This window comes from Rhodococcus sp. C3V (assembly GCF_029269915.1).
GTDB lineage: Bacteria > Actinomycetota > Actinomycetes > Mycobacteriales > Mycobacteriaceae > Rhodococcus_F > Rhodococcus_F qingshengii.
On sequence record NZ_JARJBE010000010.1, the window covers coordinates 114061 to 229403 of the forward strand.

93 protein-coding genes, 3 tRNA genes and 1 pseudogene (2 of these 97 only partly in view) are annotated in these 115343 nt (G+C 63.1%); 40 read left to right on the top strand and 57 right to left on the bottom strand.

Annotated elements, in window-relative coordinates; translation table 11 throughout:
- The 3 genes from P3G66_RS24035 to P3G66_RS24045 all read right to left on the bottom strand — a co-directional run.
- Window positions 1-925: the 5' portion of an ABC transporter permease gene (locus P3G66_RS24035; protein ID WP_003943571.1), read on the bottom strand. 32 nt of this gene lie to the left of the window's left edge; only the first 925 of its 957 coding nucleotides appear in the window; its start codon is at window positions 923-925; its stop codon lies off the left edge, out of view.
- A gap of 127 nt (window positions 926-1052) precedes the next feature.
- Window positions 1053-2672, bottom strand: coding sequence for an ABC transporter substrate-binding protein (locus tag P3G66_RS24040; protein WP_003943605.1), 1620 nt, complete (start codon window positions 2670-2672; stop codon window positions 1053-1055).
- Window positions 2673-2854: 182 nt separating this feature from the next.
- Entirely contained in the window at window positions 2855-4450 is a 1596-nt protein-coding gene (locus tag P3G66_RS24045; protein ID WP_030536674.1) for a Na+/H+ antiporter, read from the bottom strand.
- A gap of 26 nt (window positions 4451-4476) precedes the next feature.
- Between P3G66_RS24045 and P3G66_RS24050 the strand changes: the two genes are divergently transcribed.
- Both P3G66_RS24050 and P3G66_RS24055 read left to right on the top strand, forming a co-directional pair.
- Window positions 4477-4797, top strand: a complete 321-nt coding sequence (locus tag P3G66_RS24050) for a UBP-type zinc finger domain-containing protein (protein WP_003943615.1) — start codon at window positions 4477-4479, stop codon at window positions 4795-4797.
- A 292-nt stretch (window positions 4798-5089) separates the two neighbouring features.
- On the top strand, window positions 5090-7402 hold the full coding sequence (locus P3G66_RS24055; RefSeq protein ID WP_276117200.1) for a pyruvate dehydrogenase: 2313 nt from the start codon (window positions 5090-5092) through the stop codon (window positions 7400-7402).
- 91 nt (window positions 7403-7493) lie between these two features.
- Here P3G66_RS24055 and P3G66_RS24060 read toward each other — a convergent pair whose 3' ends face one another.
- Window positions 7494-9113 (bottom strand): ABC transporter substrate-binding protein, encoded by a 1620-nt coding sequence (locus P3G66_RS24060; protein ID WP_192712815.1) that lies wholly within the window; start codon window positions 9111-9113, stop codon window positions 7494-7496.
- Window positions 9114-9287: 174 nt separating this feature from the next.
- On the bottom strand, window positions 9288-9578 hold the full coding sequence (locus P3G66_RS24065; protein ID WP_003943546.1) for a putative quinol monooxygenase: 291 nt from the start codon (window positions 9576-9578) through the stop codon (window positions 9288-9290).
- Between the two features lie 71 nt (window positions 9579-9649).
- On the opposite strand from P3G66_RS24065, the gene P3G66_RS24070 reads away from it, so the two are divergent.
- Window positions 9650-10552: an SDR family NAD(P)-dependent oxidoreductase gene (locus P3G66_RS24070; protein WP_003943614.1), complete on the top strand. Its 903-nt coding sequence runs from the start codon at window positions 9650-9652 to the stop codon at window positions 10550-10552.
- 1 nt (window position 10553) lies between these two features.
- Here P3G66_RS24070 and P3G66_RS24075 read toward each other — a convergent pair whose 3' ends face one another.
- The gene (locus P3G66_RS24075) at window positions 10554-11279 is read right to left on the bottom strand and encodes a hypothetical protein (RefSeq protein ID WP_042453658.1); all 726 of its coding nucleotides are present in this window, start codon (window positions 11277-11279) and stop codon (window positions 10554-10556) included.
- 149 nt (window positions 11280-11428) lie between these two features.
- Complete coding sequence (locus tag P3G66_RS24080) at window positions 11429-12301, bottom strand: hypothetical protein (protein ID WP_192712814.1); 873 nt, start codon at window positions 12299-12301, stop codon at window positions 11429-11431.
- A 213-nt stretch (window positions 12302-12514) separates the two neighbouring features.
- Between P3G66_RS24080 and P3G66_RS24085 the strand changes: the two genes are divergently transcribed.
- A complete protein-coding gene (locus P3G66_RS24085; RefSeq protein WP_192712813.1) occupies window positions 12515-13063 on the top strand; it encodes a DUF732 domain-containing protein in 549 nt (182 codons plus the stop codon).
- On the opposite strand, the gene P3G66_RS24090 is transcribed toward P3G66_RS24085, so the two are convergent.
- The 3 genes from P3G66_RS24090 to gltB all read right to left on the bottom strand — a co-directional run bounded on the left by P3G66_RS24090 (window position 13064) and on the right by gltB (window position 20187).
- Entirely contained in the window at window positions 13064-13960 is an 897-nt protein-coding gene (locus tag P3G66_RS24090; RefSeq protein ID WP_007735797.1) for a cutinase family protein, read from the bottom strand.
- 184 nt (window positions 13961-14144) lie between these two features.
- Complete coding sequence (locus P3G66_RS24095; protein ID WP_003943594.1) at window positions 14145-15596, bottom strand: glutamate synthase subunit beta; 1452 nt, start codon at window positions 15594-15596, stop codon at window positions 14145-14147.
- A complete protein-coding gene (gene gltB / locus P3G66_RS24100) occupies window positions 15589-20187 on the bottom strand; it encodes a glutamate synthase large subunit (protein WP_151097437.1) in 4599 nt (1532 codons plus the stop codon). Before gltB ends, P3G66_RS24095 begins: the two co-directional genes overlap by 8 nt.
- 556 nt (window positions 20188-20743) lie before the next feature.
- On the opposite strand from gltB, the gene P3G66_RS24105 reads away from it, so the two are divergent.
- The 5 genes and pseudogenes from P3G66_RS24105 to P3G66_RS24125 all read left to right on the top strand — a co-directional run bounded on the left by P3G66_RS24105 (window position 20744) and on the right by P3G66_RS24125 (window position 30077).
- The gene (locus tag P3G66_RS24105; RefSeq protein WP_192712812.1) at window positions 20744-22183 is read left to right on the top strand and encodes an NAD(P)/FAD-dependent oxidoreductase; all 1440 of its coding nucleotides are present in this window, start codon (window positions 20744-20746) and stop codon (window positions 22181-22183) included.
- Between the two features lie 811 nt (window positions 22184-22994).
- A pseudogene (locus P3G66_RS24110) lies at window positions 22995-24741 on the top strand (class I SAM-dependent DNA methyltransferase).
- Between the two features lie 86 nt (window positions 24742-24827).
- Entirely contained in the window at window positions 24828-25958 is a 1131-nt protein-coding gene (locus tag P3G66_RS24115; RefSeq protein ID WP_192712810.1) for a restriction endonuclease subunit S, read from the top strand.
- Window positions 25958-29092, top strand: coding sequence for a DEAD/DEAH box helicase family protein (locus P3G66_RS24120; protein WP_192712809.1), 3135 nt, complete (start codon window positions 25958-25960; stop codon window positions 29090-29092). Before P3G66_RS24115 ends, P3G66_RS24120 begins: the two co-directional genes overlap by 1 nt.
- Window positions 29093-29735: 643 nt before the next feature.
- On the top strand, window positions 29736-30077 hold the full coding sequence (locus P3G66_RS24125; protein WP_064688157.1) for a hypothetical protein: 342 nt from the start codon (window positions 29736-29738) through the stop codon (window positions 30075-30077).
- A 52-nt stretch (window positions 30078-30129) separates the two neighbouring features.
- On the opposite strand, the gene P3G66_RS24130 is transcribed toward P3G66_RS24125, so the two are convergent.
- Window positions 30130-30215 (bottom strand) — tRNA-Leu (locus P3G66_RS24130).
- A 254-nt stretch (window positions 30216-30469) separates the two neighbouring features.
- On the opposite strand from P3G66_RS24130, the gene P3G66_RS24135 reads away from it, so the two are divergent.
- From P3G66_RS24135 to pknB, 7 genes are all read left to right on the top strand, one after another.
- Window positions 30470-31888, top strand: coding sequence for a DUF3662 and FHA domain-containing protein (locus P3G66_RS24135; protein WP_042920727.1), 1419 nt, complete (start codon window positions 30470-30472; stop codon window positions 31886-31888).
- 186 nt (window positions 31889-32074) lie between these two features.
- Window positions 32075-32539 (top strand): FHA domain-containing protein, encoded by a 465-nt coding sequence (locus P3G66_RS24140; RefSeq protein WP_003943418.1) that lies wholly within the window; start codon window positions 32075-32077, stop codon window positions 32537-32539.
- Entirely contained in the window at window positions 32536-33960 is a 1425-nt protein-coding gene (locus P3G66_RS24145) for a protein phosphatase 2C domain-containing protein (protein WP_276117201.1), read from the top strand. Before P3G66_RS24140 ends, P3G66_RS24145 begins: the two co-directional genes overlap by 4 nt.
- Window positions 33960-35411 (top strand): FtsW/RodA/SpoVE family cell cycle protein, encoded by a 1452-nt coding sequence (locus P3G66_RS24150; protein ID WP_003943414.1) that lies wholly within the window; start codon window positions 33960-33962, stop codon window positions 35409-35411. Before P3G66_RS24145 ends, P3G66_RS24150 begins: the two co-directional genes overlap by 1 nt.
- Window positions 35408-36874: a penicillin-binding protein 2 gene (locus P3G66_RS24155; protein WP_003943415.1), complete on the top strand. Its 1467-nt coding sequence runs from the start codon at window positions 35408-35410 to the stop codon at window positions 36872-36874. Before P3G66_RS24150 ends, P3G66_RS24155 begins: the two co-directional genes overlap by 4 nt.
- Window positions 36875-36877: 3 nt before the next feature.
- The gene (locus tag P3G66_RS24160) at window positions 36878-38236 is read left to right on the top strand and encodes a protein kinase (protein WP_019746232.1); all 1359 of its coding nucleotides are present in this window, start codon (window positions 36878-36880) and stop codon (window positions 38234-38236) included.
- The gene (gene pknB, locus P3G66_RS24165) at window positions 38233-40158 is read left to right on the top strand and encodes a Stk1 family PASTA domain-containing Ser/Thr kinase (protein ID WP_042453355.1); all 1926 of its coding nucleotides are present in this window, start codon (window positions 38233-38235) and stop codon (window positions 40156-40158) included. Before P3G66_RS24160 ends, pknB begins: the two co-directional genes overlap by 4 nt.
- Before the next feature lie 57 nt (window positions 40159-40215).
- Here pknB and P3G66_RS24170 read toward each other — a convergent pair whose 3' ends face one another.
- Both P3G66_RS24170 and P3G66_RS24175 read right to left on the bottom strand, forming a co-directional pair.
- Window positions 40216-40881, bottom strand: coding sequence for an aminodeoxychorismate/anthranilate synthase component II (locus tag P3G66_RS24170; protein WP_003942537.1), 666 nt, complete (start codon window positions 40879-40881; stop codon window positions 40216-40218).
- 22 nt (window positions 40882-40903) lie between these two features.
- Window positions 40904-41545 (bottom strand): DUF881 domain-containing protein, encoded by a 642-nt coding sequence (locus tag P3G66_RS24175; RefSeq protein ID WP_223304399.1) that lies wholly within the window; start codon window positions 41543-41545, stop codon window positions 40904-40906.
- Window positions 41546-41719: 174 nt separating this feature from the next.
- On the opposite strand from P3G66_RS24175, the gene crgA reads away from it, so the two are divergent.
- Both crgA and P3G66_RS24185 read left to right on the top strand, forming a co-directional pair.
- Window positions 41720-41983 carry a cell division protein CrgA gene (crgA, locus tag P3G66_RS24180; protein WP_003942576.1) on the top strand — a complete coding sequence of 88 codons (264 nt, stop codon included), beginning with the start codon at window positions 41720-41722 and terminating at the stop codon, window positions 41981-41983.
- 107 nt (window positions 41984-42090) lie between these two features.
- Window positions 42091-42582, top strand: a complete 492-nt coding sequence (locus P3G66_RS24185; protein ID WP_007729219.1) for a PH domain-containing protein — start codon at window positions 42091-42093, stop codon at window positions 42580-42582.
- Between the two features lie 7 nt (window positions 42583-42589).
- Here P3G66_RS24185 and P3G66_RS24190 read toward each other — a convergent pair whose 3' ends face one another.
- Together P3G66_RS24190 and P3G66_RS24195 are read right to left on the bottom strand one after the other, a co-directional pair.
- Entirely contained in the window at window positions 42590-43438 is an 849-nt protein-coding gene (locus P3G66_RS24190) for a TauD/TfdA family dioxygenase (protein ID WP_007729209.1), read from the bottom strand.
- A 106-nt stretch (window positions 43439-43544) separates the two neighbouring features.
- Complete coding sequence (locus tag P3G66_RS24195) at window positions 43545-44948, bottom strand: FAD-linked oxidase C-terminal domain-containing protein (protein WP_052027900.1); 1404 nt, start codon at window positions 44946-44948, stop codon at window positions 43545-43547.
- A gap of 77 nt (window positions 44949-45025) precedes the next feature.
- Between P3G66_RS24195 and P3G66_RS24200 the strand changes: the two genes are divergently transcribed.
- A complete protein-coding gene (locus P3G66_RS24200) occupies window positions 45026-46891 on the top strand; it encodes a GAF domain-containing protein (RefSeq protein ID WP_276117202.1) in 1866 nt (621 codons plus the stop codon).
- Here P3G66_RS24200 and P3G66_RS24205 read toward each other — a convergent pair.
- Entirely contained in the window at window positions 46882-48225 is a 1344-nt protein-coding gene (locus P3G66_RS24205) for an MFS transporter (RefSeq protein WP_276117203.1), read from the bottom strand. The two genes, P3G66_RS24200 and P3G66_RS24205, sit on opposite strands and share 10 nt — an antisense overlap.
- 304 nt (window positions 48226-48529) lie before the next feature.
- On the opposite strand from P3G66_RS24205, the gene P3G66_RS24210 reads away from it, so the two are divergent.
- On the top strand, window positions 48530-49057 hold the full coding sequence (locus P3G66_RS24210) for a lipoprotein LpqH (RefSeq protein WP_276117204.1): 528 nt from the start codon (window positions 48530-48532) through the stop codon (window positions 49055-49057).
- 31 nt (window positions 49058-49088) lie between these two features.
- Here the strand turns inward: P3G66_RS24210 and P3G66_RS24215 are convergent, their stop codons facing one another.
- From P3G66_RS24215 to P3G66_RS24235, 5 genes are all read right to left on the bottom strand, one after another.
- Entirely contained in the window at window positions 49089-50033 is a 945-nt protein-coding gene (locus P3G66_RS24215; RefSeq protein ID WP_276117205.1) for a rhomboid family intramembrane serine protease, read from the bottom strand.
- A 17-nt stretch (window positions 50034-50050) separates the two neighbouring features.
- Window positions 50051-50578 (bottom strand): peptidylprolyl isomerase, encoded by a 528-nt coding sequence (locus tag P3G66_RS24220; RefSeq protein WP_007729190.1) that lies wholly within the window; start codon window positions 50576-50578, stop codon window positions 50051-50053.
- Window positions 50579-50647: 69 nt separating this feature from the next.
- Window positions 50648-51430, bottom strand: a complete 783-nt coding sequence (locus tag P3G66_RS24225; RefSeq protein WP_204855146.1) for an SIP domain-containing protein — start codon at window positions 51428-51430, stop codon at window positions 50648-50650.
- 42 nt (window positions 51431-51472) lie between these two features.
- Window positions 51473-52306, bottom strand: coding sequence for an ABC transporter substrate-binding protein (locus tag P3G66_RS24230; protein WP_162114239.1), 834 nt, complete (start codon window positions 52304-52306; stop codon window positions 51473-51475).
- A gap of 200 nt (window positions 52307-52506) precedes the next feature.
- Window positions 52507-53148 (bottom strand): TetR/AcrR family transcriptional regulator, encoded by a 642-nt coding sequence (locus P3G66_RS24235; protein WP_134932158.1) that lies wholly within the window; start codon window positions 53146-53148, stop codon window positions 52507-52509.
- Window positions 53149-53214: 66 nt separating this feature from the next.
- Here P3G66_RS24235 and P3G66_RS24240 point away from each other — a divergent pair, with 66 nt between their 5' ends.
- Window positions 53215-53667, top strand: a complete 453-nt coding sequence (locus P3G66_RS24240; RefSeq protein WP_276117206.1) for a hypothetical protein — start codon at window positions 53215-53217, stop codon at window positions 53665-53667.
- A 57-nt stretch (window positions 53668-53724) separates the two neighbouring features.
- Here the strand turns inward: P3G66_RS24240 and P3G66_RS24245 are convergent, their stop codons facing one another.
- The 16 genes from P3G66_RS24245 to dnaA form a co-directional block, all read right to left on the bottom strand.
- Entirely contained in the window at window positions 53725-55002 is a 1278-nt protein-coding gene (locus P3G66_RS24245) for a lipase family protein (RefSeq protein ID WP_276117207.1), read from the bottom strand.
- Between the two features lie 127 nt (window positions 55003-55129).
- Window positions 55130-56794 carry an alpha/beta-hydrolase family protein gene (locus tag P3G66_RS24250; protein ID WP_276117208.1) on the bottom strand — a complete coding sequence of 555 codons (1665 nt, stop codon included), beginning with the start codon at window positions 56792-56794 and terminating at the stop codon, window positions 55130-55132.
- 62 nt (window positions 56795-56856) lie between these two features.
- Complete coding sequence (locus P3G66_RS24255; protein ID WP_054828211.1) at window positions 56857-57966, bottom strand: hypothetical protein; 1110 nt, start codon at window positions 57964-57966, stop codon at window positions 56857-56859.
- Between the two features lie 280 nt (window positions 57967-58246).
- Window positions 58247-58319 (bottom strand) — tRNA-Ala (locus P3G66_RS24260).
- 176 nt (window positions 58320-58495) lie between these two features.
- Window positions 58496-58569: transfer RNA gene (locus tag P3G66_RS24265), tRNA-Ile, on the bottom strand.
- A 75-nt stretch (window positions 58570-58644) separates the two neighbouring features.
- Window positions 58645-60054, bottom strand: coding sequence for a DUF3566 domain-containing protein (locus tag P3G66_RS24270; protein ID WP_276117209.1), 1410 nt, complete (start codon window positions 60052-60054; stop codon window positions 58645-58647).
- Window positions 60054-62585 carry a DNA gyrase subunit A gene (gene gyrA / locus P3G66_RS24275; protein WP_003942463.1) on the bottom strand — a complete coding sequence of 844 codons (2532 nt, stop codon included), beginning with the start codon at window positions 62583-62585 and terminating at the stop codon, window positions 60054-60056. Before gyrA ends, P3G66_RS24270 begins: the two co-directional genes overlap by 1 nt.
- Window positions 62586-62671: 86 nt before the next feature.
- Entirely contained in the window at window positions 62672-64708 is a 2037-nt protein-coding gene (gene gyrB / locus P3G66_RS24280) for a DNA topoisomerase (ATP-hydrolyzing) subunit B (RefSeq protein WP_054832234.1), read from the bottom strand.
- A gap of 197 nt (window positions 64709-64905) precedes the next feature.
- Complete coding sequence (locus P3G66_RS24285; protein ID WP_276117210.1) at window positions 64906-65829, bottom strand: alpha/beta fold hydrolase; 924 nt, start codon at window positions 65827-65829, stop codon at window positions 64906-64908.
- A 40-nt stretch (window positions 65830-65869) separates the two neighbouring features.
- A complete protein-coding gene (locus tag P3G66_RS24290; protein ID WP_276117243.1) occupies window positions 65870-66991 on the bottom strand; it encodes a PDR/VanB family oxidoreductase in 1122 nt (373 codons plus the stop codon).
- A complete protein-coding gene (locus tag P3G66_RS24295; protein ID WP_276117211.1) occupies window positions 66991-67902 on the bottom strand; it encodes a metal-dependent hydrolase in 912 nt (303 codons plus the stop codon). The genes P3G66_RS24290 and P3G66_RS24295 overlap by 1 nt, the downstream gene beginning before the upstream one ends.
- A 124-nt stretch (window positions 67903-68026) precedes the next feature.
- Complete coding sequence (locus P3G66_RS24300) at window positions 68027-68572, bottom strand: DUF721 family protein (protein ID WP_276117212.1); 546 nt, start codon at window positions 68570-68572, stop codon at window positions 68027-68029.
- Window positions 68565-69794 (bottom strand): DNA replication/repair protein RecF, encoded by a 1230-nt coding sequence (gene recF, locus P3G66_RS24305; protein ID WP_054828073.1) that lies wholly within the window; start codon window positions 69792-69794, stop codon window positions 68565-68567. Before recF ends, P3G66_RS24300 begins: the two co-directional genes overlap by 8 nt.
- Complete coding sequence (gene gnd / locus P3G66_RS24310; protein WP_276117213.1) at window positions 69795-70703, bottom strand: phosphogluconate dehydrogenase (NAD(+)-dependent, decarboxylating); 909 nt, start codon at window positions 70701-70703, stop codon at window positions 69795-69797.
- Window positions 70704-70747: 44 nt separating this feature from the next.
- Window positions 70748-71932 carry a DNA polymerase III subunit beta gene (gene dnaN, locus P3G66_RS24315; protein ID WP_007729165.1) on the bottom strand — a complete coding sequence of 395 codons (1185 nt, stop codon included), beginning with the start codon at window positions 71930-71932 and terminating at the stop codon, window positions 70748-70750.
- A gap of 584 nt (window positions 71933-72516) precedes the next feature.
- A complete protein-coding gene (dnaA, locus tag P3G66_RS24320) occupies window positions 72517-74079 on the bottom strand; it encodes a chromosomal replication initiator protein DnaA (protein WP_003942491.1) in 1563 nt (520 codons plus the stop codon).
- 780 nt (window positions 74080-74859) lie between these two features.
- On the opposite strand from dnaA, the gene rpmH reads away from it, so the two are divergent.
- From rpmH to P3G66_RS24355, 7 genes are all read left to right on the top strand, one after another.
- Entirely contained in the window at window positions 74860-75003 is a 144-nt protein-coding gene (rpmH, locus tag P3G66_RS24325) for a 50S ribosomal protein L34 (protein WP_003942540.1), read from the top strand.
- A gap of 26 nt (window positions 75004-75029) precedes the next feature.
- Entirely contained in the window at window positions 75030-75410 is a 381-nt protein-coding gene (gene rnpA / locus P3G66_RS24330) for a ribonuclease P protein component (RefSeq protein ID WP_019746209.1), read from the top strand.
- Window positions 75407-75787, top strand: a complete 381-nt coding sequence (yidD, locus tag P3G66_RS24335) for a membrane protein insertion efficiency factor YidD (protein WP_007729147.1) — start codon at window positions 75407-75409, stop codon at window positions 75785-75787. Before rnpA ends, yidD begins: the two co-directional genes overlap by 4 nt.
- Before the next feature lie 4 nt (window positions 75788-75791).
- Window positions 75792-76898, top strand: a complete 1107-nt coding sequence (yidC, locus tag P3G66_RS24340) for a membrane protein insertase YidC (protein ID WP_003942570.1) — start codon at window positions 75792-75794, stop codon at window positions 76896-76898.
- A 20-nt stretch (window positions 76899-76918) separates the two neighbouring features.
- On the top strand, window positions 76919-77482 hold the full coding sequence (locus P3G66_RS24345) for a protein jag (protein ID WP_003942504.1): 564 nt from the start codon (window positions 76919-76921) through the stop codon (window positions 77480-77482).
- A gap of 179 nt (window positions 77483-77661) precedes the next feature.
- Complete coding sequence (locus tag P3G66_RS24350; RefSeq protein ID WP_276117214.1) at window positions 77662-78165, top strand: hypothetical protein; 504 nt, start codon at window positions 77662-77664, stop codon at window positions 78163-78165.
- A gap of 13 nt (window positions 78166-78178) precedes the next feature.
- A complete protein-coding gene (locus P3G66_RS24355; protein WP_276117215.1) occupies window positions 78179-78592 on the top strand; it encodes a hypothetical protein in 414 nt (137 codons plus the stop codon).
- Window positions 78593-79315: 723 nt separating this feature from the next.
- On the opposite strand, the gene P3G66_RS24360 is transcribed toward P3G66_RS24355, so the two are convergent.
- Window positions 79316-79585 carry a hypothetical protein gene (locus tag P3G66_RS24360; protein WP_276117216.1) on the bottom strand — a complete coding sequence of 90 codons (270 nt, stop codon included), beginning with the start codon at window positions 79583-79585 and terminating at the stop codon, window positions 79316-79318.
- 575 nt (window positions 79586-80160) lie between these two features.
- Between P3G66_RS24360 and rsmG the strand changes: the two genes are divergently transcribed.
- The 4 genes from rsmG to P3G66_RS24380 all read left to right on the top strand — a co-directional run bounded on the left by rsmG (window position 80161) and on the right by P3G66_RS24380 (window position 83905).
- On the top strand, window positions 80161-80841 hold the full coding sequence (gene rsmG, locus P3G66_RS24365) for a 16S rRNA (guanine(527)-N(7))-methyltransferase RsmG (protein WP_019746204.1): 681 nt from the start codon (window positions 80161-80163) through the stop codon (window positions 80839-80841).
- Window positions 80842-80922: 81 nt separating this feature from the next.
- The gene (locus P3G66_RS24370) at window positions 80923-81924 is read left to right on the top strand and encodes a ParA family protein (RefSeq protein WP_003942510.1); all 1002 of its coding nucleotides are present in this window, start codon (window positions 80923-80925) and stop codon (window positions 81922-81924) included.
- Window position 81925: 1 nt separating this feature from the next.
- Window positions 81926-82966, top strand: a complete 1041-nt coding sequence (locus P3G66_RS24375; RefSeq protein ID WP_261256393.1) for a ParB/RepB/Spo0J family partition protein — start codon at window positions 81926-81928, stop codon at window positions 82964-82966.
- 255 nt (window positions 82967-83221) lie between these two features.
- Window positions 83222-83905: a hypothetical protein gene (locus P3G66_RS24380; RefSeq protein WP_007729135.1), complete on the top strand. Its 684-nt coding sequence runs from the start codon at window positions 83222-83224 to the stop codon at window positions 83903-83905.
- Window positions 83906-83925: 20 nt separating this feature from the next.
- On the opposite strand, the gene P3G66_RS24385 is transcribed toward P3G66_RS24380, so the two are convergent.
- From P3G66_RS24385 to nox, 4 genes are all read right to left on the bottom strand, one after another.
- Entirely contained in the window at window positions 83926-85116 is a 1191-nt protein-coding gene (locus tag P3G66_RS24385; protein WP_003942558.1) for an N-acetylmuramoyl-L-alanine amidase, read from the bottom strand.
- A gap of 128 nt (window positions 85117-85244) precedes the next feature.
- Window positions 85245-85568, bottom strand: a complete 324-nt coding sequence (gene trxA / locus P3G66_RS24390) for a thioredoxin (protein ID WP_003942530.1) — start codon at window positions 85566-85568, stop codon at window positions 85245-85247.
- Between the two features lie 38 nt (window positions 85569-85606).
- Entirely contained in the window at window positions 85607-86614 is a 1008-nt protein-coding gene (trxB, locus tag P3G66_RS24395; RefSeq protein WP_003942521.1) for a thioredoxin-disulfide reductase, read from the bottom strand.
- Window positions 86615-86745: 131 nt separating this feature from the next.
- On the bottom strand, window positions 86746-87957 hold the full coding sequence (nox, locus tag P3G66_RS24400; protein ID WP_064075696.1) for a 4,4'-dithiodibutanoate disulfide reductase: 1212 nt from the start codon (window positions 87955-87957) through the stop codon (window positions 86746-86748).
- A 98-nt stretch (window positions 87958-88055) separates the two neighbouring features.
- Between nox and P3G66_RS24405 the strand changes: the two genes are divergently transcribed.
- Window positions 88056-88622 (top strand): helix-turn-helix domain-containing protein, encoded by a 567-nt coding sequence (locus tag P3G66_RS24405; RefSeq protein ID WP_003942539.1) that lies wholly within the window; start codon window positions 88056-88058, stop codon window positions 88620-88622.
- Window positions 88623-88631: 9 nt separating this feature from the next.
- Here the strand turns inward: P3G66_RS24405 and P3G66_RS24410 are convergent, their stop codons facing one another.
- From P3G66_RS24410 to P3G66_RS24430, 5 genes are read right to left on the bottom strand one after another with little or no spacing between them, the layout of a single operon-like run.
- The gene (locus P3G66_RS24410) at window positions 88632-89348 is read right to left on the bottom strand and encodes a hypothetical protein (protein ID WP_063315345.1); all 717 of its coding nucleotides are present in this window, start codon (window positions 89346-89348) and stop codon (window positions 88632-88634) included.
- 53 nt (window positions 89349-89401) lie between these two features.
- On the bottom strand, window positions 89402-90028 hold the full coding sequence (sigM, locus tag P3G66_RS24415; protein WP_074447119.1) for an RNA polymerase sigma factor SigM: 627 nt from the start codon (window positions 90026-90028) through the stop codon (window positions 89402-89404).
- 47 nt (window positions 90029-90075) lie between these two features.
- Complete coding sequence (locus P3G66_RS24420) at window positions 90076-94095, bottom strand: lipid II flippase MurJ (RefSeq protein WP_276117217.1); 4020 nt, start codon at window positions 94093-94095, stop codon at window positions 90076-90078.
- Window positions 94092-96446 carry a DUF6049 family protein gene (locus P3G66_RS24425; protein WP_276117218.1) on the bottom strand — a complete coding sequence of 785 codons (2355 nt, stop codon included), beginning with the start codon at window positions 96444-96446 and terminating at the stop codon, window positions 94092-94094. Before P3G66_RS24425 ends, P3G66_RS24420 begins: the two co-directional genes overlap by 4 nt.
- The gene (locus P3G66_RS24430; protein WP_007729122.1) at window positions 96443-96934 is read right to left on the bottom strand and encodes an NUDIX hydrolase; all 492 of its coding nucleotides are present in this window, start codon (window positions 96932-96934) and stop codon (window positions 96443-96445) included. Before P3G66_RS24430 ends, P3G66_RS24425 begins: the two co-directional genes overlap by 4 nt.
- A 192-nt stretch (window positions 96935-97126) precedes the next feature.
- Between P3G66_RS24430 and P3G66_RS24435 the strand changes: the two genes are divergently transcribed.
- Entirely contained in the window at window positions 97127-98578 is a 1452-nt protein-coding gene (locus tag P3G66_RS24435; protein ID WP_276117219.1) for a CCA tRNA nucleotidyltransferase, read from the top strand.
- On the opposite strand, the gene P3G66_RS24440 is transcribed toward P3G66_RS24435, so the two are convergent.
- Genes P3G66_RS24440 through P3G66_RS24450 form a run of 3 tightly spaced genes read right to left on the bottom strand, consistent with a single transcriptional unit; the run spans window position 98562 to window position 102137 of the window.
- Window positions 98562-99869 (bottom strand): MFS transporter, encoded by a 1308-nt coding sequence (locus tag P3G66_RS24440; protein ID WP_276117220.1) that lies wholly within the window; start codon window positions 99867-99869, stop codon window positions 98562-98564. The genes P3G66_RS24435 and P3G66_RS24440 overlap by 17 nt on opposite strands.
- A gap of 23 nt (window positions 99870-99892) precedes the next feature.
- Window positions 99893-101530 carry an acyl-CoA dehydrogenase family protein gene (locus P3G66_RS24445; RefSeq protein ID WP_218747531.1) on the bottom strand — a complete coding sequence of 546 codons (1638 nt, stop codon included), beginning with the start codon at window positions 101528-101530 and terminating at the stop codon, window positions 99893-99895.
- Window positions 101514-102137 (bottom strand): TetR/AcrR family transcriptional regulator, encoded by a 624-nt coding sequence (locus P3G66_RS24450; RefSeq protein ID WP_218681587.1) that lies wholly within the window; start codon window positions 102135-102137, stop codon window positions 101514-101516. Before P3G66_RS24450 ends, P3G66_RS24445 begins: the two co-directional genes overlap by 17 nt.
- Before the next feature lie 60 nt (window positions 102138-102197).
- Here P3G66_RS24450 and P3G66_RS24455 point away from each other — a divergent pair, with 60 nt between their 5' ends.
- Window positions 102198-103355, top strand: coding sequence for a hypothetical protein (locus P3G66_RS24455; RefSeq protein WP_276117221.1), 1158 nt, complete (start codon window positions 102198-102200; stop codon window positions 103353-103355).
- A gap of 14 nt (window positions 103356-103369) precedes the next feature.
- Here the strand turns inward: P3G66_RS24455 and P3G66_RS24460 are convergent, their stop codons facing one another.
- The gene (locus P3G66_RS24460) at window positions 103370-104311 is read right to left on the bottom strand and encodes an NAD-dependent epimerase/dehydratase family protein (protein ID WP_276117222.1); all 942 of its coding nucleotides are present in this window, start codon (window positions 104309-104311) and stop codon (window positions 103370-103372) included.
- Window positions 104312-104445: 134 nt separating this feature from the next.
- Here P3G66_RS24460 and P3G66_RS24465 point away from each other — a divergent pair, with 134 nt between their 5' ends.
- Complete coding sequence (locus P3G66_RS24465) at window positions 104446-105141, top strand: TetR/AcrR family transcriptional regulator (protein ID WP_039973071.1); 696 nt, start codon at window positions 104446-104448, stop codon at window positions 105139-105141.
- A 53-nt stretch (window positions 105142-105194) separates the two neighbouring features.
- Entirely contained in the window at window positions 105195-105800 is a 606-nt protein-coding gene (locus P3G66_RS24470; protein WP_003942572.1) for a YqgE/AlgH family protein, read from the top strand.
- A gap of 28 nt (window positions 105801-105828) precedes the next feature.
- Here the strand turns inward: P3G66_RS24470 and P3G66_RS24475 are convergent, their stop codons facing one another.
- The 3 genes from P3G66_RS24475 to P3G66_RS24485 all read right to left on the bottom strand — a co-directional run bounded on the left by P3G66_RS24475 (window position 105829) and on the right by P3G66_RS24485 (window position 108221).
- Complete coding sequence (locus tag P3G66_RS24475) at window positions 105829-105993, bottom strand: hypothetical protein (protein WP_276117223.1); 165 nt, start codon at window positions 105991-105993, stop codon at window positions 105829-105831.
- 73 nt (window positions 105994-106066) lie between these two features.
- Window positions 106067-107047 (bottom strand): bile acid:sodium symporter family protein, encoded by a 981-nt coding sequence (locus tag P3G66_RS24480; RefSeq protein ID WP_003942582.1) that lies wholly within the window; start codon window positions 107045-107047, stop codon window positions 106067-106069.
- Between the two features lie 4 nt (window positions 107048-107051).
- Window positions 107052-108221, bottom strand: coding sequence for an MFS transporter (locus tag P3G66_RS24485; protein ID WP_021332605.1), 1170 nt, complete (start codon window positions 108219-108221; stop codon window positions 107052-107054).
- Between the two features lie 162 nt (window positions 108222-108383).
- Between P3G66_RS24485 and P3G66_RS24490 the strand changes: the two genes are divergently transcribed.
- Complete coding sequence (locus P3G66_RS24490; protein ID WP_021332604.1) at window positions 108384-109079, top strand: FadR/GntR family transcriptional regulator; 696 nt, start codon at window positions 108384-108386, stop codon at window positions 109077-109079.
- Here P3G66_RS24490 and P3G66_RS24495 read toward each other — a convergent pair.
- The gene (locus P3G66_RS24495) at window positions 109048-110007 is read right to left on the bottom strand and encodes a DUF1648 domain-containing protein (protein WP_276117224.1); all 960 of its coding nucleotides are present in this window, start codon (window positions 110005-110007) and stop codon (window positions 109048-109050) included. The genes P3G66_RS24490 and P3G66_RS24495 overlap by 32 nt on opposite strands.
- Window positions 110008-110012: 5 nt before the next feature.
- Window positions 110013-110504: an SdpI family protein gene (locus P3G66_RS24500; RefSeq protein WP_031330973.1), complete on the bottom strand. Its 492-nt coding sequence runs from the start codon at window positions 110502-110504 to the stop codon at window positions 110013-110015.
- A 101-nt stretch (window positions 110505-110605) separates the two neighbouring features.
- Here P3G66_RS24500 and leuS point away from each other — a divergent pair, with 101 nt between their 5' ends.
- Together leuS and P3G66_RS24510 are read left to right on the top strand one after the other, a co-directional pair.
- Entirely contained in the window at window positions 110606-113452 is a 2847-nt protein-coding gene (gene leuS, locus P3G66_RS24505; protein ID WP_276117225.1) for a leucine--tRNA ligase, read from the top strand.
- A gap of 280 nt (window positions 113453-113732) precedes the next feature.
- Complete coding sequence (locus P3G66_RS24510) at window positions 113733-115238, top strand: MFS transporter (protein ID WP_021332601.1); 1506 nt, start codon at window positions 113733-113735, stop codon at window positions 115236-115238.
- A gap of 67 nt (window positions 115239-115305) precedes the next feature.
- Here P3G66_RS24510 and P3G66_RS24515 read toward each other — a convergent pair whose 3' ends face one another.
- On the bottom strand, window positions 115306-115343 hold the final stretch of the coding sequence (locus tag P3G66_RS24515) for a hypothetical protein (RefSeq protein WP_021332600.1). The gene runs 460 nt beyond the window's last position; only the last 38 of its 498 coding nucleotides appear in the window; its start codon lies off the right edge, out of view; its stop codon occupies window positions 115306-115308.

Sequence of the window (115343 nt, forward strand, 5' to 3'; positions counted from 1 at the left end):
GATAGGTGTACAGAACATCGATCGCACTGTTGACGAGGACGTAGATGACCGCGATCACGACCACCGCGCCGAGCAGCATCGGCGAATCACCCTGCTGCGCTGCGCGGACGATGAGCGTGCCCATTCCGGGCAGCGAGAACAGCGTCTCGACGATCACGGTGCTGCCGATCATGCCGCCGAGAGCCAGACCCATCATCGTGATGAGCGAGAACGACGACGGGCGGAGCGCGTCACTGAAAAGCACTCGCAGCGTGGGCATTCCCTTGGCCTTCGACGCGAGGATGTAATCCTCACGGAGCGTCGTCACCAGGTCGGATCGGAGAACGCGAGTGAACATCGCCATCTCGAGGAGGCTGATGGTGATCGCGGGAAGTATTGCGTGTGAGAGGTTTCCGGAGAGGCTGTCGCCGATGCGCACCCACTGTGATCGCGGGAACCAGCCGAGCCAGTTGACGGTGACCATGATCAGCAACAGACCGGCGAGGAAGCTCGGGACGGAAAGAACACCGAACGTCGCGGCGCTGATGACGCGGTCGATGACGCCGCCTTCGTGGTGCGCCGACCAGAGTGCGAGCGGAACTGCGACGACGAGTGCGATGACCAGACCCATCACTGCCAACTGAACGCTGACGGGGAGAGCGGAACTGATCGCGGTGAGGACGTCCTGCTGCGGGGGAACGAGCGAGTTGCCGAGGTCGCCCTGGAGAGCGCTGGTCAGCCAGTCCCAATAGCGAACCAGGAGTGGATCGTTGAGTCCGAGCTGCTGCCGAACTTCCTCGTACTCGGCAGGCGTTCGGCCTTCACCGAGAACGGAGACAGCGGGATCGCCGGGGATCAGTGATGCCAGCACGAAGGTTCCGAAGCTGACGATCAGGATCACAATGACGAGCTGGCCCAATTTCTTACCTATTGCGCCGATGTTCATCGATTTCGTCTCCTTCGGACAGCGAGCTCGCAATACACAGCAGTTCCTCTGATTTCATTTCTTCGTTCGCAGCCGGCCCCGATCCGCTGCAATACGGGCGCGGGGCCGGCTGTGAACTTCAGGCTCTCTAGGACTTCCAAGCTCCGTCGAAGAGCACGATTCCGTCGAGGCTCTGCTCGAGTCCGTGAACGTTCTGGTTCCACACGTCGAGTGCGGCGACGTTGCCCCACACCTGCCACGGGACGGTTTCGTTGGCGCGTTCCTGGATCTGGGCCAGGACTGCCTTCTTGTCCTCGTCGGTGGTTGCGACGCCCAACTTGTCCAGGAGAGCATCCATTTCGGCGTCGGAGTAGCCGGTCGCGTTGTTACGGCCACCGGACTTGATGCCCGTGTACAGACGCTCGTAGGGATCGGCCTCGGCGAGGCTCAGTGCTGCGGTGCTCATGTCGTAGTCGTGATCGGCGTACATCCGCTTGACCAGATCACCTGCACCGGTGACGTATTCGATCTGAGCGTCGAAGCCGACTGCGTTGAGCATCGCCTGGATGGCCAGAGCCGTCGCCTGTGCGGACGGTTCCTGGATGGAGAGGAAGGTGATCTTTCCGTCGTAGCCGTCGGCCTTGGCCTGATCGAGCAGTTCCTTCGCCTTGGCGGGATCGACGCCGATCGGTGCGACGTCGTTGTGCCAGCGCGAGGTGTCCTGGAAGATCTCCTGGCCGGGCAGTCCCTTGCCGTTGTTGACGCGGGTGTTGAGCGTCTCCGGATCGACGGCCAGCGCCATCGCCTGGCGGACACGGACATCCGAGCCCGGGCGGCCCGGGGCCATGTTCACGTTGGCGATGTAACCGAGCGACGGGATGTCGACGAAGCCGGGGTAACCCGACTCGATCAGATCCAGGATCGGGGTGAGCGTACGCATGTACGCGGCGTCGATGCCGCCCGTCTTGAGTGCTTCGGCGGTGGGCTGAGCGCCGACGATGCTGATCAGCTTGAGCTTGTCGATGTTCGGTGCGCCGTCGTAGTAGTCGGGGCGAGCAGCCAACAGCAGTTCCTCGTTGGGAGCGAACTTCTCGAGGGTGAAGGCGCCGGCGCCGATCGGGGTGAACTGGTCACCCTGCTGGGCGCTCGGGGCGACGATCATGCCGGGTCCGGTGGCGAGCATCGACTGGATGCCTGTCCACGGATCAACGAGGTTGAAGACTACGGTCGTCGCGTCGGGGGTGTCGATCGAGGCAACCTTGGAAGCCCACAGGCTCGACTGAGGTCCCTTGTTGGTGACGTAGCGGTTGATGCTGTCGGCGACGGCCTTCGAGTCGAGAGCTGTGCCATCGCTGAACTTCACACCGTCGCGGAGCTTCAGCGTCCAGGTCTTGCTGTCCGAACTCGCTTCGAGCGACTGAGCGAGCTTGGGCTCGAACTTCTGCCCGATCGGGTCGTAACGCATGAGCACGTCGTAGATGGCGCTGAGCTCGCTGCCACCGGTGGCGCCGGCAACCTGAGCCTTCGCGGGATCGAGAGTCGTGACCGCCGAGTAACCGCTGAACGTCAGCGTGCCGCCCTTGGTGGGAGTGCCGGGATCGGCCTGCTCGTTGACCATGCCGATCTTCAGCGAGGAACCGGAATCAGCGGATTCGCCGCCGCCATTGCTCGAGCCGTTGTCGGCGCACGACGCCAGGAACATACTTGCGGTGATCGCCAGCGCAGCCGCAGCCAATCTGCGACTTCCGCGGCGGGAACTACGACTCATTCGAATGCCTCCAAGGCGGGGTAAGACCGTGACGTGATGTTGAACACGAAACAGTCTGTGATGGGAGGCACAGAAAATTGGATCGAGTCTCGCTCAGTGGAATCGGTTAAGTTGCAGGCCTCAACAGTCAGGTAAACCGACCCTGGCCAGCGGTTACCTTCGTGGACAGCAGACCAGCCGGTCTAGTCCCGGTCGAGCGTCGCTTCCTCGAGATCGAGCTCGCGAAGCACCTTCCGGAGGACCTCGTCGTCGATCCGGCCGGCATCGCGTTCGGCGATGAAGACGCCTCGCTCCGCATCGATCATCTCGAGGCGCAGCGAGCGGAAGGCGTTCGACGGGCTCTCCCCCAGATCCTCGTCGCTGCGTCCCAGTCGCTCCCACGCCGAGTTCGCGCGGTGGGTGTTCCAGCTTCGCAAGATGTCCGCGGCACGATTGCGGACCTGAGGGACGTCGTCGGCGTCGGCTCCGACCAATTCGTCCAGCCGCGCCGCAGCGGCCCGTGCAGCCTTGTCCTGGGCTGCCGCCTCGGCGCGGGCGTCGGACTGCTCTTCGTCCCCCTGCACGCCGAGGACACGGATCACCCACGGCAACGTCAGGCCGTGCAGCAACAGTGTGCCGACCACGACGACAAACGTCAGGAAGAGGATCAGCGAACGGCCCGGGAAGTCCTCCCCACTGTTGACCGTCAGCGGAATGGCGAAGGCAGCTGCCAGCGACACGACCCCTCGCATACCGGCCCACGACACGACGAACACCGCCCGCGCCGAAATCTCCGGCTCCCTCGCTCGAATACGCGGCGACAGCCAGCGCGGTACGTACGTGAACGGGAACACCCAGGCGATTCGGACCACCACGACGGTCACGAGAACGGCAACCGACGCCCAGACGACGATCGAAGTGCTGTACCCCTGCAATCCGTTGACGACACTGGGCAATTGGAGACCGATCAACAGGAAGACGAACGACTCCAGGATCAGGTCGACGGCCCTCCACACTGCCGTGTCCTGCAAACGCGTCGCATAACTCGCGCGGGTGGAGCGCTGGCCGAGGAACAATCCGGCTACGACGACCGCGATGACGCCCGACGCGTGGACCTCTTCCGCAGCCAGGTAGGTGAAGAACGGCACCACCAATCCGATTCCGCTCTCCATCACCGGATCCTGGAGCTTGCCGCGAACCTTCGAGATGACGAACCCCACCGCGAGGCCGATCACCGTTCCACCGACCGCCGCGACGAGGAAGGTCTCGAAGCCGCCGATCAGCGTCGCACCCGTACCGACGGCAGCCGCGAGAGCGACCTTGTACGCCGTCAGAGCGGTGGCGTCGTTGAGCAGGCTCTCCCCGCCCAGCAGGGTCATGATCCGGCGCGGCAGGCCGAGCTTGCGTCCGATTGCGCTCGCGGACACCGCGTCCGGCGGCGCCACGATGGCGCCGAGAACCAGAGCAGCCGCTATCGAGAACTCCGGCACGATCAGGTAGGCGACAAAGCCCACCGCAGCCGTCGTCGCCAGCGGAAGCCCCACCGCGAGAAATCCGATCGGACGCAGATTCGAGCGCAAAGCCAGGTATGAACTGTCCAGTGCTGCCGAGTACAGAAGTGGAGGCAACACGACGAACAGGACGAGGTCGGGATCGAGTTCCAATTCCGGAACACCCGGTATCTGACAGGCGATCAAACCGACCAGGACGAGGATCAGCGGCGAAGACAGCCCGAACCTTCGCGCGACCGCCGCCACCAGCAACGCCGCTACTACAACCCCCAGTAATATGCCGTTCACCCTGGCAGCATGCAGTATGGAAGGCGATGAAGAAAATCCTGAAGCGAGCAGCAGCTCGCACACAGCAGCCCGCACCCGCTCCCACCGGTTGCGAGGAACTAACCAATGCGCCCGAAACAGACCCGGCGGCGCTGACGCCCGGCGTCTGCCAGGAGTGCGCCGAGTTGGGTGAGGATAACTGGTCTCACCTGCGCATGTGCCTGTCCTGCGGCCACGTCGGATGCTGCGATTCCAGCCCTCATCAGCACGCCACCAACCACTACCGCGAAACCGGGCACCCGGTCATGCGCTCACACGAGCCCGGCGAATCCTGGCGCTGGTGCTACGTCCACGACCTGATGGACTGACCGCGCGCGACTGGCGGTGCACTGCGCATAGTGCCCACCTGTCACGGCGCACAGCCCTCGGTGTTGCGCACATTGCTCAATCCACCGGGTAGCTATTGCCCAATCTGTATGCCGATGATGGACTTTGACGCAGAATCTGCACAACAGATCGACAGGTGCGGCTGGACTTTGCCGCACCGAACGGTTCGGCCTCAGGAAGTCCTGCCAAACATCACAACCACATCGTCGGCCCCACGATCTGGGGTACAGGCGGTGCGGTGATCGATGTCCACTACTGAAGGCAGGACCGGCCGTGAACAGCCCCAACATCGACCAGAACGCTCCCGAGTCACTGGCGGAGATCGAGAAGCGCGTTCTGTGGTTGTCGACCGCGATGATCCATCACGCCAACCGTGTCCGTCCGAATCCCAGCGGGCTCAAGGTCGGCGGCCATCAGGCCTCGTGCGCGTCGATGGTCTCGATCATGACGTCGCTGTGGTTCGGCCAACTTCGTTCCGGCGACCGGGTTTCCGTCAAGCCGCATGCGGCGCCGGTGCTCCACGGCATCAATTATCTGCTCGGTGAACTCGACGAGTCCTACCTGACGACTCTGCGCGAATTCGGGGGCCTGCAGAGCTACCCGAGTCGATCGAAAGATCCTGATCCGGTGGATTATTCGACCGGTTCGGTGGGCATCGGCGCGACGGCTCCCATCTGGGGCGCCATCGCTCGCCGATACGTCGACGCCTCCCTCGGCGGCGCCGGAACCGGGCGTCAGTACTCCCTGGTCGGTGACGCCGAACTCGACGAGGGCGCTGTGTGGGAAGCAGTTCTCGATCATTCGGTTGCCGAACTGGGTGAGATCGTGTGGATAGTCGACCTCAACCGCCAATCACTCGACCGGGTGGTGCCGAACATCGCGGCAACCCGCCTGGAGCGCATGTTCTCGGGTGCCGGCTGGCAGGTCATCACCGTGAAGTTCGGTGCGCTGCTCGAATCACTGTTCACCCGGCCGGGCGGCACCGCGTTGCGCGAACGAATCCTGGACATGCCGAATCCGGAGTACCAGCGCCTGCTGCGATGCACGGCCGACGAGGTACGTCTGAGACTGCCCGGCGACGCGGCGGACGCCGACGCGATCACGGCGCTGATCGACGACCTCGACGACGCCACGGTGCTCGAAGCCATCCGCAATCTCGGTGGCCACGACCTCGACGCTCTGCGAGAGGCGTACGCACAGATCGACGACACCCGTCCCACCGTGATCATCGCGTACACGATCAAGGGTCGGGGTCTGCCGACGCAGGGTCATCCGCAGAACCACTCGTCGCTGCTCACCACCGAGCAGTTCGAGCACCTGGCGTCGGAACTCGGCATGGATCCGTCGAATCCCTGGGAACGGTTCGAGACCGACAGCCCGTCCGGCCGCATCTGCGCCGAAACCGCTGGGCGCCTGGCTCGCCCGAAGGTGGAGCATCTGGTGCCCCCGGCAGTTCCGAAAGACATCGGCCGTACGCCCTCCGGCACGTCCACCACTCAGGCAGCTCTGGGCCGGGTACTACTCGACCTGAGCCGCGAAGCGCCGGACGCCGCGAAACGTGTTGTCACACTGAGCCCGGACGTCAGTTCCACCACCAACCTCGCAGGCTGGCTGAACAAGGTCGGCGTGTGGTCCCCCGACGAGCGGCACAACTGGTTTGCCGACGACGCCGAAACGATCATGCACTGGCGTGAGAAGCCCACCGGTCAGCACATGGAACTCGGCATCGCCGAGACCAACCTGGTCGGACTGATGGGCGAACTCGGTGCAACCTGGAGTCGTTGGGGCCAGCCACTCTTCCCCATCGGGGTGATGTACGACCCCTTCATCGAGCGGGCTCTCGAACCGTGGTCGTACGGCATCTACGCCGGAGGGCAGTCGATCATGGTCGGCACTCCGTCGGGCGTCACCTTGGCCGCCGAAGGTGGTGCGCACCAGTCGATCAAGACCCCGTCCATCGGACTGGAACAGCCGGGTTGCACCAGTTTCGAACCGGCATTCGCCGTCGACGTGGAGTGGACGCTCCTCGACAGCATCGGACGCCTCGGTCGCCCGGACGGCAGCTCGTCGTATCTGCGCCTGTCGACCCGTCCGGTCGATCAGGCCCTGGCCGCGGTACCGACCGATCCGGCTGCGCGAGAACGCCGTCGACGTCAGGTGGTGGCCGGGGCATACACACTGCGGCACAACCCTGATCCGGCCGTCACCCTGGTCGGCATGGGTGCCACCGTCACCGAAACACTGGTCGCAGCCGAAAGACTGGGCGAGCAAGGTATTTCCGCCGACGTCGTGTGCGTGACCAGCCCCGGCTTGCTCTTCGAAGCGCTCCAATCGCGGCGCGGTCTCGCGGACGGTCCGTCGTGGATCCTGGATCAGGTCTTTCCGAGCAGCCGGTCCGCGCCGATGGTCACCGTTCTCGACGGGCACCCGCACACCCTCGCGTTCCTGACGGGAATCAACAACGTTCCGGGTGCTGCGCTCGGAGTGAGCCGGTTCGGTCAGGTCGGTTCGCTCGAGGACGTCTACCGGTACCACGGCCTCGACTCCGACAGCATCGTCCGCGCCGCCCTCGATCTCACTTCTTGATCGATCACACTCTCTGATGCCGAGAAGCGTCCCCGCAGGGACGCTTCTCGGGTCCAGTCAGTTCTTAAGTTCTTCAGTTCTTCAGAAGCCTTCAGTTCTTCCAGGCCTTGTCGAAGAACATGATTCCGTCCAGGCTCTGCTGAATGCCGTGGACGTTCTGTCCCCACACACCGAGCCACGGGGTGTTGCCGTAAACCTGCCACGGCACAACCTCGTTGGCGCGCTCCTGGATCTTGGCGAGCACCTCGATCTTCGAGTCGGTCGACGTCGCGACACCCAATTGATCGAGCAGCGTATCCATCTCGGGGTCGGAGAAGCTCGTGGCGTTGTTCCGTCCACCCGACTTGAGATTGGAGTACAGACGCTCGAAAGGATCGGCTTCCGCGAGGCTGGCGGAACCTGTTGCCATGTCGAAGTCGCGGTCGGCGTACAAACGCTTGACGACGTCGGCAACCGAGTTGACGTACTCGATCTGGAAATCGAATCCGACGGCGTTGGCCATCGACTGCAGTGCGAGAGCCATCGCCTGCGCCGAATTCTCCTGCAGCGTCAGGTATGTGATCTTGCCGTCGTAACCGTCAGCCTTGGCCTCGTCGAGAAGCTGCTTCGCCTTTGCGGTGTCGACGCCGATCGGAGCGACGTCGTTGTGCCAGCGAGAGGTGTCCTGGAAGATGACCTGCCCGGGCAGACCCTTGCCCTCGTTGAGTCGGTTGTCGAGTGCGACGGGATCGGTTGCGAGCGCCAATGCCTGACGGATGCGCACGTCGGCACCGGGACGACCGGGTGCCGTGTTCACCAGCGACAGGTACGACAGCGACGGAATGTCGACGAAGCCCGGGTAGCCGGAGTCGATCAGATCCAGCACGTTCGGTAGCGACCGCATGTACGCGACGTCCGTGCCGCCGCTCTTGAGCGATTCGGTGGTGGACTGCGAACCGACGATGCTGATCAACCGCAGCTTGTCCACGTTCGGGGCACCGTCGAAGTAGTCCTCCCGAGCGTCGAGGATCAATTCCTCGTTGGGAGCGAACTTCTCGAGGGTGAAGGCACCCGCGCCGATCGGGGTGAACTGATCACCTTGCTGGGCGCTCGGCGCGACGATCATGCCGGGGCCCGTCGAGAGCAGTGACTCGATACCGGTCCACGGGTCGACGAGATTGAAGACGACCGTCGACGGATCCGGAGTGTCTACCGACGCGACCTTCGACGCGTACAGACTCGACTGCGGTCCCTTGTTGGTGACGTAGCGATTGAGGCTCGCCGAGACGGCCGCCGAATCCACCGGCGTCCCGTCGCTGAACTTCACACCGTCACGCAGTTCGAGGGTCCACGTCTTGAAGTCGGAACTCGGCTCCATCAACTCTGCGAGCTTCGGAACGAATTCCTTGGACGCCGGGTCGTACCGCAGGAGCGTGTCGTAGATCGCGCCCAACTCCGAACCGGCGACCGAACCGGCGATCTGAGTCTTCGCCGGATCGAGATTGGTGACGGCGGAGTACCCGCTGAACGTGAGGGTGCCGCCCTTGACCGGATCGCCCTCGCCGGACTGCTCGTTGACCGGGCCGATGGACAATCCCGAACCGGAGTCCGGTGCGTCGCCGCTCCCACCCCCGTTCCCGCTGTCAGCGCACGACGAGACGAACAGGCCGGCGGAGACTGCCAGCGCGACGGCGGCAACCTTGCGGTGACCGCGCCGAGAACTGCGACTCATTCAAAACCTCCAGGTCAGAAACTGTGATGTGAAGCATTGTCGAGACAGTTTGTGACTTAAGGCACAGGTATTAGTCGCAGGTCCCGCTCAGTGGAATGGAGCGCGACGATTGGTCAGTTTTCGAGCGACATTCGCAGGTCAGACCCTTAGCGAAGGTCAGGAATTCATTCTGATTCAGGCGCCTTTCAACGGATGAATCGCCGGAGCGCCGTCGAGAAGTGGTCCGGCGGCGGCCAGCGCGGCCTGCAGATGCGGGGACTGCATGTGAGCGTCCAACTCCTCCTGCCCGCGCCAAGTTTCGATCGTGACGAACGTGCCGGGCGCAGCCGCTGACTCGAACAACTCGTACGACACACAGCCGTCCTCGGACCGACTCGCCTCCGCGAGAGTTGTCAGAGCCGATCGGACGTCGTCCTCGGAACCGGACTTGGCCGGGATGGTTGCAACTACACGAAGCTCGCTCATCGGATACCTTTCGCAGAGGGGAAGTCAGCTAGAGACACACGCCACAAACGTACACACGAAAAGGGCAACCAATGGGGCTACTCAAGGACGTCACCGGCTGGCGACGCGGAACGAAGTTGCAGCGTCGACTGCGCGATCTCACCGGCACGCTGGTGGTGATCACCGGTGCGGGCAGCGGCATCGGGCGTGAAACGGCCCTCGCCTTCGCCGCCCAGGGAGCTATCGTCGTGGTCTCCGACATCAATCTCGAAAGCGCGCAGGACACTGCGGCACTTGTAAACATCCCTTCGCAAGCGGGCGGCGCCGAAGCAGTGTTCGGTGGCGGTGCCCACGCCTATCAGGTGGACGTGTCCGACGAACAGGCCGTGATTCGGTTCGCGGAGACGGTCGCGGCACATCACGGCGTACCGGACATCGTCGTCAACAACGCCGGAATCGGGTTCTCGGGAACGTTCGCCGACACCGAGCAGCGCCAGTTCGAGCGCGTCATGGACATCAACTTCTGGGGAGTTGTCTACGGCTGCCGGGCCTTTACCCCGATGATGATCGACCGGGGAACAGGTGGGCACGTCGTCAACCTGTCCTCGGCCGCCGCGTACACGCCACAGAAGGCGCTCACCGCGTATTCGACAAGCAAAGCAGCGGTATTCATGCTCTCGGATTGCCTACGGGCAGAACTGCTTCCACACGGCATCGGCGTCAGCACCATCTGCCCTGGCCTCGTTCACACGAACATCCTCAAAACCACCGAATTTGCCGGGACCACCGCCGAGGAACAACTCGAAAATCAAACCAAGGTCGACAACTTCTACCGCAAGCGGAACTTCACTCCTGATCGAGTGGCCAGTGCCATCGTGAAAGCAGTTCGCACGAACAAGGCCGTCGTGCCCGTGACCGTCGAAGCCAAGCTCGGACGCACGATCAGCCGGTTGTCTCCCGGGTCGATGCGCGTCGGAGCTCGGTTCGAGATCTAGGTCAGCTTCCGAAACTCAGGCTGCCCGTGAAACCCTGCTGCACATCGGCTTCCGAGCGGGGAAGAACCTCGTAGGTGCTGGCGTACTGGCCACTGAAACCGGTGACGGTGATCGGGCGTCCGACGGCGACGGCATCGAGGTCGATTCCGGTCTGTGTGTTGACGAAGATGACGGTGTTTCCCTCGGCGCCCGAGACCAGGATCTTGTGACCGTACGGCAGATCGTCGACGACGGGTCCGCTCACGATTCCGGACACCGTCACGAGACGACCTTCGCTACCCTCACCGATTGCATTGAGGGGCAGTCGCGCCGGGCTGATCTGGGAGGTCGTGCCGATTACCTCGACGGCAGTCGGGCGGACGACGAGCAGGCCTTCCTGATCCGCGAGGACTCCGGTGACCTGAACCTGATCGCCGAGAGCAATCCCGGAGTTGTTCGGATCGCTGATGTAGATGCCCGAATTTCCGCTCTGGAGACCAAAGCCCTTGTCGTAGAAGCTGGATTCGAAGACTCCCGACGGCGTAGTCGCGGTTCCCACGACGGTGACCGTCGTTCCGATGGCCTGCGCACGGGCTGCCGCGATGGAGTCCGCGGACACCTCACCGACGACTGCCGCCGGCTCCGCCGTTGCCGCAGTACCGACAAACATCGTGGCCGCGGCCGCAACTGCCAGTGCTGTCACACCCCGGCGCAGGACCGGACTCGCAAGAACGCTGTCTCGAAACATGTTTGAGGACTCCCCTGTGATTTCGTGGCCGCGCAGGTCCTCCTGATGGAGTCCGCCTTCGCCCACCCTGAGGCACAGGTTATTACAGGTCGGACGCCGCAGCGGTGGTGACATTCCGTCACCACCGCTGCTTCAAGGCATCCGAGTTTTCAGGAACCGGAGCTTCCGGACGAACCGCTCGAGCCACTGGAACCGCTGGATCCTGTTCCGCCACCGAGATCGTCGAGAGGATCGCTACCGGTGAGGCCGCCCGGGTACAGGTAGGCGTCGGAGATCGTGCTGAGCGAGGTTCCCGACGTGGCCGGTACCTTTGCTCGCCAGTTGACGATCGGGTTCAGCACTCCGAACGGTCCGCAACCACTGGCGGCGGGCAGCGCGAAGCCGGTGGCCTGGTTCCCGACCGGGCTCACCTTCAGTGCATTGTCCGGGAGCACCGTGTAGGTCGGTACCACCGACGGGTCAGGCGCGAGACGAAGATTCACCGGCGCAGCCGCGGAGCCCAGGTAGCAGTTGTCACCGAGGAACGCGTTGTTGATCTTCATCCGCACCGGGATGCTCAGATCCATGTCGGTGATGATTCCGTTGAGGGTCGGCGCAGCCGTTGCCTCCACTTCGGCGGTGACTGCGGCCAGGCCGAAGAGATTGCCGAACGGAAGATCGATTCCCAGGACTCCACCCGGAACGGTCAACGGCTTGGAGTAGACACCGTTGTGTCCGTCGTCGCGCGGGAGAAGAACGGTGGACTCACCTTCACCGGAGCCGGCCTCGGCGGCGATGATCATGTCGCCTCTTCCGATCGGGAGGTTGAAGCCGTTGTTGTCGAAGGTTCCGCTCTGAACCACAACCGACACACAGGATTCTGCAGTAGCCGGACACACTGCGGCACCGGGTATCGAATTGTCGACCGGATCCTGAGCCGAGGCCATCGGCGCCGCGAACGCGAGGACCGCACCTGCGGTACCTGCAATGACGGCCACGCGCGTGCCGAGACGTCTGTTGCCGTTCTTGTGAGATTTCTGCACTGATTTCTCCCTGCCGTTTATGTGATGGGGGACGAAACTCGCAGTCATTGCTTGTGTTTCGACCGCCGCCGACAAGGTCTTTGCGGTGTGCTCCTACTCACAAGTAACAACTGAACAGATGTATATCACAGGACTTCGACTTAAAAACAGGGCAAAAGGGAGTTTCCTTAAAACGGACAAAATAAGCGGTACGGTGTGTAACACTCACGGGTGATGAACACGAACAGACTGGTCCTCTGCGTCGCGGCAGCGGGCCTACTCCTCAGCGGCTGCAGCAGCCAGTCCGACAGCGACGCATCGGAATCCACTTCTGCGGCCACCAGTACCACAGTGGCGGCAACGTCGAGTTCGACTGCCCCCAGTACGCTTTCCGAGCTGCCGACCAGCCCGCTCGCCGCACCTGCGGAAGCCGCGCCGAGCGTCGTCGAATCGACGCCCCCGCCGGTGTCGCTACCGGTAGCGCCAGCGGCCAATGCGCCGATCGACGCCCGGTCACCGGAAGAGATCGTCGCGAACGCCGGCGAGAAGGGGCAGCGGTACATCGCCGCTCTGCGTCTGGCCGGGATCCCGCCCGCCGGAATGGATTCCGCAGAGATCCTCTACGCCGACGGCACCTGCAAGGCTCTCGCTGACGGTATGCCTCGGTCCGAAGTGCTGGCAGAGTTCAACTCCGTCGGCGAGGTGTACTCACAGATCACGCCGATGTCCTCGCAGCGCGTTGCCGAGATCTACGTCGACACGGCGGAGCAGACGTACTGCTGATCAGGCCTTGCCGGCCAACCAGCCGTGCAGCCAGGATGTAGCCGAATTGCCTGCGCCGTCAACGACGTAACGCGTGTAGTCGGTGTGGACCTGCGAGCCGTAGAAGTCGACCAACTGATCGATGCGCCGCGAGTTCGCGCCCGGATCGAGCTGGGCCATCAAAGCGGGGAGACCGCCTGCGGTGATCAGATCATTGACGATCACGGCGGCCTCGTCGCGCAGCGCGAGCGCACTGGCCGGAGTGGGATCGGACGCCTGAGCCATGAATCCGGCCAGACGCATCACGAAATCGTCCTTCGGCGTCGAGCAGTACAGGTCACCGACTGCGCAGAGCGTCACCGTTTTGCCTGACAGCCAACCGAATCCACCGATGCGAGGGCCGCTGGCACCGTTACCGCCGACAGCGGGGCCGATCAGGACGTCGGACTCGGAACGACGGGGATCTGACAGCAAGCCGACGCCCTCGACGCGAGTCGGGGGGACCACGCCGATGCCGGTTCCGATCTCGGCTGCGAGATCGCCTGCCGCGTCGGCGCCCTGGCTGTACCCGACGATGGCGAAGCGAGTGTCACCGCACGAGGCGGCCATAGCGCCGATCATGCCGCGGGCATTGTCGACAGCCTGCTGCTTCGACTTGGCGTAGACGTTGGACTCCCACGGGAAGGCCGTCGCCGAGTAGGTGACGTAATCGGTGCGAACGGAGCCCGGAAGCCCGTTGGTCACCGGAGCGAGCATGCCGGCGCCGGGCCTGGTGCCCGAGGGCTCCCACGTTCCCGGGATGGCCACGACGTACAGGCTGGGGCAGGGATCAGCCGACGCCACGGGAGCACTGACAACCGGTACCACTACTGCCGCAGCAAGTGCCGACAACACCGCAACGAGACGCCTCGCACGCATGAAACTCCCCTGATTCAACTGATGCAACCCATACACCACTATCGATGCTCAGGAATCATACTGTCTGGGCGTTGTGTCTGTCCGATGCACGATCGATGAAGGTTTGTTACAGATCGCGCGAATTACTTGCAGAAACAAAGCCGCACCCCACCGAATGCGGTGGGGTGCGGCTTAGTAAGAGCCTCTAGCGCTGCGGAGCCGCTGTCGGGTGGATCGGTGACGGAAGGGCCGTGACACCCTCGAGGTAGGTGTCCACAGCGGCTGCTGCGGAACGTCCCTCGGCGATGGCCCAGACGATCAGGGACTGGCCGCGGCCCATGTCGCCGGCCACGAACACGCCGTCGACGTTGGTGTTCCACTTCGACGTGCGGGCGACGTTGCCACGCTCGTTCAAGTCGACACCGAGATCGGTGAGCAGACCCGGCTTCTCGGGACCGACGAAGCCCATTGCCAGGAGCACGAGATCGGCTTCGAGCTCGAAGTCCGAGCCCTCGACCTTCTCGAAGCGACCCGACTTCATCTCGACCTCGTGAGCCTTGAGTCCGGTGACCTTGCCGTTTTCACCGACGAAGTTCTCGGTGTTGACGGAGAACAGACGCTCGCCGCCCTCCTCGTGAGCCGAAGCCACGCGGAACATGAGCGGGTACGTCGGCCACGGAGTCTGCTCGGCGCGAGTCTCCGGCGGACGCGGCATGATCTCGAACTGGTGGACGCTGGCCGCACCCTGACGGTGCGAGGTGCCGAGGCAGTCCGCTCCGGTGTCGCCGCCGCCGATGATGACAACCTTCTTGCCCTCAGCGGTGATGGTGGGAGCGTCGAGGTCACCCAACTGCACGCGGTTGGCGATCGGCAGGAACTCCATCGCCTGGTGGATGCCGTCCAGTTCGCGGCCCGGGATCGGAAGATCGCGAGCTGCCGTGGCGCCGCCGGCCAGAACCACTGCGTCGAACTGCTCACGCAGCTCGTCCGCGGTGATGTCCACGCCGACATTGACGTTGGTCTTGAAGACGGTGCCTTCGGCTTCCATCTGCTCGAGACGGCGGTCGATGTGCCGCTTCTCCATCTTGAACTCGGGGATGCCGTAGCGCAGCAGGCCGCCGATGCGGTCTGCCCGCTCGAAGACCGTCACTGCGTGACCGGCGCGGGTCAGCTGCTGCGCTGCAGCCAGACCGGCCGGACCACTGCCGACAACCGCAACCTTCTTGTTGGTGGCGTGCGCGGCGCGAACCGGCTTGACCCACCCTTCGTCGAAGGCCTTGTCGATGATCTCGACCTCGACCTGCTTGATGGTGACCGGATCCTGGTTGATGCCCAGGACACAGGACGCCTCACAGGGTGCGGGGCACAGACGACCGGTGAACTCCGGGAAGTTGTTGGTCGCGTGCAGACGCTCGATGGCGTCGTGCCAGTGGTCCTTGTAGACCAGGTCGTTCCACTCGGGAATCAAGTTTCCGAGAGGGCAACCGTTGTGGCAGAAAGGAATTCCGCAGTCCATGCAACGGCTGGCCTGGGTCTTGAGGGTTTCCTTCGGGAACTCCTCGTAGACCTCTTTCCAGTCGAGCAGGCGCAACGGCACCGGCCGGCGAACCGGAAGTTCGCGCGACGTGTGCTTCAGGAAGCCGCTTGGATCACCCACGAGCTGCCTCCATAACTGCCTCGTCCACGTTCTTGCCATCCTTCTCTGCGGCCGCGATGGCCAAAAGAACCTTCTTGTAGTCGCGGGGCATCACCTTTGCGAAGTGACCCACCTGCTGCGACCAGTCAGCGAGGATGCGCGTTGCAACCTCGGAGCCGGTTTCGTCGCGATGACGTTCGATGGCGCCCTTCAACCAGGTGAAGTCGTCGCCCGAAAGATCCTCGAGGTCCACCAGTTCGGTGTTGAGGTTCTTCTCGAATGCCTTGTCGGGGTTGTAGATGTACGCGACGCCACCGGACATGCCGGCGCCGAAGTTACGTCCGGTGGCTCCGAGGATGACCACCTTTCCACCCGTCATGTACTCGCAACCATGATCGCCCACACCCTCGACGACGGCAGTGGCGCCGGAGTTACGGACTGCGAAGCGTTCGCCGACGACACCGCGAAGCAGAGCCTCGCCGCTGGTGGCGCCGAACAGGATGACGTTGCCACCGATGATGTTGTCCTCGGCGACAAAGCCTTCCGCTGCATCGAGCGGCGGGCGTACGACGATGCGTCCACCCGAAAGGCCCTTGCCGACGAAGTCGTTGGCGTCGCCGTGCAGGCGCAGGGTCATACCGCTGGGCACGAAAGCACCGAAGCTGTTACCGGCGGAACCGGTGAACGTGATGTCGATGGTGCCCTCGGGCAAGCCCTCTCCACCGAACGCCTTGGTGACCTCGTGGCCGAGCATGGTGCCGACCGTGCGGTTGACGTTGGTGATCGCGGACTCGAAGGAGACCGCCTCACCCTTGTCGAGTGCGTTGCGGGCCGAGACGATCAACTGCTGATCGAGTGCCTTGTCGAGACCGTGATCCTGCGTGCCGGTGCAGTGGACGTCCTGGTCCATGAACGCGGACTCGACCTGGGTGAGGATCGGCGACAGATCGAGATTGCCTGCCTTGCTTCCCTTCCAGTGATCGAGAGCGCGCGTGGTGTCCAGCATGTCGACCTGGCCGACGGCTTCGAGCAGCGTGCGGAAACCGAGTTCCGCGAGAAGCTCGCGAACCTCTTCGGCGATGAACATGAAGAAGTTCTCGACGAATTCCGGCTTGCCACTGAAACGCTGACGCAGCAACGGGTTCTGCGTCGCGACACCGACGGGGCAGGTGTCGAGGTGGCAGACGCGCATCATGATGCAGCCCGAGACAACCAGCGGTGCGGTGGCGAAACCGAACTCCTCGCCGCCGAGCAGGGCAGCGACGACGACGTCGCGACCCGTCTTGAGCTGGCCGTCGACCTGCACGACGATGCGGTCACGGAGACCGTTGAGCAGCAACGTCTGCTGGGTCTCGGCGAGGCCGAGTTCCCACGGTGCGCCCGCGTGCTTGACGGAGGTCAGCGGGGTGGCACCGGTGCCACCGTCGTGACCGGAGATCAGAACGACGTCGGCATGTGCCTTGGAGACACCGGCCGCGACCGTTCCGACGCCGACCTCGGAGACCAGCTTCACGTGGATGCGGGCCTGCGGGTTGGCGTTCTTCAGGTCGTGGATCAGCTGAGCGAGATCCTCGATCGAGTAGATGTCGTGGTGCGGCGGCGGCGAAATCAGGCCGACGCCAGGCGTGGAGTGCCGAACCTCGGCCACCCACGGGTACACCTTGTGAGCCGGAAGCTGGCCGCCCTCACCGGGCTTGGCTCCCTGCGCCATCTTGATCTGGATGTCGGTGCAGTTGCTCAGGTAGTGCGAGGTGACACCGAAGCGTCCCGACGCGACCTGCTTGATGGCACTGCGACGCAGATCGCCGTTCTCGTCCGGCGTGAAGCGCGACGGATGTTCGCCGCCCTCACCGGAATTGGAGCGGGCGCCCAGACGGTTCATCGCGATGGCGAGAGTCTCGTGAGCCTCGGCGGAGATGGAGCCGTAGCTCATCGCACCCGTCGAGAAACGCTTGACGATCTCGCTGGCCGGCTCGACCTCGTCGATCGAGATCGACGGCCGCTTGCCGATGTTGAAGTCGAACAGACCACGCAGAGCGGCAAGGCGCTCCGACTGGTCGTTGACCATGGTCGTGTACTCCTTGAACACCTCGTACTGACCTGTGCGAGTTGCGTGCTGGAGCTTGAAGACCGTGTCCGGGTTGAACAGGTGGTACTCGCCTTCACGACGCCACTGGTACTCGCCGCCGACCTCGAGCTCGCGGTGAGCGCGCTCTTCGGGGCGATCGAGGTATGCGACGGCGTGACGTGCCTGGACGTCGGCTGCGATCTGGTCGAGGCCGATGCCACCGAGCTGCGACTGCAGACCGGTGAAGTACTCGTCCGTCAGCTCCTGTGAGAGGCCGATGACCTGGAACAGCTGAGCACCGGTGTACGACGCGAGCGTCGAGATGCCCATCTTGGACATCACCTTCAGGACACCCTTGCCGGCTGCCTTGATGTAGTTCGCGATGCCTTTCTCGAGGGTCAGACCCTCGAGCTCGCCGTTCTGCAGGAACTCGTCGATGGTCTCGAAAGCCATGTACGGGTTGACCGCTGCGGCACCGAAGCCGATGAGGAGCGCCATGTGGTGCACCTCGCGGGCGTCGCCGGCCTCGACGATGAGGCCGACCTTGGTGCGCGACTTCTCACGAACCAGGTGGTGGTGCACAGCCGAGGTGAGGAGCAGCGACGGGATCGGTGCGTAGTCCTCGGTGGACTCACGGTCCGAGAGCACGACGATGCGCGCGCCACCCTCGATTGCCTGCGAGACCTGGTACTTGATGCCCTCGAGCGCACGACGGATACCGTCGCCGCCTTCCTTGACGGGGTACAGGCCACGGATCACGACGCTGCGGAAGCCCGGGAATTCGCCGTCGTCGTTGACGTGAACGAGCTTCGACAGGTCGTCGTTGTGCAGGATCGGCTGCGGGAGCGCAATCTGCTTGCAGGAGTCCGCATTCGGGTGCAGCAGGTCGCCCTCGGGGCCGATGGTCGCGCCGAGGCTGGTGACGACCTCTTCACGGATCGCGTCGAGAGGCGGGTTGGTGACCTGAGCGAAGAGCTGCGAGAAGTAGTCGAACAGCATCCGGGGACGTGACGAGAGCACGGCGATCGGAGTGTCGGTACCCATCGAGCCCAGTGCCTCGGCACCGGAGAGAGCCATCGGCTTGACCAGCAGGTTGACTTCTTCGTTGGTGAAACCGAAGAGCTGCTGACGCAGCACGACGCGCTCGTGCGACATGTACGTGTACGGACGGTCCGGCAGGTCGTCCATGTGGATCAGACCTTCGTCGATCCACTGCTGGTACGGGTGCTCGGCAGCGAGTTCGTTCTTCAGTTCCTCGTCGCTGATGACCCGGCCCTGCGCGGTGTCCACGAGGAACATGCGGCCGGGCTGGAGGCGGACCTTGCGGACCACGGTGGACGGATCGATCGGCAGAACGCCGACCTCCGACGCCATGACGACGAGGCCGTCTTCGGTGATCCACAGACGCGACGGACGCAGACCGTTGCGGTCCAGCACGGCGCCGATGACGGTGCCGTCGGTGAAGCACACCGACGCCGGTCCGTCCCAGGGCTCCATGAGTGCCGAGTGGTACTCGTAGAACGCCCGACGAGCGGGGTCCATGCTCTCGTGCTTCTCCCAGGCTTCCGGGATCATCATGAGAACTGCGTGCGGCAGGCTGCGGCCGGCGAGGTGCAGCATCTCGAGCACCTCGTCGAAACGAGCGGTGTCACTGGCGCCCTGGGTGCAGATCGGGAAGATCTTCTCCAGGTTCTCGCGGCCGCCGAAGACGTCACTGTCGATCAGGGACTCGCGAGCGCGCATCCAGTTCTCGTTGCCGGTGACGGTGTTGATTTCACCGTTGTGAGCGACCCGGCGGAACGGGTGCGCCAGCGGCCACGACGGGAACGTGTTGGTGGAGAAGCGCGAGTGGACCAGGCCCAGTGCGCTCTCGACACGATCGTCCTGCAGGTCGAGGTAGAAACCCTTGAGCTGCGGGGTGGTGAGCATGCCCTTGTAGACGAACGTCTGGCCGGACAGGCTGGGGAAGTACACGGTCTCGCTACCCGGGCCACCCTTGCCGGCGCCTTCGGAGCCGAGTTCGTGCTCGGTGCGCTTACGCACCACGTATGCACGACGCTCGAGATCCATGCCGGTGTACTTGTCACCCTCGGAGCCGATGAAGATCTGACGGAACGTCGGCATCGCGTCGCGCGCCAGTGCGCCCAGCGAGGAGTCGTCGGTTCCGACCTCGCGCCAGCCGAGAACCTTCAGGCCCTCTTCGACGACGATCTTCTCGACTGCAGCAGCAGCCTCGTGTGCATCGGCGTCGCCCTGCGGGAGGAATGCGATACCGGTTGCGTACGCGCCTTCGGCGGGCAGCGCGAAGTCCACGACAGCTCGGAAGAACTTGTCGGGAACCTGCAGCAGAATGCCCGCACCGTCACCCGTGTTGGGTTCTGATCCGGCAGCGCCGCGATGCTCGAGGTTGACCAGAGCGGTGATCGCCTTTTCGACGATGTCCCTGCTGCGGCGACCATGCATGTCGACAACAAATGCGACTCCACAGGAGTCGTGCTCATTGGACGGGTGATAGAGGCCCTGGGGGCCTGGAAGTTGCTTCATACCCAGCCTTCGTATGCCATAAAGATGCACCGACGACCAGCAGCGCTGATGGCCATCAACTTGCAATGCAAGTCCTTCAAAGCACCGACACGACGATGTGTTCGGTACCACCGAAGTAGCCGCCCTGCGCAGACGCGATGGTGTGCGTTCTGGCACCCGGCGACGTGAGTCTTCGGTCGGTTGAAACTTTTGTGAGTCAACCGTGTAACGAAAACGATAATTCAGAACCCCGGCACGGGCGCAACTAAGGTAGCCCTATAATTGCTCTGAACTGCGGCGATGCAGGGAGCCAGAAGGCCCCTCGACAGATTTCGGAGCTGCGTCTGTGCAGAGAAGTTCCGATTCACAGGATACCGAATCCGCAGGAAACAGGCGCGATGGGCGATGAATGCAACAACTGGCCGCAGCGATGAAAATCAGCTGCGGCCAGTGCGCCTCGAACTGTAACAAAAGTTGATCGATCAACCAAGGTCTAGGCCTGAATTGTTTGCTCGCAGAATGCCATCGCTGTAATTTCCGTAGGCTCACCCTTGAGAAGACGGGTGGCGAAGAGCAAATGACAACAGCAGTAGTGGTGGGCAGTGGCCCCAACGGTCTCGCGGCGGCGATCGAACTCGCCCGCGCCGGAATCGACGTTCATGTCATCGAGGGTGCGGACAAGATCGGCGGTGGCACCCGCAGCAGCGAATACATAGTCGACGGACTCGTCCACGACGATTGCTCCGCCTTCCATCCCACCGCTTTGGCTTCTCCCTACTTCAAGGAACTCGACCGCGAATTCGGGCTCGCCAAGCATGGCCTGACGTGGCTGTGGCCCGAGATCGATCTGGTCCATCCACTCGACGACGGCACCGCCGGGGTTCTGTGGCGCGACATCAACCGGACCGCTGAGGGACTGGGTGTCGACGGTAAGAGGTGGCTCGACGTCTTCGGATACCTATCCGAGAACTTCGACGAGTTGGTGCAGGACGTCTTCCAGCCCATCGTGCACGTTCCGAAGCACCCGCTGATGCTCGCCCGTTTCGGGACGGGCGCTCTGCTTCCCGCGACGGGTTTCGCACGGATGTTCAAGACCCCACAGGCGCGGGCACTGTTCGGCGGCGTCGCGGCGCACATGTTCGGGACGCTCACCCTTCCTCTCTCCAGTGCTGTCGGCTCGATGCTCACTGCGGCCGCTCATGCTCACGGTTGGCCTGTGGCGCAAGGGGGTTCAGGATCAATTGCGGAGGCGCTCGCCTCGATCCTGCGCAGCCTCGGTGGCACCATCGAAACCGGGAACTGGGTCACCAACTACTCCCAGATCGCCGGTTACGACATCGTCATGCTCGACATCGCCCCCGACGCGGCCGGTCGTCTGCTCGACGGCCGGCAGCCTGATCGCATTGCCCGGGCCTACCGCAAATTCCGCTACGGCACCGCCGCCTACAAGGTCGACTACGCCGTGCGTGGTGACTCCGACGGAAGCGTCGTGCCGTGGACGAATCCGCATGCCCGCAAGGCCGGCACCCTGCATCTGTCCGGGACGATTTCGGAGACTGCTGCTGTCGAACGCCAGACCGTGCGGGGTCAGATGCCGGACAAGCCCTTCATTCTGTTGGGCCAGCAGTTCTTGGCCGACCCCTCCCGATCTGTGGGAGACATCCACCCGGTGTGGGCGTATGCGCATGTGCCGCATGGCTATCCGGGTGACGCCACAGAAGCGATCACACGTCAGATCGAGCGCTTTGCGCCGGGGTTCCGGGACCGGATCGTGGGCGTCCACGTGCGCAATGTGCCGCAGATGCAGGCCTACAACCCCAACTACGTGGGTGGCGACATCTCCGCGGGGGCGAACACTGCGCGGCAGATCATCGCGCGCCCCCGGTTCGGGCTGGACCCCTATGCCACCGGGGCCCCGGGCGTGTACCTCTGCTCATCCGCGACTCCCCCGGGCGGCGGGGTCCACGGGATGGGTGGGTTCAATGCGGCGCGTGCGGCGCTGAAGGCGCGGGGTTGAGGCGTCCCCGATGGGGACGACATTTCGGACACACGTAGACGAAAAGCAGGGGGCGAATGCTTCGAACCATCGGCCTTCGCAGCAGGGGTCCAACTAGTAAGCGGGGTGACCGGAGGAGTCCTTGGAAATCAGGCGGGTTCAGCGAATCAAGCCGAGGTTTTCGCATCGGCAGGTAGCGCCGCGGTGTCGGGCCAGCCATGGGGAAGGTAGTTGTCTCGAGCCTCCAGGAAGTCTCACTACTTCGGCCACATACGGTCTTTTCTGAAATCAGCAATCTGCAGAAAGTCCGCAATATGGTCCACATCACATAGGCGGCCATGAACGAGAAGTCTTTGGCCATGGTGCCGAGCTCAGCCACTGGACTCGCCGTCCTGGAGCGCATCGCATGGTGACGATGGCGTGACCTACGAGGTGTCCGGTGTGGGTCGCTGTACTCATACTGGAACGGTCTCTTAAGTCGGCACATAGCACAATGCTGGGACGCTAGTTTTGGTACGTACTTCTGAGACACGACGAGCTGGGGCAAATCTCGATCTCACACCCGAACGGCCGGGTGTTCAATTCCAAGGAAATGAGACACACTCTCCGGGTATCCGGACCGGGGCGCCAGGGAACTTTCACTGCGAGGAAGGCAACCGCGACGGATTCGCTGACCCTGCTGACCTCGCGGCACACGTAAGCCTCGTGGTGCGCAATGATGTTCGTGCGACGCACCGACCACTGCAGCCTGTGCGCCGCCTGTTCGGACGGCATGCACGGCTCGCGCTGGGCGTCCAATATTCGTCGTTGAGTGAGCCTCGTAAGGAGCATTGTGAGCACCCTCGGTAGCTTCATCTGGTCGATCGCCGACCAACTTCGGGGCCCCTACCGCCCCAACCAGTACGGCAACGTGATCCTTCCACTCACAATCCTGCGCCGCCTCGACTGCATCATCGAGCCCGACCGGGACACGATGCGCGAGCTAGCGGCGAAGTACGACAACCCCAACCGGCTCAAGATCGAGGTCAAGAAGGCCATTGGGCGGCCGTTCTACAACACCTCGAACTACTTCCTTCGCGAACCTCCTCAAAGACGCCGACGGGCTGGCGGACAACCTGGCCGACTACATCGACCGGTTCTCGCCTGATGTTGACGTGTTCGAGTACTTCGACTTCAAGAAGGAGATCCTCGCACTGGAGAAGGCGGAGCTGCTGCGCGAGGTCATCACGTCCTTCAAGGCCGTCGACCTGCATCCGGACGTCGTCTCCAACGCAGACATGGGCGATGCGTTCGAGTACATCATCCGCAAGTTCAACGAGGCCGCGAACGAGACCTCCGGAGACCACTACACCCCACGGGATGCGATCCGGCTGTTGGTCGACCTGCTCTTCGCCGAGAAGGACGCCGATCTGACCGAGGCCGGCATTATCCGCACGCTGTACGACCCCACCGCGGGCACCGGCGGCATGCTCGCCCTGGCCGAAGAGCACCTCCTCGAACAGAACCCCCATGCGAAGCTGAGCCTCTACGGCCAGGAGTACAACGGGCAGTCGTACGCGATCTGCAAGTCGGACCTACTCGCCAAGGGCCACGACGCGACCAACATCGCCTTCGGTAACACACTCACCGAGGACGCGTTCACGGGTCGTCACTTCGACTTCTGCATGTCCAACCCGCCGTACGGCGTCGACTGGAAACAGTATGCCAAGGCGGTCATGAAAGAGCGCGACGAAGCCGGCCCTTACGGCCGGTTCGCCCCCGGCCTCCCGTCGAGCTCGGACGGGCAGATGCTCTTCCTGCTCCACCTGGCCCACAAGATGCGCGCACCCGAGGACGGCGGCGGCCGCGTCGGCATCGTCATGAACGGCTCGCCACTCTTCAACGGCGCCGCCGAGTCTGGCCCCTCCAACATCCGCAAGTGGATACTGGAGAACGACCTGGTCGAGGCCATCGTCGCGATGCCGACCAACATGTTCTTCAACACCAGCATCGCCACATACATATGGATCCTCGACAACACCAAGCACCCCGACCGCAAGGGCGTGGTTCAGCTCATCGACGGCACCTCGTTCTGGACCAAGATGCGCAAGAACCTCGGCTCCAAGGGCCGCGAGATCAGCGACACCGACCGCGCCGAGGTGGTGAAGCTGTATGCCGACTTCACCGACGCAGACCCGGACTACTCCAAGGTGCTGCGCAACGACGAGTTCGGCTACTGGACCCTCACTGTCGAGCGCCCCCTCTTCGACGCGGACGGGAACCCGGTCGTGGACCGCAAGGGCAAGCCCAAGCCGGACTCGAAGAAGCGTGACACCGAGAAGGTCCCCTTCACCTTCGGCGGCTCGACCGCTGGCGCCGCTGGCAAGGCCGAGGTGATCCAGGCGTACTTCGACGCCGAAGTGAAACTCCACCTTCCCGATGCCTGGATCGATTGGGCCAAGGTCAAGACCGGTTACGAGATCCCCTTCACACGCCACTTCTACAAGTACGTCCCACCCCGCCCCCTCGCCGAAATCGACGCCGACCTGGAAAAGCAAGTCGCCAAGATACTCGGCCTGCTGCGGGAGGTCGAGCAGTGAGTACGACGGTCGTGTCCGAGTCGTGGACTACGACTCGACTCGGTTGGCTGTTCCAGCCGGTCTCCGATCGCGGACATGAGGACACGATGGTCCTCAGTGTCTACCGTGACTACGGCGTGATCCCGAAGGACAGCCGCAATGACAACTTCAACCGGACGCCCGAAAATCTGAGCAACTACCAGCTTGTGCAGCCCGGCGACCTCGTCGTGAACCGGATGAAGGCGTGGCAGGGCTCGCTAGGAATCTCCAAGCACCAGGGCATCGTCAGCCCGGACTACGAGGTCCTTCGGCCAACTATTCCCCAATACGACCGCCGCTTTCTCCATAGCCTGCTCCGCTCGCGCGCCCTGATTGACCAGTACGCTCTCCGTTCCACAGGCATCCGCCCGTCTCAGTGGCGCCTGTACTGGGACGAGATGAAGACGATCGAGATTTCGCTGCCCGGAGTCGAACAGCAGCGTGTCATCGCCGACTACCTCGATCTTCAGACGGTTCGCATCGACACGTTTATCGAAGAGCAGCAGCGCCTGATCGAGATGCTCCTCGAGCGCCGTCGCGCGCTGGTGGCCCGCGTCGTTTGCTTCGGAGTGGACGAGGACGTCGAACTCCGCGACAGTGGTGACCCTATGGTCGGCTTGGTCCCGCGCCATTGGACCGTCAAGGCCGTCCGACACTGGACGGAGAGTCTCGACGGTCAGCGCATCCCGCTAAGCGGAGAGGAGCGTGCCGACCGCCGCGGTGACTTCGACTACTACGGAGCATCCGGTGTGATCGACCAGGTCGACGGCTACCTGTTCGATGAACCGCTCGTGTTGGTCTCTGAAGATGGAGCCAATCTCCTGATGCGCTCGACTCCGATAGCCTTTGCTGCCAAAGGGCGCTACTGGGTGAACAACCACGCCCACGTCCTTCGCCCTCTGGGCGATGGCGACGTCGACTTCTGGGCCCAGAGACTAGAGGCGCTCGACGTCACCACCGTTGTTTCTGGATCGGCGCAGCCCAAGTTGACCGCTGGAGCCCTGATGGGACTCCGGGTTTCTGCACCCGACAACGGAGACGAGCAGCGACGGATCGCTACGTATCTGGCCGAGCAGACCTCAAAGATTGACGTGTTGATCGCTGAGGCCGAGCGGTTTATCGAGCTCTCGAAGGAGCGGCGGGGGGCGCTGATCACGGCGGCAGTCACGGGGCAAATCGACGTCCGGATGGTGGCGTGATGGCCGATCACAACGAGGTCGTCTTCGAGTCCGAGATCTGCGCGCACCTAGAGTCCCACGGGTGGCTGTCCTCGGCGAACGATGCCGACTACGACCGAGAGCGGGCGCTGGTTCCCGAGGACCTGTTCGCCTGGCTGCAAGAGACCCAGCAGGCGGCGTACGAGAAGGCGTTGAAGGCGGCGGGGTCCCAGGCGAAGTTCCTCGACGTACTTGTCGCGGCGCTCGACAAGCCCCTCGAACATGGTGGCGGGACGCTGAACATCCTGAGGAACGGAGTGCAGTACATCGGCGGTGGCCGTTTGAAGATGGCGCAGTTCCGCCCCGAGACCAGTCTGAACGCGACGACCAACGAGCAGTACGCGGCGATGCGGGTGCGGGTGATGCGGCAGGTGCATTTCTCCACCGCCGACCGGCGCAGCATCGACCTGGTCTTCTTCGTCAACGGAATCCCGGTCGCCACAGTCGAGTTGAAGACCGACTTCACCCAGTCTCTCGATGATGCGATCAACCAGTACCGCAAGGACCGGAATCCGCTGACCAACGGGCGCACGGAGCCGCTGCTGTCGTTCGGGCACCGGGCACTGGTCCACTTCGCGGTCTCCAACGACCTGGCCGCGATGACCACCCGGCTCGAGGGCCAGAAAACACACTTCCTGCCGTTCAACATGGGGTACAAGGGTGGCGCGGGGAACCCGCCGGCCGAGGGCGGGCAGTCGGCGTCGGCGTACCTGTGGGAGCGAGTCTGGGACAAGGACGCCTGGCTGAACATCATCGGCCGACTGATGATCGTCGAGACCAAGCAGGAATGGGACGTGGCGACCGGTACATCGGTGTCGCGAACGAGCATGCTGTTCCCTCGGTTCCACCAGTGGGAAGCCGTGACAAACATCGTGGCCGCCGTGCGCGAGGAGGGGGTGGGGCAGCGCTACCTGATCGAACACTCGGCAGGGTCGGGGAAGACGAACACCATCGCCTGGACCGCACACCGGCTCGCACGGCTGCACGTGGACGACAAGAAGGTCTTCGACTCGGTGATCGTGGTCGTGGACCGCACCGTCCTCGACGGGCAACTCCAGGACGCGATCCGGCAAATCGACGGGTCCGGAAAAATCGTGGCCACGATCAGTCCCGAAGACGTCCGCAAGGCTGGCGCGAAGTCGAAATCCGGGCTGCTGGCAACCGCGTTGAAGAACGGGGAGCTGATCATCGCGGTGACGGTGCAGACCTTCCCGTTCGCCCTCGACGAGATCCGGAAGAAGTCATCGCTGAAGGGGCGGCGGTTCGCGGTGATCGCAGATGAGGCGCATTCCTCGCAATCCGGCCAGATTTCCTCGAAGCTCAAGGCCGTGTTGACCGCGGAGGAGGTCAAGGAGATCGAGGATGGCGGTGAGGTCGACGTCGAGTCGCACTTTGCCGCGGAGATGACCGAACGGGCCGAGTCGGAGAACATCTCCTACCTCGCGTTCACCGCGACGCCGAAGAACAAGACCCTCGAGCTCTTCGGCCGTAAGGGGCCTGACGGGAAGCCGGTCGAATTCCACCTCTACTCGATGAGACAGGCGATCGAGGAGGGCTACATCCTCGACGTGCTCAAGGGCTACCAGACCTACGACACTGCGTTGAAGATTGCCGGCAAGGCCGAGAGCGGCGACGGCGGTGAGGTGGAGGAGTCCGCGGCGCGTAAGGGTTTGATGCGGTGGGTGAAGCTGCACCCGACCAATATCAGCCAGAAGGTGCAGATCATCGTCGAGCACTTCCACACCAATGTCGCCCACCTACTTGAGGGCAAGGCGAAGGCGATGGTTGTGACCGACGGGCGCAAGGCTGCGGTGAAGTACAAGAAGGCGATCGACGCCTACATCGCCAAGCGGGCCGCCGAGGACGCCTCGTACAGCTACCGCACCCTCGTCGCTTTCTCCGGCTCGGTGACGATGGACGAGGACGAGCAGTGGTCGTCGGACTGGGGGCCACAGCCGAGCAAGGACGACGAGTTCACCGAGGCCAACCTCAACCCCGGTGCCGGCTCGGACCTGGCCGCCGCGTTCAAAGGCGCGACGTACAAGATCATGCTGGTCGCCAACAAGTTCCAGACCGGGTTCGATCAGCCACTACTCTCTGCGATGTACGTCGACAAGAAGCTCTCCGGGGTCACCGCCGTGCAGACGCTGTCCCGGCTCAACCGCACCCATCGCACTGCGAGCGGGGAGCAGAAGCGCAAGACGTTCGTCATCGACTTCGTAAACAAACCCGAGGACATCCGGGCCGCGTTCGAGCCGTACTTCACCGGTGCCACCCTCGAGACCGAGACCGACCCGTACGTCGTCGTCCACCTCGCCACCAAGCTCGCCCAGGCCGGGATTTACACCCCGGAGCAGGTGCGTGACGTCGCTGAACTGTGGGTCACCCGCAAGGGTAACAACGCGCTCTCGGCCGCGATCAGCCCGGCCAAGCACGACTTCGCGCGTCGCTACGCGGCGGCGATCGAGGCTGACGACAAAGTCACGCTCAACACTCTCGACCTGTTCCGCAAGGACGTCTCCACCTACGTCCGGCTCTACGACTTCATGAGTCAGATCGTTGACTACGGCGACCCGTACATGGAGATGCTGTCGATCTTCCTGCGGCTGCTGGACAAGGTGATTGCAGACTCGTCCTGGGCTGCGGAGATCGATCTCTCCGACGTGGTCCTGGTCGGGGTCAAGCACAACAAGGCGGCTGCGGTCGACATCTCGCTGACCGGTGACGGTCAGCTCAAGGGCATCAGCGCCGCCGGCACCGGTGCTCGGAAGGAACCGAAATACGTTGCCTTGCAGGTCGTCATCGACAAGATGAACGACCTCTTCGGCGCCGATGCGTTCGCCGAGTCGCAGATCCGTGAGTTCGTACTGGGGCTGGTACAGCGACTCCTCGCCTATCCGGACCTTGTCAACCAGACCAAGGTGAACTCGAAGAAGCAGTTCATGGAGTCGCAGGACTTCCAAGCGGCGGTTACTGAGGCGGTCGTCGACAATCAGGAGGCCCACAACACTATGGCCGACTACTTCTTCACCGACGGGTCCGGCATCAACGGTGTCATCGTTGCGCTAGCGGATGCCTTCTACGAGTCAGCAATCGATCAGAAGGCGGTCGGTTGAGCGCTCCCGCTCCGAAGAGGATGTGCGGGTGCTCGACTGGCCTACTTCTGTCCGCGACCACGGCCAGGTTCGGACGGCGATTTGCTGCGCTACCCCGATGCTGTTTGAGTCACCTTGGCGGACAGTGATATTCCGGATACCGGACCTACTATGAACCGGTCCGCATCGCCATCCGAAGGCTGGATCTTCGACGTCCGATCTCGGTCAGCGGCTTAACGGACATAAGAGGCGGTTGTCTGACCCGAAAATTAGCGAGGCGGGCCCCCACCCTCGAAAACAGTTGTACGACAAGGGGAAATCAGGCGAACCACTTGGACCGATGGATGGGGCCGCAGATCCGGCAGTCGCCCGAGGCGATTTTCATTGACCTCGCCAATCGATTCTTCAATATGCCACTGGTGCCGCATCCTTCTTAGCCGCCGTACCGATCAAAGCGGTGACTACCGGACACGTCATTGCGAATTCCGACACTAGCAGTCCGCCGGCAACCTCCATTCCGGTAGATCCAGAAGGACGAAGCACTTCGTGCCGAACCACCCCGCCATGGGGTGAATGTCCGTTATCTTCCTCGATAGTGGTTGCAATCTCCTGGCTGCTCGGCGTCCCCTGCACGGATGCTGTCACCACGAAAGGGAGCACATCTGTGAATGGACTCGAAACACCTACTCGTTTGTCCCGGACCACCGCGGCCCTCGGTGTCGGCGCGCTCGCTGCCGCGATCACCTTCGGCAGTGCAGTGGGTACTGCATCAGCCGACACTCCGGTCGTCGACTTCGGCAGTATCTCTTTCGCGGTGACCAACGGTCCCGGCAACACCATCTACGACATCAACGCCATCATCAATCTCCCGCCCGGCACACTGCCGCCAGGGATGATGACCCCTCAGATCACTGCGCCCGCCGCGGCCCCTCAACCAGTCGGCGACCCGTTTGCGGGCACCGCATTGGACTTCGTTCTGAGCTTCATTCAGGCTGCGGCCAGTTAGCCGACAACAAAAAAACGAGGCCCCAACTCAAAGGAGTTAGGGCCTCGTCTTGTGGTGGGCGAAGGGGGACTTGAACCCCCACGTCCCGAAGGACACTGGCACCTGAAGCCAGCGCGTCTGCCATTCCGCCACTCGCCCGAGCAACGCCGAAACATTATCACGACAAACTTTGAAAGTTCTATTCGTGCAGATCAGGGCACGAATCGGTGAACACCGAGCACCCAAAAGCCCAGAACCGATACCATGCTGAAACAGCGGCCAGGTACTGCCGAAGCGACATTTGACAGTACCGTGGAACCTGTACAGCAGTTTGGACGACACGCGACAAGGCGGTGCCGGCGCTACTTGCCGAGCATTTTGCCGTCGTAGATGCGAGGCGAGAGGAGGGCCCGATGGGCATCGTGCAGCGTTTCGAACGAAAGCTCCAAGGAGCTGTCGGCGACGCATTCGCGCGGGTCTTCGGTGGTGGTGTTGTGCCGCAGGAAGTAGAGGCGGCGCTCCAGCAGGAGGCACGTGACCGCGTCGAGCACCTTGGCGGCGGAATCCTTCTCGCCCCCAACAACTACGTGATCACCATCAACAACTCCGATCACGAAGAGTTGGCAGCCGATCGCGAACTGACGACCAAAGCTTTCAGCCGACACCTGCAGGATTTCATCCGCGATCAGGGTTGGCAGACGTACGGCGACATCTCGGTCACTTTCGAGCCTTCGCCTACGCTCCACACCGGTCAGTTCCGCACCCGCGGAACCGTCGACCCGGATGGTGACGCCGAGCAGGCATCACCGCCGTCGCATGTTCCGCAGGTTTCGTCGCGGCCTCCACAACGGCCGCCTCAGCGACCCGCACCGATTGTTCCCCCTGTTTCCAATCCAGTCCCGTCACAACCAGGAGCCGGCCCCATGACGCAGAACTCAGGCTACGAACCAAGCCGCGAACCGGCGGGTCGCCAGCCCGAACCGCAGCAGCCGGCACGGAACGGGTACTCCCACGACGACGGCGGTTACGCCACTCCGCAGGGCCAGGAAGCGCCGTACCAGAACGGTTACGACCGCGGCGACGGTTACCGCACGGGCGACGACCAGCAGGGCTACAACCAGCAGCAGGGTGGCTACGACCAGCAGGCGTACCCGAACCAGCAGCAGCCGTACGAGCAGGCCGGCTACGACCAGCAGGGCTATGACCAGCAGGGCGGCGGCTACGACCAGCAGGGTTACCAGCAGCAGCCGTACGACCAGCAGGGCTACGGCCAGCAGGCGTACCAGGGTGGGTACGACCAGCAGGGCTACCAGCAGGGTGGCTACGACCAGCAGGGTTACCAGCAGCCGTACAACGGCCAGTCGTACGATCAGCCGGGCTACGACCAGCAGAGCTACCAGCAGGGCGGCTACGACCAGCAGGCGTACACACAGCAGCCGTACGAGCAGGCCGGCTACGAGCAGGGCGGCAACTTCGAGCAGACGCAGGCCTACCCGCAGCAGGGCTACGCCCAGCCGCAGGGCGGTTACGCACCGACGGCCCAGAGCCTGACGGCAACCCTGCAGCTCGAGGACGGCAGCGGACGCCACTTCCAGCTTCGCGACGGCAGTAATGTCATCGGCCGCGGCCAGGAAGCTCAGTTCCGCCTCCCGGACACGGGCGTCTCACGTCGCCACATCGACATCCGTTGGGACGGCCGCACCGCGATGCTGTCCGATTTGGGATCCACGAACGGCACCACCGTCAACGGCGCACCGGTCCAAGACTGGCAGCTGGCAGACGGCGACATCATTCGTGCAGGTCACTCGGAGATTCTGGTTCGTATTCTCTGAGCTGAGAAACGGACGCCAGGATTTTTCCGATAACAATCGAACATTCGGCGGTCCGTCGGCGCGCCGCCGTCACGCGGCTGTCAGTATCGTGATCTTCGGGGCCCAGAGCCCCCTATGATGCTGCCAGTCGACAATGCTCGAACCCCGCTGCGGCGGGGCTCGAGCCATAGAAGGAGGTGGACAGCCGTGCAGGGCCTGATTCTGCAACTCACACGGGCGGGCTTCCTGCTCCTACTGTGGCTGTTCGTCTGGGCAGTCCTCCGCACTCTCCGCTCCGACATCTATGCCGGCTCCGGGGTCAGGGTTCCGCCGCGGTACACCCGCGCCGGAAAGGTCCTGCCCTCGCTGGGCAAGGCGAAGGTGCCTCGGTACCTGGTGGTCACGCAGGGCGCCCTCGCCGGTACCCGCATCACCCTGGGTTCTCAGCCCGTCATGATCGGCCGCGCCGATGATTCGACGCTCGTTCTCACCGACGATTACGCGTCGACGCGCCATGCGCGGCTCTCGCAGCGCGGCGCCGACTGGTACGTCGAGGATCTCGGTTCGACCAACGGCACCTATCTGGACCGCGCCAAGGTCACCACTGCGGTGCGCGTCCCGCTGGGCACCCCGGTTCGCGTCGGCAAGACGGTAATCGAGCTACGCCCGTGACCCTTGTTCTCCGCTACGCGGCGCGCAGCGACCGCGGTCTCGTGCGCTCCAACAACGAAGATTCCGTGTACGCCGGTGCACGCCTGTTGGCTTTGGCCGACGGCATGGGCGGACACGCGGCCGGTGAGGTCGCGTCGCAGTTGATGATTGCCGCCCTGGCGCATCTCGACGACGACGAGCCCGGCGAGGATCTGCTCGGCAAGCTCGAGGCAGCCACCCGCGAGGGCAACGATTCCATCGCCGATCACGTCGAGGAAGAACCCGAACTCGACGGCATGGGCACCACGCTCACCGCGATCCTCTTCTCGGGCAGCAAGCTCGGCCTCGTGCACATCGGCGACTCGCGCGCCTACCTGCTGCGCGACGACCACCTGACGCAGATCACCCGTGACGACACGTTCGTTCAGTCGCTGGTCGACGAGGGCCGGATCACCGCCGAACAGGCACACACGCACCCGCAGCGATCCCTGATCATGCGGGCGCTGACCGGCAACGAGATCGAGCCGACGCTCACCGTGCGCGAAGCCCGCGCCGGCGATCGTTACCTGCTCTGCTCCGACGGCCTCTCCGACGTGGTCAGCGACGAGACCATCGAGAACACGATGCGCGAGGGCTCGCAGGAGCAGTGCGCCGACCGTCTCATCGAATTGGCGCTGCGCAGCGGCGGTCCCGACAACGTCACCGTCGTCGTCGCCGATGTCATCGACCTCGACTACGGCCAGTCGCATCCCATCGTCGCGGGCGCCGCGTCGACGGAAGAGGAAGAGGACGCCCCTCCCCCCAACACCGCTGCCGGCCGCGCCGCTGCCATGCGTCCGCCGCGCGCGACGCCCAAGCGAGTTGTCTCCCAACCCGAACCGGAACCGAAGAAGAAGCGGAACCGGTTGTGGTGGGTGGTCCTCGCCGTGGTGCTGATCGCGCTGGTCGGCGTCGGCGCCGTGATCGGCCGCGCCGTCATCCGCAACAACTACTACGTCGGCGAAGACAACGGCCGCGTGACGGTGCTGCGCGGAATCCCCGGTTCGGTGCTCGGTTACTCGCTGCAAGACGCGGATCTGGTGGGTTGCGTCGGCGACGACGACGTCCTCACTCTCGTCTCCCCCGACGCGATTCCCAGCAACTGCAACATCCTCGAGGTCACCGATCTGCAGCCGTCGGCGCAGGAGCAGGTGCGCGCCGGGCTGCCGTCCGGCAAGCGTGAAGATGCGCAGAGCCAGATGATCCGACTCATCGGCGGCGATCTGCTTCCTCGTTGTGAGCCGGTTCCGACAACGACAGCAGCGCCCACTCCCCCGCCTGCACCGGAGACCACTCCGGCTCCTGCGCCGCCCGCTGAGCCGGCCACGCCGACGAAGGCAGCACCCACGACTACGCCTACGCCGACCGACATTCCCGGTCAGACTTGCAGGACGGTCAACTGATGTCGTCCAACGCAGCTGCGGGGACGGCTTTTCCGAGTCCGCCCGGAGGTTTTGCCCCGGCGCCGGTCCAGTCGACCCGCCGAAACGTGGAGCTGCTGCTCCTGGGCTTTGCCGTCATCATCACGACGGTCTCGCTTCTGCTCGTCGAGGCGAGCCAGGAACAGAAGATCACTCTCGATCTGGCCAAGTACGCGCTCGCGTACACGGGCTTGTTCCTGATCGCGCACTTGGCAATTCGGCGGTATGCGCCGTACGCCGATCCGCTGCTGCTGCCGATCGTCGCCCTGCTCAACGGCCTCGGGTTGGTGCTCATCCACCGACTCGACCTCGCCGACGAACAGACAGCGCTCTACAACGGCGTCGAAGCACCGTCACCGGATGCGAACCAGCAGGTCATGTGGACTGCACTGGCGATCACCGGTTTCGTGTTGCTGCTCGTGTTCTTGAAGGACTACCGCCTGATGGCGCGGTTCAGCTACACACTCGGCCTCGCAGGCCTGGTGTTCCTGGCGATTCCCGCGATCCTGCCGGCGAAGTTCTCGAGCGTGAACGGCGCAAAAATCTGGATTCGCCTGCCTGGATTCAGCATTCAGCCAGGTGAGTTCGCGAAGATCCTGCTCATCATCTTCTTCGCGTCGGTGCTCGTCGCCAAGCGCGACCTGTTCACCTCGGCCGGTAAACACTTCCTGGGCATGGACTTTCCGCGTGCCCGCGACCTCGGTCCGATCCTGCTCGCCTGGATCGTCTCAGTGGGCGTGCTCGTCTTCGAAACCGACCTCGGTACGTCGTTGCTGCTCTTCAGCACCGTGCTGGTGATGCTCTACATCGCGACCGAACGTGTGGGCTGGCTGGTGATCGGCGGCGGACTGCTCGCCATCGGATTCTTCTTCGCCTACAAGATGTTCGGACACGTGCGCGTGCGCGTCGACACCTGGCTGGACCCGCTCGGCGACTACGCCAACACCGGTTATCAGATCTCGCAATCGCTGTTCGGCCTGGCCACCGGTGGTATCGCCGGAACAGGTCTGGGCAGCGGCCGCCCCAACCAGGTGCCGTTCGCGAAGACGGACTTCATCATCGCGACCATCGGCGAAGAGCTCGGTTTGATCGGCCTGGCCGCTGTGCTGATGCTGTTCCTGCTTCTCATCGTGCGCGGCCTGCGTACGGCGTTGGCAGTGCGCGACAGCTTCGGCAAACTGCTGGCCGCCGGTCTGTCGTTCACCATCGCGATCCAGATCTTTGTCGTCGTCGGCGGCGTCACCAAGCTGATCCCGCTGACGGGTCTGACTACACCGTTCATGTCGTACGGCGGCTCGTCGCTGCTCGCGAACTACCTACTGCTGGCCATCCTCGTCCGGATCTCGGACGCGGCTCGTGCGCCGGTAGTGACGAAGAAGAAAGGTCCGCCCCCAATCGCTGACGCCAATACCGAGATGATGCCGCGCGTATGAACACTCCACTGCGCCGCGTCGCGATGGCCGTCATGGTGATGGTCGTCGCGCTCCTCGCCAACGCCACGTACGTACAGGTCATCAAAGCTGACGACCTGCGAGCCGACCCGCGCAACTCGCGGGTGCTGCTCGACGAGTACTCACGCCAGCGAGGTCAGATCTCGGCTTCCGGTCAGGTGCTTGCCGCCTCCCGCGCCACCGACGACCGGTACAAGTACCTGCGCGAGTATCCGAATCCGTACCCGTACGCACCGGTCACGGGCTTCTACTCGATGCAGTACGGCAGCGCCGGCCTCGAGCGCACCGAGGATCCGATTCTGAACGGCTCGGACAACCGGTTGTTCAGTCAGCGCTTCTTCGACCTGGTGTCCGGACGCGATCCGCGCGGCGGCAACGTCGTCACGACGCTCAATCCGGCCATGCAGCAGGTGGCCTACGACCAGTTGACCAGCAAGGGCTACACCGGTTCCGTCGTCGCCATCGAGCCGAGCACCGGACGCATCCTGACGATGGTCAGCACCCCGAGCTACGACCCGAACCTGCTTGCCAGCCACGACGGCGCCGAAACCACCAAGGCGTGGGACGAGCTCAATGCCGATCCCAACGATCCGTTGGTCAACCGCGCTATCTCGCAGACCTACCCGCCCGGCTCGACCTTCAAGGTGCTCACCACGGCCGCAGCTCTTGGCAACGGTGCGACCCCGGACGACCAGCTGACCGCGGCGCCGCAGATCACGCTGCCCGGCACCAACACGACCCTCGAGAACTACAACGGCAGCACGTGCGGCCCCAACCCGACGGCGTCGTTGCGCGACGCGTTTGCGCGCTCGTGTAACACGGCTTTCGTCGAACTGGGCATCAAGGACGGCGCGGACGCCATCAAGGACGAGGCCAGCGCTTTCGGCATCGGACCCAACACTCCCGCGATCCCGCTGCCGGTTGCAGACAGCACGGTCGGCGACATCTCCGACGACGCGGCTCTCGGCCAGACCAGCATCGGCCAGCGTGACGTCGCGGTGACCCCGCTCGAGAACGCAGTGATCGCCGCGACCGTCGCCAACGGTGGAGTGCGGATGCAGCCCAACCTGATCTCCCAGTTGCAGGCACCGGATCTGACCGATCTCAGTACACCGTCGCCGGTGTCGATGGGTCAGGCGATCTCGCCGGCAGTTGCGGCAACGCTGACCGATCTGATGATCGGCTCGGAGAACTTCACCGGCGGCGACGGCAAGATTCCCGGCGTTCAGATCGCGTCCAAGACCGGTACCGCCGAGCACGGCGTGAACCCGCGGGAAACTCCGCCGCACGCCTGGTACATCGCTTTTGCACCGGCGCAGAATCCGACGGTCGCCGTGGCCGTCATAGTCGAGAACGGTGGTGACCGCGGACTTGCCGCTACCGGTGGCTCGGTTGCTGCGCCGATCGGTCGTGCAGTCATCGCAGCCGGAATCCAAGGGGGCTGAACCGTGGCGTTGAACAACGGCGCTTTGATCGCCGATCGTTACCGATTGATCCGTCTCATCGCCACCGGTGGGATGGGTCAGGTGTGGGAAGCCACCGACTCCCGGCTCAACCGTCGCGTCGCCGTCAAGGTACTCAAGTCCGAGTTCTCTTCCGATCCGGAGTTCTTGGAGCGCTTCCGCTTCGAGGCCCGCACCACCGCGCAGCTCAACCATCCCGGTATCGCCGGAATCTACGACTACGGCGAGACCCGCGACAGCTCGGGCGATTCCACGGCGTACCTGGTGATGGAACTCGTCAACGGTGAACCGCTCAACGCCGTCCTGGCGCGCGTCGGCCGCCTGGCGGTTCCGCATGCCCTCGACATGCTCGAGCAGACCGGCCGCGCCCTGCAGGTCGCACATGACGCCGGTGTCGTGCACCGCGACGTGAAGCCCGGCAACATCCTAATCACGCCGACGGGCCAGGTGAAGATCACGGACTTCGGCATCGCCAAGGCCGTCGAGAACTCGCCCGTCACGCGTACGGGAATGGTGATGGGCACCGCCCAGTACATCGCGCCCGAGCAGGCTCTCGGTCAGGACGCGACCGCGGCGAGTGACGTGTACTCGCTGGGAATCGTCGGATACGAAGCACTTTCGGGTCGACGCCCGTTCACCGGTGACGGCGCGCTCACCGTCGCGATGAAGCACGTGCAGGAAACCCCGGCTCCGATGCCGGCCGACCTGCCGCCGAACATCCGCGAGCTCATCGACATCACGTTGACCAAGGATCCGGCCGGCCGCTACGCCAGTGGCGGTGAGTTCGCCGACGCCGTTGCAGCCGTTCGGGCAGGGAGGCGTCCACCGCCGCCCGGTCTGCTCGCCACCGGTGCCGCAAGCGCGTTGCCGGCAACTGGTGCCACGCAGGTCATGCCGCCGACGTACGCGGGCCCGGTGACGGGCGCAGCTGTTGCGGACGACGCGGCAGCCGGCGGAATGACCAGTGGGCAGAAGGCCGTGGCATGGGCCGGCGGCGGATTGATCTTGTTGGCGTTGATCATCGGCGGAGTCTGGATCGCGACCGATGGTCCCAGCGACCCGACGCCGCCCGTCGTCACGTCCACGACGTTGCCGACCACCACGACGACCAAGCCCACCACGACGACGACTCGGCCGACGACGACGACCACCGAGCCGACAACAACGACGACTCGGCCGACGACAACCACGACCGAGCCGACAACCACCACGACAACGCCGACCACGACAACAACAACTCCGACGACCACAACCACCACCACGACGACAACGACGACCACAACGACCACTGAGCCGTTGGCGGATCCCGGAGACGCTGAAGAACCGCTAGGACAAGACCAATGACGACACCCCGCAATCTCTCCTCCCGCTACGAGCTGGGTGAGATTCTCGGCTTCGGCGGAATGTCCGAGGTTCACCTGGCGCGCGACCTCCGACTCAGCCGCGACGTCGCGATCAAGGTGCTGCGTGCAGACCTCGCGCGCGATCCCACGTTCTACTTGCGGTTCCGTCGTGAGGCGCAGAACGCTGCCGCGCTGAACCATCCGGCGATCGTGGCCGTCTACGACACCGGTGAAGCCGAGACCGACGCCGGGCCGCTGCCGTACATCGTCATGGAGTACGTCGACGGCGACACGTTGCGTGACATCGTGCGCAGCACCGGGCCGATGGCTCCGCGCAAGGCGATGGAAGTGATCGCGGACGTCTGTGCGGCTTTGGACTTCAGCCACCGCAACGGCATCGTGCACCGCGACGTCAAGCCCGCCAACATCATGATCAACCGTGCCGGCGCCGTGAAGGTGATGGACTTCGGTATCGCCCGTGCCATTTCCGACGCGTCGAGCCCGATGACGCAGACGGCCGCCGTGATCGGCACCGCTCAGTACCTCTCGCCGGAGCAGGCGCGAGGTGAGCAGGTGGACGCGCGTTCGGACGTCTACTCACTCGGTTGCGTGCTGTTCGAGATTCTGACGGGCGAGCCGCCCTTCAAGGGTGATTCACCGGTCGCCGTGGCGTACCAGCATGTTCGTGAAGATCCGCAGACGCCGTCGGAGATCAATCCCGACATTCCGCGCGAGCTGGATTCGATCATTCTCAAGGCAATGAGCAAGAACCCGGCCAACCGCTACCAGAGCGCCGGCGACATGCGCAGCGACTTGGTGCGTGTCCTGGGCGGTCAGCGTCCGAGTGCGCCGATGGTGATGAACGACGAGGACCGCACCACCATCCTCGGCGCCGTCGGCTCCGACACCGGGAACTACCGCACCGCTCCCGATCCGGTCGAGCCGGTTCCTGCGAGGACAACTCGCGCCGCCGAGCCGCCTGCCAAGAAGAAGGGCGGACGCTACGCCCTGATGGGCATCGCGGCGCTTCTGGTGATCGGTCTGGTGACGTTCTTCCTCATTCGGGTGAACTCGCCGAAGGTCGAGATGGTGACCGTTCCGGGTGACCTGACCAACCAGCCCGCCGACGTCGCCGAGGCGACGCTGACCAACGCCGGATTCCAGGTGGAGCGTCAGCAGAAGACGGACAAGGTGATCGCCGCCGGAAACGTCATCACGACGCGTCCGGTTGCCGGGGTGCGTATCGAGAAGGGCAGCACCGTCACCATCGACGTGTCCACCGGACCCGAGCAGGTCGCGATCCCACGCCTGACCGGGCTGAGCCAGGACGACGCGGAGAAGAAGCTCAACTCCGTCGGACTCCGACTTGATCCGACCATCGGCAAGGCGGCATCGACCGTCGCCGAGGTCGACAAGATCGTCAATCAGGACCCGGCCGTCGGAGTGTCGGTTGTTCTCGATTCCGCGGTCTCGATCACCGTCGGCACCGGACCGGAGCAGGTTCGTGTCCCGGATGTCACCGGTCAGCGTGAAGAGGTGGCGAGGCCCAACATCGAAGGTGCCGGGTTCGTCGTCCAGATCACGGAGATCGATTCGGGACTGCCCAAGGGACAGGTTGTTTCGACCGACCCGACCGGCGGTACTTCGGCCACCAAGGGTTCGACCGTGACGCTACGAGTGTCCAACGGCAACCAGGTCGCGATGCCTGATCTGACCAACAAGACGGTGTCGGAGGCGTTGAGCACGCTTCGCGCAGCCGGTTGGGCGGGAACCGCTTCGCAGCTGGTGCAGAACCAGAGCACGACGCTCACCCCGGAAATGGTGGGCAAGATCGTCTCGCAGACCCAGCCTCCGGGCTCGGAGATCTCCAAGGACGCGGTCATCACCGTCAGCGTCGGAGCGCTCGGAATCCCCGGCCGCTAGCAAAGTGAAAAAGTGCCTCCCGGAGATTTCCGGGAGGCACTTTTTTGTGGACAGGTGTCAGAGAATTGCGGGTAATGCGCCACCGAGCGCCGACGCGACCTCGGCCTCGAGGGCTGCGACGAGTCCTTCCGGAGGCGCCTCACCGCAGACTGCGAGCCAGTTCGCGAGCATCCGGTGTCCACCCTGGGTGAGTACGGACTCGGGGTGGAACTGGACGCCGTGAATCGGCAGTTCGCGGTGGCGCATCGCCATCACGACGCCGCTCTCGGTGTGGGCGGTCACCTCGAGTTCCTCGGGAATGGTGTCCTCGAGAACCGTCAGCGAGTGGTAGCGGGTAGCGGTGAACGGATCGGGCAGTCCGGCCAGGACGCCGACGTCCTTGTGGTGAACCAGACTCGTCTTGCCGTGAAGCAGTTCGGGCGCGCGGTCGACGGTTCCGCCGAAAGCCGCACCGATCGCCTGATGTCCGAGGCAGACGCCAAGCAGCGGGGTCTTTGTGTCGGCGCAGACCTTCACCAGATCCATCGTCGCTCCCGCGCGCTGCGGAGTTCCGGGGCCCGGGCTCAGGAGAATGCCGTCGAACTGCGCTACTGCACCCTCGAGGTCTGCCGTCAGTTGTGGATCGTCGTTGCGCCAGACCACGGCTTCGGTTCCGAGCTGGCCGAGGTACTGCACCAGGTTGAACACAAAGCTGTCGTAGTTGTCGACGACGAGAATCCTCATGAGAGCAGGGTAAACGCCCGTGCTATCCGCCGGTATAGGCGGGGACCGTGATCTGCGACGGCGTTGCCTGCGTGTACCCGAGGCCGAAGCGGGTCGCGTACTGCTTGTAGATCCGAATGCCCGGTTCGGCAGCGAGGGCCGCCTCGAGGCGCGCAACGTCACCGATGGCGCTCATCACGTACGGCGGGCTGTAGGTACGTCCGTGAAGAAGAAGAGTGTTTCCGATGCACCGCGGCGCCGACGTACTGATGATCCGTTGGTCCTGCATGCCCACCGCTTCGGCCCCGCCGGCCCACAGTGCGTTCAGGACGCTCTGAACGTCCTGCTGATGCACGACGAGGTCGTCCGGGGTGGCGTCGACCGGATACTTGCCGTCGGCGTTGCGCGGAGCGTCCGTCATCGTGACGACAACACCCGGGCCGGTCATCTCCGTCAGTCCCGCGTCGGCGGAGATGTTCTTGATGTCACCGAGCGCGGCGGCCACTCCGGCGTCGGACCGAGCGGCGTCTTGCTGCAGCGAATCGAGCTGGGCGGCAAGTTCGTCCCGGTCGGCCGAGACTTTTTCGGCATTGGCCTGGGCGCTGCGAACCAGATCGGAGAGCCTGGTGCTTTCGGTGACCTGGAGCTGGTTCTCCTCGGCGGATCGTTGCGCCGTGGCGACCATCAGACCGGCTACCAGGCAGACGGCAAGTACACCGATGTGCCAGACGGTTCGTGAAGATTCACCCGAAGACACGTGGCTCCTCCCGGATTGTGCAGGTCGGCCGGTGACCAACTGGACACAGCTACGTTAGCGTGTAGGTAACACATGCAGGTCACACCGTAGAGCGAGGACGTCATGCCCAAGTCGAAGGTCCGTAAGAAGAACGACTACACAGTCAACCCGGCAAACCGCACTCCGGTGAAGGTGAAGATGGGTCCGTCGAGCACGTTGTACGTCTCGGTGATGCTCGGATTCATGCTTGTCGGCCTGGCGTGGCTGATTGTGTACTACTTGGCCGCGGATTCGATCACGTGGATGAACGACTTGGGAAACTATAACTTCCTCGTCGGCTTCGGTTTCATGGTTGTCGGCCTTGTCATGACCATGAGATGGCGCTGACCAGCGAGTATCTGATTCGACCCGGATCGTGACCGTCATTCAATTACATGGGTGTCATTCATCCCCATTGTGGATAACTCCTGTGGACAACCTAGGAAGTTATCCACATGCTCGAGGATGAATTTCATCCACAGCCTCGTGACAACGTCACGGAGGTGATCTCGTGGGCCACTCCGATGGGTGTTGTCTACGCGATGTTCGGCGGCGGAATTGCCCTCGCGATCGCCTCGATAATCGCGCCCACGGAACCTGCCGGGCGCTTCCTGCTCGCCCTCGCGGTGATCGGGCTGTTCGTGATGGGCGGACTCGCCCTGCGTCAGCGTCCCCGCCTGGCTGTGATCGAAGACGCGGGAACCAAGTCGATCGCGGTGCAGCGACTGCGCGCCCGCCACGAGTTCACCCGCGAACAGATCGACCGGGTCCGTCTCGTCCGCTACCCGCGTCTGGGTCGACGCGTCCCGATGCTCGAGATCGACATCGTCGACCGTCCCACCGACACCGAGAAGCTGTTGATCTTCGGACGCTGGGATCTCGGCACGTCGCCTGAGAACGTCCTGGACGTGCTCGCCGTTCACGGTTTGGTGCCGCCCGAAAAATAAGCGCTGGTTACATGGCCAGTGCCGCGAGGTCCGGCTGCACGATGTCGAGAGCCTGCTGCGGCACCGCGACTGCGTCGCTCGACCATCCCCAGATCGAGTACAGCTCACGGCCGGGGTCGGTGTACCCGTCGCGGCCGTGAAGCACCCGGTAGTTGTCGATGCAGATCATCTCGCCGGCTTCGGCGCGGAACATCGGCCCGCTGTCTCGCACGTGAATCACGGCCTCACTCCACTGCTTCACCAGCGGCCACTGCGCTTCTTCCGATTCGCCGGCGATCGGCGCGAGATATGGGTGATACCGAACCTGGTTGCGTCCACTCGGCACCGTCCGGGCGATCGGCGCGAATGTGTTCTGCGGGAAGTTCGGTTCCGAATGGTCGATGTCTGTGCTCCAACAGAATTCGGCCAGCTCCGCTGTTGCGGGATCGAAGGCGAGCAATTGGGTCAGTTTGACCGCGTCGATGAGAAACGAGTCGCCGCCACTCGGGTACGCCGGGCGCTTGCACCACAGAAACAGGTAATCGGGAGCGTAATCGCCGAACGCGAAACCGTCGTTGTGGGCGGTCATCCGCTCGCCGGAGATACCGAACGAGCGCTTGCGGCCGCGTTCGTCCACTGGTTGCGTGTCGACGACAGCGGCTTCGGCATCCTGACTCTTGGCACTCGCCTCGAACTGGCGGCCGACGCGAATGCACTTCTCACCGAGCAACTTCGACGCGAAGGCAATGGCATCTTCCTCGGTGTGCAGGCCACCGAAGACCGCGGCCCCGTCGAGAGCGATTGCCGCCCGGACGGCCTCGACCGTCTCCACGCGCCGCGGAACAACACTTGCCAGCGTCAAATCGGAAGAGAACATTCATCACTCCATACGTCGAGTTGGCCAAACGGTTCAACTCGAGCGTAGGAACTCGTCATTTCGACGGCGTAACTCCGGAAACCGATTCGGTTACGGAGCCAGCCTTTCAGATCACCTTGCCCGGGTTCATGATTCCGTGGGGGTCGAGTGCACCCTTGATCGCGTGATGCATCGCGACGACGGCCGGTGACAGTTCTTGCGCCAAGCCGCCCATCTTCAGTAGGCCGACGCCGTGTTCACCGGTGACGGTTCCGCCCAACTCGAGGGCATTGTCGATGATCTCGGCAAAAGCCGCCTGAGCACGCCTCCGCGCCGCTTCGTCGTCGTGTGGCGTGATCAGCAGCGGGTGCAGGTTGCCGTCACCCGCGTGCGCGATGTTCGCGATGTGCGTGTCGTGCCGGGCCGAGATGGCCTCGATGCGCGCCAACATCTCCGGAACCGCCGCCTTGGGGACACAGATGTCCTCGGTGAGCACCGGGCCGAGCCGCTCGAGGGCGGGGTATGCCAGACGCCGGGCGGAGAACAAGGCGTCGGCTTCCTCCTGGTCCGTGGATCTGGCGCTCCAGGTAGCCCCGGAACGGTTGAAACAGGCCAACATTCGCTCGGCTTCGGCGTCGCCGATCTCGCCAGGTGTGTCGATTCGGCCGAGCAGGACCACCTCGGCATCGGCCGAGAGGCCCATGTTCTTCCAGGCATCGACGGCAAGCAGGCACTGCCGATCGATCAACTCGAGGGCCGACGGCGTGAGACCGTCTGCGGCGACGGCTTCGACGGCCTTGCCCGCAGCAACGATGGAGTCGAAGTATCCGACGATGGTGCGTTCGAGATCGCGCTGAGGACGAAGCTTGACGGTCACCTCGGTGATCACCCCGAGAGTGCCTTCGGAGCCGACCATGAGCGCCGAGAGATCAAACCCAGCCACTCCCTTGGCAGTTCGACGCCCGAGTCGAACCAGCTCACCGGTTCCGGTGACCACCTGCATGCCCAGTACGTAGTCCTTGGTGACGCCGTACTTGACGCAACACAGGCCGCCGGCATTGGTCGCGACGTTGCCGCCGATCGTCGACCAGGGTGCGCTCGCCGGATCGGGTGGATACCAGAGGCCGTGCTCGGCGCAGGCGTCGCGGAGGTGATCGTTGACCACTCCGGGTTCGACCACGGCCAAACGCTCGAGGGTGTTGATCTCCTTGATGGCGTTCATCGCGTCGAAGGCGATCACGACGCCGCCGGCGACTGCGTTGGCTCCACCCGACAGACCGGTGCCGGCGCCGCGCGTGACGACGGGCGCACCGTGGGCGATGCACGCCTGCACAACTGTCTGTACCTGCTCGGCTGTGCGCGGTCGGACCACTGCGACCGGCATCTCGTACGGAGCCCACTCGGCGTCGTCGTGGATGTAGCTCGCCATGATGTCGGGGTCGGTGATCAGTCGATCCGCATCGATCTGCGAGCCGAGCGCCTCGAGGAGTGTCATGTCTCCACGATAGTGACGGCGGCTACACCGCCCCATGTAGATTTACTCCGAGAAACCGGAAACTGTATGGACATTCTCTCCATAGTCACCAGTGGTCTAACAAGGGAGCGCGGATGCACGAGAACTGGCTACAGCTTCTCCTGGCCGAGGCATCCACCGAGGAACTGATCGAACACCGCGATCAGTTGGCCGCTGGGTCAGGCCCCGAGGTCGCCGCCGAGATCGAGCGAGAAGCCCGATCGGCACTTCAACTACGAAGTCTCCTGGCTCAGCGCCGACAGCGCGCCACCGAACTCGGGGCACTCAACGACATCGCGTCGCTGCTGACCACGATGCACGATCACCACGCCCTCCTGCAGGAGATCGTGGATCAGGCCAAACGACTACTCGGCGTCGACCTTTCGTACCTTGCTCTCATTCACGACGACATCTTGATCATCGAGGTGACCAGCGGGGCGTACACCTCCCAACTGCTCGGCCTCACGGTTCCCTTCCGCGAAGGTCTGATCGGTCGCGTGGTCGAGAACTCTTCTCCTGCTTGGTCTCCCGACTACCGAAACGATCCCTCGTTTGCACACATCGGACCGGCCGACGACGCAGCACGGGCCGAGAACATGCGCGGCCTGTTGGCCGTTCCGCTGACTTTGAACGGCAAGATCCTGGGTGCCCTCTGCGCGTGCAAGCGTCAGGAGCGTCGATTCGGCAACGAGGAAGTTGCGTTGCTGTCCGCCCTCGCAGCTCATGCCTCGGTAGCCATCGAGAATGCCCGCTCTCTCGAACGCTATCGCGCGACGGTTGCAGAAGTGAATGCAGCGAACACCGAACTTGCCAAGCGCACAGCACTTCTCGAACAGACGCTGACCTGGGACCGATCGCTCACACAAGTTGTCCTGCGCGGCGGTGGAGTCCGTGAACTCGTGGAGGAAACCTCGGCGTCGACGGGTTCGCCGGTGTTCTTCGTGACCGGAACATCCGAGATTCCGCCGGGACTGCAACGGGTGAGCGAGAGCGTGCATCGGGTCTTCGACATCTTTGCCGCTGACCGACGCGAGCAGGAGGTGACGCTCACCGTCGGTGAGCAGTTCCTGTTCGCCACCGAAGTACGCAGTGCCGGTGACCAACTCGGAGTTCTGTTCCTATTCTCGCGCCAGGAACCCACCGCCGCCATGAGATTGGCACTCGAAAGGTCAGCCCCGGCCATTGCGCTTGCGCTGGTAGGCGAACGGGCGGCCAGGGAAGCTACCCGTCGGGCACGCGACGCATTTCTGGTCGATCTGATCACCAGGCCTGCGCCGACGCCGGCCGAGGTCACCGGTCAGTTCCGCCTGGCCGGGCTCAATCCTGACCGCTCGTACACCGTCGTGGTGGCCCGCCCGGCCGACGCCGTCGACCGTGCGCGTCGCAGTATCGAGGAAATTGCATTCCCCTCGGGAACCGTTGTTGCCGAACATGGTTCACGAGTCATCGCACTGATTCCCGGAATGTCACCGGCAGCAGTTGCGGCGGCGTGGGTTCAGCCGGCGGAGAACCCGACCGTCGGAATCGCCGATCCCGCGGTGGGAGCGGAAGCTCTGGCGCGAGCCTATGTCGAGGCGCAGCACACCGTCGACGTCCTCGAGACTCTCGGGCGGGCCTCCCACGTGGAGCCGGCAAGTTCACTCGGCATTTACCGAATTCTCCTCAGCCGCACCGGCCGCGAAGAACTCGAATCGCTGACGCAGCGGTCCCTCGGCCCTCTCCTCGAGGAGGAGCAGCGACGCGGCGTTCCGCTATTGGACACCCTCGCGTCGTACCTGTCACACAATTGCAAGCACTCCGCGACCGCCGCCACGCTCGCGATTCACGCCAACACTCTGTACCAACGGCTCGAGTCGATCGACAGGTTGATCGGTACACAGTGGCGTCAGCCGGACCAGGCGCTCGATCTTGCGCTCCTGATCCGGCTGCGTGCCAGTGCGGGGAAACTCGGTCAGATCTGAGCGGGCTTGCTCGATCGCTTTGCCAGCACCACCACAAGGATTGCGGCACAGAGCATCACGGCGCCCACCACCCACAGTCCTGCCTTGGCATTTCCGGTCACATCGGTGAGCCAGCCGGTGATGTACGGAGCACCGAAGCCCGACGCGTTGCCGATCGAGTTGATCATGGCGATGCCCGCGGCCGCGCTGGCACCCGTCAGGAACGTGGTGGGCAGGTACCAGAAGACGGGGAGCGCACAGAGCACGCCGACGGCGGTGAGCGAGACCGCGATCATGACGGTGAACGGTGAATCCAGATACAGCGCAATCGGAATGGATACCGCGCCCAGGAGCGTCGGGGCTGCAACGTGCCACATTCGTTCACCGGTCTTGTCGGAATGGCGGCTCCACAGCACCATCGCGACAGCGCCGATCGCGTAGGGGACGGCCACGATCAGGCCTGTCTCGACGAGCGAGAAATCGGTGTCGAACGTCTGCTTGAATCCCGCGACGATGCTGGGCAGGAAGAAGCTCAAAGCGTAGAGCCCGTATGTGATTCCGAAGTAGACCAGACCGAAACCGATGACGCGGGGATCGCGCAGGGTCTTACCGGCCGACTGGTGACCGGCGTCGCCGAGTTCTTTCTCCTCGTCGGCCATCGACTTCATCAGCCAGGTGCGCTCCTCGAGGGTCAACCACTTTGCGTCGGCGGGACGATCGGTGAGGTAGAGCCAGACGACAAAAGCCAAGATCACGGCGGGCAGACCCTCGATCAGGTACATCACGCGCCATCCGGCGAGGCCGAACAGTCCGTCGCCGTACTGGATGATGGCGGCCGAGAGCGGGGCACCGAGCGCCGACGAGAGCGGAAGTGTCAGCAGGAACAAGCCCATCAGGCGTACGCGGTACTTCTTCGGGAACCAGAAGGTCAGGTAGAGAAGAACTCCGGGGAAGAAGCCGGCCTCGGCGATGCCCAGCAGAATGCGGAGGAAATAGAGGCTGCCCACGTTAGGCACGAATGCCAGCGCAGCGGCAAGGATGCCCCAGGTGAGCATGATCCGCGCGATCCACAGCCGGGCGCCGAAGCGGTGCAGGGCCAGGTTGCTCGGCACCTCGAACAGCAGGTAGCCGACAAAGAAGAGACCGGACGCAAGGCCGAACATCGTCTCGGTCATCCCGAGGTCGGCGCTCATGGTGAGCTTCGCGAAGGCGATGTTCGTACGATCCAGATAGTTCACGAAATAGAGCAGGATCAAAAAGGGGATCAGTCGTCGCGCTACCTTCTTCACCACGCGAGATTCGATCTCGCTCGGCGCAACCCCACCGTCAGTGGTGGTGCTATCGGTGGAGGTCATGGCAGGGGTACTCCTCGGAAAAGGTCAGCGTTGCTATCTACGAAGTGACTCAAGCCACAGTAGAAGCACGACTGAGCCCAACCTATGTGGACAATCTCTACAGAAGCCGTCTCTGCATGTGCGATTGCTCCCAAAGATCCGGCAGATGATCCCGGGCAGCCCGACGAACGTCCCTGAACAGTCGAAGGCGGCAAACCCGTCTGAGCTGGGGGTTTAAAGCTACGAGCACCAAGTCACTGGCTAGTGTTGTCGCCGAAACAGCCAGAGCAAGTGCGGACGCACCGCATGACTTGAAGGACAGAACATGACGAAGTTGGTTCGGACCACGATGACCCGCCGGTCCTCCACCGCACTCGCTGCCACCATCGCGGCGGTCGCCCTATTCGCCTCCGCCTGCGGCAGCGACTCCGACAAGACCAACTCCGACAAGAGCGCTGCCGGCGCCTCGTCCGCTACATCCTCGGCCACCGTCGGCGGGAAGACTCTCGACGCCAAATTCGAGACGAAGTGCGCAAAGGACGGCGGCACGACAGTTATGACACTGCTCGACGCGGAAAATCCCACCTACGGCATGTTGACCGTCTCGGCCATCGTCGATGAATCCGGCACGGTTCAGACTGCTGGAATCGCCGGAAGCGAGGGTGGATCGAACGGTCTGCCGTACACCGCCGGATACGCACCGGGACTGCCCGGCGGATCTGCCAGTGCCAAGCAGGACGGCAATACCTTCGTTGTGACGGGCGAGGGAATCGGCGCCCGGGACAAGGGCAACCCGACCGAGACGTCAAGCTTCGAGATCACGTTCGCCTGCGAGTCCATCATCGGCGGCTGAGCCATAGAACGGCTGGGCCCTAGGATTCTTGCTAGTTGATTCCCAGCTGTTCGCGCAGTTGGACGACGCGGAGCACGATGACTCCGATTGTCACCACGGTGACGGCACCAAAAGCGATCCAGCCGATACGCACTGCTTTCACGCGGTTCTCACCGGCGCCCAACCACTGCGGGGCGTACAGGAATGCAGCGGCCGTCGCGGCACCTGCCACCAGACCTCCCGCGTGACCCCAGAACGAGATCCCGGGCAGCGAAATGCTGATGATCACATTGATCGCGATCACCGAGATGATCGGGACCGGGCTTCGACGCAAACGCAGGAGAAGAACTGCCTGTGCGCCCATGATGCCGAAGATCGCTCCCGACGCCCCAGCAGTCCAGGACAGGGCCGTGAGCGAAGAGAACACCGGCTGGAATGCCATCACCGAGGCGGAACCGCCGAGAAGCGAAACCAGGTAGATGCCGATGTACCTCGAGCGGCCCATCACGATTTCGGTGTCGCGTCCGAGGATGTAGAGGGCGTACATGTTGACCGCGAGGTGCAAGATGCCGAAGTGCAGGAACCCGGAGCCGACGAGCCGGAACCAGTCACCGCTGGCGACGAGCCCCGGATTGAGTGCCCAGTTCGCGAAGATCGACGAGCCGACCTGATTGTTCATGATGCTTCGCGACTGTGCGAAGGTGGCGAGGAACGCCAGGACGTTGAGCCCCATCAAGGTGTACGTCACGACCGGGACCGCACGGGTGGGGCTCACGGTGTTTCCGGCGACGCCCCGAACGGGACGGACATCACGCTGACCGGCAGCTACACAGTCAACACATTGGTATCCCACCGCCGCCTCGCGGAGACAGTCCGGGCATGCCGGACGTCCACAACGATTGCAGGAAAGTGCGGTGGGTCGATCTGGATGGCGGACGCACCGCGGTTGGGGCGGGATGCCCTCACTCGCACCGCCGCCCCAACCGGGGTTCGTCATCTGCTTGTTTTACCTGTTCAGGAGATGGTGATGCTGTTGATCACGACGGGCTCGACCGGACGATCGCCACGATCGACGGCGGTGGAGGAGATAGCGTCGACAACCTTCTTGGAATCGTCGTCGAGAACCTCACCGAAGATGGTGTGGCGACGGTTCAGGTGCGGCGTCGGGCCGGTGGTGATGAAGAACTGCGAGCCGTTGGTTCCCGGGCCTGCGTTGGCCATGGCCAGCAGGTAGGAGCGGTCGAACTGCAGTTCCGGGTGGAACTCGTCACCGAACTTGTAGCCCGGGCCGCCGGTGCCGGTTCCGGTGGGGTCGCCACCCTGGATCATGAAGCCGTCGATGACGCGGTGGAAGATGGCACCGTCGTAGAACGGGCCGGTCTTGGTGCCGGCGGCGTTTGCGGTGGTGTACTCCTTCGAGCCGTCGGCGAGGCCGACGAAGTTCTCGACGGTCTTCGGCGCATGGTTGCCGAACAGAGCGATCTTGATGTCGCCGCGGTTCGTGTGCAGCGTTGCGGTTGCGGTCTGATGAGTTGAAGTCACACCACCATCGTGCCATTGCCGGCGTTCTCGTGGATGTGAGCCTGCCAATTCCGTGCGACGGGGCATGCGTCACTGCAGTTCGATGTCGGCGGCAACGACCGGATCGGAAATGTCGATTCCGTCCGCAGCTGCGCGTTGGTACAGCCGGTACAGAGCATGATCGAACTCGTCGCGCGTTCGCCCCGCCGACCAGTACGGCAATGCGACAATCCGGGACGGCGGTAGGCCGTTTTCGATCGCTTGGTTGCGCAAGCGGGCGACACAGCTTTTCTCTCCGCCGATCCACAACATTGTCGATTCTGTCTGCGCCTTGGTCCGATCGACTATGTCCACCCACTCGATATCAGGGAATCCGTGCTCGCCTGACGGACCCGTGAAACTGTGTATTCGGACTTGTTCGGCGAGATTCGTCAAGGATCCGACAGCAGGGCGCGCAGATCTGTCGCCGACTGCAACGACGTCAGTGACGCCCGGAACAAGGACGAGTTCGTGTTTGAATCCGATCACCCCAACGCGACTGCCTACGCCCGTCCGGTTGAGCCACCAACCCGGCTTCCCAAGATCCATGACATCGAACGTGATCCTTCGATCGCCAGGATTGAAATCGATTGCTGTGTAGGAACGCCCGATCGGACGCCGGGGGTCGGCCTCCCAACTGGGAACCGCGAGTTTGTCCGACCCCAAGGTGGGGAGCATCATCTCGTCCGTCGGCTCCCGAGGCACGAACAACTTGAACACCGGCGCCGCCCCACGAACGCTCAGGTTTCCGAACTCGCTCGACTGCAACACAACTCGAACGGTGTCGTCCGTTCGCTGTTCAACCTCGGCAATCGAGGCAACGGTCATGACCATGCCCGCAGGTAACCGGGATTCTCTCGCCCTGTCCACGCTCGACTAACCCAACTGTCCCAATGCGGTACCCAGGTTTCCCGGCAGCCACGTCTTTCCAAGTACACCCGCATTGTTGATCGCCTCACCCTGCGCATCACTGAGCCATACGACGCGGGATTTCAGATTCGACTCCCAGAAAGGCGATTGTTCGAGGTTCGCGATGGAATCCCGTGGTGACGGCATCAGAAGTACGGCTTCACCGTCGACGTCACCCGCGGTCTCACCCGAATACGTCACCGGAGTTCCCGTCGATTCCGCCGCGGATTGGTCCTCCGCCGGCTTCATTCCGAAGAGGCGCAGTATGTTTCCGCCCGATCCCAACGAAATCTGCTCCTTGTAGTAGAGCCCGAATGAGTACGGCCGCTTCGCAAGTCCTGGGTTCGACTCAGCCACACCCGTAAATTCGTCGACTGCCGAGGTGATCAACTCGCCACCCTGCTCGGATTTACCCAACGCATCCGCGACCTGCTGAACGCCGACTCTCCAATCGTTGTCTGCGTCCTGCATGTCGAATATCAAAGTGGGAGCGATCGTTCGGAGCCGCTCCAACGTGGCGGGCTCGGTGAAAACCGGCCAGGCAGGCGCGATGATGAGATCCGGTTCGACCGCAAGCATCCGCTCGAAATTCACTTGTCCTGCATAGATGTCAGCCAAGGACTCGTCGAGCGCCTCATTTCCCACGTAGTCCGCCAGATAGGGAAGCTTGTCGATGTTGGTCACGCTCGCGGCCACGGGGTGCGATCCCAGCGCCACTACGTTCTCGAACGCCGGGTTCCCCAAGGTCACGATCCGTTCAGGTGCCGACTCGATGATCACGTCTCCGGATTCCGTGCTCACGGTCACCGGATAGCTTCCGCTCGCTGCGGGACTTCCGTCAGCGTCCGGGTTCGTGTTCGATGACGAACATCCAGCGAGCGCGAGCACTAACGCGGCCCCGGCCGCGCCGAGGAATCTTGGCCTCCACCTGTGTCTATTCATAATTGCCACAGTAGCAATAATTAATGTGGGTTGCCTTACCTTCCTGTCCAGGAAGGGCATCAGTGATCCGAAATGTGAGTCCAAGAAGCGTCGGGAGTTGGAACGACCGTAGGAACGAGACCGGAATCGATCATCTTTTCGGCACCGACAAGGAAGGCGTCGAGCGTCCAGGAAACAACAGCCGAGAGAGTCTCAGGCTTCGGATACTGCGAATCCGGGTAACGATTGCGCGCCGGTGTATGCAGTGCCGCCGAAATGATCAGTGTCCGAGAGCCGAGCAAATGTGCTGTTGCACGGTCGAATTCAGGCTTCCGTAGAAGTACCTCATTCATGATTCGCTCGAACTGCTCCAGAGTGCGCTCTTCGTAAGGCCCTCGAAGCACGTAGTCCTCGAGCCCAGGCGTGGCAGTCACGAGTTCAGCGAAGCGCTGACCTAACGTCCGAAGGTAGTCCTGCCAGGACTTCGAATCCGAATCCAACTGCAGACGTCCGAAAGCTCTCGCACACGCCAACGAGTACAGACGATCGGTCGAGTCGACGTGATGGCGAATCGTCGCAGCGGAAACGCCCAGGACCTGTGCGACCTCCGCCCGCGTCAGCCGGTCCAAACCCACCCGTTCCGCTGCATCGAGAATCTCGTCCGTCGACGTAATCGCAGGTCGGCCTGGGCTTCGACGGGACCGTGCAGGGGAGGTCGACATTCATCCATCGTAAGTCCGATCTGCGACCGACCTACCCCGGTACAGCCCTTGTGGCAAAGTGAAGTCATGACACGAGTGCCCGAGTCCCTCAGCACGCAGTTGCCCGACACCTTCGATCACGCGCGCGCCCGCGTCGAGGACACCTTCGACGAGACTGCCGCCTACCTCGAAGAGACAGCGGCTCGCATCAAGGAGTCCGAGGCAGCCGACAACGCTCGCCGTATCGCCGCGGTGGTCGCGACGTCGGTCGCTCGCGGCGCTGGGCAGGTCGGGTTGTTCCTGGGTCGTCAGGGCAAAGTCCTCGCCAAGAAGGGCGTCGAGCGCGCAAAGGCTATCCCCACGAAGTCCACGGAACGCACCGAGAAGCCTCGCGGCCGCAAGCGCGTCACGGTGTTCGTCATCGCCGGTGTCGCGGTGATCGGTGGCGCGGTGTTCTTCAAGAGCCGCCGACGCGAGCATCCGCCGGTCGCTTCCGCACCCCCTCGGCTCGAGGAGAACTCGGCCGAGAAGACCGCTTAGTCGACATACGAAAAGCCCCGGAACAGATTGTGTTCCGGGGCTTTTCGATGTTCACGTTCAGCAGTTGGACGGTGCTGGGACGTTGTTGAAGCGATCGATCATGTACCCGACGGATTCGGGGGTACCCACCAGGTACGGCGTTGCATGATTGATTGCCATGCCCGGAATGATCGGGGGCAGTTCGTTGACGGAGAACTGCACCGTCGCACCCTTGCCGCACCAGTCTCGCGCCAGTTGCTGTCCCTGACCGAACGGAACGATGTCATCGGAGCGGCCATGCTGAATGAGCACGGGCGACTCCGGCGTCAGCTTGCCGATCTTCTGCTCGTCGAGGATTGCCTGCGCCATGGGTAGACGCGCCAGAACTGCGGAGAGTGATTCACCGGAATTGGTGAAGCTCGACGACTGCTGGAAGCCGAACTGCAATCCACTTTCGGCGACGCACTGGTTCTTGGTGGCGGCCAACATCTGTCGGCCGCGATCGTTGATCTCGGCGTCGAGCAGCGGCTGAACCTCGGGGTACTGGGCAAGGATCCCGTTGAGCGCGTATCCGATCACTCCGGTGAGGAACGTGCCGTCGACCTGCTGCAGCGTCGCCGCCAGATCGGCGGGCGGTGCACCTGCGTAGGTGCCCTTGAGATCAAGCTCCGGAGCGTACGACGGCTTCAATTCCGTTGCGGCAGCGGCAGCTCCACCACCTTGCGAGTAACCCCACAGTCCGACGGGGCCGTCGGCGGGAATGCTCGTGTTCGGGAGTTGCTGAGCGGCTCGCACCGAGTCCAGAACCGCGTGTGCTTCGGCTTCACGGTTGACGTAGGTGTGATCGCCCGGAGTTCCGAGGCCCTCGTAATCGGTGACAACGACGGCAATGCCGTTGAGCAGCAACGTGTTCACCCAGATGGACTCGTAGCCGACCATGACGTCCGTCGGGAACTGGTACTCGATACCGGTGTTGAACAGCTTGGATGGTGCGCATTGATCGCCCTGCCCGTGCGTTCCTACCGCTGCGGCAACCAGTGGACGCGCCCCCTGCCCGGTCCACGGGTTCGACGGTTCGAGATAGGTGCCCGTCACGGCAACGGGGGCGCCCTTGGCGTCCTCGCTTCGGTACATGATCTTGGTGGCGGTTGCCGGCCACGCACCGTTCGATCCGGGCACGCTCAGCAGCAGTGGTGACGGCTCACTCTTGATGAGATCTCCGTTGGCACCTGCCGGAAGCTCGAGCGGCGGCGTGTAGAAATCCGCCGGCTCCGCCGTTGCGGCAGGGGCCGTCACAGCACCCATGACCAGTGCCGCGACGGAGACCCCGGCCGCCCACCATGCTCTGCTCTTCACGTTTCGATCTCCCCACGTTCGCTTGCGCTGTGGCTTGGCACACAGCGAACGCAGAGTAACACATACCTCACGTAACACTTTTTCGTGAGGTTTTCGCCTTAACAGGCTGAAATACAACCGTTTACTACTACTTCGTGGGCTCCAGATTGGTGGTCAGCAGCGCACGAAGCTTGTCGGTATCAGCAGAGGTCCAGGCCTCGGGGTGCAGGATCTTGGCCCACATGTCCGCTGCATCCTCGCCGTAATTGTGACCGTGCCCGGACGGGACGTCAGCCGAGAAGACCATGTCGAGGGTTACCTGCCAGAAGGTCACGAGAGGAACCCATGTCATTCCCGGATCCACGTCGCGACCCAGCGGTTCCTTGAGCCAATCCGGCTTGTTGAGCAGCAGGTCGAAGGACCACCACGTGATCGGGTCGCTGGCGTGCTGCCAGTACACGATGCGATCGTCGTCCCAGTCCGACTTCAGCTCCAGATCTTCCGGATCACCGGCAAACCGAATTGCCTGGCCACCGTCGATCACCGGCAGAATCTCCGGTGAGCCCGAGTCACGACTGTCCGTGATTCCCTGCCACTGAGCAGTGAAGTTGGGGGTTCCGACCCACAGTGCGCCGTCGACGCGCGTCATCATGTCCTGAGCGCCGGCAAATGCTGCCTGGCCACCGTAGGAGCCGAGGCTCTCACCGAAGACAACCAGCTCCGGTCGCGTCTCCACGGGCAGGTCGATCCACTTGGCGTACACCGCGTTGAACAGCGCGCGGCCGGCGATCATCGGCGTCTCACGGTCGGCGATGAAGGCCAACGGACTCGGAAGGAACGAGTACTGCATCGACGCGATCGCCGTGTCCCCGCCCTCGACGTACTCGAACGCCGACGCGACGTCCTCGTTCACCCAACCGCGGCCGGTGGTCGTGACAACTGCGAGGGTTCCGCGGTCGAATCCGCCGGTGCGCTCCAACTCGTCGACGACCCGCTGTGCGACACCGTTGATCGAGTCCGAGGATTCACGTCCGGCATACACCCGGATCGGTTGCTTCGCTTCACGTCCGGTCAATGCAGAGATCTCGGCTGCAGTGGGACCGCTACCCATGAAGGTGCGCCCCTCCTGGCCGAGAGAATCCCAAGCCTCGGCGGACATCGGCGAACCGCTGCGCTCTGCAATCATGGGCTGTTCGATGCCGTCCGGTGTTTCGTGATCCGCACCGGAGAAACTCCAGTTCGCGAAGGCGATCAGCCCGTTGTACAGCGCACCGTTCACGATGAAGATGCCGAGGGCGAAGATGACGATCAAGCTGCCGACCTTCGCCGCCTCGAGGGGAACGAACCGTAGTGCGACGGCGGTGAGCTTGTTGGTGGTGAACCGAAGACCACGGCCTGCCTCGAGCAGGATGAACCAGATTCCGAGCGAAATCATCAGCACCAGAAGATAATTCGCCTGATTGGTGCGTGGAGCTTCCACGAGATCGCGAACGATCTGCTGCCACCACGAACCGAGGACCAAGAACGTCGGCACCAGAATGACGGCCGCGACCAACAGGATTCGCCAGCCGATCTTCTTGGTGCGATCCGACCACTGCGGTTCGACGCCGCACTTGCGGATCATCCAGGCAACCGTCACGCCGACGCCGTATCCCATGGCGAGCGAGATGCCCGTCGCAACGCCCTGCAGGTACCACGCGCGCGGCAACAGGGACGGACTCATCGACCAGGTGAAGAAGACCAGAGCAAAGGCAAGCCCGACCGGGTGCAGCGTCTTGCAATAGAGGCGCAGCCGTTCCCACACACGTTTCATGCCGGAATCGTATGCGCCCCGTGCCCGAATCAGGTCACGAGGCGCACACGCGTCCAGTCTGTTTACGGGGCGAAGCGCAAAATCGCGGCAACTGCGCCGCCGCCCGGAATGTCCTCCGCGCGAACAGCGAGCACCCGCGCACCCGTCAGGAGCGCACGACGAGCGATCTCGTCGACGACCCCGTAGGTGCTTCCGTTGGTCGACTCACCGGTCGTGAGAGCGCCCGTCTGGGGATCGAGACTTCCTGGTACGACGGAATCGATGTCGATGAAAACGGTGTCGACCTGTCCGTACGTCGCGGCTGTTGCCACGTCGGCGACGTCCGTCTGAGTGCGTCCCTGTTCCGTGCGCACATTGAAGGTGTCCCGCACCGCCGCCAGCTGCTCGGCATGGAAGTCGTCGAGCGCCGGACGCGAACCGTCCGCCACTTCCTGCGTCGACAAGGCTTCCGGGTTTCCCTCGACGGTTTTGTCGACCAGGTGGCGGTACGAATTCACGGAGCGATACACCGACGCGATGGGTTCCGCAGCGGCCAGAATCAAGGGGACGTCACGGCCGGCGAGCACACCGCGGACCTCGTGATCGACTGCGCGGGCGTACTGATTGACGCGCAACTTTCGGCTGTCCGACCCCGACAACCGACCCGCTTCGGTACGGCTGTTGATCGACGACTTGCCCGCGTGATCCGCAGCGTTCTTCGGCATTCCCTGAACACGGACCTCGTCGGCCGGCTGGTCGGCAGCGATCTCGATCAGTCGCACCGAACCCTCTGCCAGAGCGAGAACAAACGCCGTCTGGGGGAACGTCACCGAACGGAGCAGTGGCTTGAGATGAAACCGATCGCTGACCGTTTCGAGCGCCTGCAGACGGTTGGGGAGGCGGAAGGTCACCAGACGGTCCGGCGTCGCGTACGTGACCAATGAGCGCGACTGGAAGCGCCAGAAATCGTCGTCGTCGTCGAGCTCTGCGTATTCGGCCTCGAACTGCTTGCGCTCGGCCGGATCCTCCACCGATGCGAGTGCCGAGCGGACCTGGTCCTTGAAGGCTATGCGCGCTTTGTCGTAATCCTGCGGCGCATCTTCAGTCGGAGTAACGATGGTGATGCAGGTGGGCCCCTCCACCTCCGCGAGTGCGGCAATTTCACCGTGGCTGGGAATGTCGTTGTGAAGCACTACGAACCTCCTGAAATTGGGTTCTCCTCACGCTACGCCCGGCTGGTTATGACCACTAGACTTTCCGGACAATTCGGGACGAACGGTCCATAGTGGGCGCGGTTCTGGCCACCCCACTCCGAGCGAACGGCATGTTCATCGCCTCCAGTGCGCCGAAAGTGCCGTTCGCTCAAAAACGGGGGCACACAAGTCGGGCACCGGCCAGCCGGGGCGAGCAGAGATCGGGTACATCGGCATACAAAAACACCCTCCCGGATCCCGGGAGGGTGTTTTCTTACTGTGGAGCCTAGGAGATTCGAACTCCTGACATCTGCCTTGCAAAGGCAGCGCTCTACCAACTGAGCTAAGGCCCCGTTCGGTTTTCTGACCGGAGTCAGAGTACCTAGGTTCTATCCTGTTTCCAAATCGTGCCAAACCTTGTCTCCGCGCTGACTTTTGATCAGCTTGGACACCCCGAGAGCTACCAGAATTCCGGCCCCGACAAGCAGGAAAACCTTCATTCCAGCAACCCTTCTTCGGCACATGGGAGTGGGCCTAGGAGGACTTGAACCTCCGACCTCTTCATTATCAGTAAAGCGCTCTAACCACCTGAGCTATAGGCCCCTGAACCGATTCCAAAGATTACCCCACCGGGCCGCTGACACCAAAACGGGCCCGGCGGAACAATGTTTTCGCAGGTCAGTCGCGGTCGGCGAGAGTTACCTCTACGCCGCCAACCAGGTCGCTGCAGAGGTTGTAGATGAACGATCCGATCGTGACGAGTGCCGTGAAAAGCACCATGTTCGCGATGCCGATCAGCGCGGCGTAGCCGAACACCTGGCCGGCCGTCACCAGACCGTCGGAGCCGCCGTCGGCAACGATGTCGGTGAACGCGTTGTTCAGGCGATCCCAGACGCCCATGCCGTCGAGAACGACGTAGAGCAGTCCGACGGCCACCATCCACACGAAGAACAGCGACACCGAGATCACGGATGTGATCTTGAGCGTGGACCACGGGTCGATACGACGGATCTGCACCGTTGCGCGCAGCGGCGCACCGTCCACGACCGAAGCCGATACGGCGTGAGTTTTCTCACCCTTCACCGCAGCAGGCAACGGATGCTTGGCCTCGGAGAGGTCAGGCATGTCCTTGGGTAGATCCTTGCGATCGATGTGCCGAGTCGGCCCGTCGATCGCGGCGGCTTTTGCTTTCGGATTAGCGACGGTGGGATTGGCGACTGTGGCGTTTGCAGCCTTGGGATTTGCGCCCGAGGGTGCAACAGCCTTGGCTGCTGCCGCGCCGGCGACGCCACCGGTAGCTGCGGCAGCCGCCGTTCCTGTCACGACGGGACGTGCCGACGGGTTGCCGGCAGGACGACCCGTCTGTGCACCGGCAGCGGGACGACCCGATTGCGGCTGTCCCTTCGGCGCACCACCCTGCGCGGGGTTTTTGGCCGGACCACCCTGCACCGGACCACCCTGCGCCGGGCCGGCCGCTGCAGGACGCTGCGGACCCGCAGGCGGCTTACCCCCGGCAGGAGCTGCCGGACGACCCGCAGGAGCACCAGCGCCGGCTGGGCGCGTGATGTTGGTCTGCGGCTGACTTTGCGGAGCCTGATTCTGCGGTGGCTGAGCCTTCGACGCCGGGGCCTTGGACGCCGGGTTCTGAGCAGCGGGGTTCTGAGCAGCGGGGTTCTGAGCTGGCTGCCCCTGCGGCTGACCCGACGGCTGGGGTCCGCGTTGCCACGGCGGCGCCTGGCTGCCACGAGCCTGATTGGCAACCGGTTGCGGCGGAGCCTGACCGTCACCCTTTGCCGGAGTTACCGGCGCAGCCGGAGCCACAGAAGGAGCGGAAGGAGCCTGACCCTTGGCCGCACCCGCGGCGTCGGAAGCCCCACCCGCCGGCTTCTGAGCCGACGGGCCGCGAGGCGGCTCCGGTGCCTTGGACGCCGGAGCTGCCTCGGAAGCTTTGGGTCCGCCGTCCGCTGGAGCTGCAGGTTTCGAGGTCTGCGGCCCCGCCGGAGAAGTTGCCTGCTCCGGCTTCGGTGGCGTCGAACCTGAAGTGCTTTCGCTCTTCTGGTCACTGCCCGGCTGGTTGGGAGTGCTCACTAGGACTCCTTAGCTCCATCGGCATTGTCTGCGTTGTCGGTGGTCTCTGCAGCGAGCTCTTCGGGCTCGTCGGCGTTGCGCGCAATCGCGAGCAGTGTGTCGCCTTCGCCGAGGTTCATCAGACGCACGCCCTTGGTCTGGCGTCCCGCCTTACGAACCTGCTTGGCAGCCGTCCTGATGACGCCGCCGCCCGAGGTGATCGCGTACAGCTCGTCGTCGTCGTCGACGATGAGCGCACCGACCAGAGTGCCACGTTTCTTGTCGTACTGAATCGTGAGCACGCCCTTGCCGCCGCGACCCTGCACCGGGTAGTCCTCCATGCCGGTTCGCTTGGAGTAACCGCCCGACGTGGCGACCAGGAGGAACGTTCCTTCACGAACGACGTTGAGCGAGAGCAGCTCGTCGTCACCGTTGAAACGCATGCCCTGGACACCGGAAGTGGCGCGGCCCATCGGACGCAGTGCCTCATCGGTGGCCGAGAAGCGGATCGACTGGCCCTGTGCCGAGACGAGAAGCAGGTCGTCTTCGGCGGAGCAGAGGACAGCGCCGACCAGTTCGTCTTCACCGCGCAGGTTGATGGCGACGATGCCACCGCTGCGGTTGGAGTCGAAGTCGGTGAGCTTGGACTTCTTGACCAGACCGTTGCGAGTGGCGAGCACCAGGTAGGGCGCGTCTTCGTAGGTCTTGATCTGGATGACGGACTGGATGCGCTCGTCCGGCTGGAATGCCAGCAGGTTGGCAACGTGCTGACCGCGAGCGGTACGGCTCGCCTCGGGCAACTCGTAAGCCTTCGCGCGGTAGACGCGGCCCTTCGTGGTGAAGAACAGCAGCCAGTCGTGCGTCGACGTGACGAAGAAGTGCGAGACGATGTCGTCCTGCTTGAGGCCGGCACCCTGAACACCCTTGCCGCCGCGCTTCTGCGAGCGGTACAGGTCGGTCTTGGTGCGCTTGGCGTAACCGGTCTCGGTGATCGTGACGACGACGTCTTCGCGTGCGATCAGATCCTCGTCGTTGACGTCTCCGTCGGCGGCGATGATGCGGGTACGACGGTCGTCGCCGTACTTGTCGACGATTTCCTTGAGCTCGTCACGAACGATCGCGCGCTGACGCTCCGGGCGAGCCAGAATGTCTTCGAGGTCCGCGATTTCGAGTTCGATCTCGGCCAACTCGTCGACGATCTTCTGACGCTCGAGGGCGGCCAGACGACGCAGCTGCATGCCGAGGATGGCGTCGGCCTGGATCTCGTCGACGTCGAGGAGTTCCATCAATCCGGCGCGAGCGATGTCGACGGTCTGCGACGCACGGATCAAGGCGATGACCTCGTCCAGAGCGTCGAGGGCCTTGACCAGACCGCGCAGGATGTGGGCGCGCTCCTGTGCCTTGCGAAGCAGGTACCTGGTACGACGGACGATGACCTCGAGCTGGTGCGTCGTGTACAGACGGATCATCTGGTCGAGGCGCAGCGTGCGCGGCACTCCGTCGACGATGGAGAGCATGTTGCAGCCGAAGCTGGTCTGCAGCTGGGTGTGCTTGTAAAGGTTGTTCAGCACGACCTTGGCAACGGCGTCACGCTTGACGGTGACGACGATGCGCATGCCGACGCGGTCCGAGGACTCGTCGTGGATGTCGGAGATGCCACCGATCTTGGCGTCACGAACCTGCTCCGCGATGGAAGTGATCAGGTTGTCCGGGTTGACCTGGTAGGGCAGCTCGGTGATGACGATCGTGGTGCGGCCCTTGGCATCTTCTTCGATCTCGACGACGCCGCGCATACGAACGGAGCCACGGCCGGTGGTGTAGGCGTCCTGGATGCCCTGTCCACCGACGATGAGCCCGTGCGTTGGGAAGTCGGGTCCCTTGATGCGCTCCATGACGGCCGCGAGGGTGGCTTCCTCGTCCGCCTCGAAGTTCTCGAGCGCCCAGTAGATGGCCTCGGCAACTTCACGCAGGTTGTGCGGCGGAATGTTGGTGGCCATACCGACGGCGATGCCGTTGGAACCGTTGATCAGAAGGTTCGGGATACGGCTGGGCAGAACCGTCGGTTCCTGCGTCTTACCGTCGTAGTTCGGGGTGAAATCGACTGTCTCGTGGTCGATTTCGCGCAGCATTTCCATCGCGAGCGGCGTGAGCCTGCACTCGGTGTAACGCATGGCGGCTGCGCCGTCGTTGCCGCGGGATCCGAAGTTTCCCTGACCGTCGACGAGCGGGTAACGCAGCGACCACGGCTGGGCCATACGGACCAACGTGTCGTAGATCGAGGAGTCGCCGTGGGGGTGGTAGTTACCCATGGTCTCGGCGACCGGTCGGGCAGACTTCACGTATCCGCGGTCGGGGCGATATCCGTTGTCGTACATCGCGTAGAGCACGCGGCGGTGCACCGGCTTGAGTCCGTCGCGGACATCCGGCAGAGCACGACCGACGATGACGCTCATGGCGTAGTCGATGTAGCTGTTCTGCATTTCCTGCTGGATGTCGACCGGTTCGATCCGGTCGTGTTGCGGACCGTCCGGTGGCAACGTGGTGTCGGTCATGAGCTCACTTTCTTAAAAGAGGGGGCAAGCCCCTGTGCGCGGAAAAGGAGCCCGGGGACTCCTCAACCACGCACAGGGCCGCGGGCCTACACGTCGAGGAAACGAACGTCCCGGGCATTGCGGGTGATGAAGCTGCGTCGTGCTTCGACGTCTTCGCCCATCAGCACGCTGAACAGCTCGTCGGCAGCAGCCGCGTCGTCGAGCGTGACGAGACGCAGAACGCGCACCGTCGGGTCCATCGTGGTTTCCCACAGCTCCTTGGCGTTCATCTCGCCGAGGCCTTTGTAGCGCTGGATGCCGTCGTCCTTGTTGATCTTCTTGCCGGACTCGAGGCCGGCCTTGACCATCGCGTCGCGCTCGCGGTCGGAGTACGCGAATTCCGGCTGCGCACCCTTCTGCCACTTGAGCTTGTACAGCGGCGGCTGCGCGAGGTAGACCTTGCCGTGCTCGACGAGCGGCCGCATGAAGCGGAACAGCAGCGTGAGCAGCAGCGTTGCGATGTGCTGACCGTCGACGTCGGCGTCGGCCATGAGCACGATCTTGTGATAGCGCAGCTTGGCGATGTCGAACTCGTCGTGGATGCCCGTGCCGAACGCGGTGATGATCGACTGGACTTCGGTGTTCTTGAGGACGCGATCGATCCGCGCCTTCTCGACGTTGATGATCTTTCCGCGAAGCGGGAGGATCGCCTGGTACATCGAGTCTCGGCCGGACTTGGCCGAGCCGCCTGCGGAGTCGCCCTCCACGATGTAGATCTCGGACTTCTCCGGATCGTTGGAGCGGCAATCGGCGAGCTTGCCTGGCAGGCCACCGAGGTCGGTCGCGCTCTTACGACGGACCAGCTCACGCGCCTTACGTGCGGCGACGCGGGCCTGCGCCGACGAAACAGCCTTGTTCACAATGGTTTTCGCGTCGGCGGGGTTCGCCTCGAACCAGTGCGCGAGGTGCTCGTTGCACGCCTTCTGCACGAAGGACTTGACCTCGGTGTTGCCGAGCTTGGTCTTGGTCTGACCCTCGAACTGGGGTTCACCGACCTTCACCGAGATGATGGCCGCGAGTCCCTCACGGATGTCGTCACCTGTGAGCTTGGGATCTTTGTCCTTGAGCAGCTTCTTTTCGAGCGCGTACTTGTTGACCGTTGCGGTCAGTGCGGCGCGGAAGCCCTCTTCGTGGGTACCACCCTCGTGGGTGTTGATCGTGTTGGCGAAGGTGTGCACGGACTCCGAGTAGCCGGAGTTCCACTGCATTGCGACCTCGAGCTCGTGGCCGGTGCCCTTGGCGGTGAATCCGACGACCGAGTTGTGGATCGGGGTCTTGCTCTTGTTGATGTGCCGGACGTAGTCCTCGAGTCCACCGGGGTAGTGGTAGACACGGGTCTTGGACTTACGCGGCGCTGCCTGAGCAGCTTCTTCGGCTTCTTCGGCAGCAGACTTGGGAGCCTCGGCCACCTCGGCAGCTTCGTCGTCGATGACCTCGGCGCGCTCGTCGGTCAGCGTGATGGTCAGGCCCTTGTTGAGGAAGGCCATTTCCTGCAGACGACGCGCAACGGTCTCGAAGTTGTAGCGGGTGGTCTCGAAGATCTCGGGATCAGCCCAGAAACTGACGGTGGTGCCGGTCTCCTTCGTCGGGTCGCCCTGTACGAGCTCTCCCGGCTTGGAATCGGTGTACGTCTGCTGCCACCGGTAGCCGTCGACCTTGATGTCGACGTCGAGCCGGGTGGAGAGCGCGTTGACCACCGAGATACCGACGCCGTGCAGACCACCGGAGACGGCATAGGAGTCGGAGTCGAACTTGCCGCCGGCGTGCAGCTGGGTCAGCACGACCTCGACGGTGGGAACTCCGGAGGCGTGCATGCCGACCGGGATGCCACGGCCGTCGTCGATGACGCGGATTCCGCCGTCTTCGAGGAGGGTGACCTCGACCTTGGTGGCGTGTCCGGCCATCGCCTCGTCGACCGAGTTGTCGACGACCTCCCAAATGAGGTGGTGCAGACCGCGTTCACCGGTGGAACCGATGTACATGCCTGGACGCTTACGTACCGCCTCGAGTCCTTCGAGGACGGTGATGGACGACGCGTTGTAGTCCTTGCTGGAAGTGCTTGTATCTGACTTCTGGGCAGCCACGGGTGGGTAGCTCTCCTTCTCCGTCAATACTCGAGCGCAGCCGTCAGCAAGCCCTTGCGGGTGTCGTCGGAGCGGGTTCGAGAATGTTGCCGCTAGTTACCGTTGACCATCTTACTGGTAAGCACCGACTAGAAGCGGCCAATGACACCCCTGGCTGCGCCGCAGACGAATTTTTACGATCCCCTGAAGGTGAAACGCTAGGAACTTTGCTTCTCCGAGCGACGCTCTCTCAGGCTCACGATAAATGCCCGCGCATGTTCGGCAACCTCGCCCGGATGTGAAAACGGCGACCAGTGTCCCGCTACAATTTCACGTCGCTGCAGGTCGGAGACCCATTTTTCGGTGTCTTCGTATCCCACCGGACGAACGGCTTTGTCGTACTTGTTCAGAATGAGCTGAACAGGCACGTCCGTGTACCGATCCCGCGGCTTGCCGAGAGACGGCCGGATGTTCGCGCGATAAAGCTTGAGTCCGTTCACCATGTCGTCGGCGATGGTGGGCGCGGTGTTGACCACACGGGGGTCCAGACCGTCGAAGAAGCCCAGAAATGCCGGCCAGTGCTTGGAGAACCACAGACGCAACGGGAGGGTGCACAGCCCGGGAATCTGGAACAGAACGGTGTAGGCCGACGCAATTCCCTGCGCCGCTGGGCCGAGGAAACGACGCTTGGACACGCTCGCCCGGATCCACTTGCCGAGATGATCGAGATTGGGGCCCGAGATGGACGAGAACGACGCGATCTTCTCCTCGGCACCCGGCTCGCAGACCGCTTCCCACGTTTCCACAGATCCCCAGTCATGTGCCAGGACGTGCACCGGCTTGCCCGGGCTGACCGCGTCGATGACGGCAAAAAGATCGCCGGCCAGTGCGCTCAGTTGGTAGTCCTGCACCCTCGAGGGGATCGTGCTCTCACCGGCCCCGCGGCTGTCGTAGCTGACGACGCGGAAGTCATCTGCCAGCAAAGGCACGATGCGGTTCCACAATTCATGGGTGTCGGGCCAACCATGCACCAGGACGATGGTCTCGCCGTCCGCCTTGCCCTGCTCGAACACGGCCAGGCTGACGGAACCGTTGGTCACGCGACGCGCGGTCACGGCATGGACAGGAGAGTGCTTGGACATTGACTGACCCTTCGGCTGTGAATCCTTCGGATTGGGAAATCTAGAGATCGAGAACGAGACGTCCACCGTCGGAACGGGATACGCAGATGAGCATCTCCGTTTCCTGTTCGGTGTCGGTCAGACGCCTTTCGCGGTGATCGGGCTTACCCGCGAGCACCTTCACGCGACAGGTTCCGCAGAAACCCTGCTGACACGAGTACCCGACACCGGGCAATGTCTTCTTGATGACGTCGAGCGCGGACTCGTCGGCGGGCACAGTGAGTACCTGACCCGAATTGACAAGCTGCACTTCGAATTCCTTGCCGTCGATCACCGGCGGAGCCCCGAACCGTTCGAAATGCAAAGCGGTGGAGGGTGTATCGCGGAAACCGCGGCGGACGGCATCGAGCATCGGCGTCGGGCCACAGCAGTACACGGCGCCGCCGACCGGCGCTCGTCCGAGAAGGTCTGTGGTGGTGGGCAATCCGAACTCGTCGTCCGGGCGCACGAAGACACGCTCGGGATCCCAGGTTGCGATCTCGTCGAGGAACGGCATGGATTCACGGGAGCGGCCCGAGTACACGAAGTACCAGTCCATCCCCAATTCTCTTGCCGCACGGACCATTGCGATGATCGGCGTGATACCGATGCCGCCGGCGACGAACAACGCGCTGCCTTCTCCGACAAACGGGAAGCCGTTGCGTGGTCCGCGTACCGTGACGTGCTCACCAGGCTGGAGAGCGTGCATCTCGATGGAACCGCCACCGCCGTCGGGGATTCGGCGCACCGCGACGCTGTATCCCGTGCGATCGGCCAGGTCACCGCACAGCGAATACTGACGCCGCAGACCCGAAGGTAGATGGAAGTCCAGGTGCGAACCCGGATGCCACGGCGGAATCGGTGAGCCGTCTGCGGATTCGAAGCGCAGGCGAACGACGTTCTCGTCAGTCGCCACCACCTCACGCTTGCTGACCACCATGTTCATGGCCGTGTCAGGGTTGTGGCCCGCGATATCGGGGTTGTAGTCGTAGGCCGTCAACACGCGAAGGTACTTGTCCGCCAACAACTCCGTGATGCGCATGGCGCGGTCGGGACGGTTCTTCCCGGACAGATCGGGTGGAGCCGGAAAACGCGGCAACCCGTCGTGACCGGAGATGACGTCCTTGACCCTCGAGAGTGAAATCACCGTGAGGCCGCCTGGGCTGCGGGTGACGACGCCAGGTATTGCACCGCCTGGGCGGTCGAGCCCTCTTTACTGGGGTGGTACGACTTGCTGAAGTAGGTCGACATCCGCTTGGCCAGCTCGAACGACGTGGGAACTGTGCCTCGCTTACCCGCCGCGATGAAATCGGACAGGTGGGGGCGTCGACGGCTGGGGGCCTGAGCGGCAAGTTCGGGATCGTTGCGCATCAGGAACCTGGTGCCACGAATCCACAGCCACACCAGTACCGGCGTGACGACGATCTGGGTTCGGATGCGGCGTGTCTCGCGCTTGTCGAAGTAGCGCATCACGTCGTACGCGACGGAGCGGTGTTCTACCTCCTCGGCACCGTGCCAGCGGAGCAGATCGAGCATGGTCGGGTGCATACCGGCTTTGTCGAGTCCCTTGGCGTTGAGCACCCAGTCGCCGAGAAAAGCCGTGATGTGTTCGATTGCCGCGATGATCGCCAAGCGCTCCACCAGGTGATTCTCGGCACGCAGTCCTGTCATCGGACGCGGTCCGAGCAGTTTCGAAAAGGTCCATTCCATCTGCTGGGTGTACGGCGTCGGATCGAGGCCGTTCTCCTTGAGATGGACCAGGACGCCCGAGTGCGCGTTGGAGTGCATCGCCTCTTGGCCGATGAATCCGACGACGTCTTCACGGAGCTTCTCGTCCTCGATGAGGGGAAGAGCTTCCTTGAAGGTCTCGACAAACCATTCCTCACCGGCAGGGAGGAGCAGATGGAGCACGTTGAGAACGTGTGTGCTGAACGGATCGCCCGGAATCCAGTGCATGGGCAGATCGGACCAGTCGAACTCGACATTGCGAGCCTGCAACAGGATGTGATCCGGCTCGGCGAACGACGAAGCGGGTGTCGATATCTTCTGCGACATCTAGCTACTCCTTCATGCCTGCCGATCGGTGGGGAACGACAGCCTTGTGACACAGTTCACTCACTAGCGAGTTTTAACTGTAACACGAAGTAATAGGTAGAACCAGGGCCTGGTTGAGTTTTCCTCAGCCGTACGTATCGCGAGGTCCGCGGCCTTTCACATGCCTTTCTCCCTTGCGCCAGCTAGGCGCACTCGGACCGGTGATCCGCAGTGTCTTCACGACCCCGTCACCGACGGCAGCAGCGATCTTGGCCAGAATCTGGGACTGCATCATGCGCAACTGGGTAGCCCACGCCGTCGATTCGGCGGAGATGCTGAGAACACCTTCTTTCAGAGAAATCGGCTCGGCGTGCGCGGAGATGTCTTCTCCGACGACCTGCGGCCACCGACCGAGGACCGTGCCCTCGGACACCTTGGGGGACCACCCACGCGATTTGGAGATAGCGCTGGTGAGAGTGCCGAACGGCTGAGGGTCCCGCGCATCCGGGCCGGGGCCGGACCAACCGCTGCGTCGACGCGGGCGGCCGCTTCCGTATTTGGGCGACGAGCGCCCCTGCCCGACGGCCTTGCCGTTGGCTTTGGCTGTCGCGCGTGCCTCCTCGAGGGCACGGCGCGCCAGATCGATCCCCTTGAGCTCGGGCTCCGGGGCCGCGCTGCTGTCTTCAGTCATCGAACTCGACCTCCTGATCCGTCGAGCCTACGGGCACTATCCGGGATATCCGACCGTCTCCGGTATCGGAGGCTTCGACGCCGAACTTGGCCGCCTCGAGTTCGTCCGGTACGTCCTCGGGAACGGCGGCCGTGATCAGCACCTGTTCGGCGGTGGCTGCAACGGTGGCGAGCGCACGACGCCGACGACGGTCCAACTCCGCGAATACGTCGTCGAGCATCAGGACCGGGTCGCTGCCGTCGGCGCGCAACAGGGCAAAACCTGCCAGCCGCAGCGAAAGCGCGAAAGACCACGATTCACCATGGCTTGCAAAGCCTTTCGCCGGGCTGTCACCGAGAATCAGCTCCAGATCGTCCCGATGCGGACCGACCAGACACACTCCGCGATCGATTTCCTTCGACCTCATCTGTGCCAACTCGAGATGGAATCTCTCCTCGAGGTACGCAACGTCGTCGATACCGGAAATCCTTGCAGGGTCGGTGAATTCGGGATCCAACGAGGACCCCAGACTGCTCTTGTATCGAATCGACGCCGGCCGGGATTCGGGTGCGATGGAACGATACGACTCCGCCAGATGCGGCGCCAGATCATGGACCAACTCGAGGCGCCCGGCCAACAATTGTGCGCCGTGAGCGGCCAGATGCCCGTCCCACACCTCGAGGGTGGAGAGGACGTTGTCGGACTCGCCACCACGAGAACCGCGACGCAAAGCCGCACCGGCAGTTTTGAGTAGGGCTGAGCGCTGACGTAGAACTTTGTCGTAATCCGCACGGACAGCAGCCATTCGGGGTATCCGGGACGTCAACAACTCGTCGAGATAGCGTCGACGATCGCCAGGATCACCGCGAACCAACGACAGGTCTTCCGGCGCGAACATCACCGACTGCAGAATCCCCAGCACTTCCCGCGGACGACGCGTCGGAGACTGATTTATCCTGGCGCGGTTGGACTTTCCCTCGATCAGTTCGACGTCGATGGTCAGTTCACGCCCGTTGTTGACCACCGTTGCACCGGCAAAAGCACTGGCGGAACCGCTGCGGATCATCGGTGCATCCGTGGACACTCGATGAGACGACAGCGTCGACAGATACCCGAGTGACTCGAGGACGTTCGTCTTACCGTGCCCGTTGGAACCCAGGAACACGGTTGTTCCCGGCGTGAGGTCAAGCGTCAGCGAATCCCAGGATCGGAAGTCACGCAGCGAAAATCTACGAACGAACACTTAGCTTCCAGAAGCCGAATTCTTGGGCGAGGCGCTCTTGACGGCGTGACCACCGAACTGATTGCGCAAGGCCGACACCGCCTTCATGGCCGGTGAATCATCCTGTCGTGAAGCAAATCTCGCGAACAGAGCAGCGGAGATGACGGGAGCGGGGACAGCGTGCTTGATGGCTTCCTCGACCGTCCAGCGGCCCTCACCGGAATCCTCGGTATAGCCCGTGATCTGCGCAAGCTCCGGATCCTCCTCGAGGGCGTCGACCAGCAGATCGAGCAACCACGAACGTACGACGGTTCCCTTCGACCAGGCTCGAAGCACACCGGGAACGTCCGCGATCAGGCTTTCCGCCTCGAGGAGCTCGTACCCCTCGGCATACGCCTGCATCAGGCCGTATTCGATGCCGTTGTGCACCATCTTCGCGTAATGACCAGCACCGACGGGGCCGGCGTGGACAAAACCGTCTGCAGCGTCGCCGTCGGGGCGAAGGGCGTCGAAGATCGGCATTGCCTTTGCCACGTCGGGCTCGGATCCGCCCACCATCAGGCCGTATCCGTTCTCACGGCCCCAGATGCCACCGGAGACACCGCAGTCGAGGAAACCGATCCCACGGGCGCTCAGAAGCTCGGCATGGACAGCATCGTCGGTGTAACGCGAGTTCCCACCGTCGATGACCAGATCGCCACCCTCGAGGGCATCCGCCAGCTCGGCAATGGTGCTCTGGGTGATGTCACCGGCCGGAACCATCACCCAGACGACTCGAGGTCCCTCGAGGGAAGCAGCGAGTTCGGCAAGTGACCCGACATCGGTGACTTCCGGTCGAGGGTCGTATCCGATCACCTCGAGGCCATGCGCGCGCAAGCGCTCACGCATGTTGAAGCCCATCTTGCCGAGACCTACGAGTCCGATCTTCATACTGTTCTCCCTGGTCAGGCGCGAACTGAAGTGCGGGGTTCCACTCAGCCCGGAAGGCGAACCGGCATCAGCAGGTACGTGTACTCGCTCGAGGGCGCAGCGAAGTTACCGGACTCGTCTGCCGTGGGCTCTTCCTCGGCCGCGGGGCGAAGAACAGCCGGACGGCTGGGAGTGGTGAAGCCGAACAGAACGTTTTCGCTGTGAAGCGAATTCAACCCGTCGATGAGGTAACCGGGGTTGAACGCAATGGTGAGTGCTTCGCCCTGGAACGACGCGTTGAGCGTCTCTTCCGCGCGGCCGGCGTCGTCGCCACCCGCAGAGAGGAGCAGGCCGTCAGCGGAGAACTGCATGCGAACCTGTGCGCCACGCTCGGCGACGAGTGCTACACGCTTGATGGCCTCGATGAGAGGCGTGACCTCGACCGTTGCCATCGCGGTGTGCTGAGCAGGCAGCAACTGACGGAACTTCGGGAACTCGGCGTCGAGGAGGCGCGTCGTGGTGCGGCGTCCGTCGTTGACGATGCCGAGGAGTCCGTCGTTTCCGATGGTCGTACCGGAACCGAGAGCCAACTCGACCGGCGAATTTGCATTGCCGGCAAGCGTTTTCGCGGACTCGGACAGAGTCTTGGCCGGGATGAGAACAGCAGCCTGGACGTCAGGGTTTGCCGGAGTCCACTCGAGTTCACGAACAGCGAGACGGAAGCGGTCGGTAGCGGCGAGGACGATCGAATTCTGTTCGATCTCGACACGGATACCCGTGAGCATCGGAAGGGTGTCGTCCTTGCCGGCTGCAACGGCTACCTGGCTGATGGCTTCGGAGAACAGGTCGACGGGAATGGAACCGGACTGCTGCGGAAGCGTCGGAAGCTGGGGGTAGTCCTCGACCGGCATCGTGGGCAGGGAGAACTTGGCGCTTCCGCACGAGATGAGCACGCGAGTGCCCTCGAGGGTCACATCGACCGGCTTGTTGGGAAGCGACTTGGTGATATCGGCAAGGAGGCGTCCGGAGACGAGTGCCTGACCTGCAGTCGTGACATCTGCCGAGACGCGGACCTGCGCGGATACCTCGTAGTCGAACCCGGAAACGGTGAGGCCGGCTTCGGTTGCGTCGAGAAGAACTCCGCCGAGAACCGGCACGGGCGGCCTCGAGGGCAGGCTACGAGCAACCCACGCTACTGAATCAGCGAACTCTTCCCGGGAAACGCGAAACTTCAGGCTTCCAAGCTCCATCGCCGGGTTATTCCTCTCGGTAGGCATGTTCGTCTGCTGCGGATCTGCATCAGCTCACTTGAAGTCTGACACAGACCAAGCGATGCCCACCGTATGCCCTCGAGGGCGCAAGTGGAAAGCCGAAGCCGCGGCGAGCGCAGCCTGAGGCGAGGTTCTCAACAGGAGTTGTCCCCAGAACTATTTTCAAAGAGCTTTTCCTAGGAAATTCTCAGTAGTAGTAATAAGTCCTGTGCAATCTGTGGAGCAACGGTTGTCGACGCTGGTAGGTCCCCTCGAGGGCCTGTGCACTTCTCGAGGACAGACTCGAGGACCAATCGGCCCCCTCTGTGCACTCTCTGAAAGTTTTCGGATTCCTCCTCGAGAACTCCACAGACTTTCGGAGTTATCAACACACTTATCCACAGATGTGAATACTTTTCACAAGAAACGAAGAGTTTGTTCTCATCGGCGTGTCTGACTCCGGCGTGTCGTCCCTCGAGGTGGACAACCGCCCTCGAGGGGACCGCACGTGGAACCCTTCGAATACACCGATGCCGCTCGAGGGAACCTCTGCCTCGAGCGGCATCGATCGAAATAAGTGCAGGTCAACGCTTGGAGCGCTGCTTGATCCTTGCGGTCAACTCCTGAACCTGGTCGTACACCTTGCGGCGTTCCGTCATTTCCTTACGGATCTTCTTGTCGGCGTACATGACCGTCGTGTGGTCACGGCCGAACGTCTGACCGATCTTCGGCAAGGACAAATCAGTGAGCTCACGGCACAAATACATCGAGATCTGGCGGGCCTGAGCGAGCGGCCGGGCCTTACCCGGCCCACACAGGTCGTCGATCGACATGTTGAAGTATTCGGCCGTCACCGCCATGATCGTCGCCGCATTGATCTCGAGGCTCGACGAATCGGGCATCAGATCTCGCAGGACCACCTCGGCCAACGTCAGATCCAACGGTTGACGGTTGAGCGAGGCAAAAGCGGTGACGCGGATCAACGCTCCCTCGAGTTCACGAATGTTGCGCTCGATACGGCTGGCGATCAACTCGAGGACGTCGTGCGGGACCTCGAGGCGATCCATCCTCGCCTTCTTGCTCAGAATCGCGATACGCGTCTCGAGCTCAGGCGGCTGAACGTCGGTGATCAGGCCCCATTCGAAGCGCGTCCGCAGACGCTCCTCGAGGGTTGCCAACTGTTTGGGCGGACGGTCCGAGGAAACGACGATCTGCTTGTTCGCGTTGTGCAAGGTGTTGAAGGTATGGAAGAACTCCTCCTGAATACCTTCCTTGCCTTCGATGAACTGGATGTCGTCGACCAGCAGGACATCCGTTTCCCGGTAGCGACGCTTGAACGCGACCTTGCGGTCGTCACGGAGACTGTTGATGAAGTCGTTGGTGAATTCTTCGGTCGAGACGTACTTGACCCGCATGCCGGGGAACAGTCGCTGTGCGTAGTGGCCGGCCGCATGAAGAAGGTGCGTCTTGCCCAGGCCCGAAGCTCCCCAGATGAACAAGGGGTTGTACGCACGCGCCGGCGCCTCCGCGATCGCGACGGCAGCGGCATGAGCGAATCGGTTGGACGATCCGATCACAAAAGTGTCGAAGGTGTACTTCGCATTGAGGCTGTTGGCGCCGGACCCCGAAGCAGAAGGAGTAGCGGGCGGCTTCGTGAAGTACGACGGCCACGATTCGTGAACGCTCGCGAGTGCTTCGCGGTCGTCGTCGACTTCTTCGGTCTCGGCAGTCTCGGAGTCCGAAGGTTCGCCGTCGCCTTCGGTGAATCTGCGCCGACGGTATGCGCCCGATGAGTTGACCGACTCGAACTGACGGCTGCCCGTGCGCTCCTCGACCGGTTCGGCGGGTGCGTCGGCATCGTCTTCGAGTGCAATGCGGACACCGAGTCCCTCGACCTGGCCGCCGAGGTGGCGTCCGAGTGCCTGCAGGATCGGCTCGCGTAGATCGCGCTCGATCGTCTCTTGAGCAAATGGCGATGGAACCGAGAGGAGTGCAAAACCCTGAGCAAGTGTGAGAGGCCTCACCAGACGGACAAATGCCTTCTGCTTGCTGCTCAAAGCCGGAAGATTACTTCCGGGGTCATCACTCGTGAGTTCTGCAACCACGTCGACCCAGACCCGTGCGAGCGCGTTGGGATCGTCGTTCACGTGGTTCCTTCCCGTGTTTCGCCGACAGTGGGTGTGCTGCAGCTGCCGAGCGTATGGCTGCGGCGTCGAATGATTCGGTGGATTACCACCCGGGGTGAGAACCCCGTAACAGGCTACGAATATGCCACCTGGGCTGTGTTTCCACACAATTATCCACAGATGTGGACAAACCTGCACTGAGTCGGTTTTTTCGTCAACCAAATTCGTCAAAGTGATCGAGAAATTGATCTACCTGCAACTTTGTCGGAACTCGAGGCGTTCGCCACTTGGTGTCGGGGATGCGTCAACACTCACAGCCCTGTGGATGAATGTGGAAACTCGGGATTCGGGGTCGCGTCCGGCGCTCGTGCCCGTATGTGCTGATGAGGCCTTGTCGAGAGCATGCGCCGGTGGAACTGTCCGGGTTGCCTTCGGGTCACCTGCAGTCCGTAGCGGAACTGTTGCCAAGGTCACACTTGCCGCCTCGCTCGAGGTCACGGCCGTATGCACACTGTGAATGGAATCTGCGGAATGATGTAAGTATTGGCGTGTCGCCGTGGTTGCCGCGGGAGGGCTCCGAATCGGGCTGGTTTGACCTTGGCAACGGTGGTAAGTAACCTCGAACGGTCACCCGTTGGTGGTGATCGCTTCGTGCTGGCTACATATGTCAGGTCGGATCGGTCTTCCAAGCCACAACGAGTGAAGTTGATTGTTCTGTACCTGTTGGATCCAAAGGCGCCGTAAGGCGTCGATCACTGAATGACGCCGGGAGGCGTCAATGAACTTCGAGGAGTGTTGACCGTGGCCAAGGGCAAGCGGACGTTCCAGCCGAATAATCGCCGCCGCGCGCGTGTTCACGGCTTCCGTCTTCGTATGCGTACCCGTGCGGGTCGTGCAATCGTTTCGGCGCGTCGCCGTAAGGGCCGCGATTCCCTCACCGCCTGATCTGATTTCGAGTTCAGGAGCTCGGGGTGTTGCCTGAGCCGTCTCGGTTGCGTCGCCACGCGGATTTCTCCGTGGCGGTGCGACGCGGGCGTCGTATGGGAAGACGCGACCTTGTCGTGCACGCGTTCGATCGCGAGCAAGTAGAGGCGCTGGTAGTAACAAATCACGGTCCCCGGTTCGGGCTGATCGTGAGCAAGGCTGTCGGGCCGGCGGTGATTCGACATCGAGTCGCACGCCGGCTTCGTCATATCTGTGCAGATTTCGTCGGACAGGTTTCACCGGAGACAGACGTGGTTATCCGCGCACTTCCGGGTGCAGCTACCGCCAGTTCAGCCGAACTGGCCAAGCAGTTGCGCGGGGGCCTGACCAAAATGAACCTATTGGTGTCGGTAAGTGAAGAGCCATGAGTACTCCGCTCTCTGAGCAGATCGAGACTCCCAGAGCCTCCCGTGTCATCACGGTGTTGAAGGCTGTGCGTCGCGCTCCCGCCACTGTTCTCATCTTCTGTATCGAGTTGTACCGGACGTATGTGTCGCCCTTGAGGATGCCGACCTGCCGGTTCACCCCCACCTGCAGTGAATACGCAGTCGAAGCGTTGCGCACTCACGGGGCGATCAAAGGCCTTTTCTTGACTGTGGTGCGGTTGGCGAAGTGTGCCCCCTGGCATTCTGGAGGGTGGGACCCTGTCCCTGCCCGTCGTGACCGTGATGCGGGTAGCCGCCATAGCTGTCCGGAAGCACGCGCAGCGTGTCACAGTCCGACGGACGAACAGAGGAGTACTTAGAGCCGTGCTCAATTTCATCTACTATCCGGTATCCGCGATTCTGTGGGTCTGGCACAAGGTCTTCGGGTTCATTCTCGGCCCGGACAACGGAATAGCCTGGGCGCTTTCCGTGGTGTTCCTGGTGTTCACCTTGCGTGCGGTTCTGTACAAGCCGTTCGTGAAGCAGGTCCGCACGACGCGTCAGATGCAGGAACTGCAGCCACAGATCAAGGCATTGCAGAAGAAGTATTCGGGCGACCGTCAGCGCCAGGCCGTCGAGATGCAGAAGCTCCAGAAGGAGCACGGATTCAACCCGATCATGGGCTGTCTCCCGGTCTTGGCTCAGGCTCCGGTGTTCATCGGTCTGTTCCACGTCCTGCGCTCGTTCAACCGCACCGGCACCGGCATGGGCCAGCTGGGCATGAGCGCCGAGGACAACCTCAACACCCCGAACTACGTCTTCTCGGCCACTGACGTCCAGTCGTTCCTGGATGCTCGTCTGTTCGGCGCGCCCATCTCGGCCGCGATCACGACGCCGGTTGCGCAGCTTCAGGCCTACGTCACCGAGAACGTTCCCGAGCTTCCGTCACGGCTGAACATCATCCTCGTGGCCGCTCCGCTGATGATCATCGCCAGCATCGCGACGCACTTCAACTCACGCGCTTCTGTTGCCCGTCAGAGCGAAGCAGCTGCCGCGAACCCGCAGTCCGCGATCATGAACAAGCTCGCCCTGTACGTCTTCCCGCTCGGTGTTCTGGTCGGTGGACCGTTCCTTCCGATCGCGATCCTCCTGTACTGGGTGTCGAACAACATCTGGACCTACGGTCAGCAGCACCTCGTCTTCCGCAAGATCGACGCGGAAGAAGAAGCCAAGAAGCAGGAAGCGATCACTCGCCGCAACGACAATGCGCCCAAGCCCGGTGCCCGTCCTGATCCCAGCAAGAAGAAGGGATCTCCGGCTGCGCTGAAGACCGCGGATTCAGCCGACGACGACGGTGACGCCCCGGAAGTTTCGCTCAAGAAGCCACAGCCGAAGCCCTCGGGTTCCAGTGGTGGTTCCACGTCGAAACCCAAACAGAACCGGCCACAGAGCAACCGCGGCAACTCCCCCAAGCGCAATAAACGGCGCTGATCCAGGAAAGAGAACGACCAATGTCCAGTGAAGCTGACATCGTTGTGGATGGAGAGAACGCAGACGTGAGCACCGAGACCACTGCGCCGGTTACCGATGTGGATGTAGACATCGACGATTCCGATGACGATTTGATCGAAGAGGGCGAGATCGCCGGCGACTACCTCGAGCAGTTGCTCGACGTTCTCGATTTCGACGGAGACATCGACCTTGACGTCGAGGGCGATCGGGCGATCGTCAGCATCGACGGCGGCGATGACCTGACCAAGCTTGTGGGACGCAAGGGTGAGGTTCTGGATGCTCTCCAGGAGCTGACTCGTCTGGCAGTTCAGCAGTCGACCGGAGAGCGCAGCCGCTTGATGCTCGACATCGCCGGCTGGCGTGCGGGCCGGCGCGAGGCACTCAGTGCTCTCGGTGCGGAAGCTGCACAGCGTGTTCTCGAGACCGGCGAACGCGAAGAGCTTGCTCCGATGACGCCGTTCGAACGCAAGATCGTGCACGACGCCGTCGCCAAGGTCGCCGGTGTTTCCAGCGAGAGCGAAGGCGCTGAGCCGTCTCGCCGAGTGGTTGTCCTCAAGGACTGACACTCCCCCTTGATCGAATGCGGGCCCCGGATTTTCCGGGGCCCGCTTTTGTGTCCGAGAGTGTTTCACGTGAAACCGAATCCGGCGGCACGGTGAAGGTCAGGTGCCTATCGTTGTCGACACGGCCTATCTCTATTTCGGAACCTGTCGTCAATGAAGCGTCGTGAAGGGAAGCAATCTTGCTGATACGACCCGCGACACGGGCCGAGCTGGAAGAGCCCGTGGGGTTCGCGATGAACGATCCGGTCGGGTTCGTCGACGCTGACTCGCTCCGGGAAGAGGTGGCGGCCGGACGGCTTCGTCCGGAATGGAGTTGGTTCGCCGTTGACGGCTCCAGGATCGTCGCGCGTGCCCTGTGGTGGGGGCGTGAGGACAGCGAGCGTCCGCTCGCGCTTGATTTCCTGCACGTGCTGGCTGACGTGCCGGATCGTGCTGCGCTTGCCGCCGAACTCTTGTCGCGGGCGCACACCGAGTTTCACGCGAAGCCTGAGTATGTGCTGGTCGTGCCGACCGCCGGGCAGGACGCGGATTCCGCCGTCGCAGAAGCCGTGTCCTGGCGTCGCGAGGCGGCCCAGGCGGCCGGACTGACCGAGATCATCGAGCGGCTGCGTTTCGAGTGGACGCCTGCGGCCGGTGTGCCCGCCCCCCTCCGAGCGTCTGACTTTCCGTCCCGCCACCGATGAGGAGTTCCTCGCGGTGTTCCAGCGGGTCGCTGTCGGCAGCCTGGATGTCGCCACGCAACGAGGCATCGCGGCTGCGGACATCGTCAGCCAGGCCCGGGATGATCTCGAGTTCTACCGGTCGTGCCCCGGCGAACGATCGTGGTGGCGGCTGGCGGAGACAGTGGACGGGACGTTGGTTGGCTTCGCGATCCCGTCCGCGACGCCCTACGACCGCAACGTCGGATACCTCGGAGTAGTGCCCGAGCTACGCGGGTGCCGCTACGTGGACGACATCCTCTGCGAGATCACCCGCTTTCACGCAGCCGATGGCGCCAATCGCATCACCGCGACCACGGACGTACCCAACACACCCATGGCCGCGGCGTTCAAGCGGGCGAACTACCAGGTGACCGAGGTCAGGATGGTGTTCGAGGCCCCGGCGGGCTGATCCGGGCCTCAACCGGAGGTTCGCTGCCGTCGTGCCGGCGCGGGCCTTTCTGTCCAGCTTGTCCGACGGTGTACGGGGTGACGCGGAGACCGCCGTGTACCAGGGGGTAAAGGTGGCCAGGTTCCAACTCGGCCCACATATCCTGCTGCATCGGTGTCGTACGAAAATAGAGGTCTCCAGATCCGGTCACCCGGTCGAGGAAGTGCCACCATCGGTTGCGCGCGCACGGCCGACTTGGCGCATTCGGCGGTACGCTCGGTCACTTGCATCGTCACCGCAGCCACGGGGAAGTCGGAACAGAGGAGGTCGGCAGCGACCGAAACTTCGATCCCGAACGTCTCTCACAGGCGGGCGGCGATTCTTGAGAGGCGTCATGCTCAGCTTCATGATTGCCTTCTTGGCTGTCGGCGGGGCACTGTGCATGTTCGGATATTCGATCGACAACATGCCGTACTACATGTGAGCCCCTCCCCTCCCCCAGCGGAAATAGTCGGCCCTTCGTTTCACGTGAAACCGGATCGATGGTTGTTGCCCCGAGCCCTCGATCTCCATCCCAGATTGGTATTGGATGCCTACTGGATGGCGATCACGACCCAATGGCTTCTGGTGTGCCATCGTCAGCGCGAACCCCAACCTGACGGATGCGGTCGTGAACCAACTTCAGCCCGTCACCGTTTGCTTGCTCGATCATCGCGATCTGTGGGGCTTCGGCGCCTAGATCGCCTAGATCGGATCGTCTTCGGATGTTTCGAATGTCGCGAACGGTTCGTCGTGCGCCGGAGTCGACGATCGTTCCGGAGATGACAACTGGCGGATCTCGTGTTCGAGTCCCACCCAGTGTCGAGCCGGCATGGAACGACGGTGCAGTTCGATGAAGAAATTTATGTGGTGCGGATTGCTCAATGCATCTGCGACGGAGTCGAGGGCGAGCCCAATGCTGCGGAGTGCGTTCACTATCAGTCCACAGGAGAGGGTGAACTCTCCGATGCGCATCCTGTGGAGCGAAGCTTCTTGGATTGATTCACGGTTTGCGATGCCAAGTCTCCGGTCTCCCGCAACAGGGGTGTCAAGCCGACGGATGTATGGCTCGCAACAACCGGCGATGAGATACCGAAGTTGTCCGAGATCTGGAATCGAAGTCTGTTTTCCGAGTCGACCTACAGAGAGGATTTGACTGACCGAGTCCGTTCTGCAGTCCGTCGCCGGCGATCTTTGCAACGACTTTTTTACCGAAAATTGGTCTTTTTGGGTCAGAATTCCATCCATGTAACTACCCATGGCAGTTTCGTCACTGTGATGATACTAAGAATTGCGCTCCTATCTGCATTCGATCGCCCGGCTATGTTTCACGTGAAACGCGTCAGAATTGGAAGATTTTTCAGCGCAATGTTTCACGTGGAACGTGAACCCCTCCCCTCCCCCGCTTGAATTTTGGGCCGAATACTTCCCAAAGAATGAACGAGTCGGCAGACTCACAGCGAGTCGGTGTGCAGAAGCGAACACATGTCGGCTCCAGAGCGGATAATGATTTCGGTCTTGATTGTTGATTTCGCGGTTTACGCGGGAGGATGTTTCACGTGGAACAGAATGGTGCGGCGTCGGTTGACTGGGACGAACAAGAGACTGCGCGCGCAGTGTTCGGTGACAGATATGAGATCGCGGAACGGTATTACCAATCCCTGGCGACGGATGGTGTCGAGCGCGGGCTCATTGGTCCCCGTGAAGTCCCTCGACTGTGGGAGCGTCACCTTCTCAATTGCGCCGTCATCGGTGAGTTGATTGCCGAAGGCGAGTCGGTTGTGGACGTTGGAAGCGGCGCCGGCCTACCCGGTATCCCTCTCGCAATCGCCCGCCCGGACTTGAAGGTGACTCTGGTCGAACCGTTGCTTCGACGCTCGGTGTACCTCGCGGAGTTCATCGAGTCCAACGGTTTGGACGTCTTGGTTGTTCGAGGGCGTGCCGAGGAATCCGGCGTCGTGAAGGAAGCAGGCGGCGCGGACGTTGTCACCTCGCGAGCCGTGGCGCCCCTCGAGAAGCTGGCACGTTGGTCCCTCCCACTCATTCACGAGCACGGCCGGATGTTGGCACTCAAGGGTTCGAGCGCCGCCGAGGAGATCGAGCGAGACCGTACGGCGCTCACCAAGTTGGGCGCAGGTAAGTTGGAAATACTCGAATGCGGAGCCAAGATTCTCCGCACCCCCACTGTTGTGGTGAAGGCCGAACGTCTCCCGAAGCGCCGCCAGCGTTGATGATTTACACGCATGCAATCGAGAGCAATGTACAGATGATGAGAGCACCTAGTGATCGATTCCCAATCGAAGGAGCAGTCAATGTCGGGTCGATCTGAATCCGCCGTTTCACGTGAAACACCGAAGCAGCACACGAGTGCGGGTGCGGATCAGATCGTCAACGACGACGACAATTTCACCGCCCCCTACGCGGCGATCTCCTCGGAGGAGACCCCCATCGGGGCGGCCGCGCATCGAGCGAGCCAAGTGCTTCATCCTCATTCGGTGACGCTGCCGAAGCCGGCGTTCCGCCGCGTGATCACCATCGCGAACCAGAAGGGTGGCGTCGGCAAGACGACGACCACGGTGAACCTTGCGTCGGCGCTCGCTCTTCAAGGGCTCACTGTCCTTGTGGTCGATTTGGACCCTCAGGGCAACGCCAGCACCGCTCTGGGCGTCGTCCATACCTCGGGCACCCCGTCGAGCTACGAGCTGCTCATAGGCGAAGTGAAGGCCCCGGAGGCGATCCAGACCAGCCCGCACAGTGAGCGCCTTCTCTGCATCCCGGCAACGATCGATCTGGCGGGCGCCGAGATCGAATTGGTCTCCATGGTTGCCCGCGAGAATCGACTCAAAGGCGCGCTCAACGACAAGGTGCTCGCAGAGCTTGACGTCGACTTCGTCCTCATCGACTGCCCGCCCTCGCTAGGACTGCTGACCGTCAACGCGATGGTCGCTGCCAAGGAAGTTCTGATCCCGATCCAGTGCGAGTACTACGCCCTCGAGGGGGTCGGTCAGTTGCTCCGCAACATCGAACTCGTCCAGGCTCATCTCAACCCGGATCTGCATGTCTCCACCGTCCTACTGACGATGTACGACGGGCGCACCAAGCTGGCCGACCAGGTCGCCGAAGAAGTACGCAAGCACTTCGGTGAGGCCGTTCTGCGCGCTGTGATTCCGCGCAGCGTGAAGGTGTCCGAGGCTCCCGGATACGGGATGACAGTTCTCGACTACGACCCGGGTTCACGTGGCGCCATGAGTTACCTCGACGCCGGCCGTGAACTTGCCGCCCGCTCTGCCACCACGACGACCCAGGAGCAGTGAGATGAGTCAAGCACGCAAAGGTGGATTGGGCCGCGGCTTGGCTGCTCTCATCCCCACTGGGCCGGCCACGGCGCCGGGTCTGGGATCGGCTGCAGCGGACGTCGTAATCGGCGTCGACAAGCGCAACCCCTCCCCTCCCCCACCGACCAAGGCGGCCCCGAAAACGCCGAAAGCCACCAAGGCGTCGGCTGGGAAGGCTCCGGTGGAAGCTGAGCCGGAGACCGAACTCGAGCCGACCGGCGCGGTCTATCTCGAGATCGAACCGAGCCTGATCGAGACGAACCCGAAGCAGCCTCGCAGCGTTTTCGACGAGGAAGCACTCGCGGAGTTGGTTCACTCGATCCGCGAGTTCGGCTTGATGCAGCCGATCGTGGTCCGTCGTCACGGTGACAAGTACCAACTTGTCATGGGTGAGCGTCGCTGGCGCGCGAGCCAGGAAGCCGGGCTGGAGAAGATTCCTGCGATCATTCGTGAAACAGATGACGACTCGATGCTGCGCGACGCGCTCCTCGAGAACATCCATCGAGTGCAACTGAACCCCCTCGAAGAGGCAGCGGCGTATCAGCAGCTGCTCGAGGAGTTCGAAGTCACCCACGAAGAATTGGCCAATCGGATCGGACGTTCGCGTCCCGTCGTGACCAACATGATTCGTCTGCTGAAGCTGCCGGTGGCGGTTCAGCGTCGCGTTGCGGCCGGTGTACTTTCGGCCGGCCATGCTCGCGCACTGCTGTCCCTCGAGGCGGGTGCCGACGCTCAGGAGGTCATGGCGGCGCGCATCGTCGCGGAAGGAATGTCTGTTCGCGCGACGGAGGAAGCAGTCACTCTGGCCAACCGGGCGGATAATGAGATCGCTCCCCAGCAGAAGCGCAAGCCCATCGTGATGCCGGGCCTGCAGGATGTGGCCGAGCGGTTGTCGGACTCGTTCGACACTCGGGTGACTGTCAGTCTGGGCAAGCGGAAGGGAAAGATTGTGGTCGAATTCGGCTCGGTCGACGACCTACAACGCATCGTCGGAATGATGGAAGCACAGAAATCCAAGTAGAGAACTCGGATGCCCGTTTGGTGACGTAATCATGATGACCGGGCACACCACCTATTTTCGTCACTGTGACAAATCTAGGTGGTCCGAGCTTCTCGAAATCTTGAACCGGGACGAAAGATGTTGAACAGCAATATATTAGGGCGATCAACTCTCGTGCCACTGCCGACTTGTCGTAGCTGGCCTATCCTGGAGAAGAGAAAAGCAGCGGGCGAGCATCAAAACCGCTTCGGGGACCTACGGAGAGTGAGTTAGTCAGTGTCGACTCACGTCATCACCTCTCTCACACTCGACAGCCTCGATCAGCTTTCCGCCCATGCGCGTCGATGCGTGTTCTGGGAGATGGACCCGGGCGCGCTTCACGACGCCCGAGGATTCTGCGATCAGGAATTCGAGAAGGAAGCCTGGCTGTCGATGGTCATGCTCGAGTGGGGTTCGTGCGGACAGGTCGCCGTCCGCGACGGAAAGCCGCTCGGCAGTGCGTTGTACGCCCCTCCCCGCATGATCCCGCGCGCGCAACTGTTTCCCACCAGCCCGGTCAGCTCGGACGCAGTGCTTCTGACAAGCCTTCGCCTCGAGCCCTCGGGCATAGAGGAAGAACTAGGGCCGAGCCTGCTGGCCGCTGTCGTGACAGATCTGGTCCGACGAGGAGTTCGTGCGCTCGAGGCATTCGGTATCCGTAGCGACGACTTGGGACCTGCTTCCGACGTGGCCAGTGCAACTGCCGCTCTGGAATGTTCACCCGCAGAATGCATGATCAGTGCCGAGTTCCTCGAGGACTACGGTTTCGAGGTCGTGGCACCGCACCATCGCTATCCGCGGCTTCGTCTCGAACTCAATCGAGATCACGAATGGAAAGTCGACGTCGAAGAAGCCCTCGACCGTCTACTGAAGGCCGCAGCTCTCGAGATGGTGGAGATCAGCGAGCTCGCCAGAGTGTGAGCAGGTGCCGACCGCAGGACCTACGAAATGCGGTCGGCTACCGAAAGTTCTTCAGCGAGAAGCTCGGCGAAGGTGAAGGTGCCGGTCGGCTGATCGTCTTGACCCAGCAGGTACAGCCGCTTGACCGAGATCAAGATGGCTTCGGCGATGGTGTCACGCATCCGCGGATTCGTCAGTACCGCAACGTCGGACGCGTTGGACAGGTAGCCGAGATCGATCTGTACCGTCGGCATGTTGGTCAGGCGCAACAACTCCCACGTTCGACCGTGAGTTCTGCAGTCCCGCAACGGAGTTCGCGCAACGATCTCGCGCTGAACGAAACCGGTCAACACCTGCCCGATCATCGAGACCGAACCGTGCGAGTTACCGAAGTGGAAGCTCGCGACGCCGTTCGCCGACGGGCTCGAGTTGCTGTCGCAGCGCAGGGAGATCATCAGATCGGCGTCGAATGCGTTGGACGTCAGCGCGCGCTCGGCCTCGCTCGGATCGGCGTTGTGCGGGCGGGAGAGGAAAGTTTCCATCCCGGTTGCTGCCATCCGCCCCTCGAGGCGCATAGCCAGATCCCACAGGATGTCGGCTTCGGAGATGCCGTTGACGATGGTGCCGGTGGACGGACCACCGAGGCCTGGATCGATGACGATGCGCTTGCCGCCCAGCTGTGGGCCCTTGCGCCTCACCAGCTCCTCTTCGCTGATCGCGTGCGGCGATCCGCCGGTGACGCGAGTTCCCAGCAGTTCCAGCGAACGCAGTGTCTGCGGTCCGCAGATACCGTCGGCGGCGATCCCGATTTCACGCTGGAAAGACGAGAGAGATTCGTGGGTCTGCGGGCCGAAGAAACCGTCGACCCGACCTGCGTAGAAGCCGAGGTCCTGCAGTTTGGCCTGCAGAGCTGCGACGTCGTCGCCGTACAGCGGCGCAGAAAGCTGGTAAATCAACGTACGGGCGCCCAGGCGGTACGAGGCCTCGCGAAGTGACCGATAGGTGGCCGGGCCCACGATGCCGTCGACAAGTAGCCCACGCTGCTGCTGGAAGGCGCGAACGGCGCTGTCGAGTTGATGATCGAAGATGGCGTCGGGTGCAACCCAGTGGGCACCGTCGGCGCTTTCACGTCGAATACCGGAAGTTCCGTGATGGAGGTATCCCAGCTTCGTCAATGTGCCCCGAATCTCGGCGACGGCCGGGCCGTGATCGCCGTGTCGGAGTCTGTGCATGCGTGAAAGCCTCTCGGATCGGTTAACGAATTCGATCGATGTGCCTGGTCGTAGACCCGATCAGGCACATCGATCGATTATCTCAGAAATTCTGTGGATTGCGAGAATCCACGATGCTCATCCAGCCGTCAGAGAACGTCTGCGAGGTCCTTGAGCAGTGCGGCCTTGCCCTTGGCGCCGACGATCGTCTTGATCGGCTTGCCGTCCTTGAACAGGATCATCGTCGGGATCGACATGACCTGGAAATCGCGGGCGGCCGCCGGGTTGGCGTCGATGTCGAGCTTCGCGACGGTCAGCTTCTCGCTGTTCTCACCGGCGATCTCCTCGAGGACCGGGGCGACCATCTTGCACGGGCCGCACCAGGTTGCCCAGAAATCGACCAGAACGGGCTTGTCGCTGCCCAGGACGTCCTGCTTGAAGGAATCGTCGGTGATGGTGACGGTATTCGACACTGTTACTCCTCGAGGGTTGGGTACGACAGCTTGATGAATCAGGGAGCGCCGACGACGTCGACCGTATGGCCGGCAGCGTCGAGCGTGTTGGCGGTGATGTCGCCACGATCGGCCAGCCAGCGTTCGGCGTCGATTGCTGCGGAGCATCCGGTGCCGGCAGCGGTGATCGCCTGGCGGTACGTGTGATCGACCAGGTCACCGGCAGCGAAGACGCCGTCGACGGAGGTCGCGGTGGAACCGGGAGCGACGCGCACGTATCCGGCGTCGTCGAGATCGACCTGGCCCTTGACGAGCTCACTGCGCGGGTCGTGGCCGATGGCGACGAACATGCCGGTGATCTCGAGTGTGGAGGTCTCACCCGTGACGGTGTCACGAACGACGAGCCCGGTGACGCTGTTCTCGCCGAGGACCTCGACGGGCTCCGCGTTGGTCAGGAAGCGGATCTTCTCGTTGGCCTTGGCGCGCTCGAGCATGATCCGTGAGGCGCGGAATTCCTCGCGGCGGTGCACCAGGGTGACCGAGCGAGCGAAGCGGGTCAGGAAGGTTGCCTCTTCCATCGCGGAGTCGCCGCCGCCGACCACGACGATGTCCTGGTCACGGAAGAAGAAGCCGTCGCAGGTGGCGCAGGCGCTGACGCCGCGGCCGAGGAGGCGTTCTTCACCGGGAATGCCGAGGTAACGGGCTGCCGCGCCCATGGCGAGGATGATCGCGTGCGCGGCGTACGTTTCGCCGTTCGCGACGACCGTCTTGATCGGGCCGCTGAGATCGATCTCTTCGACGTCCTCGGTGCGGATGTCGGTGTCGAAGCGAAGTGCCTGCTCACGCATCTGTTCCATCAGATCGGGGCCCATGATTCCTTCGCGGAATCCGGGGAAGTTCTCGACCTCGGTGGTGGTCATGAGGGCGCCACCGAACTGGGTTCCCTCGAAGAGCAGGGGCTGGAGCTCAGCGCGCGCGGTGTAGACACCAGCGGTGTAGCCGGCCGGTCCGGAACCGACAATGATGACGTCATGGACCGCGGGCGTGTTTTCCAGCTGGGTGGTCATGCGAGCCTTCCAATAGTGAGTGCAGACCCTCCGCTTCTTGGAGAGCCGTACCGATCAACACCAGGATAAGGGGTGTTGTTCCCGCACTCGGCTGGAAAGTGGCTCACAGCCGGCAGCTCACAGTGTGGGACTCACTGGGCGGGGCGCGGTGCCTCCCGAACCACCAGCGCGTCCCGAACCACACAGCGTGTGCCGGTGTAGATGGTGGGCATGCACTTGTTGCAGTGGATACACAACCCCTCGTCGACGCTCTCGGCTCGGAATTTGTTGACCAGTTGTGGGTCCCTGAGGAGCGCGCGCGCCATGGCGACGAATTCGAATCCTTCATCCAGTGCGTGCTCGATGGTGTCGACGCGGTTGATGCCGCCGAGCAGGATCAGTGGCATCCTCAGCGCCTGTCGGAACTGACGGGCGAAGGGCAGGAAGAAGCCCTCCTCGAACGGGTACGTCGGAAAGAGTTTGGGACCGTAGAACTTCAGCCCGTACCCGACGAGTTTGGGTTGGGAGGCGACAAACTCAGCCAGTGGGACCTCACCGCGGAAGAAGTACATTCCGTTGAGAAGTGAACTGCCACCGGTCAATTGCATCGCATCCAGATGGCCGTCGGCTTCGAGGATCTGGGCGATCGGCAGGCTCTGGTCGAGCCACAGACCTTTCGGCACCCCATCGGACATGTTGAATTTCGCGGTGACCGCCACGCTGGATCCAGCGGCGCGTCGCACCGCTTCGACGACTCGACGCGGATACTCGGCGCGCTTGGCGACGCTGCCACCGTATCGATCGTGGCGCTTGTTCAGATTGGGGCTCATGAACGAACTGAGGAGGTAGTTGTGGCCGAGATGGACCTCGATGGCGTCGAATCCTGCGTCCACGGCGACGCGAGCGGTCCGTTCGAAGTCGGAGACGACACCGTCGAGTTCGGCGAGTGTCGCGCCCTTGACGAGGCCCATCGCGGGCGGACTCAGCCGGGTCGACGGCGCCAGAGTCTTCGTCTTGTTGGAGAGCGTGTTGGCGACCAGTCCCGCGTGGCCGATCTGCGCCGCAGCAAGTGCGCCTTCGGCGTGGACGGCGTCGGTCAGTCTGCGTAGTCCCGGCAGCGCGCGCTCGTCCATGACAAGGGTGTCGCGGTGGACTCGTCCACCTGGTGAGACGGCGCAGTAGGCGACAGTGGTCATCGCGGCCCCGCCGCGGGCCACCTCGGCGTGGAAGTTGATCAGATCGTCCGAGACCGCTCCCCGGGGCATGACGCCCTCGAACGTTGCAGCTTTGACGATGCGGTTGCGCAAGGTCAGAGGGCCGAGACGTGCGGGTTCGAATATCGACGGTGTGGGCGCTGTGGTCATTTTCAACTTCCTGCGGCGGCCTGATCTTTACGATGCCAGTGGACTCGTAACTACGACGATATAGCGCCTACTCCCAATCTGTCCGACAATTCGACACGATGAATGCCACAGGATCAGGTCGCCCACGAGACCCACGCATCGACGACACAGTCCTCGAGGTCACCCGAGCGATGCTCCTCGAGGTCGGTTGGGATCAACTCAGTCTCCGGGCGATCGCGGCACGGGCAGGGGTCAGCCGAGCCTCGATGTCGCGGCGATGGCCGTCGAAGGCACATCTTGTTCTCGGGTCGATCCTGGGGGCGACACCGGACCTGACACCGTTCGAGGGCACCGATCGCGACGGCTGGATCCGTTGGGTGGTGGAGGGAAGTGCTCAGCTCTTCTCCCGTCCCGAGGTTCGCGCCGCGTCGCCAGGATTGCTGGCGGCCCTGCGCGACCACGACGACCTGCGCAACGAATTGTGGCGCGGGTTCAGTGGACCGAGTACGCAACTGTTCCTTCAGAACGCCGAAGATCCTGAATCGGCACTGCTCGATGCCAAGGCCGTGCTGGTATTGGCGGCCGGGGCAGCGATGTTTTCGAGTCTGATAGCGGTCGAGGACGATACAGATGCGCTACGCGAAAGAATCCTCGAGCTCTTACTCCCGGCGGCATCGCCGCGCTGACCGTCGACGTCAGCCGATGTTCTTGACCGACAACGTATTCGGATTCCCGTCGCTGCAGTTGATGCCGACAGTCAGTGCAGTGATCTGACGCGGCTGCGATCCCGTGAAGAGTAGGACTATCGCCGGCGCCCCGTCGATGCGAATCTCGCCGGAACCGAGCAAAGGCCGGCGCTCGTCGATGCCGTTGGCGCGTAGGCATCCGGCAAGTTTGGATGGATCATCCAGTGGTCCAAGGTTTTTGGATCCGACGAGTGAGAGCAGAGACGCCGAATCCGGATCGTTGACAGCAGACGTCGCCGGTGTGCTCGGTTGAGCAACAACACTTTCGGCAGGTTCGGAATCTCGGGTTCCGACAACAACGATCACGAAGGCTACCAACACGGCTGCTGCGGCACCGAGAACCCACGCTTGTGGGCGCCGCCGGAACGGCACGACAGCTGCCTCAGCTGGCGGCTCCAGCTGTTCTGACTGTAGATCCAGTGCCGAATTGATTCGCTCGGCAAGCGAATTCGGAATCCGTTCGTGAGTGGCCTTGCTCGAGTTCAGTGTCGCGAGTGATGCCGTGACGCCGTCAAGGGCGGTGACAAATGCATGGGCGTCAGGATCTGCGTGTACCACCGGCCACAGAGCCGCACTGGTTTCGGAATCGAGAACCCCGGCGTGAAGATCTGCGAGTAGGTCTTCCGAAAACGGAGGCGACGGAACGCGAACAGACGGATCTGTCATGAACCCTCCCTCGGCAGTCGGTGCGGACCCTTACAAGATAGGACGCGGCCGGTTCACGAATGGTTCCCGCCTTCGCGAAAGTCCTCCAACTGGGCGGCGAGACGCTTGCGCGCGCGGGCGCAGCGACTCTTCACGGTCCCTACGGGCACTCCCAACCTCTCGGCGGCCTCGGCTACCGGATACCCCTCGACATCGACGGCGACGACGGCAGCACGCTGCTCAGGCGGCAGCGATGCCAGTGCCTGTTCGACGGTCAGGCTCATGTCCACTCCTGCCGCGTAATCGCGGTGATCGCGGGGTTCCTCCGCATTCTCGGAAGACAGAGAAAACGCGGCCCGCGATTTGTTGCGTCGGATCCGGTCGAGGCAGGCATTGACCACGATGGTGTGGAGCCAGCTGCGCACCGCCGCGTCACCGCGAAACTTCGCCGCCTTGCGGTGCGCGGACAGCAGACCCTCCTGGAGAGCGTCTGCCGCATCCTCGTCCGAGTAGCTCGTTCGCCGGGCAACGTGCCACAGATGATCCTGATGCCTGGTCAGTAGTTCACGGAACGCATGCCGATCGCCCTCGACATGAGCAGTCAACAATTCGAAATCCGTCGCCTCGAGATTCTTGTTCTCGAAACTTCTGGATTCGAATTTTCCGGCTCCGCCCCCGGTGCCCCCCCGATAACTGTGCACGGGCGGATATTAGCCCAGTCGGTAGGTTTCAGAAGGGCCAAGGGCGATCACTTTGCGGCAGTGAATGCAATCTCCGAGATGGATGTCTGGTTTTGTCCGGATTCGGTGCTGAGCTGCGTAATCCAAACCAGGACATACTGACCCGAGCCGTCCGACGTGACTGGAATGTCGGTCACGCCGTTCTTCAGGACACCCGATCCGATTTCCTTGGTCTGATCCAGCGAAGTATTCGCAGAAGGGGCAGAACGGATTTCAACGACGGTTCCCGGCGAATCAGACGTGATCGCAACGTTCTTCAGGTTGGCGGCATCGGCAAGCGTCACCATCAGGCCGACACCGTTCTTCAGCGACGGGAACGGCTGGAAGTACGAATCCGACGACCATGCGGTGGCCGGATTGCCGTCGATGGCGTTCTTCGCTGTTGCCGGCTGATCCGGCGTTCCCTGGGGCGAGAACACCGTTACGGCCGAGGAAGCTACCGGAACGGTTGCTGCCGCCGGTGCGGGCGCCGGTGAATTGTTCTCGGGCGCAGTGGCTTCGGTGGTCAGTCCGAAACTCTGCTCGCTGAGCGGGGTGTCGTTACTGCCACCCGAGAGGAAGCTCGCTACCCACACCACAAGGAGAATCAGGACGATCACGGTGAAGACACCGAGCGCCGTCAGTGCCGCGAGCATCCGCGTCGACTTCTTCTTCTCGGCCTCGATGGCTTCGGGGTCGTTCAGTGCATGACCCGACGCACCCTGTTCGCGGTGGCCGAGACGAAGTGCCGGAATCATTTCCGTCTTGTCGTTGACGACGGACGCCTGATCGAGGATGTGCTGCACGGTGGCAGCAGTGCGGATTCCACTCTCCGACTGCAACGCTCGAACCGCAACGGCCGAGATGTCGAACGGAACCTCCGGACGGACGACCCGAGGCTCGACGATGTTCCCGTCGGCGCCGCGGCCGGCGGGAAGCAAACCACCGACGGGACCGGCGGACGGATCGGCGAGCGGCCAGCGCGCCGTGATGAGCGAGTACAGCATGGCGCCGAGACCGCGGACGTCGCTGGTGGAATCGGCGTCGGCAAGCGTCGCCGGGAACGCCAGTACGGCGTCACCGTTGATGCTGATGCGAACGCGGTCCGGGTGATCGATGGACAGCGCACCGCCGGTGCGGTGAGCGGCTTCGGCAGCCGCCGCGAGGGCGCGGATGGCGCGGGCTGCACCGATCGGCGACGGCGTCGTCTCGGCCATCTCACGCAGCGAACGGCCGGGAGTCCATTCGGCGACGACGATGCCGCCCGAGCTTCCGCGGACGACGTCGAGGACGCGAGCCAGACCGGGCGAGTTGATTCGTCCCAGGCGCAGGGTGCGTGAGAGAACTGCCTGCGGTCCGGACTGGCTGTCGTCGTCACCGCGCTGATCGGCGTCGACGAACGTCAGGGCTACTTCACGGTCGAGCTTGACGTCGAGAGCTTCCCAGAACTGCAGTCCGCGGGTTCCGCCGTGCGGCGCGAGCAGACGGTAGCGTCCGCCGGCGACAGATGCGCCCGGGATGAGCTTCGGTCCACGGGGCATCGGTCGCTGGGCCGGTCGTGATGCGGATCCGGCGGCAGGTGTGCGAGGTGCAGTGGGCGGTGTCTGAGCGGCAGCCGTCTTCTGAGATTCGGGTGCCTTCTTGTCCGGAGCAGGCGTCTTCGGCGCGGGTGTCTTCGAGACAGGTGCTGAAGGTGTCTTCGACACGGGCGCCGAAGGTGTCTTGGACACACTGACCGGAGGTACCGGCGGAGCGGCCTTCTGCACCGGCGGCTGCGGCTTCTGACCCTGCGGGCTTTGGCCCTGCTGCGGTCGCTGTGCGGGCTGCTGTGGCTTCTGACCCTGCTGTGGCTTCTGGCCGGAAGATGCGGAGGAACTCGTGGATGCAGGTGTGCCCGACGATGCCGTTGACTTCTGTTCGGACGCTTTCACGGCAGAAGTCCCGGCACTCTTGTTGCCGGAAACGTTGTCGTCGCTCACCCTCGCTCCTTCTCCATCGATAGCCCGTCCCCGAATACGCGCGGGTTGCGATCCTGTACGCCCACGACCAGGGTACGGGAGCGCACCCGGTCGTTCTTGCTCGTTTGATTCCGTTCTGATTGCAGGAATCAGCTCGGTGACGTCGTCGTCGGTGTTGTTACGTGTGTCCGGTTCGGCGCGACCTGTCAGTGAACGAATCTTGCGGGAGACCGCAACCGTTACCGACAGGACTTCCGGAACCTTCTTGAAGTAGAGAATCGTGAAGGTGATCGCGAGCATCAGGATGCCGCCGACGGCGACGCGAACCATCGAGCCAGGTCCGCCGAAACGCTCGGTGAGTTGATCGAATCCGAGGACCCGGTCGACCGCGAGCATGGTCAACGACCCGGCTAGCGAGGCGAGTACGACGGACCAGACTGTCTTGCCCACGTTGGCCATCTGCAGGTTTCCGAGGCTGCGGTGCAGGAGGTACCCGCCGATGACGGCGCCGGTGATGTATCCGAGACCGTTGGCCGCACCGAGCAGGATCACGACCTGATCGCTGTTGGATGCGAAGACCGGAGCGAGCGCCGAGAAAGCGATTTTCACTGCAGTGATGCCGAGAACGATCCACGTCGGCGTCCAGGCCTGTTCGCGGGCGTAGAACACACGAAGTTGGATCAGGACCAGCGCGTACGGAATCAACGTGAATGCCGACCAGCTCACGGCGGTGCCGAGTCGTTCGGCCTGTTCGGGTCCGAAGCGGCCGTAACCGTAGAGCGCTTCACCGACCTGCGGACCCATGAAGGTCAGGAACATGATGATCGGAACCAGCGTGATCATGGTCAGACGCGTTGCGACCGACAGATCGTCCACGACGGCCGGGGTGTCGTCGGCAGCAGCGTTGCGGCTCAGGCGCGGCATGATCGCCGTCAGAACCGTCACTCCGAGCACGCCGTACGGGAGCTGCAGGAGCAACCAGGCCTGGCTGTAGATGGCAGGGCCGGCTTCGTCGGCGTGGGAGGAGATCTTGGTCGCGAAGATCATGCCCATCTGGCTGATCAGGACGTACAAGACGATGGCGACGGCCATGCCGCCGAACTGGCGCAGGCGGTCGTCGAGACCCCACAGCGGCTTGAGCGAGATCTTCTCGCGGCGAAGCGCGGGGATCAGGCTGGCTGCCTGCACGATGACGCCGATGGTGATGCCGATACCGAGGGTGAGCAGCTTTGCATCGCCCATCGAGACCGGATCAAGCGAGATCTCGCCCGGAGTCAGGCGGTAGATCACGAGCACCACGAGGACGACGACGTTGTTGAGTACGGGAGCCCAGGCTCCGGGCTTGAAGATCTGCCTGGTGTTCAGAAACGCTGTGAACAGTGCCGACAGCCCGTAGAACAGGATCGCCGGCAGAAGTAGATACGACAGCGCCGTGGTCAGGTCGGTGCTGACCTTGCCGTCTTCGGACAGGAAGACGTATTTGGTGAGTACGGGTGCTGCCAGGGTCGCGAGCAGCGCGGCCATGCCGAGTAGAACGAGCGACGCCGTGAAGAGGCGTCGGACAAACGCTTCGCCGTGATCGGCGTCCTCCCGCTCGGCGCGAACCAGCACGGGGACGACGATGGCGGTCAGCACGGCGCCCAGAACCAGTTCCGCGATCATGTTCGGAATCTGGCTGGCGACGGTGAACGAGCTGGCGATGGCGGGGCCGAGGACCATCAGGATCATCAACTGCTTGGCGAATCCCGTGATGCGGCTCGTCAGCGTCGCGATCGCGATGGAACCCGTTGCCGCGAGGAGTCGAGAGTTCGTCTCCTTGCGTTCCCCGACCTGGACATGGGCGTCGGTGTCGAACTCGTCCGACGTGGTCGTCGCCCGGTCGGCAAACTCCATCTCGGCTTCGCGGTACCGGGGGTAGTCGCGGATCACCGGGATGGTCATGGTGGGTGCGTCGTCGAAACGTGCGTCCGGGTTGACCGGCTGGATCGGGTAACCGCGCTCCCACGGTGGCATCCGAGGATGCGAGCGGGTCGTGGCACTCTTGCGGGTGATCGCCGAGCGGCGACCCTCCTCGGGTGGATTCCCGGTCATGAGCGTTCGTACCCTTCATCTGCTGGGTCCGGCTGACCCTTGAATCGATGCCACAGCCGTCGCCCTGCCAGGAACAGCAGCAACCCTCCCGCTGTCGCCGTCACGGCGGCCAGGGGACGACCGTACGCATTCGACCGTACGGTCACGCTGGTCGGCGTACCCAATTGGCGGCCATCTGTCGTGGTCAGCGAGAAGTTGACTTCCAGCTTGCGAGAATCGTTCATTTCCGCGGGCACAGTCAACTGTCGGCTACCTCGCGGCGGCAGCTGTTTGGGACCGATGTCACTGATCTGCATCTCGGGTGGGGCTTCCACACGCAGGTCGACGTTGATGGCGATGGGCAGTTCGTTGCGCGCCACCAGCAGGAGCGGACTCTGCCCCGACGCAAGGGTGTAGACGCCGCCCGGCGACACCACACTGACGGCCCGGTACATCCCGTCGACGGCTTCGGTGACGTTGTCGGCGCGGATGGTCGCAGCGCGCTCCGCCCGATTGACCGAAGCGGAGTCGACGTTGCGGCGATCGGCCAAGGTCATCGAGCGGAGCAGATCTTCGCGGAGCGGCGCCGTGAATCCCCGGGGGGTGAGCGAAGCCGCCGGATCGTCCACGAGCGAAGCTTCGAGCCCGTCGATACGCGGAAGTTGGGTGGTTGCGGTCTCGACGACGGACGTCTGCGGACCGTCCTGGGTAGCCCGGTCCGGGTAGTCGAGCGTGGCGGCGTCCGTCGCGCCCGGTTGCCTGCCGAGCAGTGCCGGCAAGGCCTGAGGTGAGGCGAGCCCGGACCGGATGAGGGTCGCGAGCATCGAGAGCACCGCCGTGGCGTCGTTGCTGTCGGCGGTCCACAGTTGCGGCGGCGCGAAGATCTGATTGCGCGGCAGCGACGTCGGCGTCAGCGCGGCCCAGGCCATCGCCCCCAGCGCGTCCTGACGCCGGGCGCTGCGCGATTCGATGTCGATGGTCGGCGCGGTGTCGTCGGGGATGTACGACGGGACCTGCGGTTCCGAGCCGGTGGCGGCCAACGCTGCTGCCGCCGAGGTGTCGAAGGCAAGCGCGTCGAGTGAGCCGGTTATCCGCGACGACAGCTGCGGAGCTGCCGAGTCGACGGAAGTGTCAGCCACCATCGCTGTGGTGGGATTCACGCTCAGCACCTCTGCGGTGGCCGAGTCGAGGACACCCGAATCCGGCCAGACGAAATCTCGCAGTGAGGTCACGCCGAGGATGTTGTCGACGATGTCCGCCGGCCGTGTGAGCGCGGTAGCCGTCAACTCCGGATTGGCCACCGAGGTGACCGCGGCGAGATCGGCCTGGGCGAACGGAACCGCCGTCGTGCACATCGAGGACGCGAGGGTCTTCACCCGGCCGAGCCACTGGTTGGCGGCGTCGCTGCCGCGGCCTTCGTGCGACGGTCCGGTGGGATCTGACGAGTTGTCGGCCACGAGGTATCCGCGAGTCATGTTCTCGACGGTGATCAGAAGGTCGGGGTCGATTGCCAGACAGAGCGCATCCGTGACGCGGCGATCGGTGTCGCTCTCGAGCTTGGTGGCGTTCTCCACCGCATCGACCAACGCGTCCAGGCGCCCGCCGTCGGAAAGTTCGGTGGCGAGTTCGTCGTCGATCAGGCGTACGGGCTCGTTGACCGCGCCGGGTATTCCGCCGACGAGGCGTGGCGCATCGGCCAGCGGCCACATGAGCGTGACGCCGATCGGGGCGGACGTGTCGGGGGGAACGACGGCCGTGGCGGACGAACTGGGGGTTCCGGCTGTGGCGTTCGATTCGGCTGCGGCCGGCACACCGAGGACGGGGAGCAGGAAGCGTGCGTCGTCGAGTCGGGCGGCACCGCCGTACTCCGGGGTGCCGTTCACGTTGACGAGCATCGGGTAGACGCCCGGTTCGGTGATGTCGAGAGACAACCCGGTAGTGCTCCGCAGCGGCAAGGTGAGCGTGAACTGCTTGGACTGGCCGGTGTCGAGGGTGGTGGCAACGGTGTCGAATTCGCCGACCGTGTCGAAAACGGCCTGGTCGAAATCGAGTGCTGCGCGCACGTCCGAACTGGAGTCGATCGCGGGAGCGCGTTGCAGCCTCACTCCGACGTCCTCGACGGGACGGTCACCGACGTTCTTCACCGTGCCCTTGACCACGACGTTGCGGTCGCTGGTGGTCGTCACCGTGGTCGGTGCGGTGGAGTCGATGGTCAGCTGCAGAAATTTGGCATCGTTGGTGTTTCGCGCCGGGGCGCGCTCACTGGGCTGGCTGGACGGCGCTGCCCATGCGACGGCCGTCGTTGCAGGCCCGAAACCGACAGCGGCCATCACCAGAGCGGCCACACCGGCCCGCCGCAGTGCCATTCTCATCCGGCGTCCGGTTCCTTCGGGCGCTGTTCTTGCCGTATTTCCGTTCGCGGCATCTCGGCGATCATCTGGGACGCGAGTTCTGCGAGTTTGCGCTCGTCGGCGTATGCGAGGCGCGAGTGCAATTCCGTCAGCGGCACCCAAGCGACTTCGGTGACCTCGATGTCCTCGTCGGAGAGTTCACCGCCGAGAAAGCGGAGGAGATAGTGGTGCACGGTCTTGTGGACGCGTCGACCTTCGGTCACGAACCAGTAGTCGATGCTGCCCAGCGGTGCCAGGACGGTTCCCTGGATACCGGTTTCTTCTTCGACCTCACGCATCGCGGTCTGCTCAGCGGTCTCACCTTGTTCGATATGGCCCTTCGGTAGCGACCAGAGCAGGCGTCCGCGGCGGTCGGTTCGGCCGATCAGTGCAGCGCAGAGGCGTTCCGGGGGTCCTCCCCAGCCGTCGACGACCAAGCCGCCCGCAGAAGTTTCACGGACGGTTCGCATCAAAGGTTTATCGGGGTTGCCGACGGCAGGTCGACGCCGCGGGTTGCGGCGACTCCTGTTTGTTCGTTCGGCACCAGACACCTCATCGATACTAGTTGGCGTTGCAGCGTTGCCCGGTAACCCGCGCAAAGCGGTCTATCGCGTTCGTATGCGCGTTCTGCTATTTGCGCACCTTAAGTAAGCTCCTTTCACGTGACTGTCCCTACCTCCGATGCTGATCGCCGCCTACGACTGCTTGCCGACGCCACTGCAACGCTCGGCACGTTGTCCGACGTGTTGAACCCGCTCGGTGAGCGTTTTGCTGCGGCCGGTCACGAGCTGTTCCTGGTGGGTGGCAGTGTTCGCGACGCGATCCTCGGCCGCTTCAGTGGCGATCTGGACTTCACGACGGACGCCAGGCCGGAGAAGGTTCAGGCTCTGCTCAAGGGCTGGGTGGACAAGCAGTGGGACACGGGCATCGAGTTCGGGACCATCAGCGCCATCAAGCACGGCCAGGAGATCGAGATCACGACCTTCCGGGCCGACGCTTACGATCGCGTCTCTCGTAATCCGATAGTCGAGTACGGCACGACGTTGGCCGACGATCTGGTGCGCCGCGATTTCACCGTCAACGCGATGGCGATGAAGATCGGCGCGGACGGTTCCTACACGTTTGTCGATCCGCTGAACGGCATGGACGCCCTGTTGGCCGGAGAGCTAGATACGCCGTCGGCGCCGGAAAACTCGTTCAACGACGATCCGCTGCGGATGCTGCGCGCAGCCCGGTTCGTCTCGCAGCTTGGTTTCACGTTGAACAATCGTGTTTTCGAGGCCATCAAGGAGATGGCGTCGCAGATCGAGCGAATCACCGCCGAGCGTGTGCAGGTCGAGCTGAACAAACTGATGCTCGGCATGTACCCGGTGGACGGCATCAACATGATGGTCGACTCCGGACTGGCTGCATACCTGCTGCCCGAGGTTCCGCAGATGAAGCTCGAGATCGACGAGCATCACCAGCACAAGGACGTCTACCAGCACTCCCTCACGGTGCTCCAGCAGGCGATCGATCTCGAAGAAGGCGATCCGGACCTCGTATTGCGTTGGGCAGCACTGCTTCACGACATCGGAAAGCCGGATACCAAGCGTAACGAGCCTGGCGGCGGGGTCAGCTTCCACCACCACGAGGTGGTCGGTGCCAAGCTGGTGCGCAAGCGCATGCGGGCACTGAAGTTCTCGAAGCAGATGGTCGACGACGTCTCACAGCTCGTGTTCCTGCACTTGCGTTTTCACGGCTACGGCAAGGGACAGTGGACCGACTCGGCGGTGCGGCGGTACGTCACCGACGCGGGCGAGCTGCTCCCCCGCTTGCACAAGCTCGTGCGGGCCGACTGCACCACACGCAACAAGCGTCGCGCCGCGCAGCTGCAGGCCACGTACGACGACATCGAAGAGCGGATCGCGCGCATCGCCGAGCAGGAAGACCTTGCTCGCGTGCGTCCGGACCTCGACGGCAACGCCATCATGGAGCTGCTCAACATCCCGGCCGGCCCGCAGGTGGGCAAGGCATGGACGTTCCTCAAAGAACTACGTCTGGATCGCGGCCCGCTCGAGCGTGACGAGGCCGAAGCCGAACTGCTGAAGTGGTGGGCTACCCAGCAGGGCTAGTTTCTCGTTTCTTGCGGTTGATCAGCACCGCTGACAATCCGGCGGCATAGACACCCGCGCCGGCAAGGGCCAGGCCGACGCTCTTGCCGTCGGGTGCGATCACCGTCGACGCTGCCGCGATCGCACCGATGAACGCGACGTTGAACACGGTGTCCTGCAAGGCGAATACCTGGCCACGACGGTCGTCGTCGATGTCGATCTGCATGGCCGCGTCGCCGCTGAGTTTCACGGACTGGCCGGCGACGCCGAGCAGGAAAGCGGCGATCAGCAGCGACCCCTGAGTCAGCGTGGTCACGAAGACGAGCTGGACGAGAACCGCGCACACCAGGGCGTAGGTGATCGTCCGTGAGCGACCGATCCGCGGGATGAGGAACGGTGTGATCAATGCCGCGATCAGCATTCCGATTGCCGTGGCGCCGACGGCGACGCCGAATCCGGCCATCCCTCCAGGTAATTGGGAGCCGTTCGAGGTGTCGCGTAGGACCAGCACCATGATGAGGGTGTTGATGCCGAAGCAGATGCGGTGCGCTCCGATTCCGATCATCGCCGTGGTGACGCCGGGCGCCTCCCAGACAGCGGTTGCCCCGGTGCGCAGTCCGGCCGTCACCGAACGGACGGCACTGGCGCGGACCACTTCGTCGGCGACCGGACCAAGTGAGCGGGCGGTGAACCTGGCCGCGGCGAGGGCCGCGATCACCGATCCCAGTGCTGCGATGGCCACGGCGGCGCCTGACGCTCGATCCCCCGCGCCGATCATGCCGATGATCGCCACCGCTGCCGAAGCACCCAGGGCCGCTATCACCGAACCAGCGGTTGTAAGAACGGAATTGGTTGCCACCAGCCACGATTGCCGGACGACCTTCGGCAGGGCTGCGGATACGCCTGCCCCGACAAAGCGACTGACTCCGATTGCAGCAAGCGCACAGGTCAACAACAGAGTGTCACCGCCGCCGGCGACCAACAGCACCGCAGTGGTCAGGATGAAGAGCCCGCGGAGCACGCTCGCCCACAGGAGCACCAGGCGGCGGTCCCAACGATCCAGCAGAGCGCCGGCAAAGGGGCCGATCACCGAATAAGGAAGGAGCAGTACGGCAAAGCCGGCCGCTATCGCCACCGGATCGGTTTCGCGTTCCGGGTTGAAGAGGATTGCGCCGCCGAGCGCGGCCTGGAACATTCCGTCGCCGAACTGGCTGGAAAAGCGGACGAGCGCCAGCCTTCCGAGGCCGGGTGATTCACGCAGGGTGTGCAGTACGCGCTGCCAGGCCTCGCGGCGGTTCGAGGCTCGGTTCATAAGCGGAAACTGTAGTGGGTGGGTCAGGCGCCGATCTTGACGGTGGCCCGCTCGAGGATCGGCGCGACGTCCACGCCCCTCGGCAGCGTTCCGAACACACTCCCCCAGCTGTTTCCGAGCCGACTCGCGCAGAACGCGTCGGCCACCGCGGGGTGCCCGTAGCGGAGCAACAGCGAGGCCTGCAGTGCGAGCGCCATGTCGCCGACGATCTTCCGTGCCCGGTATTCGATGTCGTCGAAATCGCCGAAAGCCGCCTGGAGATCTCGCACGGCCTGATCGAAGTGGCCGTCCACTCCACTGGCTCGTTTCAGCTCGTCGAAGAACACCTGCAGTGTTTCGGGTTGCTTGGCCATCGCCCGCAGTGTGTCGAGCGCCGCGACGTTGCCGGAACCCTCCCACACCGAAAGCAGCGGAGCCTCGCGATAGAGGCGCGGCATCCGGGATTCCTCCACGTATCCGTTTCCGCCCAGACACTCGAGTGCCTCGGCAGCGTGGATCGGTCCGCGCTTGCAGACGAAGTACTTACTCACGGCCAACGAAATGCGTCGTAGTGCGCTGGCGTGGGCATCGCCTGCGGTTGCGCGGTCGGTCAGAGTGGCCAGCCACATCGCGACGGTGGTCGACGCTTCCGATTCCACCGCCAGATCTGCCAGAACGTTTCGCATCAAGGGTTGGTCGATCAGGTTGGCGCCGAAAGCACTTCGATGCGTCGCGTGGTGAACTGCCTGCATGGTGCCGACGCGCATGCCGGTGGCCGTGCCGATCGTGCAGTCCAACCGGGTCATGTTGACCATCTCGATGATGGTGCGCACGCCCCGGCCTTCTTCGCCGACCATCCACGCGAGAGCGTCGCGGTACTCGACCTCACTACTCGCGTTGGAATGATTGCCCAACTTGTCCTTCAGACGCTGCAGGTACATGTTGTTGAGCGAGCCGTCCGGCAGGACCCGAGGCAGGAAGAAGCACGACAGACCACCCGGTGCCTGGGCGAGGACGAGGAACACGTCCGACATCGGCGCGGAGGTGAACCACTTGTGGCCCGTCAGCAGGTAGCTGCCGTCGGATTGTGGCACTGCCCTTGTGGTTCCGGCACGAACATCCGAACCGCCCTGTTTTTCTGTCATCGACATACCGGCGATCAATCCGGGTTTGGTGAGGGGAGCTTTCAGCGCCGAATCGTAGTGCCGCGTGGTCAGGAGGGGTTCGTACTGCGCGGCCAGATCCGCGTTGTGCCGCAGCGCGGGGATCACGGCGTACGTCATGGAGATGGGACAGCCGTGACCGGCGTCGGTTTGACCCCACACGGCCATCTTCGCGGCGCGGACGAGGTGTGCGTGTGGATTCGGGTCAACCCACGGAGCGCCGTGCAGTCCCAATTCCACTGCGGTGCTCATGAGTTGGTGATAGGCGGGGTCGTAGCGGACCTCGTCGATACGGTTGCCGTAGCGATCGTGGGTTCTCAGGACGGGTGGGTGCTCCTCGGCCAGATCGCCCCACTCCTGGGCCTGAGCACTGCCGGCGCGGATCCCGACGCGATGAACCCCCTCGAGTGCGTCCGATGCTCCTTCGCGGTGTAGTGCCTCGAGGATCGGCGCGTATTCGGCTGCGTCGTAATCGATCAGGGGCGGAACCTGATTGGTGACTTCATGCGTGGGTGTCATCGAAGCTCCCTAACGATCGAAGGGTGAAGGCGAGAATGGCGTCGATCGCAGCGGGATCGGTGGTGCCGCCGCGCAGTGGAAGGATCAGGGCCTCGCCGATTGCCCCGACGATGCACGCTGCCGTCAGAGTGGCGTCCTGTGGCGGTATCTCACCGGATTCGACTGCCGAACGAATTGCGGTGGCCAGGCAATCGCGGAACGATTCGCGAAACATGAGACGCTGTTCGTCGACGAGTGGGTCCACCGGTTCCACCAGCAGGGCATAGGCGAGAACCGGTGCGCGCATGGCACGTTCGGCGAAGGTCCGAACCGACGCCGATACCGCGGAGCGGTGGTTGCCTTCCAGACTTCGGGCATTGTCTCCGGCGTCCCGGGCCGCGGATACCTCACGGCTGCAGACTGATTGGAACACTTCGGCGAACAATTCGCCCTTGCCGTCGAAGTGTCGATACAGCGTCCCCGTGCCGACGCCGGCGTTCTTGGCCACCGCGGCGATGGAACATCCCGCATAGCCGTGGGTTGCCACTGCCGTCGTGGCGGCCTCGAGCAGTCGGGCGCGTTGGGCGTCCAGTCTTTCCTGTACTGCCGGAGTGCGGCGATAGGCCATGTGAAGAAGTGAACACCCGTTCCGTTCTTGCGTCAAGGCTGACTGCTGGAGAATGACGACATGGCTACCACGGCGAAAGTCGATTTCGAAGTTCCGGTTCTGGTTCTCGGTCCGCGACCTCGTGAACCGTATGTCCACACTTACGGCAAGGTCATCGGTTTGAGTCCCGTTGTCGCTCGCTTGGCGTTGAGTTCGACCGCCGGCCCGGTCCGGATCACCGTCGACACGCTGGATGTGGACCCGGGAATTCCCGCTCTCGATGATTGGGAGACCATCGAAGAAGGCACGCTCGAGAGCGTTGTCGCTGGTCTACCACCACTTCGATTGACAGGCGAACGGGTCCACGAGTTCGGATTCCTCGAGCGCCTACCGATTGGCCTCTACCGCATCCGAGCCTCGGTGCGCGGCAGGGACTTTGATCAAGCCGACCCTGAAGCTTTCATCCAGATCTGGCCTGTCGCGGAATTCGAGCCGATTCATCTCTTCAAGTCAGGCGACAAGGTCGAAGTACGGGACGTCTACAGCGATGACAGGCACCTCACGATCCCCCCACGGCCAGGAGGCGTGCAAAAGAAAGCGACTGAGGGTATCCACGCTCACAGCGTGACCGAACCAACATCAGTGCGCCGGCAATGGGAACGGATCGCCGCCTGGTTTTCCGAAAACGGATTTCCGCAAGCACTGGATGCGTTCGCGCCCGGAGCCGCGCAATCGGAAATCGACCGGGTCGAGGCACTGAGCGGAATCGCATGGCCAACCGAATTGAAAGACCTCTACTCGGTCCAGAACGGCTTCGCCCCCGGCGCCTGGATGCAGTTCCTTCCCCAACACGACATGCTCAATCTGGACGAGCTGTTGGCCAATCACCGCAGAGCCCCGGCAGCGTACGAGCTGCGAGATGTCCCGGAGAGTGTTCCCTCATTGTCGGACCGTGCTCAACCGGCAGGAACCCCGATCGGAAAGTTTCTTCCGGACTACGTAACCTTCGCCTGCCGCGACGGATACGAATTATTCTGCGACACAAGGCAAGGGGAGCTGTCAGGCTGTGTGACCGAGTATGCCCGTGAGAACGCGGACGCCGCCGGACCTCAGTGGACTTCGATCAGCGCGATGCTCGCCGATCTCGTAGATTCCCTGGAAACGGGTCGGCCTTTCGGTGGTGGCTGGGTAGCGGGACTCGGTGACGGCGGACTTTCCTGGCGGTACGCACCTGCGTAGCGTGTGCAGCCACTTCACGCGGCAGCGGCGCGAGACTGTTCCTCGCGCCACCACGCGACGGTCGCTTCGGCGGCCTGATCGAGCGGCGTCGGCGAGAGTCCGAGCAGCACTTCGCTGGCACTCGAGTCCATGACGAACGGCTTGGTGAACTGGTAGTTCATCTCCGCGAGTTCGCGGCTGTCGGTGTTGATCTTGCCGACGGCGTCGAGCACCCAGGCGGGGAGTACACCCACCTTGGCGGGGGATGCCCCGGCGGCGCGGGCGAAGGCCTCGGCGATCTTGCGCTGAGTGAGCGCGGGGCCGGTGGGTGCGTGGAGGACGGAGTTCCAAAGTTCGGGGTTGTGTGCCGCCGCGATCATCGCTGCTGCGAGATCGGGGATGTAGGTGAAGGAGTGCGGCTGATCTGCGGAACCGATGACACGAATCTTCTTACCTGCCATGACTTTCGGAACCATGCGCTCGCCCGCGTGGGCGGTGCGGACGCGGGGACCGAAGAAGTCCGAGGCCACGACGCTGACTGTGGGTGTTGCCGAGGCCTCGCGAGCACGCAGCAGCGCGGTGCGCACTCCGCGCTTGCCGCCGGTGGCGTTACGTGGATCGGATTCGGTCATCAGGGCGTCGGAGTTGTAGGCGTAGAGGCTTTCGGGGAAGACCACGACGGCACCGATGGATGCGGCCGCGTCGAGCACAACCTCCTCGGCCGCCGGGAGTTCCCGCTCCCAATCGGCTGCGTTGTAGGCGGCGTGGATGCAGTGGTAGATGGCCGTGGCGCCCTCGCTGACCGAGCGCAGGGCCTCGGCATCCGAGACGTCGACGCGTCGGCGGTCGATCAGCGGGTGCTCGGGCCCGCTGCCGGACCTGGTCAGGATGCGGACGTTGATTCCCTGCTCGGCGAGCTGTAGCGCGACGGCGGATCCGACGGGTCCTGCTCCGGTGACGATTTCGAGGTTCGACATGGTGTGCTCCTTCTTGTTTCGAGTGAACTGAGAGCACTGCTCTCGTTTTCAAGAATGCACCTGCACCCGAGCGCTGTCAAGAGCAGTGCTCTCTTTTGTTGATACTGCTCTCGGGAATGGGGCAAGATGGACCCATGGTTGGAACTCCCCGCGAACGGGCACGCGAACAGACGCTGCAGGACATCACCCGTATCGGACGCGAGCATCTCGCTGCCGTCGGCGCTGCAGCCTTGTCTCTGCGGGCCGTCGCGCGTGACCTGGGAGTCGTGTCCTCAGCGGTATACCGCTATGTCGCCAGTCGGGACGAACTGCTGACCTTGCTGGTGGTCGACGGGTACACGGAACTGGGCGCGGAAGTGGACGCAGCCGTGAATGCCGTTGCAGCAGAGGATTTTCGCGGACAGTTCATTGCTCTAGGGCGCGCCGTTCGGAGCTGGGCGATCCGGGAGCCGGCCCGCTACGGTCTGTTGTTCGGCAGCCCCGTCCCCGGCTACGACGCTCCGGGCGAGCAGACCACCGGCCCCGGCACCCTCGTCGTGACCCGGCTGATCGGGATCATCGACGCCGCCCATCGCGCGGGTTCACTGACGGTGCGAGAGGGTCCGGGCCTGAGTGACACGTTGGCAGCGGACCTCGAGGGAGTGCGGATTGAACTGGGTACCGACCTGCCGCCGGATGCCGCGGTGCGCGCAACTCTCGTCTGGGTATCGCTGTTCGGTTCGGTGAACTTCGAGGTGTTCGGCCAGTACGGAAGCGATACGTTCACCGACGCGAGCGAGATTTTCGAGCGGCATTTGGCACTACTTGCCGATGTGGCGGGTCTGACCTGAACACGCTTGTGTCTCGTTCCTCCGCACGCAGTTGTCGGTGAGATGATGTCCTTGTGGCGCACGCAGAAGAACCCGAGGATCGAATGGCCTGGATAGAACCGGAGGTTCGTCCGGGCAGTTTGTTGGTGTCGTCGACCGATCTCACGGAACCCGCATTTCGCCGCACCGTCATCTACATGATCGAGCACAACGACGCCGGGAGCCTGGGCGTCGTCGTCAATCGGCCGAGTGAGACGGCCGTGCAGAACGTGTTGCCGCAGTGGTCACCGCTGACCGCGCATCCTTCGGCCCTGTACATCGGTGGACCAGTCAAGCGTGACTCGGCGCTTTGCCTGGGCATCGCTCGCAACGGTGCGCGGATCGACGGCGTCGCCGGCCTGCGGCGGGTGGACGGCAAGGTAGTCATGGTGGATCTGGACTCGGACCCGGAGGTCATTGCTCCTCTGGTCGAAGGGATCCGAATTTTTGCCGGGTACTCGGGTTGGACTCTGGGCCAGCTGGATTCGGAGCTCGAGCGTGAAGACTGGATGGTGATCAGCTCGCTGCCGTCGGATGTGCTGACGCCGCCCCGAGTCGATGTCTGGGCACGGGTGCTACGACGCCAGCCGCTACCCGTGGCGATGCTGGCCAGCCACCCCATCGAGGTGGAACGAAACTGACTTGTCGGAGGTCGATGATATTCCTGTGTCATCGTTTTCGAGAGAGGTGGCAGTAATGCTCGCTGAGCGTCAGATCCAGTGCGCGGATTGTGTTTCGGATGTCGATCACTGCCACGATTCCTTGCTGCGACATGCCGACGGATCGCTCGAATGCACCGGCGTGAACTGCGTCGACCTGGCATCGAGTCGCCATGCGTTGTCCATCGATTGTGCTGAACTGCAGGGCGGTTGTGGCTGCGTCGACGCGACCCGAGGCGAGTTGCTCGCTAGCTGACGCTCACCGGATCCCGATTCGCGAAGCGTTGCGCCATCGCAGCACAGACGATCAGTTGGATCTGATGGAAGATCATCAGCGGCAACACGATCAGGCCGACGGGCTGGCCCGCGAACAGTACAGCCGCCATCGGTAGGCCCGTTGCCAAGGATTTCTTCGACCCGCAGAAGATGATGACGATCTGATCGGGAAGATCGAACCCGAGCTTGCGCCCCGCGAGAGTGGTCACGCCGAGAACCAGCGCGAGAATCAGGCAGCACACGATTGTGAGGATCACGATCTGCCAGATCGTGATGGTGCTCCAGATCCCCTCTTTCATGCTTTCGCTGAAGGCGGCGAAGACAACGAGGAGGATCGATCCGCGATCGACGTACTTGGTGGGTTCGGCGTACTTCTGCAGCCATCCGATCACCAGCGGGCGGATCAGCTGACCGACGATGAACGGGATCAGCAACTGCACGACGATGTCGAGGATCGACGAGAAGTCGACCGTCGCCTGGCCGGTGGTGTTCATCAGCAGAACCACCAGCAGCGGTGTGACGAAGACGCCGATCAGGTTGGAGAACGACGCACTGACGATCGCGCCCGCGACATTCCCCTTGGCGATCGAGGTGAACGCGATCGAAGACTGAACCGTCGACGGAACCAGGCACATGTAGAGGATGCCGGTGTAGAGCTCGTCGCTGATCAGCGTCGGCGACAGGAATCGCAGTGCTAGGCCGATCAGTGGGAACAGCACGAACGTCGCGGCGAGGACGACGGTGTGCAGTCGCCAGTGCTTGACGCCCTTCCAGGCTTCCTGCGGCGAGAGTCGCGCGCCGTAGAGCAGGAACAAGAAGCCGATGGCGATCTTGGTGGCCCAGTTCAGAATGCTCTCCGCGGTACCCGATACCGGGAACACACTTCCGAGCACGCCGGCGATGATGATGCCGAGGATGAACCCGTCGATGTAGAACCTACTGAGAAACTTCACCTGGCTAAGGATAACGGCGAGCTTCAGCGGGCTCTCGAGCCCCACGAAGGTTGAAGCCCATCACCGCCAGGCACAGCAGCGTCCCGATGATCGACAGCTCGATGATGGCCGTCTGCATTCCCTGGATCGTGATGGCGATACCCGCGATGATCGACGGGATCGCCAGTCCCGCGTAGCTGACGGTGAAGAACGCGGCCAGAACTCCGCCGTGGCTCTCGCGGGCGTGGGTCCGGGCGGCGGCGTTGACGCGCTTCATGCCGCCGGCAAACGCCAGACCGTGCCCGGCGCCGACCACGACGGTGATGACGCCAAGCAGTGCCAGGCTCGGGACGAGGTCGACCACGAGGAGGCCGATCATTCCCAGAGCGAGGATTCCCAGACCGACGGTGACGGACGTGCGCGGGTCCATGCGGCTTCCGCCGAGTTGCGCGACCACCGAGCAGATCATCACCAGTGCGGCTGCCCCGCCGCCGAGCAGAAGGTTGTCGATGTTCAGCAGGCTGGTCATCCATGACGGGACCACCGACTGGAAGAGCCCGACTGCGCCCCACGACAGCGCGACGGCGAGCGAGCTCAGCCAGAATGTCTCTCGGATGGCGGCGGGAACATGTGGCATCTGGAAGAACCGCTTCGGGCGTGTGATGTTCCCGATCTGCGGCAGTAGCAGCAACACGATCAGTGCCGGGATGAACGCGACGAGGAAGATCAGATACGGCAATCGCAGAGGTTGCGGAAGATACTGGGCGATCGCACCGGACACGAGTGGTCCGAGTGCACCGCCCAAAGCGCCCGTCACCGTCGAGACGAGCGCTGCCCGTCGGTGATCGAATTTCGGTTCCTGCTCCACCAGCGCAGCACTGCCTGCGGCACTGGCCGCGCCCACCGCGATTCCCTGAGCGACACGGCCTACGAACAACCACACCGTCGCGTCGGCAAATGCCAGAACGAGCGTGCCGACGACGCTCAGAGCGAGTGCAGTAATGAGCACGGTGCGCCGGCCGAGGGCGTCGGACAGCGGTCCGAAGAACAGCAATGCCGGAACGAGGCCGGCGACGTAGACGCCGTAGATGAGCGTCTGGATGGTGGGCGTGAATCCGAACTCGGTCCGGTACAGCCCGTAGACGGAGGTGGGCATGTTCGCGCCCAGAAGGATCACGGTGAGGACGTAGCCCACGCCGTAGAAGTGTCGATTGGTGCGGCGTGTGCGTACTTCGGTGGCGACAGCTGTGGCGGACGTGGGAAGCCCCTCCTGATGACAGAGTTCGAAAATACATGGGTCGTCCTACGTATCGTAGGTGAGTGGAATGATCGTCGCGAATGCTGTGAGGATGAGTAGATGACCGTTGTTCGCAAGGAGTCCGCGTACGAGCAATCCCTCGATTGGATGCGCGCGCAGATCTCCGACGGCGCCTGGACCGTCGGGAACCGTGTTCCCACCGAGCCGGAACTGATGAGTGTTCTCGGCGTCGGCCGGAACACCGTGCGCGAAGCGATCAAGACACTGACGTCGACGGGAGTCCTCGAGATCCGTCGCGGATCAGGGACCTTCGTTCGGGCACGGACCGACATCGGCGGACTGCTCGGCAAACACGCGTCGGTCGACGAGATGAAATACGTCTTCGAAGTGCGTCGTGCGCTCGAGATGGAAGCGGTCCGGTTGGCGTGTGAGCGTCGTAGCGACGACGACGTTCGGTTACTTCGTGAGCTGGCCGCCAAGCGTGACGTGCCGGCCGAGAACTTCGTCGACGTCGATCTTGCGTTTCACATTGCCGTCGTCGATGCCGCTCACAATCCAGTTCTGACCGATCTGTTTGCCGGAATTCTCGAAACGGTCCGCGCCACCTACGAGGTGACCGAAGGCGTTCATCCGCCGTCGCTGACGTCCTCGCATCATCAGGGAGTTGCCGAAGCCATTGCCGAACGCGATGTCACCAAAGCCAGGGCGGCGGCATGCGGGTATCTCGAGAAGACTCAGGAAGCGATCGGTTCAGGTTCGGCGGTTACCGAGTCCGGGCGTCGGCCAATCGGTTGAGGGACCCGGCGATGTCTTCGGCCTTCGGTGTCGTGATCGTGAGGCGGTCGCCACCGGCGAACGTGACGACCACCGCGGGCCCGGTGCGGGTGACGACGCCGTAGTTACGACGACCCTTGGTCTTGAGTCCCCAGCCGCCGAAGTCCGCGAACGGTTTGATCTCCGCGACGTCGGCTCCGACAACTTCGTCGATGCCGTAGGTCATCGCAGCCATCCCCATGTTGATGACCCGAATTTCCCGTTCGTCGACGATCACCCGGAAGCGAACCAGGCTGACGACGAGCAGTCCGAGTGCTCCGAAGATGAACAGCGGCCAGAGTGACCGCGTCGCCAACGCCATGACGACTCCGGGCGACAGAGTGATCGCAGTGAGGATCACCGACCCCTTGGTGCTGAATCCGACGTCGTCGGAGATGGGGAGAGCGCAGCGGCTTCGCGGCAACCCGGCCGAGGGTTCGATCGTGGCAAGAGTGCGGACGCGGTAGTCACGCAGGAACGAGGCGCCGATCCACCCCAGCACCCCGCCGACTGCAAAGCCGACACCGATAGACCACAGCGGGAGTGACGTCGTGGATGGATCGGTGACATCGAGTTGGGTGTAGAGCAAAGCGAAGTTCACTGTCGTGATGAGCCCGACCACGCTCAGCCCGACAACCAACATGAATCGGCGCATCATCAGCATCGCGGGAGCAAGAGCAGCAATCGCACTCAGGCCGCCACCGAAGAGCAGCGTCAGAAGTGCAATGGTCCAGGCGTTGGCCGACGGGGTGGAGAATCCGTCCGGCGAGGTGGTGGTCCAGTGAGTCGCGATCTGTTCCGGGAGGCGGGGCTCCCAAATTTTTGTCAGGACGAAGCCGAAGACCGCACACAGCAGCGGAACCACTAGCCCGAATACGACCCCGGCCGGGTCGATCACGCGATGTTTCACGTGAATCAATGAGCCGGCTGGCAAGCATCCTTGAGCGCGCAGGCACCGCAGGAAGCGGTACCGCAAGCGGCAGCGTTCGCCTTGGCCTCGGGGGTCTCCGCCACCGGTTCGGCGACAGGCTCGGAGTGTCCGCCGCAGTTGCAGTCGTTACCGCATCCGCTCTGCTGCGGGAGTGCGGCGGCTGCGCGCGCGCCGATGCCTCCACCGAAACCGGCAGTGAGGACGGCGACGACGACGGCGATGATCGCGACTGCGACGCCGAAGACTCCGCCGATGGTCAGTGCTGCGACTCCGCCGATGACCAACATTCCGGCGGCCGCGAGCATGGTCGGACCGGCCACTTTGTTGGCGAGAGCGAACGACTCCTCGCTCCGCAGGGAATCCTCGGTGCGGACACCGGCCCAGCGGTTGCGCGGGAGTTTGCCGATCAGTCCGGCGACAGCAACTCCACCGACGGCGACAGCGAGCACGAATAGCACCACAGCGACAACGATCACCCATACAGGATAGGCGCGAGTGGAGTTGATGGTATGCCCGGGTCGCACAGGCTCTACCCTGGTTATCGGTATTTCCGTCAGCCAAGTAGATAGCGACCACAGTGACCGAGTCTCCGCAGTCCCCCGATTCACCAGCCGACGCAACTCCGCAGCACCGCTACACCGCGGAGCTCGCCGGCCAGATCGAGCAGCACTGGCAGGACCGCTGGAGTGAGGAAGGCACGTTCAACGCGCCCAATCCGGTCGGTCCGCTCTCCTCGCCCGACGGTGTTCCCGCCGACAAGCTCTTCGTGCAGGACATGTTCCCGTACCCCTCGGGTTCGGGCCTGCATGTCGGTCACCCGCTCGGATACATCGCTACGGACGTCTTCGCGCGCTTCCATCGCATGCAGGGCCGCAATGTCCTGCACACCCTCGGTTACGACGCCTTCGGTCTCCCGGCCGAGCAGTACGCCGTGCAGACGGGTACCCACCCACGGACCACCACCGAGTCCAACATCGCCAACATGAAGCGCCAGCTGCGACGCCTGGGTCTGGGCCACGACGAGCGTCGTAGTCTCGCGACGACGGATGTCGACTTCTACCACTGGACGCAGTGGATCTTCCTGCAGATCCATGGCGCCTGGTACGACAAGGAAGCCGGCAAGGCGCGTCGTATCTCCGAGTTGGAAGCCGAGTTCGATTCCGGTGAGCGCGCTCTGGAAGACGGACGCGAGTGGGCTTCGTTGGACGTGGCCGCGAAGGCCAAGGTTCTGGACTCGTACCGCCTTGTCTACCAGTCGGATTCGATGGTCAACTGGTGCCCCGGTTTGGGTACCGTCCTGGCCAACGAGGAAGTCACCGCCGACGGTCGTAGTGACCGCGGAAACTTCCCAGTCTTCCGTAAGCATCTCCAGCAGTGGATGATGCGCATCACCGCGTACTCCGATCGCCTGGTCGACGACCTCGAGTACCTGGATTGGCCGGACAAGGTCAAGGCCATGCAACGCAACTGGATCGGACGCTCGTACGGTGCCGAAGTTACCTTTGCTGCAGGCGAGTACGGCGTCGATGTGTTCACTACCCGTCCGGACACGCTGTTCGGCGCCACCTACGTGACGCTGGCTCCTGAGCACGACTTGGTGGACAAGCTCGTCGCGGACGAGTGGCCCGAAGGTGTCGACGCGCGCTGGACTGGCGGTGCCACGACTCCGGCGGAAGCTGTTGCTGCATACCGTAAGTCGATTGCCGCCAAGACCGACCTGGAGCGCCAGGAAAACAAGGAGAAGACGGGCGTCTTCCTCGGTTCCTACGCCGTCAATCCGGTCAACGGACACAAGGTTCCGATCTTCATCGCCGACTACGTTCTGACGGGTTACGGCACCGGTGCGATCATGGCAGTTCCGGGACACGATCACCGTGACTGGGAGTTCGCGAACGCGTTCGGTCTGGATATTCTCGAAGTTATTGTCGGTGGCAATGTTTCGGAGGCTGCGTACTCCGGTGACGGCCCGCTGGTGAACTCCGACTACCTCGACGGGCTGGACGTTGCCGAGGCCAAGGCGACCGTCATCAGTCGCCTCGAGGAGAGCGGCCAGGGCAAGGGCACTATCCAGTACAAGCTGCGCGACTGGCTTTTTGCGCGTCAGCGTTACTGGGGTGAGCCTTTCCCGATCGTCTACGACGCGGACGGCAACGCACACGCTCTGCCGGATTCGGCTCTGCCCGTGGTGCTTCCGGAGGTCGAGGACTACGCACCCGTGTCCTTCGATCCGGACGACGCCAACTCCGAGCCCTCTCCCCCGCTGAACAAGGCGACCGACTGGGTCAACGTCGAGCTCGATCTCGGTGACGGTCTGCAGACCTACCATCGCGATACCAACGTCATGCCGCAGTGGGCAGGCAGCTCGTGGTACCAGCTGCGCTACATCGACCCCACTAACCAGGACGCCTTCTGCGACCCGCAGAACGAGGCGTACTGGACGGGTCCGCGTCCGGAACTGCACGGCCCCAACGATCCCGGTGGAGTCGACCTGTACGTCGGCGGCGTCGAGCACGCAGTGCTGCACCTGCTGTACTCGCGCTTCTGGCACAAGGTTCTGTTCGACCTGGGCTACGTGTCCTCGAGCGAGCCGTACCGCCGCCTGTACAACCAGGGCTACATCCAGGCATTCGCGTACACCGATGCCCGCGGCGTCTACGTGCCGGCGGAAGAGGTCGTCGAGCGTGACGGCAAGTTCTTCTACGAAGGCGCCGAGGTCAACCGCGAGTACGGCAAGATGGGCAAGAGCCTGAAGAATGCCGTTGCGCCGGACGAGATCTGCGCCGAGTTCGGTGCAGACACTCTGCGTGTGTACGAGATGTCGATGGGTCCGCTGGACACCTCGCGTCCGTGGGCTACCAAGGACGTCGTCGGTGCTGCGCGATTCCTGCAGCGAGTGTGGCGCGTCGTCATCGACGAGGAGACCGGCAAGCCCCGTGTCACCGACGAAGCTCCTGGTGAAGAGACTCTGCGTGCGCTCAACAAGGCGATTTCCGGTGTCATCGAGGATTACACGGCGCTGCGCGACAACACGGCCGCCGCGAAGCTGATCGAGTACAACAACCATCTCACCAAGGCGTTCCCGGGCGGTGCGCCGCGTGCTGCTGTCGAGCCGTTGGTGCTGATGCTCGCTCCCCTGGCGCCGCACCTCGCGGAAGAGCTGTGGTCGCGTCTGGGGCACACGGAATCCCTTGCGCACGGACCCTTCCCCGCTGTCGAGGAGAAGTGGCTCGTCGAGGATACCGTCGAGTACCCGATCCAGGTCAACGGCAAGGTTCGTAGCCGCATCAGCGTGCCGGCGGATGCCGATCGCAAGGCTGTCGAGGAGATCGCCCTGGCCGACGAGAAGATCGTCGCTCTGCTCGAGGGCAACGCACCCCGCAAGGTGATCGTTGTGCCGGGCAAGATGGTCAACATAGTTCTGTAGGGCCTTCGGCCCCTGTGCGCCGTTTTGGTAGTTACCGCTACCGAAACGGCGCACAGTCGTATCTGGGGCTGTATCCGGGGTGCCAATCAGTCGTTGTCCTGATTGTCCCGCTCCGCGGAACATTCTGTAGCGCGCGTTCGACGCGAGGGCTGTGATGCAGGTAACACGTTGCCGAGAGTGGTAGCTGTCGTTCCACTGCACTTCCCCGCAAGGCCCCGGCCGACGGTATTCGGCAGGGGGTCAATCGAATTCGCAGGTGTCCCGAAAGGATTCTTCAGCCATGGCGTCTCATGTCCACAGCGACGGTTCGTCTCCCAGTCTGCCCGAATCGACGTCGATACCGGAGCGGTGGACTCCGCGACTGGTGTTCTCGCTGGCGTCGATCGTTCTTCTTCTCGAAATGCTCGCGGTGAGCTACATGATGATTTCCACTGCGCTGCCCGCCATCTCGGTGCATTATCAAACGACGCAGGGAGCTTGGCTGCTCACGTCGTTCCTGCTGCTGGGAGCGGTCGCGTCTCCGCTGCTCGGCAAGCTCGCGGACATGTACGGCAAACGAAAAGTCCTGCTCTTTGCGGTCGCCGGCGCAGCGGTCGGATCCTTCATTTCGGCGATAGCGCCGAGCTACGCGATCCTGATTCTGGGCCGGTCCCTGACTGGTCTGCTCGTTCCCTGCCTCTTCCTGAGCTACTCCCTCATTCGAGATGTCTTTCCGCCGAAAACCGTTGCGCTGGCTGTCAGTATTGCAACCTCCGGCATGGGCCTGATCGCTATTCCGGCGCCGTTCCTCACCGGTTGGTTGATCGACAACCACGGGTTCCGGAGCATCTTCTGGTTCTTCGTCATCGGTTTGGTTTTGCTCGGCGGCATGATCTTCGCTTCGACGGCGGAATCAGCTGTACGACTGCGTTCTTCGCTGGACCTGATCGGTGCGGTACTACTCGGATCGGGCATCGCCGGAATTCTGATCGGCGTCAGCTTCGGACCGACCTGGGGCTGGAAGAACGGTTCGACGCTGGCCTACCTGATCGGTGGCGTGGCACTGCTGGCGGCTTGGGTTGCCTCTGCCCGAGCCATCCGTGAGCCCCTGATCGACCTGCGCTACTTCGGCAAGCGTTCGGTGATGCTCACCGCCGTCGGTGCCGGGTTCTGCTACGGCGCGTCGGGAGTCTTCACGATTTTGCTGCCGATGATGGTGATGACGCCAGCAGTTCTCGGCCTGGGATACGGATTCGGCGTCACGGCAGAGGGCTTCGCGATCTTCCAGGCGCCCCTTGGCGGCATGGTGGTGGTCGGCGGTTTGATCGTTGGTTTCCTCGTGGGCCGCAACATCCGACCGCGTCTGCTGATGATCATCGGAATGATCCTCATGGCAGTCGGATTCACCTTGACGGCCACCATTCACGACAACAAGCCGCTGCTCATCATCTTTGCCGGAATCTTCGGTGTCGGAATGGGTATGGGCTACGCCTCCATCCCGAACCTGCTCATCGAGGCAGTGCCGCCGCAGTTGCAGGCAACCACGGCGAGCATGGTTGCGGTCTTCCAGAGCATCTTCCCCGCAGTGCTTCCCGTCATCGCTTTCACAGTCTTGAACTCGCACATCGCGATGGCGATGGAGGGCGCTGTGTTCTACACCGACGAGGGCATGCGCATCGCGTTCCTGATTGGTGCTGCTGCAGCAGTTCTCGGTGCGATCGCAGCCGTGTTCCTGCCGCGAAACATTGTCCAGATCGGCGCTGAGGACGGCGCGGCGCAGGAGACGTCCCTTCTCCCGGCTCACTGATCGCACGATGATGTGCGGCTACTGGCCAACGCCCGTAGCCGCACATCTCCGTCGTGGCACGTCGACGTCATGCAAGATGAATCTTCTGCAGCGAGATCTCACCCC

Coding starts and splice junctions, on each gene's coding strand:
- P3G66_RS24300 (WP_276117212.1), bottom strand. CDS start 68,572: ATGACTGAAGACAGCAGCGCGGCCCCGGAGCCCGAGCTCAAGGGGATC.
- P3G66_RS24410 (WP_063315345.1), bottom strand. CDS start 89,348: ATGACAGATCCGTCTGTTCGCGTTCCGTCGCCTCCGTTTTCGGAAGAC.
- P3G66_RS24370 (WP_003942510.1), top strand. CDS start 80,923: ATGTCGGGTCGATCTGAATCCGCCGTTTCACGTGAAACACCGAAGCAG.
- P3G66_RS24420 (WP_276117217.1), bottom strand. CDS start 94,095: ATGACCGGGAATCCACCCGAGGAGGGTCGCCGCTCGGCGATCACCCGC.
- P3G66_RS24285 (WP_276117210.1), bottom strand. CDS start 65,829: ATGTCCAAGCACTCTCCTGTCCATGCCGTGACCGCGCGTCGCGTGACC.
- P3G66_RS24060 (WP_192712815.1), bottom strand. CDS start 9,113: ATGAGTCGCAGTTCTCGGCGCGGTCACCGCAAGGTTGCCGCCGTCGCG.
- crgA (WP_003942576.1), top strand. CDS start 41,720: ATGCCCAAGTCGAAGGTCCGTAAGAAGAACGACTACACAGTCAACCCG.
- P3G66_RS24050 (WP_003943615.1), top strand. CDS start 4,477: ATGAAGAAAATCCTGAAGCGAGCAGCAGCTCGCACACAGCAGCCCGCA.
- P3G66_RS24465 (WP_039973071.1), top strand. CDS start 104,446: ATGGTTGGAACTCCCCGCGAACGGGCACGCGAACAGACGCTGCAGGAC.
- P3G66_RS24455 (WP_276117221.1), top strand. CDS start 102,198: ATGGCTACCACGGCGAAAGTCGATTTCGAAGTTCCGGTTCTGGTTCTC.
- P3G66_RS24345 (WP_003942504.1), top strand. CDS start 76,919: ATGTCCAGTGAAGCTGACATCGTTGTGGATGGAGAGAACGCAGACGTG.
- P3G66_RS24075 (WP_042453658.1), bottom strand. CDS start 11,279: ATGTTTCGAGACAGCGTTCTTGCGAGTCCGGTCCTGCGCCGGGGTGTG.
- rsmG (WP_019746204.1), top strand. CDS start 80,161: ATGTTTCACGTGGAACAGAATGGTGCGGCGTCGGTTGACTGGGACGAA.
- P3G66_RS24115 (WP_192712810.1), top strand. CDS start 24,828: ATGGTCCTCAGTGTCTACCGTGACTACGGCGTGATCCCGAAGGACAGC.
- gyrA (WP_003942463.1), bottom strand. CDS start 62,585: ATGACCGACACCACGTTGCCACCGGACGGTCCGCAACACGACCGGATC.
- gltB (WP_151097437.1), bottom strand. CDS start 20,187: ATGAAGCAACTTCCAGGCCCCCAGGGCCTCTATCACCCGTCCAATGAG.
- P3G66_RS24235 (WP_134932158.1), bottom strand. CDS start 53,148: ATGTCGACCTCCCCTGCACGGTCCCGTCGAAGCCCAGGCCGACCTGCG.
- P3G66_RS24150 (WP_003943414.1), top strand. CDS start 33,960: ATGTCGTCCAACGCAGCTGCGGGGACGGCTTTTCCGAGTCCGCCCGGA.
- P3G66_RS24375 (WP_261256393.1), top strand. CDS start 81,926: ATGAGTCAAGCACGCAAAGGTGGATTGGGCCGCGGCTTGGCTGCTCTC.
- P3G66_RS24445 (WP_218747531.1), bottom strand. CDS start 101,530: ATGACACCCACGCATGAAGTCACCAATCAGGTTCCGCCCCTGATCGAT.
- P3G66_RS24215 (WP_276117205.1), bottom strand. CDS start 50,033: ATGACGAACCCCGGTTGGGGCGGCGGTGCGAGTGAGGGCATCCCGCCC.
- P3G66_RS24085 (WP_192712813.1), top strand. CDS start 12,515: ATGAACACGAACAGACTGGTCCTCTGCGTCGCGGCAGCGGGCCTACTC.
- P3G66_RS24200 (WP_276117202.1), top strand. CDS start 45,026: ATGCACGAGAACTGGCTACAGCTTCTCCTGGCCGAGGCATCCACCGAG.
- P3G66_RS24090 (WP_007735797.1), bottom strand. CDS start 13,960: ATGCGTGCGAGGCGTCTCGTTGCGGTGTTGTCGGCACTTGCTGCGGCA.
- P3G66_RS24170 (WP_003942537.1), bottom strand. CDS start 40,881: ATGAGGATTCTCGTCGTCGACAACTACGACAGCTTTGTGTTCAACCTG.
- P3G66_RS24490 (WP_021332604.1), top strand. CDS start 108,384: ATGACCGTTGTTCGCAAGGAGTCCGCGTACGAGCAATCCCTCGATTGG.
- P3G66_RS24405 (WP_003942539.1), top strand. CDS start 88,056: ATGAATGCCACAGGATCAGGTCGCCCACGAGACCCACGCATCGACGAC.
- P3G66_RS24135 (WP_042920727.1), top strand. CDS start 30,470: ATGGGCATCGTGCAGCGTTTCGAACGAAAGCTCCAAGGAGCTGTCGGC.
- P3G66_RS24205 (WP_276117203.1), bottom strand. CDS start 48,225: ATGACCTCCACCGATAGCACCACCACTGACGGTGGGGTTGCGCCGAGC.
- P3G66_RS24250 (WP_276117208.1), bottom strand. CDS start 56,794: ATGAAACGTGTGTGGGAACGGCTGCGCCTCTATTGCAAGACGCTGCAC.
- P3G66_RS24195 (WP_052027900.1), bottom strand. CDS start 44,948: ATGGGGCGGTGTAGCCGCCGTCACTATCGTGGAGACATGACACTCCTC.
- P3G66_RS24120 (WP_192712809.1), top strand. CDS start 25,958: ATGGCCGATCACAACGAGGTCGTCTTCGAGTCCGAGATCTGCGCGCAC.
- P3G66_RS24225 (WP_204855146.1), bottom strand. CDS start 51,430: ATGGTCATGACCGTTGCCTCGATTGCCGAGGTTGAACAGCGAACGGAC.
- P3G66_RS24065 (WP_003943546.1), bottom strand. CDS start 9,578: ATGAGCGAGCTTCGTGTAGTTGCAACCATCCCGGCCAAGTCCGGTTCC.
- P3G66_RS24240 (WP_276117206.1), top strand. CDS start 53,215: ATGACACGAGTGCCCGAGTCCCTCAGCACGCAGTTGCCCGACACCTTC.
- pknB (WP_042453355.1), top strand. CDS start 38,233: ATGACGACACCCCGCAATCTCTCCTCCCGCTACGAGCTGGGTGAGATT.
- P3G66_RS24175 (WP_223304399.1), bottom strand. CDS start 41,545: ATGGTCGCCACGGCGCAACGATCCGCCGAGGAGAACCAGCTCCAGGTC.
- P3G66_RS24510 (WP_021332601.1), top strand. CDS start 113,733: ATGGCGTCTCATGTCCACAGCGACGGTTCGTCTCCCAGTCTGCCCGAA.
- P3G66_RS24425 (WP_276117218.1), bottom strand. CDS start 96,446: ATGAGAATGGCACTGCGGCGGGCCGGTGTGGCCGCTCTGGTGATGGCC.
- P3G66_RS24385 (WP_003942558.1), bottom strand. CDS start 85,116: ATGCACAGACTCCGACACGGCGATCACGGCCCGGCCGTCGCCGAGATT.
- P3G66_RS24475 (WP_276117223.1), bottom strand. CDS start 105,993: ATGGCGACTCGATGCCAGGTCGACGCAGTTCACGCCGGTGCATTCGAG.
- P3G66_RS24360 (WP_276117216.1), bottom strand. CDS start 79,585: ATGCGCATCGGAGAGTTCACCCTCTCCTGTGGACTGATAGTGAACGCA.
- P3G66_RS24450 (WP_218681587.1), bottom strand. CDS start 102,137: ATGGCCTATCGCCGCACTCCGGCAGTACAGGAAAGACTGGACGCCCAA.
- nox (WP_064075696.1), bottom strand. CDS start 87,957: ATGACCACAGCGCCCACACCGTCGATATTCGAACCCGCACGTCTCGGC.
- P3G66_RS24070 (WP_003943614.1), top strand. CDS start 9,650: ATGGGGCTACTCAAGGACGTCACCGGCTGGCGACGCGGAACGAAGTTG.
- P3G66_RS24040 (WP_003943605.1), bottom strand. CDS start 2,672: ATGAGTCGTAGTTCCCGCCGCGGAAGTCGCAGATTGGCTGCGGCTGCG.
- yidD (WP_007729147.1), top strand. CDS start 75,407: ATGAGTACTCCGCTCTCTGAGCAGATCGAGACTCCCAGAGCCTCCCGT.
- trxB (WP_003942521.1), bottom strand. CDS start 86,614: ATGACCACCCAGCTGGAAAACACGCCCGCGGTCCATGACGTCATCATT.
- gnd (WP_276117213.1), bottom strand. CDS start 70,703: ATGAAGATCGGACTCGTAGGTCTCGGCAAGATGGGCTTCAACATGCGT.
- P3G66_RS24460 (WP_276117222.1), bottom strand. CDS start 104,311: ATGTCGAACCTCGAAATCGTCACCGGAGCAGGACCCGTCGGATCCGCC.
- P3G66_RS24105 (WP_192712812.1), top strand. CDS start 20,744: ATGACAACAGCAGTAGTGGTGGGCAGTGGCCCCAACGGTCTCGCGGCG.
- P3G66_RS24190 (WP_007729209.1), bottom strand. CDS start 43,438: ATGTTCTCTTCCGATTTGACGCTGGCAAGTGTTGTTCCGCGGCGCGTG.
- P3G66_RS24155 (WP_003943415.1), top strand. CDS start 35,408: ATGAACACTCCACTGCGCCGCGTCGCGATGGCCGTCATGGTGATGGTC.
- P3G66_RS24295 (WP_276117211.1), bottom strand. CDS start 67,902: ATGTCGCAGAAGATATCGACACCCGCTTCGTCGTTCGCCGAGCCGGAT.
- P3G66_RS24440 (WP_276117220.1), bottom strand. CDS start 99,869: ATGAACCGAGCCTCGAACCGCCGCGAGGCCTGGCAGCGCGTACTGCAC.
- dnaN (WP_007729165.1), bottom strand. CDS start 71,932: ATGGAGCTTGGAAGCCTGAAGTTTCGCGTTTCCCGGGAAGAGTTCGCT.
- P3G66_RS24430 (WP_007729122.1), bottom strand. CDS start 96,934: ATGCGAACCGTCCGTGAAACTTCTGCGGGCGGCTTGGTCGTCGACGGC.
- P3G66_RS24185 (WP_007729219.1), top strand. CDS start 42,091: ATGCTCGAGGATGAATTTCATCCACAGCCTCGTGACAACGTCACGGAG.
- P3G66_RS24210 (WP_276117204.1), top strand. CDS start 48,530: ATGACGAAGTTGGTTCGGACCACGATGACCCGCCGGTCCTCCACCGCA.